We start from the raw sequence: 101,939 nt of genomic DNA, 5'->3' as shown, positions 1-101,939 counted from the left end.
GGGACGGGGCGGGGGTCGTGCGGGTCGTTCGGTGGGTCGGTTTCGTTTCGTGAGCAGAAAAGGTCGGGTGCGGGGCGGCGACCCGACCTTTTCTGCTCACGATCCGCGCGTGGCTGGTCCTCCACACGGGAGGCCCGGGGTGCGTTGTGCACAGAAGTCGCGTTCGGCGCGCGGGCAGTGGGCGCGGGGCGCGAACGTGGTCGTCATGCGAGCACGACCACTTCCGACACCGCTGCGCGGGCGCGCGTTCGACGTCGGTGCCGCCGACCGCGCGGGCGTCTCCCGACAACGACTCCGACGGCGTGACCTGATCGGGCCGACCCGGTCGATCCGATGGGCCCGTGACCGTCCGCCCGACCCGGTCCACCGGATCCGGGCGTTCCGGCCGGTCCTGGTTCCCGGGCAGTTCATCAGTCACGTCTCGGCGGCGGTCCTCTGGCAGCTGCCGGTCCCTGCCTCGGACGACGGACCGGTGCACGTCACGAGTCCCCTGCCGACCGCACAACCACGACGCCACGGGGTCGTCGGGCACCGCATCACACCGGACCGTGCCCGGGTGACGGAGCGGTGGGGGATGCCGACGAGCACACCCGCGGCGCTGTGGGTGGACTGCGGTGCGATGCTCTCGGTCGACCAGCTCGTCGTGCTCGGGGACGCCATCGTCACGGAACGACGGTGCGGGACGACGATCGACGACCTCGCTGCCGCTGTCGCCCTGGCCGGAGCACGATCGGGCGTCCGACGACTGCGCGTGGCACTCGAGCTCGTGCGGGTGGGGGCCGGTTCGCCGCAGGAGACCCGAGCGCGGCTGGCGATCGTCCGCGCGGGGCTGCCCGAGCCCGAACTGCAGGTCGACGTGCTCGACGAAGCCGGTCGGTTCGTCGGCCGCGTCGACCTGGCCTACCCGGAGCAGCGCATCGTCATCGAGTACGAGGGCGACCACCACCGGACCGACGCCGAGCAGTGGGGCCGTGACCTCCGCCGCTACCGCGAGATGGAACGACTCGGCTGGGCGGTCGTCCGGTGGACGAAGTCCGACCTCGACACCCCGGCGTTCGGCGCGGTCGCACAGCTGAGGTCGCTGCTCGCGCGCCGGGGGTAGCGTCCGCGGCATGGCGACGCTGCTCATCACCGGAGCCGCGGGCCGGATCGGGAGCGCCCTGCGTCCTCGACTGCGGTCCGCGGGACACGACCTCGTGCTGCTCGACGAACAGCAGCCCCACGATCCGGTCGTCGCCGGGGAACGGTTCGTGCCCGGATCGGTGAACGACCCCGCGGCGCTGGACGATGCGCTCGCCGGGGTCGACACCGTGGTCCACCTGGCGGGCATCCCGACCGAGGCCGCCTGGGACGACCTGATCGCGGCGAACCTGACCGGCACGAAGAACGTGCTCGAACGGGCCGCCGCCGCCGGGGCGCTCCGGGTGGTGCAGGCCAGCTCGATCCACGCGGTGGGGCTGGTGCCCGAACCCCTCGACCAGCCGGGGAGCGTGCCCGGCGACCGGCCGCCCCGTCCGGACACGTACTACGGCGTGACGAAGGCCGCGATGGAACTGCTCGGCAGCCTGTTCGCCGACCGGTACGAGATGTCGATCGTGTCCGCGCGGATCGGTGCGTTCGGTGCGCTGCCGCCGACGACCCGGGGGCTGCTCATGTGGACCTCGCCCGACGACCTGACGCGCCTGGTCCTCGCGACCGTGGCACTCCGCGACCCCGGGCACCACGTGGTCTGGGCCCTGTCGCGGAACACCGGGTCGCCGGCTGACCTGTCCGCCGGGGAGCGCATCGGGTTCCACCCCCTCGACGACGCGTCCGCCGTGCTCGATGCGGACGCCTGTGCGGCCCTGCCGACCGACGACCTGAGCACCCTCGGCGGCGGGATGGTGCACCAGCCGCTCGGCGAACGCACTTCGTGAGCAGAAGAGGTCGGGTGACCTGATGTCACCCGACCTCTTCTGCTCACGAAGCGTGCGCGCGGCCGCCCGCGTGCCCCGCGCCCGCGCCGCCGCGCCCCGCTACCCGATCAGGCTCGGGCGCAGGTCGCGCAGCGTGCGGGAGCGGGTCTGCCGCGCCGTGACCACGAAGGACACCAGGAGCGCCCCGAGCAGCCAGCAGAGCAGCACGCCCGCGTCCGACCACGCGGCACCGAGGTTCCCTCCGTACATCGTCTGCCGGATCGCGTCGACCGAGTACGTCATCGGCAGCGCGAAGTGCAGCGCCGCCAACGGCCCCGGCAACGTCTGCCACGGGAACGTCCCGCCGGCGGTGACGAGCTGCACGAGCATCAGCACCAGGCCGAGGAACTGCCCCACCGATCCGAGCAGCACGTTGAGCGCCATGATGATCGCCGCGAAGGTCGCCGAGGCCAGCACCATGATCCCGATCGTGCCGCCGACGTGCACCACGTTCAGGTCGAGGGCGAAGCGCACGATGAAGAACAGCGCCACCATCTGCACCAGGCCGAGGAGCGCCGGGGTCAGCCAGCCGCCGAACACCACCGCGAGGGGCTTCCGCACCGCCGTGATCGCACGCTTCGAGATCGGCTTGAGGATGAGGAACAGCGCGTACATGCCGATCCAGGCCGCGAGCGAGATGAAGAACGGCGCGAGGCCGGCACCGTAGTTCGACGCGGCGGCGACGTTGTCGTCCCCGACCTTGACCGGGTCGGAGATGACCGAGGCCTGCGACGCACGCTCCGAGGCGTTCGACGCCGGGATCTTCGTGCGGCCCTCGTCGAGCGACGACGCGAGCTTCGACGAGCCGGTCGTGAGCTTGTCCAACCCTGACGCGAGCGACGAGGCGCCCTGGTCGGCGGTCTTCGCACCGGTCGCGAGCTGCGACGCACCCGACGACAGGGTCGGAGCGGCCGAGGCCAGCTTCGATGTACCGGCGGCCACCTGGGCGGTCCCCGATGCGAGCGTGGACGCCCCCGTCGCCGCCGAGGAGATGCCGGAAGCAAGCGTCGGCGCCGCGGAGGCGAGCGACGACGTACCGGCTGCGACCTGTGCGGAGCCGTCTCGGAGCTCGTCCACCGAAGACTTCGTGCTCTCGTAGGTCTTCTTCGCCGAAGCGCCGGCGCTGTTGACCCGGGTGACGGCATCGGTGACGGACGACTCCAGGGCGGTCTGCTGGTCCTTCGTGAGCTCGACGCCCTCGGGCAGGTTGTCGGTGATGCCTGCGATCACCGTCTTGGCATCGAGCGGCTGGAGCGACTCGACGTCGGGGCTGTAGGAGTCGACCGTGTCGGCGAGCTTCTTGTTGCCGGCCGCGACCCGCTGCGCCCCACTGTCCAACTGCTGCGTCTGCGACGGCAGCGCCGCCGTCTGCTGCTGTGCGCTCGCCAGCCCGGACGCCAGGGTCGACGCCCCCGACGCCACCTGCTGCGCCCCGCTGTTGAGCTGCTGGGTCTGCGACGGCAGGTCAGCCGTGCCGGACGCGAGCTCCGCTGCGCCGGACGACAGCTTGCCGGTGCCGTCGGCGAGCGTGTGCGCACCCCGGTCCGCCTTCTTGGTGCCGGACGCGAGTTCATCGGCCCCGTCGACGGCGTCGCCGAGGCTGTCCCGCACGTCGGCGAGCCCGACGAGCAGGGTCTTCGCCGCCTGCTTGCCGACGCGCTCGGCGACGGCGGTGCGCATGGTCTTGCCCGCCTGCTCGGCGATGGTCGAGGCCAGGTACGAGTTCGTGTCGGCGGTCGTCATGACGAGCTTCGCCTGCGTGGGGTCGTCGGACTGCGCGGACACCAGGTGCTCGGAGAAGTCGTGCGGGATGGTGACGACGAAGTCGTAGGTGCCGTTGCGGACGCCGGAGCGGGCGTCGGCGGCGCTGGTCTTCGTCCACTTGAAGTCGGCGCCGTCGATGGCCTCCTTCGTGACGTCCTTGCCGTAGTCGACGTGGTCGCCGTCCAGCGTGGCGCCGGCGTCGAGGTTCACGATCGCGGCGGGGATCTGGTCGAGCTTCGCGTACGGGTCGCGGTTCGCCCACAGGTACGCGCCGCCGTAGAGCAGCGGCACGATCATCAGCGCGATGAACGCCAGGCGTGCGAGCGGGGTCGCGGTGAGCCGCGCGAGTTCTGCGCGGACGAGCGAGGTGGTGGTCACTTCTGTGCCTCCGTCGGGACGGTTGCGGATGCTTCGGTGACGGAAGGAGCGGCCGGGAGGCCCGGCTCGGTTCCGTCGGTTCGGGCCACGTCCTCGGGGTCCTCGGTCTGGGGCGTCGCGAGCGTCGCGACGTCGTCGTGCGTTTCGATGCCGTCGTGCGTGTCGATCGTGTCGAGCAGGTGCTCGACGGTGGTGGCAGCGGCCTTCGAGGTCACGAGGACCACGGTCACGCCCCGTCGTGCGACGTCGCGGACCACCTGGAACCAGTCCTCGACGGCGCCGCCGTGCCGTTCGGGCGAGGTGATCACGATGCCGGTCACACCGTCGCGGAGCAGGGCGAGTTCGACCAGCAGCCGGACGCGCACGACGGTCGGCACCCGCTGCACGGCGGTGTCGACGTAGTCCCGCAGTCCAAGCTCGTCGAGCACGGTGTCGACGTGCTCACGGTTCGGGCGCTGCCCGGCGAACGCGAGCTCCTCGCGCACGATCTGCTTGAGGGTCATGACGGGGAAGGGCTCGGCGACCCCGGGGGTGTCCACGAGGGCGAACGAGCGGCGGACGGCTGCCGGGTCCTCGTGGCCGTCGAGCAGCAGCCGGCCGGTGTCGGGCTGCATGCGGCCACCGGCGACGAGTGACGCGAGCACTGGTGCCTGTTCGGTCTCGACGGCGAGGACCCCGGGGCGTCCCGGGGCGGCGACGGCGGAGACGACGGGCAGGGGTGCGCCGGGCTCCTCGCCGATGCCGACGTGGTCGAGTTCGAGCGTCATGCGTGGTCCTTCGGGGCAGGAGTGGGAGCAGCGGGTTCGGAGAGCAGTGCCGTGCGCCAGTCGATGCCGGCCATGCCCAGCGCCGACACCACGACCATGCGCCGTCCGTCCTCGTCGCTCGTGCCGGAACGGGTGGCCTCGTCGAGGACGGCGATGCACGCACCCTCGACCAGACGGCCGAGCGTCTCGGGGTCGACGTCGTCCCGCATGGCACCGTCGGCGATCCCGAGCGCGCACGCCTGGCGTACCTGTGAGCGCAACGGCGCGAACACCTCGGCGACGGGTTCGGCGAACGGGCTGCGGACGGCGACCCGGGCCATCGAGCGGACGTGCGACACCTCGGTCCAGAGCGTCACCGCGATGGCGGCGAGGCGTGCGGCCGGCGGGAGCTCCTGCAGGTCCGATGCGGTGGGCATGGCCGCGGCGATCCGGGCCGCGCCGGCGGTCACGACCTCGCGCACCAGGTCGTCGCGCGAGGGGAAGTGTCCGTACACCGCACGGCGCGAGAGTCCCGCAGCCGCGGCGATCGTCTCGATCGAGGCGTCCGGGTCCTGCTGCAGACAGGTCTTCGCCGCGTCGAGGAGGGCTGCCCGGTTCTCCGTGGCGTCGCGGCGAGGCGCGCGGGAGGGCTGCTCGGTGGTGGTCACGCACCCCATCCTAATAACGTGCACACGGGTGTGCAACTTAACAGGTTCGGTCCCCCGGACGAGGGGAGTCCCCCAAAGTGCGGACTGTCTTCCCTGAGAACGAACGCATAGCTTCACAGGAATCTCATGCGAACCACGGACTGAGCCAGGAGTGCCCTCTTTGAACCGTGCAACACCGAACACCGACCCGAACCCAACCCCCCATCGCTTCACCCGCGTCCTGACCGCCGGCATCGCCGTCGCGGCCCTCGCGTGTGGCGGTCTCGCAGTCGGGGGCGCGGCCTCCGCAGCTCCGGCCGGGATCTCGGTGGCCGACCTCAAGCTCTCCGCCCCGCTCCGTGACGCCAAGCCGACGAAGACCGTCGCCGCGTTCGTGCGCACGACCGGCCAGGGTGCCCTCGAAGTGGACGCCAAGGCGAAGGGCGGGGACCTGACGAAGTCGCGGACCCAGTCCTCCGCGGCCAAGAACCGCGTCGAGGCGATCCAGTCGACCGTCGCCGCGGTGCGGTCGGCCGTCAAGCGCGCCGACGCCGACGCGACCGAGCTCTACTCGACGGAGTACACCGTCCCCGGCGTCGCGGTCGTCGCCGACGTCGACGCGTTCCGGAAGATCGCCGAGCGCTCCGACGTCGAGAGCATCATCCCGCTCACGCCGAAGAAGATCGTCGAGCCGACGGTCAACGAGAACGCCGACGCCGCTCCCTCGGGCGTCGACCCCAGCCTGGTCCAGCCCGGTGCCGACGGCGTCGCGCCGAAGAACGCCGCGAGCGACGTCTACACACGTTCGCTCAACGCCTGGCAGCAGACCGGCCACACCGGCAAGGACGTCAACGTCGCCGTCCTCGACACCGGTCTCGACTACACGCAGGCCGACTTCGGTGGCCCCGGCACCACCGAGGCGTACCAGCAGGCCCTGGCGAACGCGAGCGGCGGCGCCCCGGACCCCAGCCTGTTCGACGCGTCGAAGTTCCTCGGCGGGTACGACTTCGCTGGTGCGACCTACAACGCCGACCCGTCGGACCCGGACGCCTACGACCCGGTGCCTGCTCCCGACGACAACCCGATCGACGGCAAGGGCGGCGACCACGGCACGCACGTGTCCGGCTCGATCGCCGGCTACGGCCTGACCGCCGACAAGCAGCAGTTCGACGGCGACTACACCAAGCTCACCACGCAGCAGGTGCAGGACATGTGGATCGGTCCGGGCACCGCGCCCGAGGCCGGCCTGTACGCCCTGAAGGTCTTCGGTGACAACGGTGGCTCGACCGACGTCACCGGTGCCGCGCTCGACTGGGTGGGCCAGGCGCTCACCGAGGGCAAGGACATCAACGTCCTGAACCTGTCGCTCGGCTCCGACTACGGCGCACCGGACGACCCCGACAACGCCAAGATCGACGCACTGACCGCTCGCGGCGTGCTCCCCGTGATCGCCTCGGGCAACGCCGACGACTTCACCGACATCGGTGGGTCGCCGGGCAACGCCGAGGGCGCGCTCACCGTCGCCGCGAGCGCCACCGGCCAGTCGCTCTACGACGGCGTGCAGGTCACCGCACCGGCCGACGTCGCGAAGACCTACCGCTCGCAGTACTCGTCCAACTTCAAGGGCACCCTGCCGGTCGAGGGCGACGTCGTCGTCCCGACCGCGAACATCGACGGCTGTGCCGCGTTCAGCGCCGCTGACGCCGCGAAGATCAAGGGCAAGGTCGTCTGGCTGAAGTGGACGGACGCCGCGCTCGAGTGCGGTTCCGCCGTGCGCTTCGGCAACGTCGAGGCCGCTGGCGGCGTCGGCGTCCTGCTGGCGGGCACGCTCGACACGTTCGAATCCGGCATCGGTGGCAACGCGACCATCCCGGGTGCCGAGCTGACCGCGAAGAGCGTGGCGAGCCTCCAGGCCACCGCGAAGGCGGGGACCCTGCACGTGCGCTTCGCGGACGAGCTCAAGGGCTTCGAGGTCGCCATCGAGGCGGACGCCGTGAACACGCTCGCGTCGTTCACCAGCCGTGGTGTGCACGGATCGTTCGACGACATCGTCAAGCCGGACATCGCCGGCCCCGGGGTCAACGTGATCTCCGCGGCCAACGGCACCGGTGACGGCCGCATGTCGATGAGCGGTACCTCGATGGCCACGCCGGACGTCGCGGGCATCGCGGCGCTGACGTTCCAGTCGCACCCCACCTGGTCCGCCCCGCAGGTCAAGGCGGCCCTGATGAACACGGCGACGCACGACGTGAAGGACGGCAACCGTTCGGCCACCCTGCTCCGCCAGGGCACCGGTCGCGTGGACGCACTGCAGGCGGTCACCGCCGGCACCACGGTCCGCAGCGCCGAGAACGACCAGCTCGTCACCGCGTCGTTCGGTGTCGTCGAGGTCGCCAGCGGGACGAGCGAGACCCGCACCCTGCAGATCGACAACACCGACAGCACGGCGCACACGTACAACGTGTCGTACCAGCCGCAGGTGTCGCAGCCGGGTGTGACCTTCGCGCTCAGCTCGAAGCAGGTCACGGTGCCCGCCAACGGCACCGCGTCGGTCACGCTGACGTTCTCGGTCGCCGACGCGACGAAGCTCCGCCGGGTCATCGACCCGACCCAGGAGGCCGTCCAGCAGGGCTACCAGCGCGAGTTCGTGGCCGCCGCTTCCGGCATCGTGGCGTTCGCGCCGACCGACAGCTCGCTCAACCCGATGCGCCTCGGGGCCTACGTCGCCCCGAAGCCCGTCAGCGCGGTGCGGGCCCGGACCACGGTCTCGTTCACGGGGCCGGGCAAGTCGGCCTCGCTCACGCTGAAGGGCCGCACGCTCGACCAGGGCGGACTGACGACCGGCTACCACGCCGCCGTCGCTCCGTTCGTGCTCGGCGGCACCGACCCCGCCGAGGCGTTCCCCGAGGGTTCGGCGACGCGTTCGCTGCAGGCGGCCGACGTCCGTGCCTACGGTGCGTCGTACGACAAGTCGTCGGGAACCCTGGCGTTCGGCGTGCAGACCGCTGGACCGGACGCGAACCCGGGTGCCGTGACCAACGTCGAGGTCCTCATCGACACGGACCGTGACGGCGAGCCCGACTTCCTGGTCTACAACGCGAAGTCGGCTGCCGTGGACGCCACGTTCGCCACGACGGTCGACCTGGCGAAGGCCGCCCTGGACGACCCCGACGTCGATCCCGTCGTCGACGTCCAGCCGCTCAACGGCGGTGCGCCGGGACAGGACGTGAACACCTTCGACAGCTCCGTGAAGGTGCTGACCGTCGCTGCGAAGGCCATCGGTTCGTCGAAGAAGTTCGACTACACCGTGCTGACGGAGTCGGCCTACGCCCCGGGTGCTGCCACCAGCGGTTCCTCGGTCGTGGACGAGACGAAGACGGCCACGTTCGACCCGTCGAAGCCGAAGCTGTCGTTCTCGCAGGACGGCACCACCGGCGTGCTGTTCGCCGACGCCGACTCGCTCACGGTCACCCGTGCCTCGGGCGTCACCAAGGCGACGGTGCTGCTGCTCCACCTCGACAACGCGGCGGGCAAGCAGGCCGACACGTCGACCATCAACGTGGTCCCGCCGAAGCTCGCGCTGGCGAAGGGGAGCAAGGTCACGGTGAGCGGGACGGCGAAGGTCGGCTCGGCCCTCACCGCGAAGCACGGCACGTGGAGCACGACGAAGGCGACCTACAAGTACCAGTGGCTGCGTGACGGCAAGGTCGTCAAGTCGGCAACGGGTACCAAGTACAAGCTCGGCTCGTCCGACGTCGGGCACCGCATCAGCGTGCAGGTGACGGCCCACGCCTCCGGGTACAAGGACGGCACGGCCAAGTCCGGGGCGACCGCGAAGGTCACGCGCCGCTAGGACAGGGTGCGCGCGCGGTTCACGCGCCACATGGTGAGCAGAAGAGGTCGGGTCCCGAGTGGGGATCCGACCTCTTCTGCTCACCAAGCGCTGGGCAGCCTCCTGAACGCGTGTTCGGGACAGGTAGTTAGACAAACTAGTGAAGTGGTGCCAGTGTGGCTCCCATGCAGAGCACGCTGAACCAGCTCCGGTCCAACCCGGTCGAGTGGCGCCGTCGTGGACTCACCCCGCCGGACGTCATCCAGGCCATGATCGAGCAGCGCCTGGCCGAGCCGGGGCACTCCCAGCCCGTCGGCGACCCGTCGTACCAGGACTTCTTCCGGAGCTGATCCGGGGTCGGCCTGGCGGTTCGGGACGCACCGGCAGACAGACGGGAGGCGCGGTGCCAGCTGGCACCGCGCCTCCCGTCTATACGTCGGTGACGTCTCGGACGTCACTTGCCGATCTTGCCGTCGGCCGCGTCCTCGGCCTTGCCGATCTGGTCGCCGTGTCCGCCGCCGGTCGCCTTGTCGGCCGCGTCGCCCGCCTTGTCGAGGCCGGCGTCCGTGGCCTGCTCGCCCTTGTCGCTGTCGGCGAAGTCCTTCGCCTTGTCTCCGATGCCGCTCATGTCGTGCTCCTTCCCTGGTGGATCTGGACGGGTCCGACCGTGCTCCGACCGATCCGGACGGACATCCAGGTGCGCTCGATGTGGACAAGCGGCCCGCCGTCCACAGGACGTCACAGCGGGTGACGCGCAGGTGACCAGCCGATAGACTCGGGTGGACCACCGGCCCGGACGGCCGTGTGCGGTCCTCCGCCAACGTGAGGAGAACCAGATGCCCGCAGCAGTCATCATCGGAGCCCAGTGGGGCGACGAGGGCAAGGGGAAGGCCACCGACCTCCTCGGCTCCCGCATCGACTACGTCGTGAAGTTCAACGGCGGCAACAACGCCGGCCACACCGTCGTCGTCGGCGGCGAGAAGTACGCCCTGCACCTGCTGCCCTCCGGCATCCTGACGCCCGGCGTGACCCCGATCATCGGCAACGGCGTCGTCGTCGACCTCGAGGTGCTGTTCCAGGAGCTCGACGCCCTGCGCGCCCGCGGCGTCGACGTCTCGAAGCTGCTCGTGTCGGCCAACGCCCACGTCATCACGCACTACCACCGCACCGTCGACAAGGTGACCGAGCGGTTCCTGGGCAAGCGCCAGATCGGCACCACCGGTCGCGGCATCGGACCGACCTACGCCGACAAGATCAACCGCGTCGGGATCCGGATCCAGGACATCTTCGACGAGAACATCCTGCGGCAGAAGGTCGAAGCCGCCCTCGACCAGAAGAACCACCTGCTGGTCAAGGTCTTCAACCGCCGTGCGATCGACCCGGAAGAAGTCGTCGAGTCGCTGCTGTCCTTCGCCGAGCGCCTGCGCCCGATGGTCGCCGACACCGCCCTCGAGATCCACCGTGCGCTCGAGCGCGGCGAGACGGTCCTGTTCGAAGCCGGCCAGGCCACGATGCTCGACGTCGACCACGGCACCTACCCGTTCGTCACCTCGTCGTCCGCGACCGCCGGTGGCGCCGCGACCGGTTCGGGCATCGGCCCGGGCAAACTCGAGCGGATCATCGGCATCGTCAAGGCGTACACGACCCGCGTCGGGGCCGGTCCGTTCCCGACCGAGCTGTTCGACGAGTCGGGCGAGTTCCTGCGCGCCAACGGCTTCGAGTTCGGCACCACCACCGGCCGCCCGCGCCGCTGTGGCTGGTACGACGCCCCGATCGCCCGCTACACGGCACGCATCAACGGTGTGACCGACTTCGTGCTCACCAAGCTCGACGTCCTGACCGGGCTCGAGACGATCCCGGTGTGCGTCGCGTACGAGGTCGACGGCGTCCGCGTCGACGAGGTCCCGGTCAACCAGTCCGACTTCCACCACGCGAAGCCGGTGTACCAGGAGTTCCCCGGCTGGACCGAGGACATCACCGGAGCCCGCACCTTCGACGACCTGCCGAAGAACGCGCAGGACTACGTCCTGGCGATCGAGGCGATGTCCGGCGCACGGATCTCCGCGATCGGTGTCGGCCCCGGCCGTGACGCCATCGTCGTGCGGCACGACCTGCTCGGCGACGACGAGCGTGCCGACCAGCGCGCCGGCGAGCGCACCGACGCAGCGTGACGATGCGGATCCTGTTCGTCTGCAGCGGCAACATCTGCCGGTCGCCGCTCGGCGCGCAGGTCCTGACGGCACGACTCGGCCCGGACGCCCCCGCGTTCGTGGTCGAGTCGGCCGGCACCATCGCCGACGACGGTGCCGCGATGGACGCCGCCGCGGCGGAACAGTCCGTCCGGCTCGGGGGCGACCCGTCGGCCCACCGGTCGCGGTACCTGACGGCCGAGATCGTCGAGCGCGCCGACCTGGTGCTGACCGCCGAGCGATCGCACCGTGCAGCCGCCGTCTCCCTGGCGCCCCGGGCCTCCAAACGGACCTTCACGATCAAGCAGTTCGCGCGGGTGCTCGCGGGCCTCGAGCCCGGTGACCTGGCCGACGTGACGACCCCGCAGGAACTCGTGGAGCGTGTCGCGCGGCTGCGCGGGACGGTCCCGCCGCCCGCCGACCCGGCCGACGACGACGTGGACGACCCCTACCGTCGCTCGACGGCGACCCACCAGCGCGTGGCCGACGAGGTCGACGTGGCCCTGACGGGCATCGCGGACGCATTGCGCGCCGTGGTCTGACCCCCTGACGGACAGGAGGCCCGGTGTCAGCTGACACCGGGCCTCCCGTTTGTCCGGACTGCTCGTGTCCTGCGAGTGATAACGATTCTCAGTTGCATGTAAGGTCGCTGTGGCAGCGCGCAGCGCTGCGTCCCCGCCTCTCAGCAGACCAGGAACCCATGCGTCCACGCTTCCTCATCGGTGCGCTCGCGCTCGCCGTGATCATCCCCGGCGCGCTCCTCGTGCGCCCCGCACCGCCCTCGCCCGACCGACCGCTCGCGGACTCCGTCCCCGCCTGGACCGCACACGCCGAGCGCGGTGACCCGGTGACCGCCGACGAGTTGTCCCTCACCGTCCTCCTCGACCCCGTGCGCCTCGACCGCGCCCCGGCCGTGGCGACCTGGTTGCGCGGTGCCGGGCTCCACGTCGGCCCCGTCGAGCGCTCAATCGCATCCCTGCCCGTTCGCGGGACGGCCGCGCGCATCGCGGACGCCTTCCACACCTCCTTCGCGCGGTGGGACGTCGCCGGACAGAGCGCCGTGGCACCGGTCCGCGCCCTCGCCGTGCCACGCGGGCTGACCGCCGTCGTCGGCGTGTCCGGAGCCGTTGACTCCGACGCCGTCCGACCGACCGAGACGACCACTGCAGCAGCGGTGGCACCCACCCCGGCACCGGGTGAGACCGTCCCGCGACCGCCGGTCCTGGCCGACGACGGACAGTGCGCAGCATGGTGGGGCGAGCGCCTCACGACGGACTGGCCCGCATCGGTGCCGGTCACGCACCGATCGAACGCGCTGTGCGGGTACCAGCCGGCCCAGTTGCGCGAGGTCCACGACGTGCCGGCCGGGTACACCGGACGCGGCGCGACCATCGCGATCGTCGCCGCCTACGACGACCCCGACGTCGAAGCGAACACGGACACCTACTTCCGGGCGGCGGGCGCCCAGCCGTTCCGCTCGGGGCAGTACCAGCACCACGCTCCGGCGTCGCCGGACACCTCCCGCTGCGGCGGGCCGCAGAGCTGGACAGAGGAGCAGCACCTCGACGTGCAGGCGGTGCACGCGATGGCCCCCGACGCCGACATCGAGTACTGGGGTGCCGACGACTGCAGCACCACCTCGTTGTTCTCGCGGATCCTCGACGTCGTCGAACACGGCAGTGCGGACGTCATCAGCCTGTCGTTCGGGTCCACCGAGGACCTGGACACCGCGGACGACCGGACGCTGCTGAACCGGGTGCTCGTCGAGGCGGGGGCCCGGGGCATCTCGGTGTTCGCGTCCTCCGGCAACGACGGCGACAACAGCGCCGTCGGTGACCACGACTCCGGCCCCGACGTGTCGTCGCCGGCGTCCAGCCCGTACGTGACCGCGGTCGGAGCGACCAGCACCGGGCTCGCCCGTGACGGTTCCGTCGCGGTCGAGGCTGGTTGGGAGACCGAGACCCGCTTCGCGCGCAACGGTGCCCTCATCCCGCCGGGCTTCGCGTACGGCGCCGGCGGCGGCCAGTCCGACGTCTACGACCGACCGACGTGGCAGCGCCAGCTGCTCGACGAACCGGGGACCGGGCGACTCGTCCCCGACGTCGCGTCGATCGGCGACCCCAACACCGGCTTCGTCGTGTACGGCCCACACAAGGGCGTGACCGGCTACGTCACGCACGGCGGCACGAGTCTGGCGACGCCGATGGTCGCCTCGATGGTCGCCATGGCCAAGGCCGCCACGGGGGTCCGGATCGGGCTCGTCACGCCGATGCTCTACGAGATGCTCGGGACCGACGCCGTCCGCGACGTCCGCCCCGCTTCCGCTGCCACCTGGTCGCCGCGCGGGCCCGATGCCGGAGCGCTGTGGCCCGAGACCCTGTTCCTCTGGGACACCGGTCGGCAGGGACTCCGGTCCGCACCCGGCTGGGACGACGTGACCGGGGTCGGCGTCCCCGCCGGCCGCGCCTTCTTCACCGCGTTCGCCGAGGAGGCCCGCCGATGACCGATCGTCCACGCACCAGTTCCGTCATCGCGCTCGCGGCCTCGGCGCTGCTCGGCATCGGCCTCGTGGCGCCCATGCTCGCGCTGCCGGCCAGCGCGGACACCGCGGCCGACGGCACCACCCTCGCCGCCGCGTCGGGCGTCGAACTGACCGACATCGACGGTGGCACGCTCACCGCACCGACCCCGGCCGTGCGCTGGGACTCGGGCGACCCGACGGTGGCCCGGGTCGACACGACGCAGGACGTCCTGAAGCTCAACACCACCCGCACGAGCGGTCTGCGCTCGGAGGCCGGCCCGGACGGGGCGACCTCGACGATCGCGAGCGGGGAGTTCACCCTGCGCGATCGTCCCCCCGTCGTGTTCACCGGACTCCGCGCCGCGTGCACTCCCGGCGGTACCCCCGCGGTGTCGTTCGACCGCCTGACCATCGACGGCGACGACGTCACCACCGAGGCCACCGCGACGCCCGGGTGGAGCCGCGACCTGCCGGAGTCCCGTTACGGCGCCACCAAGGTCGTCGTCGGCAGCACCACGACGGCCGCCGACGGCACCACGACGACGGTCGCGCTCCGCATCGACGCCGAAGCCGGTGCCTCCGAGATCTGGCGCGTCCGTGCCGGATCGGTCTCCTGCGCGGCGGGTGACCGCTGGCCGGCACCCACCCCGACGCCGACGCCGACGCCCACCGCGACCCCGGCTCCGACGCCTGATCCCGCGCCGCAGCCGACCCCGGCCCACGGCGACGCCCTCGCCACCCGGAGCGTCAGCGGTGTGCAGGTGACTGCCCCGGACGGAACCGTGCTCATAGACGGGCAGCCCACGGTGACCGGCGTCGCGAAGCGCACCGCCGACCGGGTCGACGCTGCCGACGGTTCCCCGTCGACCGCACGTGGGGTCACCGTCTCGACTGCGGCGGACGGTACTTCGGACGTGCACCTCGACTCGTTCGAGCAGATCCCCGACCGGGCCTCGGACCCGGTCGCGGAGTACCGCTGGCCAGCGCTGCGCGTGTACGGCCTCGACGCCCACCTCACGCCGGAGGGGACGATGACCGTGGACTTCGCGAACGAGTCGAACGCGGTGTTCGTCAACGGGGTGTGGATCAACACCGCCACCGACCTGTACACCGGCGTCGACGCTGACGGCAAGGAGCGGGTCAGCGTGGCCTTCGGGGAGCGCACGGTGCACGCGGACGGCAGCACGACCCTGACCGCGCTGCACTACCGTGACCTGACGGGGGCGCACCCCGACGTGCGGCTCGGCGCCGTCACGATCCCGGCGAGGGCGAGCAGCCCGACGGACGCTCGGGTCACCGCCGCCTTCGGGGTGGGCGTCCGGGGGACGGACGGTACGGCGCTGGTCGCCCCGCAGCCGCGGGTCACCAGTGCCGGGGAACACCGTTCCGCCGCCCGCATCGACGCGACCGCCGGCTACCCCGCCCGGGCAACCGACGTCACGGCGGCGATCGGGGACGACGGCGACACCGCGACGATCTCGGTCGGGCACTTCGAACAGATCCCGGACGAGGCCACCGACCCCGTCGCCGCCTACCGCTGGCCGGTACTCCGCGTGAACGGGCTGCACGCCGAGGTGACGGCGGCCGGCACGATGACGGTCTCCTTCGACGACGAGTCGAACGCCGTGTTCGTCAACGGGGTGTGGATCAACACCGCCACCGACCTGTACACGGGGCTCGCCCCGGACGGGACCGAACGGGTTCGCGTCCACATCGGCGAACGGACCGAGAACCCGGACGGGACCGTCACGCTCACGGCGCTCCGCTACGAGGACCTGACCGGGACGCACCCCGACGTGCTGCTCGGCCAGGTGACGTTGGCGGCGGCGCAGCCCGCCCCGGACCCGACCCCGGGAGGGGGCGGCACCACGCCGACACCGGAGCCGCACGACCCGGCCATCGCACGCTGGCACGCCTTCGCGCTCCGGGCATCCGGACCGAGCGACGTCCCGGCACAACCCGTCGCTGCGCCCGCCGCCGACGGCACCACCGTGACCGAGCGGGCGGACGAGGTCGGGGACGGCGCCACCGGACAGCTGCGTGTCGACGGGGTCACGGTGCGGTCGGCGAGTGACCGCGGCGAGGTCCGACTCGAACGGGTCGTCCTCTACCCGGGCACGAGCATCGCCGGCGAGCTCCGTGACGTCCGTGTCCGGGTGACCCACGGCGGTGCCACCGTGACGACCGCGGGTGGGCGGATCGCGGGCACCACCATCCCGGCGGGCACGATCCGGTCGAACACCCGGATCGCCCTGCCCGGCGGGCTGGGGAAGGTCGTGCTCAACGAGCAGCGGACCCGCGGGCGGGACCGGACAGTCACCGCGCTGCACCTGAGCGACCCCGCCGGGTTGGCAGCCGACGTGTCGGCAGCGGTGGTCACCACGGCAAAGGTCGATCCGCCCGCGAACGGCGGGAATGGCGGGCAGGGCGGCGGCAGCGCAGCCGGAGGCCCGGGCAACGAAGCGGCTCCCGGTGCCCTGACGCCGGACGGCACGAGCCCGGCCGGTACGAGCGGTACGAACGGCATCGGGACGGGCAGCGGAGACCTCGCGTTCACCGGTGCCTCGCTCCTGCCGGGCCTCATCGCGGCGGTGCTCCTGCTCGGTGCGGGTACCGCGATGGTGGCGCTGCGGCGTCGACGGCGCGTGCGCTGACCGCAGGCCCGCGGGATCGCGGGACGTCAGGCCCGGTGCCGGTCGGCACCGGGCCTGACGTCCGCCGCGTGGGGGAGGCCCGCGCGACCGCCACGTGCGAGGATGACTCATGCCCGTCGTCGAGTCCCGCTGCGTCATCCCGGTCGAGCCCGACGTGGCGTTCGCCGTCTCGCAGACACAGGGAGCGATCCGCAAGCGGTGGGACCCCTTCATCCGCCGCCAGCACCTGATGGACGGCGCGACCGTGCCGGCGAAGGGCGTCCGCACGTACACGGTGCAGCGGTTCGGGCTGGCGATGGAGAGCGAGTACGTCTCGTACCACCCGCCGTCGAACGTGGGGATGAAGATGACGAAGGGCTCGTGGTTCTTCGAGCGCATGGGCGGGGGCTGGCGCTTCACGGCGGCCGAGGGGCAGCCCGGACACACGCTCGCGGTCTGGCGCTACAACTTCACGTGCCGGCCGAAGTGGCTCGCGCCTATCGCCGAGCGCATCGGCGTGCTGGTGCTGCAGCGGGACATCGACCGGCGCATCCTGGGGTTCGCCCGCGGCTGCGAGGACCCCGTCGTCCTGGCCCACGTGGCCGCACAGCGCGCTGCCTGACCGGACCCGCGAGACGCCGGCGTCTGCGCACGACGACGGCGCGTTCAGGAGTGCCGAACCGGCCGACCGGCACTTGCATCCTTCGATGGAACTCCCGCAGGTGCATCCCGAAGCCGGTCGTCCCCGAGCGCCCGGTTTCCTAGCGTCGTCTGCATGACGAACACCACCGAAGTCCGGCCCACCGCCGGCACCGCAGCCCGCGACCGAGGGGGTGTCCGCGGCCTCATCGCCCGGCACCCGCTCGTGTCCTTCTTCACCATGGCACTCGGCCTGAGCTGGCTCGCGTGGGTGCCGTACATCCTGTCGCCGCACGGCATGGGCGTGTGGGACATCCACTTCCCCGAGGTCCTGGGCAGCGGACAGTTCACGGGCGTCCTGCCCGGGGCGCTCCTCGGCCCGTTGGGCAGCGCGTTCATCGTCACCGCGGTCGCCGACGGTCGCGCGGGGCTCCGCCGCTGGGTGGGACGGCTGTTCCGCTGGCGGGTCGCCTGGTACTGGTACGCGCTGGCGCTCGTCGTCGTGCCGGCCCTGATCGTCGTGTCCGCGCTGCCGTTCGCCGGTGGTGACGTGCGGGCCCCCTCGGCCCTGGCCTTCGCCATGCTCGTGCCCGGGCTGGTCATCCAGCTGTTCTCGACCGGCCTGAGCGAGGAGCCCGGCTGGCGCGACTTCGCCCTGCCCCGCCTGCAGCACCGCTTCGGAGGCCTCGGCGCCGCAGCGATCCTCGGCCCGATCTGGGCGCTCTGGCACATGCCGCTGTACTTCAGCGACTGGGGTGGCTGGCCGAACGCGCACTGGAGCGAGCCCGTCGTGTTCGCCCTGTTCACCATCACCTTCAACGTCGTGATGATCCAGGTCTTCAACAAGACCCGCGAGAGCCTGCCCCTGGCCCTGCTGCTGCACGTCGGCGTGAACAACACGATCTCGACGCTGTTCCCCGAGATGTACCCGAGCATGACCGCCGGCACGCTGATGATCGGCCTGACGATCATGTCGACGATCGCCGCCGTGGTGCTGCTCGCCGTGACCCGCGGCCGCCTGGGCTACGACCCCGCCCGACGCGCCCTGCCCCTCGACGCACCGGTCCCCACCCGCGCCCGCCTCGTAGGATCCAACGATGGCACCCGCTGAGCACGACGCGCTGCGCGCACCGGCCGAGCCGGCAGCGCAGCGCGAGCCGGCAGCGCAGCGCGAGCCGGCAGCGCTGCGCGCCCGCCGCGTCGACGTCTTCGTCGCCCTCGGCACGGCCGTCGTCGCCCTCGGACTGCTGCTCGGCCTGCCGCCCCTGGACAGCCTCGAACCGGACGGCCCCGCCCTGGCACTGGGGGTCCCTGCAATGTTCTCGGGCGCCTGGACCGTCTTGGCCCTCGGCCTGCTTGCCCAGTCGGCCGCCCTGCTCGCCGCCCGTCGCGCACCGCGCACCGTGCTGATCGTGGTCGCCGCCCTGCCGGTGGTGGTCGCGGCGCTCGCCCCGCAGTCGTCCGACCTGTTCGGCCTCACCGCACTGCCCGTGGTCGTCGCCGTCGTCCTCGCCGCGCTCCGCGTCCCGCTGGCCCGCCTGTGGCCGACACTCGTGGTCGCCGCTGCCCTGGTGGCAGCCGGCAATGTGGTGCTGGCGGTCGCCGGTGACACCACAGCCGCCGTGTCCGGCTCGCTCGGGCAGGGCGTGCTGCAGGCGATCGGCGCGGTCGGCCTGCCCCTGCTGGTCACCCTGCTCGTGCAGTCCCGCCGCGAGGTCCGCGTCGCCCGCACCGCCGAGGCCAGCGCCGTGAACCGTGAGCAGGACGCCCTGGTCGACGCCGCGGTGTCCCGCGAACGTGCCGCGATGGCCCGTGAGCTCCACGACATCGCCGCGCACCACCTGTCCGGCATCGCACTGATGGCCGCCGTCATCGACCGGCAGATCGACGCGGACCCGGAGCGTGCCCACGAGGGTGCCCGCCAGGTCCGGGAGCAGAGCACCGCCGTGCTCGAGGACCTCCGCCGCCTGGTCGGCCTGCTCCGCGACGACGCCCCTGCCGAGCGCGCCGTCGAGACGGTCGCCGGGATCGTCGACCTGGCCGAACGTGCCCGGTTCCGCAGCGACGTCCGGCTCGACGTGCTGCCGGGGGACCGTCCGCTGGCCGACGGCGTCGGCCCGCTCGCCCAGCTCGCCGCCTACCGCACCGTCCAGGAGGCGCTGGCCAACGCCGCCCTGCACGCCCCGTCCGCCCCGTGCACCGTCACCATCGACGACCGCGACGCGACCCGCGTGGTGATCCGGGTGGAGAACGCACCGGCCACCGTGCCGGCAGCGGGGACCTCTCCCTCGGGCGGCAACGGCCTGCGGGGGATGCGCGAGCGGGCGGACCTGGTCGGGGCGCGCCTCCAGACCGGCCCGACCGCGACCGGCGGATGGCTGGTGGAGCTGGCGCTCGGCCGGGAGGCACCTGCCGCACCCGCGCAGGCCGCCGACGGCCCCGGGGTGGTCGCGTGATCCGCGTGCTGGTCGCGGACGACCAGCCCCTGGTCCGCGCCGGGGTGTCCGCGCTCCTCGGTGCGGAGCCGGACATCGAGGTGGTCGGCGTGGCCGCCGACGGCGGCGAGGCGCTCGCGCTGGCGCGCGAGACGCGACCCGACGTCGCCTGCCTCGACATCCGGATGCCGGTGATGAACGGCATCGAACTCGCCCGGATCTTCTGCGCACCGGACGCCGATCCGGCGATCCCCGCGCTCATGCTGACGACGTTCGACCTGGACGACTACGTGTTCGGGGCGCTCGAGGCCGGGGCCTCCGGGTTCCTGCTCAAGGACGCCGAGCCGGACACCATCGTCGACGCCGTGCGGCAGGTCGCCGCCGGCAACGGCACGCTCGACCAGGCCCTGACCCGGCGGGTGCTGCGGGAGTTCGTGTCACGGCGGAGCCTGCAGCCGGTGTCCGGCGACCGGGCCGACGGCGTGCTGACCGCTCGCGAGCGCGAGGTGCTCCTGCTGCTGGCGCAGGGGATGTCGAACGAGGAGATCGCGGCAGCCCTGGTGCTCGAGGTGTCGACCGTCAAGTCGCACCTGGCGCGGATGCTGCCGAAGCTCGGGGTGCGGTCGCGGCTGCAGGCCGTGGTGTGGGCGTACCAGAACCGGATCGTGACGGTGCCGAAGCAGCCGTAGCGGCCCAGGTGTCAGCCGGCGGGCTCCGGCGTCAGCCGGCGGGCTGCGGCTCGGTGGCGCCGGGGACGACGAGCTGCCAGACGTCGTCGTCTCCGTCGTGGGACAGGTACAGGCGGAAGGCGCCCTCGTCGGCGAGGGGGTCGCCCGAGAGGTACTCGACCGGTTCGCCGCTCGTCTCGCACTGGTCCGACGTGCTGATCACCTGGATCGTGTCGCCGGGGGCGACGGCGTCACCCTTCGTGACGTCGGTGACCGTCGCCTCGTACACCTCGTAGATGCCCTGCGGTTCCACGGTGCGGTCGGTCTTGGTGACGTCGGCGTCGACGACGAGTTCAGCGGCGTCGCGGCGTTCGGCCGGGGTCTTCAGCTGGACGTAGTCGGTGCACCCGGTGCTCTGCACGTTGTCGTCGTTGCTCGAGTTCGTGGGGGCGCCGGTGCCGCTGCCGACTTCGGGGGCGCAGCCCGCCAGGGTGCCGCCGAGCACCACGACGAGTGCCACGACCGGTGCGATCCGTCCCCACTGCATGGGGCGAGTATGGCTCACGACGCGACCGGGGGCTAGCCCGCTGCGCCCTTGGCGCCCTCTGCGGCGATGTGGATCGCCTGCTGCATCCGGACCGAGACCTTCTTCGACATCGCGACCGTCGGGTGGACGCCGTCGTACGTGCGCGAGGACGGCCAGCCGCCGTCGAGCCGGCGGTCGGCTGCCCACGGGTCGACGAACATCCAGCCGCGGGTGAGTGCGTGGTTCTGCAGGTCGCGGTTCAGGATCTCGCCCTGCTTGCGGCGGTCGATGTGCTTCTTGCTGTAGTTCGTGATGTTCGACGGGGCGATCGCGGCGATCACGACGTGGCGCGCGCCGACCTTCTTCGTGATCTTGTCGATGTTGTTCAGGATCGACTTCGTGCTGTACCCGTAGCGCAGGTCGTTCGTGCCGGCCATCACGACGAGGACGTCGGCATCGTGCGCCGAGCTCCGTTCGAGGATCCGCGTCGAGGTGGCTCCTCCGATCGAGGTGCCCCCGACGTTGGCCATCGTCGGGTCCTTCAGCTGCCGCATCCACGAGGCGTCCATGGCCGTGAGCGAGTCGCCGGCGTAGGTGAACGTCAGCTTGCTCGGTGTCGGCGCAGGCGTCGGGGTCGGCACCGGTTTCGGCGTGGCCGTCGGGGCGGTGCTCGGCGTCGGGGCGCTGGTCGGAACGGGCGTGGGCTGGCTCGGCTGGCTCGTCGGCTCCGTGGTCGGGGATGGTGCCGGAACGTCGGTCGGCGCGGGGGTGGGGGCGCTCGTCCCGGTTCCCTCCACGGCGGTCGCGGTGTTCGGGACTGCGGCGAGCAGGGTGCCGGCGAAGACGGCGACGGATGCGGCTGCGGCGATGAAGGGCAGGCGGGAGGAGCGCTGGTGGTGAGGCAACGTGAGCTTTCGTTTCGGGTGCGAACTTCACCACCCTAGAAGTTCCGTGACATGTCATCGTCCCCCAGGTCTGGGGGCGCTGACGGCTCGCGCTGCGCGGACAGACAGATCGTTCCCTGTGCTACACGACGCCGGATCCTGTCCGGGGAACGCACGTTCCCGTTCGGGGGACTGTGCGCGGACGCGTCGGGCTGGTGCAGTGTATGCATGCACATCGAAACGCCGCCGGTGACCACCCCCGACGACCCCGCCCTGCGGGGTGAGGTCATCCACGGGATGATCACGGCGCTGCGTTCCCGTCCGCTGCACGAGGTGACCCCCGAGGTCGTCGCGGCTGCGGCCGGGGTGGACACCGACGTCGTCGGCCGGACGTTCCCGAGCTGGGACGGCCTGCTGCTGGCGACCATCGACCGGTGGAACGAGGAGCGCACCGTGCCGCTCATGCCCCTGGCCGAGCAGCACGGCACCATCCGGTTCCTTCGCGCGATCGTCACCGCGAACGTGGCCGACCCGTCGCTCATGCGGTTCCTGACGGCGACGCTGAACATCGCGGCATCGCCTGAGCACCCGCTCGCACCGATGCTGCACGCCCGGTGGCGACGGTTCCACGCCTTCGTGCAGCACGCGCTGGAGCGGGACGTCCTGCTCGGGCGTGAGCCGAGCACGATGGAACCGGCCCGCGGCTCGGAGCAGCTGCTCGCGACCTACGAGGGGCTGCAGCTGCAGTCCATGGTGCGACCGGAGATGGACCTGCTCGAGGCCTTCGACCGCGCCGTGACGCGCCTGCGCGAGGGCTGGTCCCGCGCGTACGTGCCGCCCGTCTGGGACCTCGCCCGGGTCGGTTGACCCTCCGGGTGGCTCGTCGGGCCGCCCCCACAGACCGAGGACGCTAGGGCGTCCGAGGGCAGACGCTCACCGTCTGCACGCGTCGCCGCACGATTCGGGTTCGAGCGGCGGCGCGTACCAACCTCTGCGCGACGGACGTGGGTTCCGCACCGTGCGCCGTGCGCTTGTTCCGCGCCGTCAGTCCGCGTGCATCGCGAGCGGTCGCTCGGTGTCCACCTCGACCGGCTGCCGGCGGATCGCGATCACCGTGACGTCGTCGTCGTGCGGCACCTCGTCGGCGCGGGCCGACAGCGCGAGGACGACCGCGTGCGGGTCGCGGCCGGCGCGGGCGATCGCGGCGACGGAGTCGATCGTGTCGTCCAGGTCGTCGTACAGGTCGAGCACACCGTCGCTGAACGAGACGAGCAGGTCGCCCGGTTCGAGAGTGCCGTCGGTCGTCGCCCACTCCTCGCGGATGCCGAGCCCGAGCGGCATGTCGCCGGAGCGCAGCCGGTCGACGTGTCCGTCGGCCCGCAGGACGAAGCTCAGCCCGTGCCCGGCATCGGCCCACTGGAGGGTGCCGTCGTCGGAGATCCGGGCGTGGAACAGCGTGGTGAAGGCGAGGTCGGGTCCGACACCCTCTGCGGTCAGCCCGTCGGAGGCCCGCTTCAGCGCCTCGCCGGGGTCCTCGACGGTCCGGGCGCTGCGCAGTGTCGCGCGCACCGCGGCCGCGATCAGCCCCGCACCGACGCCCTTGCCCATGACGTCACCGAGGCTCACCGCCACGCCGGTCGGCGTCGGGTACCAGTCGAAGAAGTCGCCACCGACGCTCCGGGCCGGCAGGCAGGCGCCGGCGACGACGACGTCCTCGGTGATGCGGCCGGTCGTCGTCGGGAGCAGGGAGCGCTGCACCGCTGCTGCCCGGTCGATCTCGGCGCGGACCTTGCCCTCGCGCGCCTCGGCGGACCGCAGACTCCGTCGGTCCCGGCGGGAGAGCTCGTGCACGACGACGGCGACGGTGCCGAACACGACGACGAGGATGCCCAGACGGACGAGTTCACTCGCGCCGGGCGCGTCGGACGGGGTCAGGACGTACGGGGCGAGGATCACGACCACGATGCCCGCGATCGCGAAGAACACGGTGCGACGGCCCTCGAGCGAGGCCCACCAGACCACCGGGAGCACCACGATCGCCGTGAACAGCGAGGAGCCGGAGCCCGTTCCGGTGCGCAGCAGCGCGATCGTCAGGAAGTCGACGGTGAGCAGGACCGGCACCACCCAGGCCGCGCGGCGCACCAGCGTGGGGATCGCGCTCATCAGCGTCGCGACCACCACGCCCACCACGCTCGCGACGAACAGGTGGTGCTGGGTGATCGCCAGCGTCGGCATCACGACGCTCAGGAACGCCGACAGCGCCAACAGGCTGCTGATCGGAGCCTGACGGACGAGAGGGTTGTCGACGATGCTGGTTGGGCGAGTCATGCTCAGTGCAGGCTAGTGGTCCGCGCGGCTGAGCGACCGCCCCTGACCCGATCTGGGGACGCGGCCCTGGCCGCTCAGCGCGGCCAGGTGGCGACGACCGCGACCGCGTTGAACAACACGTGCGCCAGGATCGCACCGCCGATGCGGTCGGTCATCGCGACGAGCGTGCCGGTGAGCAGGCCGAGCAAGAACGTGGTCACGAACACCTGGAACCCGCCGAGCGACGTGCCGCCCGCACCGAGCAGCAGGTGGAGCAGCGCGAACAGGAACGCCGTGACCAGCACCGCGAGGAACCGGGTGCGGGGCGTGAGCTCGGCGGCGAGCCGGCGCTGGAACAGCCCGCGGAACACCACTTCTTCGAGCACCGGGCTCACGATGACGATGCCGATCGCGGACACGAGCAGCAGCCCGACGTCCGGCGTGCCGAGGGACGGTGCGGGGACCAGCCCGGTCGACCCGGTGAACGCGAGCGACATGACGACGTCCACTGCGCGGCACACGATCACGATGCCGATCGCGAAGACCACGATCCCCAGGTCGAGCCGGAGCCGCGACACCATCGCCGATCGCGGGGTCCGACGGAGCACCACGGCGGCCGCGACGACGAGCGGCACCCACACGGCTGCGTCCGCGGCGAGCACCTGCAGGACCGGCGAGGGGATGCCCCCAGTCCGGGTGACCTGTCCGACGATCCGGGTCAGGATCACGGCGACGCCGAGTGCGACGAGGATGACGATGAGGTCCCGCTGTCGCCGCACGCTGGGCTCGGTGGTGGTCGTGGCCGGCTCGGAGCGCATGGGGCCACCGTAGAGGACACCGCGCGGCGGATGGCGACTTCCCGCGAGCAGTACTCGTTCCTGTGGCACTATTTGTATGCCGTGCGCTGGGAGTACCCCGGCGTGCCTGTGTCGGGACCACGGGGACGGCCATGATCGGGGAAGGCAAAGGCGTGGAACTCCGCGACTACATCACGGTGCTCCGCAAGGGATGGGTGCTGATCGTCGTACTCGCCCTGGTGGGAGTGGCCGCAGCCGCAGGGTTCTCCCTGCTGAAGAAGCCGGTCTACTCGGCATCGGCGCAGGTCTTCGTCTCCACGGAGACGTCCGGCAGCGCCAGTGACCTGGCGCAGGGCAACACGTTCACCCAGCAGCGGGTGCTGACGTACTCGAACCTGGTGTCGACGCCGATCGTGCTGCTGCCGGTCATCTCGTCGCTCAAGCTCGACATGAACGCGGACCAGCTCGCGACGATGGTGTCGGCGACGGCGCCGACGAGCACGACCCTCATCTCCATCTCGGTGGAGGGCACCGACCCGGTGCAGGCCGCCGACATCGCGAACGCGACCTCGCAGAGCCTGACCAACGTCGTGCAGGACATCGAGGCCACCGACGCGAGCGGCAAGAGCACCGTCAAGCTCACCCGCGTGAAGCAGGCCGACGTGCCGAGCGTCCCCGTCAGCCCGAACGTGCCCGTCAACGTGGCGCTCGGTCTGCTCGTCGGGCTCGCCCTGGGCATCGGCATCGCCGTGCTGCGCCAGACCCTGGACAACCGGATCCGCACCGAACTCGACGTCGAGAAGATCAGCGACAAGCCGGTCGTCGGCGGGATCGCCTTCGACGCGAAGGCCGCCGAACGTCCGCTCATCGTGCAGGTCGACCCGCGCAGCCCCCGTGCCGAGTCGTTCCGCACGCTCCGCACCAACCTGCAGTTCCTCGACATCGGAACCGGTGCCCGCACCTTCGTCATGACGTCGTCGATGCAGTCCGAGGGCAAGAGCACCACCGTCGCGAACCTGGCGATCGCCCTGGACAGCGCCGGGTTCCGCGTCATCCTGATCGACGCCGACCTGCGCCGCCCCCGTGTCGCCGAGTACATGGACGTCGAGAGCAACGCCGGCCTGACCGACGTGCTGATCGGCCGCGCCGACCTGGAGGACGTCGCCCACCCGTGGGGCCGCGGCAAGCTCGTCGTCCTGCCCGCGGGTCAGATCCCGCCGAACCCGTCCGAGCTGCTCGGCTCGCGCGCGATGCAGGACCTGATCGACCTGCTCGAGCAGCAGTTCGACTACGTCCTGTTCGACGCCCCGCCGCTGCTGCCCGTCACCGACGCGGCGATCCTGGCCAAGAAGGCCTCCGGCGCGATCGTCGCGGTCGCCTCGGGACAGACGCTGAAGGGTCAGCTCGCCGCGGCCGTCGCCACCCTCGAGAACGTCGGGGCCCCGGTCTCCGGCTTCGTCCTGACGAAGATGCCGCTGAAGGGCCCGGGCGCCTACGGCCACGGCCGCTACGGCTACGGCTACAGCTACGGCCACGACGAGGACGACAACACCGTGACCACGTCGACGCACCCGCCGAAGCGTTCCGGCAAGAAGCTGGGCGTGCTCCGCCGCGCCGGGCGCTGAACGGGGCCGATCAGATGAAGAATCGCCGGGGGACCCGAAGCCTCGGCCGCGCACTGCCCCGGACCACGTTCATCCTGGTGGCCGTCGTGGTGGTGGCGCTGATCGTCGTCGACGTCGTGCTCGTCGCGCTCGCCCTGGGCCGGACAGCGCCCGAGGAGAACGGACCCGCCGGCCCCATCCCCACCTTCTCGGGAACGCCCGACCGGCGCGAGACACCGCGACCGAGTGCGTCTGCCGACGCAGACGCCGCCTCCATCAAGCAGCAGGGTCGCCGCCTGCTGGCAGCGGTCGACGGCCAGGAGGCGTGGCGCGCGTCCGGTGGGTCGTGCGGCGGCCCGCGGCCGGTGCTGGAACACTCCGTGGACGGTGGGGCGACGTGGGTCCCGGTGGGACTCGGGACGGATGTCGGATCGCTCATGGCGATCCGGGCCTCCAGTGCGGAGCTCTCGGTCCTGGTGAGTGTCGGCGACGACTGCACCACGACGGCGCGGACCAGCACCGACGCCGGCGTGACGTGGGAAGCCGGGGCGCCCGGCGCCGCCGGCGCCGGCATCAGCACCGACGGTGTCGTGCTCGCGAGCGGGACGGAGCAGGCGCCGTGCGGCGACCCGATCGACGCGTTCCAGGGCGAGAAGACCGCGGTCGTCATCTGCGACGGCCAGCTCGAGTGGCGCACCGGCGATGCCGCCTGGGTCGACGTGCCGATGGGAGGCGTCCGTTCGATCGGCGTCGACGGTGGCAACTACACGCTCGCCCGCGTCGGTGCAGCAGCGTGCGACGGCGTGCAGATCGAGACCATGTCCGCGTCGGACGTGACGCCCTCGTCGTCGACCACACCGATCGGCTGTGCCGACGGTGCGGACACCGACAACACCGTCACCATCGACCGTGCCGGCCAGGACGTGTGGCTGTGGGACGGCAAGACCGTCCGGGTCTCGTCGGACGGCGGCGCGACGTGGTGACCGGGTCGTCCTCGTGACGACGGATGCGCTCCGCGCACCGCGCGCCGTCGGCGCCACCGACGAGTGGAGCCGCACGTACTCGCGCCGCGTGCTGTTCACCGACCTGCTGGCGCTGATCTGGGTGGTCTTCGGTGTGCAGATCGCCTGGCTCGGGCTCGAATCGAACCTGGCGACCAACACCGCCGACCTGCGGCTCAGCTACTCCGCGATCTCCATCGTCGTGATCGTCGTGTGGATGAGCGCGCTCGCCCTGTACGACACCCGCGGTGCGCGGGTGATCGGCGTCGGCAGTACCGAGTACCGCCTGGTCGCTGACTCCAGCGTCCGCGTGTTCGGCCTGCTCGCGATCGCGGCGTTCCTGCTGCACGTCGACCTGGCTCGCGGGTACGTGCTCATCGCGTTCCCGATCGGGATCCTCGTCCTCCTGCTGTCGCGGTGGATCTGGCGCCAGTGGCTCGTGGCCCAGCGTCAGCAGGGCGCGTACTCGGCGACCGTGCTGCTCGTCGGGTCTCCGGCCAGTGTGCTGCACATCGGCCGCGAACTCGCGCGTTCCCCCGAAGCCGGCTACCGCGTGGTCGGGGCGGTCGTGTCGACGAACCACCGAGGTCTGCTGGCGGGTTCGACCATCCAGAGCCACGGCGGCTTCGACGACGTCGGCTCCGCGCTGCGCGAGACCGGCGCCGACACCGTCGTGATCACGAGTTCCGACGACCTGCCGCCGGAGCGCGTCCGCGAGCTCAGCTGGTCGCTCGAGCCGGGCAGGCAGCACCTGGTGGTCGCGCCGAGCCTGACCGACATCGGTGGTCCCCGCATCCACACCCGGCCGGTGCAGGGCCTGCCACTCATCCACGTCGAGACGCCGACCTACTCGGGGCGCAAGCTCTACACGAAGCGCGCCTTCGACCTGGTCGGCGCAGCGCTGCTCGTCGTCGTCCTGTCGCCGCTGCTGCTCGTGCTCGCCGTGCTGGTGAAGACGACCTCGACCGGTCCGGTCTTCTTCCGGCAGGAGCGCGTCGGGCTGAACGGCAGCACCTTCCGGATGATCAAGTTCCGATCGATGGTCGTCGACGCCGAGGAACGCCTGCAGGAGCTCAGCGCACTCGACCGGGCCGAGGGCAACGACGTCCTGTTCAAGATGCGGAACGACCCCCGGGTCACCCGGGTCGGCGGGTTCATGCGCCGCTACAGCCTTGACGAGGTGCCGCAGCTGTTCAACGTCCTGGCCGGCAGCATGTCCCTCGTCGGACCCCGACCGCCGCTGGCGCGTGAGGTCGCCCGCTACGACACGCACGTCCACCGCCGCTTCCTGGTGAAGCCCGGCATGACCGGCCTGTGGCAGGTGAGCGGTCGATCCGACCTGTCATGGGAGGATTCGGTGCGGCTCGATCTGTACTACGTGGAGAACTGGTCGATCGTGGCCGACCTCCTGATCCTCTGGAAGACCTTCAAGGCAATCGCCAACAGCCGGGGTGCGTACTAGATGGTTGATCACAACGACGTCCGGCCCGACGGCGGGGACGAAGCCACTCCCCGCGACACCCTGCTGGCTCTTCCCACGGTGCGTGCCGCGGGCGTACCACTGGTCGCGATACCCGGCTCGAAGATCCTCGACGAGCTCAGACTCATCGCCGATCACCTGGACGACGCAGGCGTGCCGGTCCATTTCGTCAACGCCTACACCGTCTCGTTGACCGCTGACGAGCGCTACTTGCGCTTGTTCCAGTCGGACGGGCTGAACATCGCCGATGGGACGCCCCTCGCTTGGATTGCCCGTCGGACGAGTGGCCAGGTGGCACATCTGCGTGGTCCAGATGCGTTCCGTGAGCTGCTTTCGTCGAACCCGTCGCACGGCATCCGGCACTTCCTTCTCGGCGGAAGTGATGCTTCGCTGGCCCGTCTCGAAAGCGCGATCGCGCGGGACTACCCCGACGCAGTGGTGGTGGGGTCGTTCAGCCCGCCGTTCACTGACTTCGGAACGAGCGATCGAGAACTGATCGACTCGTTGATCCGGGAGTCGGGGGCGAACATGCTGTGGGTCGGTATCGGGACTCCCAAGCAGGACTACGAGGTCCAGCGACTCGCCGAGCGGCACCCCGCAGTCGTGTTGGCGGTTGGAGCCGCCTTCAACTTCGTGTCCGGAGACGTGGTCGAAGCTCCGAGACTGTGGCGCCGGACGGGCCTGGAATGGTTGTACCGGCTCTTCCGTGAGCCACGACGCCTCTGGCGACGGTACTTGCTGGGCAACGTGAAGTTCCTGCTCCTCGCCCTTCGGAGACGACGTGGCTGAGGCAAGCGCGGACGTCGTGGTGATCAGCCAGCTTCCTCCACCGGTGCACGGATCGACCATCATGACGCGGACGTTCCTGGAGGTACTTCACCGCTCCGGCCTGCGGGCGGTCCTCGTGGATCGTCGCTTCAGCAAGTCAGTCGACGAGATCGGCGGTACGAGCCTCAAGAAGATCCTCAGCGCTTTCTCGCTTCTGTTGCGACTCGGGAACGCCCTCCGACGCAACCGAGGAGCGGCGGTGGTGTTCTTCACCACCAACCGGCCGCCATCGTTCTGGGTGGATGTGATGATGAGCGCAACGCTCCAGGTGCTGCGCCGTCCCTACATCGCGTACGTGCACACGTCGGGGTACCAGGAACTCGCTGACCGAGGCGCAGGACAACGCCGCGGGGTCGCTCTCCTCCTCGGCGGTGCTGCGTCCGTGGTCGTCCTCGGGGAGTCGATGGTCGCTGACGTACGGCGGTTCAACGACTCGATCCGCACGATCCCCAACGCCGTGCCGGAGCGGCAGCGGAAAGCCACACCTGTGGCCGAAGCATCGTCAATCGTCTTTCTGTCGAACCTCATCCCCGGCAAGGGTGCGGAGGACTTCATGCGCATCGCGAACCGATGCCTGGACAGCACGCCGGGATCGCGCGCGGTCGTGATCGGGCGTGCTTCGTCGGACGAGTACCTCGACGGTCTCCGTGCGCTCCTCGACCCGCACGTTCGCCATCGAGTGGACTTCACGGGTGCTCGGTTCGATGAGGACCGCGACGATGTTCTCTCGACAGCAGCCGTGCTCGTCTTCCCCAGCACCTACCGCTACGAGGCACAACCGTTGACCGTGTTGGAAGCGATGCGGTTGGGTGTTCCGGTCGTCGCCTACGACGTCGGAGGCCTTCGCGATGTCATCGAAGACGGCAAGAACGGATTCCTCGTCGGCTTGGGTGACTGGGATGCGGCGTCCGAACGTTGTCGGGAGATCCTGTCGTCACAGCGTGATCGCGAACGCCTCGCAGCCGGAGCCCTCGCAACCTCGCGTGAGCGCTTCGGACTCGCCCAGTACAGCGCCGCATGGGTCGCGCTCCTCGAGCGAGGTGTGTGACGTGGCGGGCCGACGATTCGCGATCGTGCAGGAGTACGTCCCGGAATACCGTGCGCCACTCTTCGACAGGTTGGCGGCGGCGCTGTCGGCGGAGGGCGATGAGCTCACTGTCTTCGCAGGAGAACCAGCGGGCACTCTCGCACAACGACGAGACGGCATTCGCACCCGCCCGTGGTTGCGGAAGATCCGGCAGCGGGAGCTGAACTTGCTCGGGAAGCGACTGACCATCCGCGCTCTGCCTCGCGACGTCTGGCGAGCAGACCTCATCGTCGTGGAGCAGGCCCGACGGAATCTCGACGTCCCAGTGTTGCTCCTCTGGCCCCGCACCGCGCGGAAGACAGCGCTGTGGGGTCACGGTGCTGACGTCGTGAAGGTGCCGTCCCGCTTCGAACGCCTGTACAGCCGCCTGATCACGCGAAAGGCCGCCTGGTTCTTTGCGTACACGCCTTCCGGTGCCGAGTGGGCAGCCGAGATCGGTAGGGATCCACGGCGTACCACGATCTTGTACAACAGCATCGACGTGGGGCAGCTACAGGAGGACCTTCGATCCGTTCAGACAACGACGTCGGCGCACCTGGTCTGCTTCATCGGCGGGCTCGACGCCAGCAAGAAGATATCCGAGCTGATCGCGATCGGAGAGGCCGCACACCGTGCGGATCCTGCCTTCCGCCTGGCGGTCGGGGGCGACGGACGGCTTCGAGGTGCGGTCCAGTCCGCTGCTGACCGTTTTCCGTGGCTCGACTATCGTGGCCCCGTGTCAGGACGCGCGAAAGCGTCGATGCTCTTCGAAAGCGAGTTGCTCCTGCTTCCAGGTCGAGTCGGCTTGACAGCAATCGACAGCCTCGCAGCAGGCCGGCCGATCGTCACGCTCGCCTCTTCCCTGCACGGACCGGAGTTCGGGTACCTCGAGCCAGGCCGGACCTGCGTCGTGTCTGATGGTGTGGAGGACGCCGCCCGGTCTATCGTGACGCTCCTTCGCGATCGACAGGCACTTGCGACAATGCAAGACAGCTGCCGCCGGGCATCTCAGAAGTACTCCATCGAGAACATGGCGCAGTATTTCCACGGCGGGCTGAAGGAAGCGATCAAGGACGACGATGAGTAAGTTGCACGTGATCGTGGCCAGCCACAACCGCGCTGAGACCACCGGAAACGCGTTGCGGTCGCTCCACGAGGCGGCTTCCGGTGCGGGTGTCGAGTACGACGTGACGTTGTTCGACGACGGTTCGTCAGACGACACCATCGCGCAAGCCACCGCCGCCGTGGATCGACTGACGGTGCTGCAAGGTGACGGCTCGGCTTTCTGGGCGCTGTCCATGGCCACTGCAGAGGCAGCGGTGCTGGCACGGGACGACGTCCGGGACGACGACTGGTTGCTCTGGTTCAACGACGATGTCCAGCTCGAGCGCTCGGGGCTCCGGGCACTGTTCGAAGCAGCATCACGCCTCCCGGATGGCATCCTCATCGGGAGTACCGTCGACGCTGTTTCGGGCGAGCTGACCTACGGAGGTCTCCGGCGCGCGGGTGTCCACCCGCTCTCGTTCGCTCTCGTCGAGCCGTCAGGACTCGTCGAGGAAGCGAAGCGAGTCGACGCGTTCAACGGCAACATCGTGCTCCTACCCGTCCATGTCGCTCGGGCGGTCGGATCGATCGACGGAGGATTCAGTCACGCGTACGCGGATGTCGATTACGGGATGCGGGCGACCTCGGCAGGTGTGCCGATCTGGGTGACCGGGGGCACCGTCGGTTACTGCAGCCGGAACCCGACCGTCTCGCACCGATCCCTCATCACCGCCTGGCGGTCCTTCACCAGTCAGAAAGGGGCGGGCAATCCGCGCTCGCTGCGGCGTTACCTGCGCCGGCACAGTGCACGCTCGTGGTGGTTCTTCTACACAGCGTCCTACGCGCTCTGGTGGATTCGGGCCCTCCGTCGGACAGCGCGCGGCGAAGGAGCAAGCCGATGACGACCTTGCTCTTCCTCGTCGTGGCGATCATCTTCATGGTCCTCGCGATCGGTCTGGTGCGGATGCAGCCGCGCGTCGTCTACTGGGTCGCGTCCTTGTACGCCGTGACGGCATGGGAGTACCCGAACTTCGGAACGATCGGCACTTTCGGAGGTACGACCATCACCCTTGGCGACGGGCTAGCGGTGAGCCTGATCGTCGCGGGACTCCTGGACGCTCGGGCGGTGGTCCGGCGTTTCCCACCTGTTGCTGTCATCGCTGGTGCGGTGCTCGTCGCACTGCTCGCCATCTCGCTCGTTCAGGGGATCGCGACCTTCGGCCTCGGCGTCGCCGTGAACGAAGCACGTGGCTTCTTGTACGTCCTCGGCATCGTGTTCTGGGCGGTGACGCGTCCCTGGCCGCAATCCGAGGTCGTCTACGCGGAGAAGTTCCTCGTCATCGTGCAGGGCGTCGGACTGTGCGTCGTGGGCCTGTACCACGTCGCGCGGTACGGGTTGGGCGGGACCGCCGACTTCGTTCTCGTCAGCGGAGAACTCAGCCAGACTGGCCGGCCTCTGGTCTCGGGGCAAGCCCTGCTCCTCACGCTCTGTGCGGTTCTTGCTCTCCGGCTCTGGCAGCGCAATGCGCAATCGCGCTGGGTCTGGTTGTTCGGCTTGTTCATGGTGTTCGTGATCGTCAGTCAGCAGCGGACTGTCTGGTTGACGGCCCTTGCAGTCGCACTCGTCCTCCTGGTCCGCGGACCTCGTGCTCTTCGCCAGAAGCTCGTGCTGCTCTTCGGTGTGCTCCTCGTCGGGGGCGTCCTGGTGTCGGCAGCCCAGTCGTCGACGAGCAGCATCGTGGCTGAGTTCGCCGGCTCAGCATCGAACACCGGAACGTACTCCGCGCGACTCACGAGCTGGATCGGGCTCATCGTGCAATCGGTGGGCGAGGGCGTGCTGACCGTCCTGTTCGGAGCACCCTTCGGCCACGGGTTCGGCAGGTTCGAGGGTGTCGGCCGATGGGTGGTCTTCGCTCCACACAATTGGTACGTCACGGTGTACCTGCGGGAGGGGCTGATCGGGCTCGGCGCGATGTTGGTCATCTTCCTGCCCCGGTTCTTCGCCGGGTTCAGGGCCAAGCGAGATGTCTTCCTGACTGCCGTTCTCGTGTGCTTCCTCGTCTACGGATGGACGTACTCGTGGCAGTGGTGGACCTGTCTGCCCCTCGCCCTGGCGTTCCTCGACCGAGACTTCCCCGAGGCGATCTCCCCGCAGAAGCCCGCGCTCCATGGCTCCCGGCGGCTTGAGGTGCACAGGTGAAGCCCGGGATTCGGGTCCTGCACGTCCTCGGGGAACTCAAACCGAGTGGCATGGAGCGAATGCTCGTCTCCGGAGCACAGGAGTTCGAAGCGGCGGGTGTCGACGGTCATGTCCTCGGCGTGGGCCTCCATCACCCGTTCGAGAGCGCGATCCGGGACGCTGGCTACTCGGTGACCACCACCGACCGCGCGTTGCACACCGCCGCTGGGCGCGAGGTGCTGCGACGCCTCCTCGCTGACGTCGAACCGGATGTCGTCCACATCCACACCGAGGGCCGGTACTTGCAGACGGTGCTCGCTTTCCGGAGGCTGAACCGGCGACTGCCCGTCGTGAGGACCATCCACAACGTGTTCGACGCGCGCGGTCGGTGGTTTGTCCGTCGTGCCGCGCAGGCGCTCGTCGCTGACCGGTTGGTCAGCGCTCTCATCGCTCCGAGCCCTGACGTGGCGGAGAATGAGACGCGCTTCGGCCGTCGGCCCCAGGTGATCTACAACTGGGTGGAGGACCGGTTCTTCGATCTGGCGAGGCAGCGTGCCGAAGCGGCGGTGGCGCCCTCGGCCCCGATCGTCATCGTCGGGAACTGCTCGAGGATCAAGAACCACGAAGTGGCACTCGAGGCAGCGCTCCTCGGGAACCTCCGCGTTGCCCACGTCGGTTCCGAAGAAGATGCCGGGCCCGTTGAAGGGGAACTCCTCGAACGACTCGAGCGAGCGGGACTCCTCGTCGCTCGCGGGGTAGCGGATCCGGGAGCAGCGCTCGTCGCTGGGCGCGTGTTCGCGATGCCCAGCCGTCACGAGGGCATGCCTGTTGCGCTTGCTGAAGCGTTGGTCGTCGGCCTGCCCGCGATCGTTTCGGACGTTCCGGGGCTCCGGTGGGCCGTGGGGCAGAGTGGTGTCGTCGCACTCGCAGACCGGGAACCGGCGAAGTGGAGCGAACGTCTCCGCGCGGGAGCCGTGGCGAGTAGCGGTCCGACGATCGACTTCCATGCCTCCAGGGGAGTCGCCGAGTACACGGCGGTGTACCGAGCCACCACCACCACCACCAGACGACGAAGAAGGGCTGCCCCGTGATCCGAGGAGTGCTGACAGGCATCCGGCGGCGGCGGTGGTTCCGGGCGCTGCCGACGACCGTGGCGTGCGAGCGCGGCCTGCGCTTCGGCGCACGCGTCCGTCTCTGGGCGCCGACGTCGCTGACCATCGGCTCGGATGTCCATCTCGGGTCCGACGTCCGTATCGAAGTCGACGGCAGCATCGGCGACGCGGTTCTCATCGCCAATCGGGCGGCCATCATCGGTCGACGTGATCACGACATGACTGTCGTGGGGGTCCCCATCACCGCGAGTCCTTGGGTGGGTGACACTCCGGCCCTCAGCGCCGTCACGACGATCGGAAGTGACGTCTGGATCGGGTTCGGAGCGATCATCTTGTCCGGCGTCACGGTCGGGGACAGCTCCGTCATCGCGGCTGGCTCAGTCGTCACGCAGGACGTCGAGGCGAACACGGTCGTCGCCGGCAACCCGGCGAAGGTCCTCAGGCCTCGATTCCGCGAAGGAGAACTGAGCGCGCACTGGGACGCCTTGCGAGGACAGGGTGTCCGGCTCGCCGTTGACGAGGCGGCAGGTGCACCCGATGTCTGAATCGTCTCCACGGATCTTCTACGTGCCGAACGAGTTCGGCGGTTTCCGCCAGCTCGGCTTCCGTGATCCGCTGGAAGCCCTGGTCAGGGCCGGTCGCGTCGCTTCACTCGCGACCTTCAGCGTCCTGGACGCGATCCGGAACGGTGGAGATGCCGAGCGTCACCGGGAGGAGCTCGTGCGACGGGTGTCGGATTTCCGCCCGGACATCCTGCTCATGCAGCACCTCGGACACACCGGACTGCGTCGGCAGCACTTCGCGGCCCTGCGCGCAGCCTGTCCTGGTGATTTCATCTACCACGAGGCTGATCCCTACTCGAGGTACCTCCATCCGATCCCTCCCGAAGCGAAGGCGGCAGGCAGGGCCGCGGACGTCGTATTCACCGTGGGGAGCAGCGGGTTCAGCGAGAACTTCCGGAGGGCGGGGAGCGCCGACGTCCGCTGGATCCCCTCGGCCTACGAACCGACGAGGAGCGCCAACTTCGACCGACCGATCCGGAAGGACCGCCCGTACGACGTCGTCATCGTCGCCAATCGGAATCGTCCTCGGCTCCGAGGTCTGCCGGACTGGCGGGAACGCATTCGATTCGTCGAGTTGATGCAGCAGCACTTCGGAGACCGGCTCGCTGTCTTCGGGAGAGGCTGGGAGGGAACGACGGCCAAGGGGCCCGTGCCCTTCGAAGCGCAAGACGAGGCCATCACCTCAGGCTGGGTCAGCGCCAACTGGGATCACTTCGCGGGCGAAGCGTCCTACTTCTCGAACAGGCTGCCCATCTCGTTGGCTGCAGGGTCGATCCATGCGACGACCGAACACCCCGGATACGGCGAGATCTTCCCCGCGAGCAGCAGCAGATTCCTGTTGCGCGGACGGACGCCGGAGGCCCTCATCGGTTCCATCGAGCAGGTGCTGGCCGAGACCACCACGAACGACCGCCTCGACTCGATCGCCGCGGGTCGTCGCTTCGCTGACGAGAACTTTCGGCAGGACGATCTCATGGTCCAGATGCTGAACTGGCGCACGCGGTGGATCGACCCAGCGGACGCCCGCGCAGTCTGGGACCGGACGACGGGAGGACGGCTGTGAGGATCGGACCGATCAGTACGCTTCCCCTGCGTGCTTCGCTTCGGATCGAGCGGGGCAAGAACGCCAAGGAGCTCCGCAGGAAGAGTGATGGCCGAACTGCGCCCGGGGGCTGGACACCTCCGCGAAACTTGCTCGGACTCCGTGTGCGCATCGATCCGTACCCCGATCTCGGCCATCAGCTGTCGACGTGGATTGCGGGGTACCTCTGGTCCGCCGATCTCGGGGTGCCGTACCTCGGTGGGGAAGTGACGAAGGACACGAAGGGGCTCTTCGACCTGGCGCAGCTGACCGCTGCCGCACCGTCCGGGAACGTGCTCGAGCAGCGCCTCGCCGCGACTGGGTTCGAGACCGACGATTGGTCGCTTCACGCTCTCCAAGAATCGACGAGCCGTGCAGCACCTCGTTCGAGCCGTCCGTGGATCGGGCGCCTGGCCTTGGACCAGCGTCGCTGGGACCAAACGCCGGCTGCAGAACCGCTCCGACGTGCAGTCCTCGGAGGATACCTCGGCGATCAACTCCGGAGCCTCGAGTCGGAGGCGGACTACATCGCTGTCCACGCCCGCCGCGGCGACATCGGTCCTCAGTCGCATCCCGACCGCTGGATCGGTCTCGACTACTACCAAGGCCTGATCAACGAGATCAGGGGCGTGCCAGCACTCAGCAGCATGCCGATCAGGCTCTTCACGTCGGGAGATGCTGCGGACCTGCGCGACCTGGAGCGCGTCGGAGTGTCGATCAGTGACGGAGGGCAGCGCGATCAGGACTTCATCGAGATCGCGGCAGCTCGGGTGGTCGTAGCGGCACCGAGTTCGTTCGGTTTCCTCGCCGCGCTCGTGTCGCGTGCACCTGTCATCGCCCGGACCCCCTGGTGGCACCATGTGCCCGACTCCGGCCGCTGGCTTGCGTACCAGGCTGACGAAGGCCTCGACATCGCTCGTCTCGGCCGTCTGGTCGCCGGTGCCCCTTCGTGACCTCGAACGGGCGACGCCTCATGGCGGGGGCGTCATGGGTCTACGGGCTGCAACTCCTCACCGTCGTCGTGCAACTCGGCTACGCGGCCCTGACGTCGAGGCTCGCTGCTCCGGGCGTCTTCGGTGCGTACAGCGTTGCGCTCTCCATCGCGGCGCTCGTCAACCTCCTGGGGTCCGGTGGACTGTCGCAGACGGCCGCTCGTGCACCTGATGCGGAACGTTCGTCGACACGGCCCCTCGCGACCTACGCCCTGCTCCTCGGAGTGGCGGCTGCCCTCTTCACCTTGGTCACAGCCGATCTCTGGAGCGCATTCTGGGGCGCTCCGCAGGCCGCCGGTGCTGTTCGTCTCCTCGCCGTGAGCGCGCTGGTGATGCCGTTCCTCAGCCTGAGTACGGGCCTTCTGCGCCGCCAAGGCGCTTTTCGTGAGATGGCGATCGCCACCTTCTGTTCCAACGTCGTCGGAATGGTCGCGGGTGCCGGAGCCGTGCTCCTCTTCCGAAGCCCGGAATCACTCGCCGTGTCCGCAATCATCGGACAGTGGGGCACCCTGCTCTGGGCGGCCACCCGGCTCCGCGGCGCTCTGGTTCCGGGGCGGCTCGCCCTCCGATCGGACAACGTTCGGTTCAGCACCAAGCTCGTCGCAGTATCTGTCTTCCAGTACATCTCCGGCAACGCTCCGCGGTGGAGCGTGAGCCAGTTCGTCGGAGCCGGCGTGCTCGGGGCATGGAACCGGGCAGATGTCCTGTCAACGGTCCCGTTCTCGCAGCTGCAGAACGCGCTGATGCAGGTGATCTACCCGGAATTCCGTCGCTACGAGGTCGGCACGTCGGATGCGAAAGCCGTGTGGCTGGACATGCTGACCCTGGTCGCATGGCTCACCCTGCCAATCGGTGCCGTCATCGCTGGAGTAGGACCGGAAGTCGTCCACCTCGCGCTCGGGCCGGGGTGGGAACTCGCAGGCCAAATCCTGCCGCTGCTCGCGGTGCTGGGAGCCGTGCAACCGTTGATGATCCTCCTCGCCGGCGCCCTCGAGTCCGCGGCGCTGTTCAAAGCGATCTGGCTGTCCGAGGCCGTCGCCTTCGTCATCAGTGCTGTCGGCGTCGCGATGGTCGTGGTCCATCAGCAGTACGTCTTCGCCCTCTTAGCACTCATCGCGGCGATGATCGGTCGGCACGTGGTCCACATCATCCAGGCGCAACGCGTCCGAGCGCTCGGCTTCCGGCAACTCGCGCTCGGGTACGCACAGCCAGCGGGATTCGCCCTGGTTCTCTACGGCTCACTCGTGGTGCTGTTCCACGATTTCGGCGTCGGCCCCGTCCGCGTGGCGGTAGGACTCATCGGCCTTGCTGCCCTCGCTGCATGGGTGGGCTTGACGCGTCGATCCTTCCCGCCACTGGAGATCCTCCACCGCCGGGGGATTCTCGGTCGTCGCGGCGAAGGTGCGCCGTGAGGCTCGGAACCTCCACGGGACGCAAAGGAGTTCGGTCTGGCGGTCTTCGCTGACGCTCGTACGGTAGATTCAGCCGATCAGGGGGCCGAGAGGTCGGATGTTCCGGTTGATCCCTCTCGATCACGAAGGGGCGGCTGTGAAACCGATCTTCCTCGTCTACACCTTCCAGGACGCGGAACACCTCCGGGAACTCGTCGAAGCGCTGTCACCGCACGAAGTGATCGTGCACGTTGACGCGAAGGTCGATCTGTCCCCGTTCGCAGTCGCTGTCGAGGACTGTGCCAACGTCCGGATGGTGAGGGACAGGGTGCAGGTCAACTGGGGTGGCTACTCGCAGGTCCGTGCGATCCGAGCCCTCGTTCGGCACGGACTCGAGTTCGCGGACGACGACGACTACCTCGTCCTGCTCTCCGGGTCTGACTACCCACTCCGTACCGTCGACCACTTGATTGCCCACCTGGAGGAGCACCAGGGTCGGCAGTTCCTCCGCGCATTCGAAATCTCGGCGAGTGAAGAGAAGTACCGTAGTCAAGTCGACCGGCATCACCACCGTGACATGCGTCTCTTGTCGACCCGGACCGGTAACAAAGCTCTCCGAAAGCTCCGTAACGGGATCATCCGGCTCATCGACGGCCCCTTCAGCGTGAAGCGACCTCCGGCTCTCCCGCGCGGGCTGCGCGTTGGTCACGGCGGTACGCACTTCGCGGTGACAGCATCGTGTCTCCGCGAGATGGAAGCCCTGGTGACGCCGGAGATCGAGCGCTACTTCGCAGCGATATTCTGCCCGGAGGAGAAGTTCTACCAATCCCTGGTCATGTGCACCCGCTTCGCTTCGGCGACGCCAGCAGGCGGCTTCGAGGACTACGTCGGCCCGGGGAACTGGCGATACGCCAACCTTCACCTGATCGACCCGACTCTCATCCGGGTGTTCACCGAAGAGGATTGGCCGGAAGTGGCGTCCTCCGATGCCTTCTTCATCCGGAAGATCGTGACCGGACCAAGCACTGGTCTTCGCACCAAGATCAAGACCGAGCGGCTGACCGCCGCGCGCTCCAACTAACGACGTGAGGACGGGAACCAGTTGCCCAAGAAGGCCTTGATCACAGGCATCACCGGACAGGACGGCTCGTACCTGGCCGAGTTGCTGCTCCGAAAGGGATACGAGGTGCACGGACTCATCCGTCGTGCGTCCACGTTCAACACCTCGCGGATCGACCACCTGTACGTGGACCCGCACAACCCCGACGCCAAGCTCTTCCTGCACTACGGGGACCTCGGCGACGGTGCGCGGCTCGTCAGTCTCCTCAGCGAGCTGAAGCCCGACGAGGTCTACAACCTCGCGGCGCAGTCGCATGTGCGGGTGTCGTTCGACGAGCCGGAGCACACCGGCGATGTCACGGGTGTGGGCACGATGCGCATGCTCGAGGCGGTCCGGGTGTCCGGGATCCACACGCGCTTCTACCAGGCGTCCTCCTCTGAGATGTTCGGAGCCACCCCGCCGCCGCAGAACGAGGAGACGCCGTTCTGGCCGCGTTCTCCGTACGGCGCCGCGAAGGTCTACAGCTACTGGGTGACCCGGAACTACCGCGAGGCATACGGGATGTTCGCGGTCAACGGCATCCTGTTCAACCACGAGTCGCCGCGTCGGGGTGAGACATTCGTCACCCGGAAGATCACCCGTGCGGTCGCTCGGATCAAGGCCGGCCTCGAGGACCACGTGTACCTCGGCAACCTCGACTCCGTCCGCGACTGGGGGTACGCCGCCGAGTACGTCGAGGGGATGTGGCGGATGCTGCAGGTCGACGAGCCGGACGACTTCGTGCTGGCGACCGGTGGCGACTTCACGGTCAAGGACTTCCTCACCACCGCCTTCTCGCACGCCGGCCTGAACTGGGAAGACCACGTTCGGTTCGACGAGCGATACCTGCGACCGAGCGAGGTCGACGCCCTGGTCGGCGACGCCTCGAAGGCCAAGGAGAAGCTCGGTTGGGAGGCGACCGTCGACACCGCCGAGCTGGCGAGGATCATGGTCGACGCCGACGTCTCGGCGCTCGAGCACGAGGGCCGTCCGTGGATCGACACAGTCCGACTTGAGAGCTGGGGTTCCTGATGGCCGCGACCGACTTCACCCCCGGTCCGATCGACCGAGCTGACCGCGTCTACGTCGCGGGGCACCGCGGCCTGGTGGGTTCCGCGGTCTGGCGCAAGCTCGAGTCGGAGGGCTTCACCGACGTGGTCGGACGGACCTCGTCCGAGCTCGACCTGAAGGACCGCGGCGCGGTCTTCGCCTTCTTCGCCGAGCAGCAGCCGAAGCACGTCGTCCTCGCCGCCGCGAAGGTCGGCGGGATCATGGCGAACAACACCTACCCGCACGACTTCCTGAGCGAGAACCTGCAGATCCAGGTCAACGTGATGGACGCCGCGGTGGAGCACGGTGTCGAACGGCTCGTGTTCCTCGGCTCGTCCTGCATCTACCCGAAGATGGCCGAGCAGCCGATCCACGAGGACGCACTGCTCACGGGCCACCTGGAGCCCACCAACGACGCCTACGCCATCGCCAAGATCGCCGGCATCCTGCAGGTGCAGGCCGTCCGTCGGCAGTTCGGCCGCCCGTGGATCTCGGCGATGCCGACCAACCTCTACGGTCCCGGCGACAACTTCTCGCCGACCGGGTCCCACGTCCTGCCGGCGCTCATCCGCCGGTACGACGAAGCCGCTCGCAGCGGTGCATCAACCGTTGAGAACTGGGGGACCGGGTCGCCCCGTCGTGAGTTCCTGCACGTCGACGACATGGCGGCAGCGGTGTTCCATCTCATGGAGCACTACGACGGTCCTGACCAGGTCAACGTCGGTACCGGGTCGGACGTCACGATCAAGGAGATCGCCGAGACGATCGGCAAGATCGTCGGGTTCGAGGGCGAGACGGTCTGGGACACCACCAAGCCGGACGGGACCCCGCAGAAGCTGCTCGACGTGTCGAAGCTGGCGGGTGCCGGTTGGACGGCACAGATCGGCCTCGAAGACGGGCTTCGCAGCACCATTGACTGGTACCGCGAACACGCGGATTCCGTCCGTCAGTGATGGGTGCTGGACCCACGGAACCGTAGGATCGCCTCATGTCCGACGCGCCCGAGTCGCGACGCACTGCAGTTCACCGGGGGTCCAGGGCCCGGATCGTTCTGTGGGTCGTCCTCGCCCTTGTCCTGCTGCTCATCCTCGCTGTCGCCTGGGTCGGTGTCCGCGGCATGCTCGCAAAGGGGCACCTGGAGCGGGCCGTCGGGGACGTCGACACGCTCCGGTCGCAGCTGACCAGTGGTGATACCGGTGCCGCGCAGAAGACCGCGAGGCACCTCGAGGACGAAGCAGCGTCGGCTCGATCACTGACCGGCGACCCCGTCTGGGGCGCGGCACAGTCCGTACCCTTCTTCGGGACCAACCTGCGGGCCGTGCGCGACATCTCGGTGATCGTCGACGGCGTCGCCAGCGATGCCGTCAGTCCCGTCGCCGGCGTCATCGACGGCCTCGGGTCGGATTCGTTCGCGCCAAAGAACGGCAAGATCGACCTCCAGCCGATCGAGGACGCGCAGCCGGCGGTCGCCCAGGCCACGAAGACACTCCAGCAGGCACGCACCGACGCGGCGCGGATCGACACCAGTGGAACGCTGTCGCCGGTCACCACCGCCGTGGGACAGCTGCGGAACGCGCTGTCGTCAGCGTCCGAGCAGGCGGTCGCTGCGAACCGCATCGTGCAGCTCGCGCCGGCCATGCTCGGTCACGACGGGCAGCGGCGGTATCTGCTGCTCTTCCAGAACAACGCCGAACTGCGAGCCGGGGGAGGTATCCCCGGTGCGGTGGCGGCGCTCGACGCGAAGGACGGTTCGCTCCGTCTGTCGGCCCAGGCCTCGAGCGGGGACTTCGGGCCGTACGACGAACCGGTCCTGCCACTGACGGCTGACACGCGTGGGCTCTACGGGGAGATCACCGGAGAGTACATGCAGGATGTCACCCTCACGCCGCGCTTCGACGTGTCGGCGAAGCTCGCGCGGGAGATGTGGAAGCAGAATTTCGGCCAGCAGGTGGATGGCGTGCTCGCCATGGACCCGGTGACGCTCAGCTTCATCCTCAAGGCGACCGGCCCCGTGCAGTTGCCGACCGGAGACACCCTGACCTCCGACAACGCGGTGCAGCTGCTGCTCAGCGACGTCTACGCCAAGTACCCCGACCCGGCGGTGCAGGACGCCTTCTTCGCGTCCGCCGCCAGCGCGGTGTTCGCCAAGGTCTCTTCCGGCGGGTTCGACGCGAAGGCATTCGTGTCGGCGCTGACAGAGAGCTCGGACGAGGGCCGTCTGCGGCTCTGGAGCGCCGACAAGGCGGAGCAGCGCCGCATCAGCGGGACTCCGGTCGCGGGCGAGCTGCCGACGGCGAACGTCGACTCGAGCCAGTTCGCCGTCTACCTGAACGACGGCACCGGAGCGAAGATGGACTACTACCTCCAGAAGCGCGTCTCCGTTGGCAGTTCGGTGTGCCGGAAGGACGGACGACCGACGTCGGTCGTCGAGATCACCTTGAAGAACGCGGCACCAGCCGATGCCGCGACGACCCTGCCGCGCTACGTCACCGGGGGCGGTGACTTCGGCGTGGAGCCCGGCAAGATCAAGACCTTGCTCGCTGCGTACGCGCCCGAGAACGCGATCTTCCTCGGCGCCACGAAGGACGGCAAGACCACTCCGGTGCAGACAGCGACCGACGGCGGGCATCCGGTGGCCCAGTTGCAGACCCTGCTCGCCCCCGGCGAGAGCCTGACCTACCGCGTCGCGTTCCTCGGCGAGGCGAAGTACGCGAAGGCGGCGGTGCAGGCGGACTCGACTCCTGGCGTCCGGCAGACCGAGACGAAGCCCCTCACGTTCGACTGCGAGCGGCCGCTCACCGCGGGCTGACAACGGAACCTCCGCAAAGCGAACCGCGAGTGTGCCCCCACTCCGAGGGGCAACGCACCAACCTGTCCGGGCGCAAAGGTCGCTGATCGGACGTTCAGCGTGCTCTAGTTTGCGCCGTTGAGGCCTCTCACCTGGGGTTTCTGTTGTGTGAAGCCTCGATGGACCGACGGTAGGGCCGTGTGACGGGTACTTGGCGCGGATGAACACACGTCGACCAATGAACAAAATCCACGCGATCTGGTACCAAGCTGGGAAAGTCCGCTAGATTGAGACAACTTCGCCATAACAACCGCCATTTCTGTGGCTGGGGTCAACCACCGGCGAACAGCGGGCTCTGGGTGTCAGGGTCTGGATTTTCAGATCTTTAGGGGAACCATTCATGAAGAAGCTCATCGCAGCGGTGGTGCTGGCTGGCGCCGCACTGCTCGCCACTCCGGCCGTCGCCAACGCCGCCGGTTACACGCCTGACTCCGACGTCTCCGTCTCCGGCACCGCCGTCGCCGGTGGCACCGCTTCGGTGAACTTCACCGAGGGTGCGTTCCAGGACAACGAGACCGTCAACGTCCAGGTCACCGGTGCCGGTGCGGTCACGCTCGGCGCGCTGCCGACCACGACCGTCTCGAAGACCTACACGGCTGCTTCGGACGGCTCGCTCGTCGTCAAGGTCACGTTCCCCCAGGGCGCCTCGGGCACCTACAACCTGACCGCCACCGGCGCCACCTCGGGCGTCGTCGGCTTCGCGGCCTTCACCGTCGCCCCGGCTGACGCTGCTGCGGTTCCCGCAGCCGGCGCTGGCAACGGCACCGACGGCACGCTGGCCTTCACGGGTTCGACCGTCTCCGCCCTGGCCCTCTGGGTCGCCGGCGGCGCAGTCGTCCTCGGTGGTGGCCTCCTGCTGGTCCGCGGCTCGGTCCGCCGCCAGCGCGAGTCCGTCTGAGTCTCGACACACTGAACGAAGCCCCCGGAGCATCTGCTCCGGGGGCTTCGTCGTGTCCGGAGATCGTCCTCAGCGACGCCGGGCCGCACGGCTGAGCAGCAGCACACCCACCACGGCCCCCAGGAGCGCCCCCACGCCGTTGGCGACGACGTCGTCGACGGTCGCGGTGCGGGCGGGCAGGAACAGCGCCTGACCGGTCTCGATGCACGTGCTGACGACGAGCCCCGCGGCAATGGCGGCCCACCACCACCGCGCCCCGGCGAGCAGCACCACGAGCAGGCCGAGCGGCACGAAGTAGACCACGTTCGCCAGGGACTCCACGGCGGCGTAGTCGATGCGCTCCGGCAGGCCGTGACGGTGCGCGGCTGCGAGCGCGCGGGTGAGCCACGGGCCTCCTGCGGCGTCGACGGGGGAGCCCCAGAACCCGACGAGCGCCAGGGCGACGCCGTAGGCGATCGCCAGCCCCGTCGCGAACCGACGGCTGCGCCAGGTGGCCGGGGCGCGGTCGTCGACGCGGGGCTTGTCGGAGGTCACGTGCCGACGCTAGCGAGTCGCGCCTCCAGGCAGGTGTCCGCACCATCTCGTCCCCCGATCCCGGCGATCCGGAAAACGAGTACCCCGATCCTGGCGCTGTACCCCGGAAGTGCGACGCACCTGCCCGGAAATCCGGGGCTGCCCGATGGATGGCATTGACGAAACCCGTGAATCGACGGGCCTGGCTGGCGATCCCCTCGGCACTTCTCGTAGCGTTCTGGTGTCAGCAGATGTACCCCGGATCGTGAAGGAGAGCGACATGAGCATCACCGTGAACAACGCGACGCAGGCCGAGGTCACCCTCGACACCGACACCGTGGACACCATCGCGATCCTCGAGGCCGATGCAGCGCTCTCCTCGCGCCCCAAGCGCGCCAAGGTCACCTGGGTGCAGGAAGACCAGGGCGAGTGGATCGCCGGCTACGGCGGGTACTTCGGCGGCAGCGTCGACAAGCGCGACGACCGTTACGTGGCCTCCGACACCTTCGGGCTCGTCGTGGGCGAGTTCTCCTCCCTCGAAGAGGCACAGACCAAGCTCGAGGACCAGCTGCACGTCATGCTCCCGCCGGTCATCCGGCCGGTCGAGTGACGACGACGGACACCAGCTCCACCGGCGTCGATCGCGACGCCCGCACCACCCGGAACCACCGGCACCACCCAGTACGCAGCACAGCACGAAGGAGCAGCACCATGAGCACGACCGTCGCCCACCGCCAGCAGGCCGAGGTGACCCTGGACACCCAGACGATCGAGGTCATCGCCGAGATCGAGGCCCAGGTCGTGGCTCCCGTGCAGGCAGCCCCCGTCCGCATCTCGTGGGCCCAGGCCGACACCGGCCTGTGGGTCGCGAACTACGGCGGCTACTACGGCGGCACCGTCGACCGCCAGGGCACCCACTTCTTCGTCTCCGACACCTTCGGTGAGTACGTCGGGGACTTCCGGTCCCTCGACGAGGCGAAGGCACGTCTGGCCGAGCGCCTGCACGTGCTGCTGCCGGACGTGATCCGTCCGACCGCGTGATCCACTGCTGATCGCTCGCTGATCCTCGAACCCCCGCCGGCCTGCCGGCGGGGGTTCTTCCGTGTGCCCGGGGTGCGAATGGACCGCGACGGCGGACCGAGACGTGCCGGCCTGCCGCGTACCCCCTGAACGAGTGGTCCCCCCTATTGGGGACCCCGATTGTCCCCACCCGAACACGAGGAACTGCCAGGATCAACCTGGCGCCAACGACCGTTCTCCCTGATCCTCCGGTCGGTCTCGGTGCCCGCATCGTCTCGACCCGAAAGTGATCATGCAGCGTACGAACCCGGGCACCGCTGTGCCCAGAAGCCGTCCCGGCCTGCGCGCCGTCGCCATGCTCGGCGCCGCGCTCCTCGCCGGCGTCGGTCTGACCCAGGCCGTCGTGGCCGACCCCGCCGCTGCAGCCGGCGCGTTGTCCTGCGACCAGAACACGCTGTACGGCATCAACACCGCCGCGAACCAGCTCGCCGCCATCGACGCCACCACCGGTGCCGTCACGAACGTCACGAGCATGGCGCCGGGCGACAACGCCCTCGCGGTCGCCCGCAACGGTGTCGCCGCGTACGCGTCGATCAACAACGGCAACACGATCACCGGGTACGACGCGGTGAACGATGCCCGGATTGCCGACGTGACCGCCGCGGACCCGAACGGCAGCCACCAGCTGCTCCGTGGTGCGATCAACCCGGCGACCGGCATCTACTACTACGCGAGCGGCGCGAACCCCGCGTACCTCGGTGCGTACGACACGAAGACCGGCGCGAAGATCGGCCAGGTCGGCACCATCGGCAACCTGCTCACCAACAAGAACGGTGACATGGCGTTCAGCACCCGCGGGCTGCTGTTCGTCGTCACCGGCAACGAGATCCGTCGCGTCGACACCGAGACGGTCCCGACGACCGCGGGCACCACGGCTCTGACCACCTCGAAGGTCGCGACCCTTCCGATCGACGCGAGCACGAGCGGCAGCCCCGGCATCGCGTTCTCGTCCGACGGCTACCTGTTCGCCTCGGTCGGCTCCACCATGTACAAGATCGATCCGGGTTCGGGCGCGCAGGTCAGCACGTTCACGATCGCGAACGGCTACTCGCCGAGCGACCTGGCGTCCTGCAACTACGCCAACACCCTGGCGGCGCAGTCGAGCGTCGACCAGCGGTGGAGTCCGTCCGACCAGTTCGGTCTGGCGGTGACCGGCGGCGGCGTCTCGACCGGCAACACGGCGACCACCAACGGCACGGCTGCCGGCACCCAGCCCCAGAAGGCGGGCGCGGTCCTGTCGACTCCGAACAAGACGTACACCGCCCGCCAGACGGCGGTGGGCACCACCGACCTGTCGAACTACACGACCACGTGGAAGGCCGTGAACCTGAACAGCGACGCGGTCGTCGCCAGCGGCACCGGCACCACGGGGACCTTCACGTTCCCGGCGGCCACCACCGCGGACGGCACGGACGTCCTGGTCACCTTCACGAACACGCTGAAGGCCACGCACGTCACCACCAGCAGCGACACCGCCACGACACCCACCGGCACGGCGCTCTCGGTGCCGGCCGCCTCGGGCGTGCTCGCGAACGACCGCGGCACCGGCCTGTCCGTCGTCTCGAACACCACGCCGGCGCACGGCGCCGCCACGGTCGCTGCCGACGGCTCGTACACGTACACCCCGGCCGGCGGGTTCTCGGGCTCGGACACGTTCCAGTACACGGCGAAGGACTCGTCGGGGCAGACCTCGACCAGCACCGTGACCGTCACCGTCGCACCGAAGGGCTCCGACGACGCGTACAGCGTGCACGCGGGCACCGTGCTCACGGTGAACGCCGCGGAGGGCGTCCTGACGAACGACCGCGGGTCGGACCTGACCATCACGGGTCATGGTCAGCCGTCGCACGGTCTGGTGAAGATCGCCGCCGACGGGTCGTTCTCCTACGGCGCCGACAAGGGGTACTCCGGCCCGGACGCGTTCACGTACACCGCGAAGGACGGCTCCGGCGCGACCGTCACCGCGACGGTGCGACTCACCGTGCTGCCCTCGGCGACGGCAGACGCCGCCACCGCGACGGCCGGGTCGTCGACGACCGGCAACGTGCTCGACAACGACCTGGGTGCCGGCCTGACGGTCACCGGCAGCAGCGCCCCCGCCCACGGCTCGGCGACGGTGCGTCCGGACGGCTCGTACTCGTACACCCCGGCAGCCGGGTTCTCCGGCACCGACTCCTTCACGTACACCGTGACCGACGGCAGCGGCGGGACCGACACCGTCACGGTGACCGTGCAGGTCGCCCCTGCGGCACAGGACGACACCGTCAAGGTCGCCGCGGGCGGCACCGCCACCGCCGGCACCAGGGCGACCGGCGTGCTCGGCAACGACTCCGGCACCGGGCTCACCGTGGCGTCGAACACGTCCCCCTCGCAAGGTGCGCTGACGCTCGACAAGGCCACCGGCACCTTCACGTACACGCCGGCCGAGGGGTACTCCGGCCCGGACGCGTTCACGTACACGGCGGTCGACGGCTCCGGCTCGCCGAGCAGCGCGACCGTCTCCATCACGGTCAACCCGACCATCGGTGCCGACACCGCGTCGACGGACTCCGGCACCCCGGTGACGATCGACGTGCAGGCCAACGACCGTGGCTCGGACCTCGAGACCACGATCGTCACCGGTCCGTCCCACGGCACGGCCGTCGTCGCAGCGGACGGCTCGGTCGAGTACACGCCGACCGCCGGAGCGTCCGGCAACGACTCGTTCACCTACACGGTGACCGACGGCAGCGGTGTCACCACCGGTGCGGCGACCGTCACGATCACCGTGCGGCCCGTCGCAACGGCCGACACGGTGTCGACCCGGGCCGACGAGGCGCTGACCATCGATGCCGCCACCCTGACCGGCAACGACCGGGGCACGGGGCTGACCGTGACCGACGTGACCGCAGGCGGGGCCGCCGGCAGCGGCAACAGCACCGGCGAGACCGGCACCGGCACCGGCACCGGCACCGGCACCGGCGAGACCGGCGCCGCCCGCGGCACCGTCACCCTCGACCGAGCCACCGGCCGCGTGGTCTACACCCCGGCCGACGGCTTCTCGGGCACGGACACCTTCACCTACACGGTGGTCGACGGAGCAGGCCGCTCCACGACCGGCACGGTCACCGTCGTCGTCGGCCCGCGCGCCACGGCCGACACCGCCACCGCCACGGCCGGCTCGACCCTGACCGTCGCGAAGGGCGACGGCGTGCTCGCGAACGACCGGGGCACCGGCCTGACCGCGGCCGTCGACCAGCAGCCCGCACACGGCACGGTCGAGCTCGCCGCGAACGGCTCGTACACGTACACGCCGAAGGACGGCTTCTCGGGCACGGACACCTTCACCTACACGGCGACGGACCCCGCCGGCCGCACCACCACCGGCACCGTGACGGTCACGATCCGCCCCGGCACGGAGCCCGACACCGTCACCGTCGCGGCGGGCGGCAGCACCACGGTCACCTCCGGTGCCCTGACGGGCAACGACCACGGCACCGGCCTGACGGTCGTGTCCGTCACGGACGGGAAGAACGGCACCGCGACCCGCAACGACGACGGCACGATCACGTACACGCCGAAGGACGGCTTCTCCGGCACGGACACCGTCACCTACACGGTGACGGACCCGTCGGGCGCCACGAACACCGGCACCGTGACGGTCACCGTCACCCCGGTCGCCGGTGGCGGGTCGACCTCGGCCGAGGCCGACGCCACCACCACCGTGCCGGCCGGCACCGGACTGCTCGACGGTGCGAAGGGCACCGACCTGGCGGTCACCGACCACACCAAGCCCTCGCACGGCGACGTGACGGTCGACGAGGACGGCTCGTACACGTACAAGCCCGAGCCGGGTTACTCCGGCCCGGACGAGTTCGACTACACGGTGACCGACGGCTCTGGCGGGACGACCACGGGCACCGTGACGATCGTCGTCGCCCCGAAGGCCGCCGCCGACACCGCGACGACGAGCGCAGCGACCCCGGTCGACGTCGCCGTCACCGGCAACGACTCGGGCACGAAGCTCGCCGTCACCGCGGTCTCGAAGCCCGGCCACGGCACCGCCACGATCACGGGCAGCACGACGCCCGGCGGCACCGGCGGCGGCGCAACCGGCCCGACCGGTGCCAGCTCGGTCACGTACACGCCCGCCGACGGGTTCTCCGGCACGGACACGTTCACCTACACGGTGACCGACCCGACCGGCGGCACCGCGACGGCGACCGTCACCGTGACCGTCACGCCGACCGCGGTCGCCGACGCCCTGCGCACCGCGGCGAACACCGCGCTGCCGATCAGCGGCGCGACCCTGACCGGCAACGACCGCGGCACCAGCCTCGCCGTCACCGCGCACGGCCGCGCCGAGCACGGCACCGTGACGGAGGGCTCCGAGCCCGGCTCGCTCGTCTACACCCCGGCGAAGGGCTTCTCCGGCGCGGACACGTTCGAGTACACGGTGACCGACGGTGCCGGACGGACCTCGACCGCGACGGTCACGGTCGTCGTCGGCGTCGCCGCGGTCGACCACTGGCACACCATGTCGACGAACCGCAGCATGCGCATGGCCGCCGACAAGGGCGTGCTGGTCGGCGACTCCGGTCGTGGGCTCTGGGCCGCCATGGAGACGAAGCCGTTCAACGGCACACTGTCGCTCGAGAAGGACGGCTCGTACGTCTACACGCCCACGTCGAACTGGTCCGGCCGTGACTGGTTCACCTACTCGGCCAACGACGCCGACGGCACCGCGGCGTTCGCGCGGGTCGTCATCGACGTCGCCCCGGCCGCGAAGGACGACAAGGCCACGACCACGGCGGGCAAGACGGTCCGGGTCGCCGGCCACGGCGTGCTCGGCAACGACCACGGTGACGCCCTGACGGTCGTCGCGGTGGGTCAGGCCCGTCACGGCACGGCCTCCATCGCCGCCGACGGCACGTTCGTCTACACCCCGGCGAAGGGCTTCTCGGGCACCGACACCGTCACGTACCGGGCGCAGGACTCGATGGAGCAGCAGATCGACGCCACCGTCACGATCACGGTCGGCATCGCCGCGGCGGACGACTCCGGGCACACCGTGTCCGGCACGTCCGTCACCCGCGACGCCCGCCACGGCCTGCTCGCCGACGACCAGGGCACCGGCCTCACCGCCGCCCCGGCCCGGAAGCCCGCCCACGGCACCGTGACGATCCAGCGGAACGGCGCGTACGTCTACACCCCGGCCGCCGGCTTCACCGGCACGGACACCTTCACCTACACGGTGACGGACGCCTCGGGGCAGACGGCCACCGCCACCGCGACCATGACCGTGGTCGCCGCGGCGGTCGCCACCGACGACTCCGCCACCGGGATCGTCGGACACCGGGTCGTCGTGGATCCGCTCGACAACGACTCCGCCACCGGCGGCGCCACGTTCGAGCCGGGCACGCTGCACCTGCTCCACCCCGAGTCCGGCACACCGACCGACCGCGTGGTCGTCGCCGACCAGGGCACGTGGACCATCCGCGACGGCCGGGTCGTCTTCACCCCTGAGAGCGGGTTCACCGGAACCACCTTCGTCGGTTACGAGGTCTCCGACAGCGCGGGACAGACGGTCAGCGCAACCGTCACGGTCAGGTTCCCGACCGGGCTCGCCGCGATCGTCCACGGCACCGAGCTCGCCTTCACGGGCGTGACCGGGCTGGTCGGCCTCGGGCTCGCGGCACTCGCGCTCATGCTGGCGGGCGTGCTCCTGGTGACCCGACGACGGATCGCGGTCCGCGTCGCGCCGGGCATCCGCCGCAGCGCACGTCCGTAACAGGGCACCGGACTGGAGGCCCGGATCACCGCAGCAGACCCGCTGCGGTGATCCGGGCCTCCAGTCCGCGCGCGGGGCGCGACCGTCTACGCGACGGGCGCGATGAGCTGCGGTCCGTCGTTCCGCACGCTGTTCACCGTGCGGGAGACCTCGTACTGCTCCAGGCCCGCGGCCACCGCCAGCGACTCGTGGTCGAGCAGGGCGAGCAGGTCGTCTGAGCGGAGGTCGCCGCCGAGCCAGTCGTCGTAGCCGTCGGGCGTCAGGAACGCCGGCATGCGGTCGTGGACCTCGCCCGGGGCGACGTGGGCGTCACGGGTGATGATCGCGAGCGACAGGCGCCACTTGTCCGGGTCGCCCTCGGGCTTCGTGGGGTCGGGCCAGGCGCTCACGACGCCGGCCATCGCCAGGGCGCCGCCGGGTTCGTGCACGAAGTGGGGTTCCTTGCCGTCCTCGCGCACGACCCACTCGTAGTACCCCTGCGCCGGGACGATGCAGCGGTTCGTGGCGAAGGCCCGCTTGAACATGCCGCTCGTCGCGACCGTCTCGATGCGGGCGTTGATCGGCTTCGGGCGCTGCTTCTGGAAGTCCTTCGCCCAGCTCGGCACGAAGCCCCAGCTGATCTGCGGCAGCTCGCGTTCGCCGTGCCGCTGGCGGACGGCGTACACGGGGTCGGTCGGGGCGACGTTCCAGCTCGGGGCGAGGCCGGGGTGCACCTCGCCGGTGTCCTCGTCGACGTGCTCGGTCCGGGCGGCGAGCTCGCCCATGAGCTCGGGCAACAGATCGGCCGTGGTGTCGGAGACGACGAACCTTCCACACATGCGCCCAGTGTGCCCGTCGCCGCCGACAGTGGTGCGCGTCGGGGTGCGCCGTTCACGCTTCGTGAGCAGGAATGGTCGAGTGCCCCACAGTGACTCGACCATTCCTGCTCACGAAGTGGGGCGTGCGGGCGTCTCGGGTGCGGGCTCGAGGGACTCGGCGGCCAGGCGGGCTCGTTCGGAGCGGCCGAGTTTGACGACGTACTCCGAGAGCCCGATCGTGTACACCGCGATCAAGAGCCCGTGGAACCCGCTGGCGGCCCCGAGGACGAACGCCCCGAGGACGGCGACGAGCCCCGAACCGAGCAACGGTGTGACGCGGGCGAGCATGCCGATCAGCCCCCGCCGCAGCAGGACGGTGTCGGTGCGGACGATCTCGCGGTGCTCCGGCAGGACCGGCACCGGCCGACGCTGCACGTAGAGCTGCGTGGCTCCCCGGGCGGCGAGCTGCCACGAGGGCCGCACCTGCCGACCGTTGATCGTCGTCGAGGGGTCCGGCGGTTGCCACGTCGGGATGCACGCGAAGGCGAGCAGTCCGACGCCGAGCGCCAGCAGCACCATCGCGACCACGCTGCGGACCGGAGTGGTCCCCGTCCAGTCGACCCGGGCCTCCAGGACGGCCATGCCGACCAGCGCGACGACCGCCGCGATGCCGGACCACAGGGCGGCACGACGGACGCGTGCCGGATCCAGCACGTCCGTAACGTGCCGGCGGAAGACCTGCCAGCCGAGCGTGAACACGGGTCACTCCTCCGGCAGGGCGAGCTTGCTGCCGCTCCGTGCGCCGGGACGGCCGCGGGGTGGCAGGGGCGGGGGAACCGGCGGGAGTGCTCCGGCCTCGACGCGGAGCTGCTCCTGGCGGCCGAGGGTGCGCAGTCCTCCGATCGCGGTGACGGCTCCGCTCAGGGGCACGACGAACCAGAAGGCGGACAGCCCGACGAGCCCGTCGCCGGCCGGCACGGTGGCGACGTTGACCACCACGGTCCCGACGAGTGCCAGGGCCCAGCCGCCGAGCATCAGGAAGCCCCGGAACGCGCCGCGGACGATCAGGTCGCGGGTCTCGGGCATGCGGTCGAGGACGGCGTCGCGGTGTTCCGGCTCGACCGGAGGCGGATTGCGGCGGTAGTACCGGGCGACGGCCTCCTGTGTGCGCCATCCGATGCCGGGGATCGGCGGGACCGCCCACCCCTTCGGGCCGATCGGGACGAAGCACGAACCGATGCCGCCGACCCCGGTCGCGAACAGCGCCGATGCGACCAGCCACACCGCGAGGGGGACCGAACCGTCGTCGACGAGCAGCGCCAGCCCCTGGAACCCGATGAACGCGACCACCGTGACGACGGTGGCGACGACCACGACACGACGGCGGTACTGCGGCCCGATGAGTGCGGGGAACCGCTCCCGGAACACCTGCCACCCGATCTTGAACACTCATCATGTCTACCCGGTGCTGGTGCGGGGTGCCCGGGCGCTCGCGTTCGTGAGCAGAAGATGTCGGGTGCGGGCGGGGGACTCGACATCTTCTGCTCACCAAGCGACGCGCTCGCATCCGCACCGCGCGCCGGCCCGCGCCGCCCCCACCCGGACACGCCCGAGCGCTGCGCGCCCGGAGCGGCCGCACCCGCGACGTGGTGCTCCCGCTCAGGATTCGTCCAGGCGAGCACGGTGACCTCGGACCATGAGTCTCGACATCGTCTACACCGCCGCTGCCCACGCCACCGGAGGCGGCCGCGACGGGCACGTCCGCAGCGAGGACGACCGGCTCGACCTCGACACCCGCCCGCCCAAGGAGATGGGCGGCAGCGGCGAGGGCAGCAACCCCGAGCAGCTGTTCGCCGCCGGGTACGCCGCGTGCTTCCTCGGTGCCCTGCACGCCGCCGGCAAGGAGCTCGAGGTCGACACCGCCGGCGCCGAGGTCTCCGCCGAGGTCGGCATCGGCGGCACCGGCGACGGCGCCTTCGGCCTCGCGGTGGAGCTCGACGTCTACGCCCCGAACGCCCCGCAGGAGCAGCGGCAGCGCCTGGCCGAGCGCGCACACGAGATCTGCCCGTACTCGAACGCGACCCGCGGCAACATCACCGTCACGCTGTCCATCGTCGACTAGCGTTCGGCCGGTGGTCACCGACACGACGCGCTGCCCCTGCCTGAGCGGCAACCCCTACGGCGAGTGCTGCGGCCCCCTGCACGCCGGGGCCGTGGCGCCGACCGCGGAACGGCTCATGCGCTCCCGCTTCAGCGCCTTCGCGCTGGGCCTGCCGGAGTACCTGCTGCTCACCTGGCACCCGCGCACCCGCCCGGCGGGTCTCGAGTTGGACCCGACCCAGCGCTGGACCCGGTTGGACGTGCTGACGACCACCTCGGGAGGCCCGTTCGACTCCCACGGCACCGTCACGTTCCGCGCGTGGTGGCGTTCCGACGACGAGCGCGGCACGCTCGAGGAGACGAGCGACTTCGTCCGCGAGCAGGGACGATGGTTCTACGTGGACGGCGTGGTCGCCTGACGACTGCGCACCACGCCAGCTGACAGGAGCCCACATGCCCGCACGCGACCTCACCCGCTTCGGCGACCGGACCACGGCCGCCGAGGTCGTCGACGGCCTCGACCTGACGGGGCGCACGGCTATCGTCACCGGTGCGGCGTCCGGCATCGGCGTGGAGACCTCCCGAGCACTCGCCGGAGCCGGGGCGCGCGTGACGCTCGCGGTGCGGGACGTCGATGCCGGCCGACGGGTGGCGGACGACATCGCCCGGACGACGGGGACGGAAGCGCCGGCCGTCCTGGAGCTGCACCTGGACCGTCCGGCTTCCGTCGAGGCCTGCACCGCAGCGTGGTCGGGGCCGCTCGACGTGCTCGTCGCCAACGCGGGCATCATGGACGCGCCCGAGTCGTACACGTCCGCCGGGTGGGAGTCACACTTCGCGACCAACCACCTCGGGCACTTCGCCCTCGCGCTCGGGCTGCACGACTCCCTGGCCGCCTCGGGTTCGGCACGGATCGTCTCGGTGTCGTCGAGCGGACACGGTGGTTCGCCCGTCGTGTTCGACGACCTGTTCTTCCGCCGGCGTCACTACGAGCCCGGACTCGCGTACGGGCAGTCGAAGACCGCCAACGCGCTGTTCGCCGTCGCTGCCGGCCGCCGGTGGGCCGCCGACGGCATCACCGCGAACGCCCTCATGCCCGGCGGGATCTGGACCGGGCTGCAGAAGCACTGGGACCCGGAGGTGCTGGCCGCCACGAAGATCGCCGCGGCCGATGCCGTGAAGACCCCGGAGCAGGGAGCCGCGACCTCGGTCCTGCTCGCCACCGCACCGGAACTCGACGGGGTCACGGGCCGGTACTTCGAGGACTGCCACGAAGCGGCGGTGGTCGAGCGGATCGAGGACGGCCTGCACGGCGTGCTGCCCTGGGCCCTCGATCCGGACCAGGCCGATCGGCTGTGGGACGTCTCCGTCGCGCTGCTCGACGCCGAGGCGCGGTCCCGCGGCTGACCGCAGGGCGCCAGTGTCGTCGTCGGCTAGCTGCCGATGACTGCGGGCAGGTCGACCGCGGTGCGCATCGCCCGGCGGACCCCGGCCTCGTCGGGGAGCAGTTCGTCCTCGTCACCGGTCAGGAAGAACCGGATCTGCCCGATCGCCTGCTCGGTGAGCATGTCGAGGCCGTTCAGCACGCGGCCCCCTGCGTCGGTCCAGCGGCTGGCGATCACGGTGGGCCACGGTTCGTAGGCGACGTCGAACAGCACGGCGTCCGGCCCCGACGGACCGAACTCGAGCGGGTCGGCGGCACCACCCGGCAGCGTCGAGAGGACGAACCCGTGGTGCGTGCCGGCGAGTTCGGTCAGGGGGTGGACCTCGAGCGTCACCCCGAGCCGGACGGCCAGGTCGACCAGTGCACGGGTCTTCGCGGTGTCGCGGACGAACACCCGGACGAGCGACGCCCCGAGCCGCACGGCAGCGGTCAGGGCGCTCGCCGCAGTGGCTCCGCCGCCCAGGATCGTGGCCTCGCCGGGCAGGTGTCCGAGTGCCTCGACCGGGCGGACGAGTCCCTGCACGTCGGTGTTCGCGCCGGCTCGGACGATCGTGGAGCCCTCGTGGCGGAACGCGACCGTGTTGGCGACCCCGAGCTCGTCGACGAGCGGGGTCGTGCGGTCGAGCAGCGGCAGGACCTCGCGCTTGAGCGGCATCGTGAGACTCAGCCCACGCCATTCCGGACCCAGCCCCGCGACGAACGCGGCGAGCTCGCCGGACGCGACCTCGTGCCTCCCGTAGGTGAAGGGCAGGTCGAGCGCATCGTAGGCCGCAGCGTGGAGCGTGGGCGAGAGCGAGTGTGCGATGGGGGAGCCGAGCACCGCGAGGTGCGTGCGGCCTGGATCGGTGAACGCCACGGTCACCCAGCCTAGCCAGCCGTTTTCCTGCGCACCCCGTTAGGTTAGGCTACCCTTCGTGAACCGTTCTCCCTTGCGTCTCCGACGCGTGCTCGCCGCAGCCGGCGCCGTCGTCGCAGCGTCCCTCGTCCTCGCCGGCTGCGCGTCCGGCTCCGGCTCCTCGACCGACTCGGCGTCGTCGGGGTCGTCCGACGCCGCGTTCCCGGTCTCGATCACGACCGGCCTCGGCACCACCACCATCGAGTCGGCACCGAAGCGCGTCGTCGCGCTCGGGTGGGGCGACGCCGAGACCGCGCTCGAGCTCGGTGTGCAGCCGGTCGGTGCGAGCGACTGGCTCGCGTTCGGCGGCGACGGTGTCGGTCCGTGGCTCAAGGGTGCGTACGACAAGTCCCCGAAGATCATCCAGACGCTCGAACCGAGCTACGAGGACATCCTCAAGCTCAACCCCGATGTCATCCTCGACGTGAAGTCCTCGGGCGACAAGGAGCGGTACGACAAGCTCTCCGCGATCGCGCCGACCGTGGCGATCCCGAAGGGCGGCGCGAACTACCTCGCGTCGACCGAGCAGCAGACGACCATGATCGCGAAGGCGCTCGGCAAGGAGTCCGAGGGCAAGAAGCTGCTCTCCGGCCTCGACGACGCCTACGCCGCAGCACGCAAGGCGCACCCGGACTTCGAGGGCAAGACGGCCGTCGTCGGTGCCTACAGCTCCGAGGGCTTCGGGGCGTACGCCTCCACGGACAGCCGTTCGACCTTCATGCGGAACCTCGGCTTCGAGATCCCGAAGGCCATCGACGAGCAGGCCGGCAAGGAGTTCTCCGTGCACCTGTCCGACGAGAACCTCGACCTGCTCGACGCCGACCTGACGCTGATCCTGCCGATCTACGTCGACGCGTCGGAGGCCTCGTCGAACAAGCTGTTCCAGAAGGTGCCGTCGGTCGAGGCCGGACACTCGATCGTCTTCGACGACAAGGACGTCTCGTCCGCGTTCTCGATGGGCACCACGGCTGCGATCGAGTGGGCGCTCGACAAGCTGCCGGCGCAGTTCGAGGAGAAGCTCGGCTAGGGCTGGTCGACGCTGCTGGCCGGCTCCGCTGGTCAGCAACGCGAAAGCGACAGGGTGCCGCCGATGTTCGGTGGCACCCTGTCGCTTTCGCAGTTCGGGGGAGGGTGAGCTGGGCTAGACGCCGATGGTGGAGCCCAGCAGCGCGAAGAGCAGCGCGATCAGGGGGAGCGTGCCCTGCTTGAACGCGGAGTTGACGTACTTGCGACCCGAGCCGATCAGGATCACCGCGGCACCGAGCATGCTCGCGGTCGAGAACACCACGAGGGTCCAGCCGCTCACGGTGTTGCCGGCCAGCACGAGCACGACGCCGAGGATCGCCCCGATCGCCAGGAACAGGTTGTAGAAACCCTGGTTGAAGGCGAGCGAACGGGTCGCCACGGCTTCGGTCTCGGAAGCGATGCCGAAGATCCGGCGCGCTTGCGGACTGGTCCAGATGACCGATTCGAGGAAGAAGATGTACACGTGGATGAGGCCCGCGAGGACCGCACAGACACCCGAGATCACCAGCAGGACCGACATGTGCACATTCTCGCAGCAGCGGGCCGGGTTCCGCTGCACGTCCGCCAGTAGGCTCGGACCATGAACGACGACGTCACCCTGTCCGAGGCCGACGCGAGCGCCGTCGCCGAACTGCGGAGCATCCGGCAGAGCATCGACAACATCGACGCCGCCGTCATCCACATGCTCGCGGAGCGCTTCAAGTACACGCAGCGCGTGGGGCACCTGAAGGCCGAGTCGGGCATGCCCGCCGCCGACCCGGACCGCGAACGGATCCAGGTCGCACGGCTCCGGTCGCTCGCCGCCGACTCCCACCTCGACCCCGCCTTCGCCGAGAAGTTCCTCAACTTCATCGTCGCCGAGGTCATCCACCACCACGAGCGCATCGCGGGCCGCGACGAATGAGCGCCGAGCTGCCGTCGCTGCTCATCGGGTCGTACACGGCGACTGGTGGCGGCAACGCCACGGGCATCTCGCTGGTCGACGCCGGACCGGTCGGAGCCGTCCCGGCACCCCGGACCGTCGCGGTGCTCGACGACCCCTCGTTCCTCGCCGTCTCGGGTGACCGGGTCTACGCGGTCTCCGAGACGAACGACGGCGCCGTGTCGGCCTTCCGGCTGCAGGGCGGCGCACTCGAGCACCTGTGGGACGCCCCCGCCGGCGGAGACGCCCCGTGCCACGTGCGGGTCGACCCCTCGGGCGCGCTCGTCGTCACCAACTACGTCTCGGGCACGGTCACGGCGATATCCCTCGCGCCGGCCGAGACGCACGCCGCCTCGGTGACCGCCAGCGACGGCGTGGTGCTGCACGGGGACGCCGACCAGCGCTCCGTGCCGACCGAGGCCGTCGCGGTCGCCGTGCTGCCCGACGCGACGGGTCCTGACGAAGACCGCCAGGACGGCCCGCACGCCCACCAGTCGATCGCCACCCCGGACGGCACGGTGCTCGTCGCCGACCTCGGCGGCGATGCCCTGCACGAGTTCCGCGTCACGGTGTCGGCCGACGGGGTCCCCGCCATCGAAGCACTCCGCGTGCACCACGTGACACCCGGCGCCGGCCCGAGGCACATGGCCTGGATCGACGGTGACCTGCTCGTCGCCGGTGAACTCGACGGGCGTGTGCACCGGCTGCGCCGTGACGACTCCGGGGCGTTCGTGACGATCGCCGCCGTGCCGACGTTCGACGGTGCGGTGGGGGAGTCGCTGCTGAGCCACATCGAGGTCGACGAGGCCGGCCGCGTGTACGTGGCCGTGCGCGGGCGCGACCTGCTCGTGGTGCTCGACGCGCGTGACGGCGGGCTCGCCGTCGTCGGGTCGGTGCCCTGCGGTGGGGTCTGGCCGCGGCACTTCGCGCGGGTGCCCGGGTTCGTCCTGGTGGCGAACCAGATGTCCGACGCCGTCGCCGTGCTGCCGCTCGACGCCGAGGGCGTGCCCGGCGAAGCCGTCGCGCAGATCCCGGTCGGCACCCCGACCTGCGTCGTCCCGCTCTGACGCCGGGAACAGCCGGCTAGAACTCGATCAGGTTCTCGAACGGGCGACCCTCGGCCAGCGCCGCGACCTGCTTGCGCATCAGCTCGATCGACCGCGGCACGCTCAGGTCGGTGTTGCCGCCGACGTGCGGGGTGAGCACGGTGTTCGGCGTCGTCCAGAGCGGGTGTCCGGCGGGCAGGGGCTCCGGGTCGGTGACGTCGAGGGCCGCGAACAGCCGCTCCGACCGCAGTTCGGCGACCAGGGCGTCGGTGTCGACGACCTTGCCACGCGCCACGTTCACCACGAGGGCACCGTCCGGCAGCGCCGCGAGCAGCTCCGCGTCGACCAGGCGTTCGGTCTCGGCGGTGAGCGGCGCGATGAGAACGAGCACGTCGGTCGTCGGAGCCAGCTCGGGCAGCTCGCCGAACGCGTGCACGTGCCGGCCGTCCTGCTCACGAGCGGTCCGGGCGACCACGGTCACCTCGGTCCGGAACGCCTCGAACCGGGTGGCGATCGCGGACCCGATCGCCCCGTAGCCGACGACGGTCACCCGGCGGTCGGCGAGCGATCGGGTCTCGCGGGCGTCCCAGACGCCGTTGGCACGGTCGACCTGGAACGCCGAGATCTCACGGAGCGACGTCAGCGCGAGGCCGACCGCGAGCTCGGCGGTCTCGTCGTCGTGGATGCCGCGACCGTTCGCCAGCTGCGCGTGCCCGGGCACGTGCGGGACGGCGTGCTCGTACCCGGCGCTCGGCAGCTGCAGGAGCTGGAGCTCGGGCAGGTCGTGCACGAACTGCCAGCGGTGCCGCCCCTCGAAGTAGAACGGCAGGAACGTGATCGCGACGTCGTCCGGGCGACCGTACGGCGACTCGACGTCCCAGACGTCCAGCTCGATGCCGTCCGGCACGGGGCCGAACCGGTCGACGAGCTCGGCGAAGGGCAGGGTGACGATCGGCATCCGCGACCCGGGCCTAGGCGTCGGTGCGCGGCGAGAAGGCACCGTCGGAGTCGAGCGGCCCGCGGCCGACGTACCCCTCGGTGACGTCCTCGACGATCACGTCGCCGAAGCGGGCCGGCAGCGTCGCGGCGTGGGTGCCCCGCAGCTCGTCGACCGTTGCCTCGAACGCGCCCTGGACCTCGAGCGTGCTCGACGTCGCGTCGGTCACGCCGATGCGCAGCACCGGGAACCCCCGGCCGTCGCACATGCCCTGGAACCGCACGTCGTCCTCGCGGCGGACGGTCACGATGACGCGACCGGTCGACTCGGAGAACAGCGCCGTCGCGGTGTCGATGCCGTCGCGGGTCTCGAGCTCGTCGAGGACCACGCGGGCGCCGATGCCGAAGCGGAGCACGGACTCGGCGAGCGACTGGCCGAGGCCGCCGTCCGCCAGGTCGTGGGCGCTGGTGAGCAGCTGCTCGCCGGACGCCGCGTACAGCAGCTCGGCGAGGGCCTTCTCGCGCTCGAGGTCGACCGCCGGCGGACGCCCGCCCAGGTGCCCGTGCACGGTGCCGGCCCACGCGGAGCCGTCGAGCTCGAGGCTCGTGGTGCCGAGCAGGTAGATGTTGTGGCCGTCGTCCTGCCACCCGGACGGCACGCGCTTGGCGACGTCGTCGATGATGCCGAGCACGCCGACGACGGGCGTCGGGTGGATGGGGGTCGAGCCGGTCTGGTTGTAGAACGACACGTTGCCGCCGGTGACCGGGATGCCGAGCTCCATGCAGCCGTCGGCCAGGCCCTCGACCGCCTCGGAGAACTGCCACATGACCTCGGGGTTCTCGGGGGAGCCGAAGTTCAGGCAGTCGGTGACGGCGGCGGGGACGGCACCGGTGACGGCGACGTTGCGGTAGGCCTCGGCCAGGGCCAGACGTGCACCCTGCTTCGGGTCGAGCTGGCAGTAGCGGCCGTTCGCGTCGGTGGCGATGGCGACACCGAGCCCCGTTTCCTCGTCGACGCGGATCATGCCGCCGTCGTCGGGGAAGGACAGTGCGGTGTTGCCGAGCACGTAGGTGTCGTACTGGTTCGTGACCCAGTTCTTCGACGCCAGGTTCGGCGAACCGAGCAGGCTGAGGAACTGTGCCTTCAGCGCGGGGCCGTCGGCCGGACGGTCGAGCGAGGCAGCGGTGTCGGCCTGCAGCGCGTCGATCCAGGTCGGGTAGGCGACCGGGCGGTCGTAGACCGGGCCGTCGACGGCGACCGTGCGCGGGTCGACGTTCACGATCTCCTGGCCCTGCCAGTCGATGACGAGCCGGCCGGTGCCGGTGACCTCGCCGAGCACGCTGGTCTCGACCTCCCACTTGCCGACGACGCTCAGGAACTCGTCGAGCTTGTCGGGGCGGACGACCGCCATCATGCGCTCCTGGCTCTCCGACATCAGGATCTCTTCGGCGGTGAGCGTGGGGTCGCGGAGCAGGACGTCGTCGAGCGAGATGTGCATGCCGCCGTCGCCGTTGCTCGCGAGCTCCGAGGTGGCGCAGGAGATGCCCGCGGCGCCGAGGTCCTGGATGCCCTCGACCAGGTCCTTCTGGAACAGCTCGAGGCAGCACTCGATCAGGACCTTCTCGGCGAAGGGGTCGCCGACCTGCACGGCCGGACGCTTGGTCGGGCCGCCCTCGGTGAAGGTGTCGGACGCCAGGATCGACGCGCCGCCGATGCCGTCGCCACCGGTTCGGGCACCGAACAGGACGACCTTGTTGCCGGCGCCGGACGCGTTCGCCAGGTGCAGGTCCTCGTGGCGCAGGACGCCGACCGCGAGGGCGTTGACCAGCGGGTTGCCCTGGTACACCGGGTCGAAGTAGGTCTCGCCGCCGATGTTCGGCAGGCCGAGGCAGTTGCCGTAGAACGAGATGCCACCGACGACGCCGTGCACGACGCGTGCGGTGTCCTCGTGGTCGATCGCGCCGAAGCGGAGCTGGTCCATCACGGCGACGGGGCGGGCGCCCATCGAGATGATGTCGCGGACGATGCCGCCGACACCGGTGGCCGCGCCCTGGTACGGCTCGACGTAGGACGGGTGGTTGTGCGACTCGACCTTGAAGGTCACCGCCCAGCCGTTGCCGACGTCGACGACACCGGCGTTCTCGCCCATGCCGACCATCAGGTTCTTCGTCATCTCCGGCGTGACCTTCTTGCCGAACTGACGGAGGTAGTTCTTCGAGGACTTGTAGGAGCAGTGCTCGCTCCACATCACCGAGTACATCGCCAGCTCGCCCGAGGTGGGGCGGCGGCCGAGGATCTCCTTGATGCGGGCGTACTCGTCCGGCTTCAGGCCCAGCGCGTCGTACGGCTGCTCCTTGTCGGGGGTGGCTGCCGCGTCCTGCACGGTGTCGGGCTTCGGGCGAACGGAGGTCGTCACGGTGTCGTTGTTCCCTGTCACTTGACGAGCGCGTGCTCGATCACGGAGGTGAAGAAGGTCAGGCCGTCGGTACCCGAGGCCATCGCAGCGGGGGTGTCCGGGCCGAAGCCGGCCTCGGTCGCGTGCTCGGGGTGCGGCATCAGGCCGACGACGTTGCCGCGCTCGTTCGAGACGCCGGCGATGTCGTCGATGGAGCCGTTCGGGTTCACGCCGACGTAGCGGAACACGACCTGGCCGTTGTCCTCGATGCGCTTGATGGTGTCGGCGTCCGCGACGAAGCGGCCGTCGGCGTTCTTCAGCGGGATGGTGATCTCCTGCTGGGCGCTGAAGCCGGAGGTCCAGGCGGTCGCGGTGGTCTCGACGCGGAGCTTCTGGTCGCGGCGGATGAACTGCTGGTGCGCGTTGCGGGTGTGTGCCCCGGGGACCAGACGGGCCTCGGCCAGCATCTGGAACCCGTTGCAGATGCCGAGCACGGGCATGCCCTTGCCGGCGGCGTCGATGACCTCGGCCATGATCGGGGCCTTCGCGGCGATCGCACCGGCACGCAGGTAGTCGCCGTACGAGAACCCACCGGGCAGCACGATGGCGTCGACGCCCTGCAGGTCGTGGTCGCCGTGCCACAGGGCGATGGGGTCGGCGCCGGCGAGACGGACGGCGCGCTGGGCGTCGCGGTCGTCGAGCGAGCCGGGGAACGTGATGACGCCGATGCGCATCCGGGTCACTGGCCTTCGACGGTCACGGACACGACGTCCTCGATGACCGCGTTCGAGAAGACGTCGGCTGCGATGTCGCGGACCTCGGCGAGCTTGGCGTCGTCGACGGGGCCGTCGACGGTCACCTCGAAGCGCTTGCCGATGCGGACGTTGGTCAGGTCGGCCTTGCCGAGGCGGGCCAGGGCGTTGCCCACGGCCTTCCCCTGGGGGTCGAGGATCTCGGCCTTGGGCATGACCTCGACGACGATCGTTGGCACGTGTTCTCTCCAGCACTTCAGGGGTGGGGGGACGCGACCAGTCTACGGGGCGCGCGCGACACGCCGGGACGGCCACGGGCCTCCAGACCGGCCCGTGCTGTGCGGTTGCTCATGTCTGTTCCAACACGTATATTCCACTTCGAATAGTCAACAACGAACAAGCGGACTGGAGGCACGTGTGCCGTCGCTCACGCCACTCGCGTTCGCCGCGCTCGGGCTCCTGGCCGAGGGGCCGACGCATCCCTACGAGATGTTCCAGACGATGACGCACCGACGGGACGGCCGGAACGTCAAGGTCCGGCCCGGCACCCTGTACCACCAGGTCGGCCGCCTGGTGGAGCTCGGCCTCGCCGAGGTCGTCGGGACCGACCGGGCGGGCAACCGTCCGGAACGCACCACCTACGCCATCACGGACGACGGGTGGACGGCGCTGCACGACGGGCTCGTCCGGCTGATCGCCGAACCGGCCGAGGAGTACCCCGTCTTCCACCTGGCCGTCGCCGAGATCGAGAACCTGTCGGTCGACGAGGCCGAGTCCGCCCTCCGTGCGCGGGTCACCGCACTCCAGGCCCAGCGCGACGAGGCGGACGAGATCCTCGGGATCGTCCGAGCGAAGGACCTGCCCGAGCGGTACTGGCTCGACGTGTCGTACGTGCGTGCCATGCTCACGACGCAGATCGAGTGGCTCGCCGCCACGGCCGACCGGATCGCCGCCGGCCACATCTCCTGGGACGCCTCCGTCGCGTCCGCAGACACCACCACGAACAGCAAGGAAACCACTCGATGACCACCGTCACGCCTCCGCGGACGACCGAGAAGAAGCCGTGGCCTGCCCTGTGGGCACTCGTCGTCGGGTTCTTCATGATCCTCGTCGACTCGACCATCGTGTCGGTCGCCACCCCCACCATCGCCCAGGAGCTCGACGCGGACATCAACTCCGTGATCTGGGTGACGAGCGCCTACCTGCTCGCCTACGCCGTGCCGCTGCTCATCACCGGCCGGCTCGGTGACCGCTTCGGCCCGAAGGTCATGTACCAGATCGGCCTCGTGGTCTTCACGCTCGCCAGCCTGTGGTGCGGCCTGGCCGGCTCGATCGAGGTGCTGATCGTCGCCCGCGTCGTGCAGGGCCTCGGCGCCGCGATGATGAGCCCGCAGACCATGTCGGTCATCACGCGCATCTTCCCGCCGCAGAACCGCGGCGCGGCCATGGGCCTCTGGGGCGCCGTCGCCGGTGTCGCGTCGCTCGTCGGCCCGATCGTCGGCGGCCTGCTGGTCGACGGCTTCGGCTGGGAGTGGATCTTCTTCGTGAACGTCCCCGTCGGTGTCGTGGCCTTCGTGCTCGCGCAGCGCTTCGTGCCGTCGTTCGAGCGGCACGGACACCGCTTCGACTACCTCGGCATCTTCCTGTCGGCAGCGGGCCTGTTCCTGCTCGTCTTCGGCATCCAGGAGGGCGAGACCTACGACTGGGGCGTCATCGCCGGCCCGATCTCGGTGTGGTCGCTCATCATCGTCGGTCTCGTGGTGCTCGCCGGCTTCGTCGTCTGGCAGGGCGTGCAGAAGGGTGAGCCGCTGCTGCCGCTCGGCCTGTTCAAGGACCGCAACTTCACGCTGGCCAACGTCGCCATCACGGCCGTCGGTGTCGCGATCGCCTCGTTCGCGCTGCCGATCATGCTGTGGGCCCAGGACGTCCTGCGCTTCTCGCCGACCCAGGCCGCACTGCTCCTCGTGCCGCAGGCCGTGCTGTCCGCCGCACTCGCGCCGATCGTCGGCAAGAACCTGAACCGCTGGAACCCGCGCTGGGTCGCCTCGTTCGGGCTCGCCTGCTTCTCCGTCGGCCTGTTCTGGTTCGGCGCCCTGCTGTCGAGCGGTGCCGAGTGGGGCTGGGTGCTCCTGCCGAGCGCCCTCCTCGGTCTCGCCAACGCCTGCATGTGGGGACCGCTGTCCGTCTCGGCGACGCGCAACCTGCCGCCGAAGCTGGCCGGTGCCGGCTCGGGCGTCTACAACACCACCCGCCAGATCGGTGCGGTGCTCGGTTCCGCCGGTATCGCCGCCCTGATGGAGGCCCGGATCACCGCGAACTTCCCGGCGTCGTCCGGTGGAGCCACGGCCGGTGGCGCGGAGCAGCAGGTCGGCGCGCTGCCGGGCTTCCTGCTCGAGCCGTTCTCTAAGGCCATGGGTGAGTCGCTCTACCTCCCGGCGATCGTGCTGATCGTGGCCATCGTCGCGGCACTGTTCCTGGCGAAGCCGAAGCAGACCGTCGCGTGGCAGCAGACCGGCTCGGTCACCACGCAGCCCGACGCCGAGCCCGCGGGGGCCCCGTCGAAGTAGGGCACGAGCGCACTTCGTGAACAGGAATGGTCGGGTCGCCTTCGGGCACCCGACCATTGCTGCTCACGAAGTGCTGCGCAGCGCGCGCCCGACGCGCACCCCGCCCGTCAACTGCGGCGCTGCAGGTGCGCTCGGGTGAGCTCGTCCATCTGCTCGTCGGTCAGGGCGTCGACGTCCCGGGCCTCGCGGCGGTCGGTCCGCTGCCACCGGATGAACAGGGCGACGAGCACGGGGATGTCCGCCACCTCGGCGATGAACCACAGCAGGTCGCCCGCCAGGTGCTGGTCCTGCAGGGGCGACGGGTACCAGGCCCGCCCGACCACGGGCACGAGGGACCCGTCGAGCACGTGGTTCGTGATCCGCAGCACGATGCCGGGCACCGCGTCGATGACGAGCTCGACGAACGCGAGCAGGAACTCGGCCGTGGCGAACGTCGACGAGACGAGCACACCGACCTCGGACAGCGGGGCGAGCAGGCCGAACCCGAGCGCCGGCACGGTCACGGTGATGACGGCGGCCCAGACGGGGGACTCCCGGATCACGCTCGAGAACGGGGTGAGCAGGACGGCGAACAGCGCCAGCGCGACCAGCGGGGCGACGATCGCGTTGCCGAGCAGACGCACCGGACGTGACCCCATGACGGCGTCGGCGGCCTGCGCCAGGCGAGCCGGGCCTCCGATCCGGAGCAGTGCGGCGGGCGCACCGAGCGCGGCGAAGGTGGGGACCGCGAAGAACAGCAGGGCGGCGCGCAGGACGAACGCCCAGCGCAACCGCTCGTCGTCGACGCCGACGATGCCGAACTGCAGGACGCCGAACAGCACGAGCGCCGTGACGAAGGCGAGCGTGCGCCACCACGGCCACCGGGCACCTCGTCGGACCGCTCCGACGACCCAGCGGCCGTAGGCGAGCGCGGCGACGACGAGGAGCACCGCCGCCAGGGGGTCGAACCGCCAGGTGCTCCAGAACTCGGGTGTCGACGGCGTGGGGAGCCTCCTGGGGATCAGGCGGACTCGTCCGTCGTTCCGCCGGAGCCATCCTCCGTCCGCCCGGGGTGCGCCGGGGGTCCGGCGTGCCCCCGGGACGGTGAGAACCGGTTCAGATCCGGGCGACTCCGCGTGCCGGGACGGTCCGCGACAGCAGCCAGACGCCCACCGGAACGGCCACGGCTCCGACGAGCGCGACACCGAACGACAGGTGCAGCTGCATCACGAGGAACGCCGGGCCGATGGTGCAGAGGGCCGCGACGGCGACGACCGGCCAGGCCGGACGGTCCGCCGACGGCAGCAGGCGGGGGAGCGGCCGGTCGAACCAGCGCAGGGCACGTGCCACCCCGAGGGCGACGGCGAGCACCACGACCAGCGCGACGATCCGGGACGCCCACCACGGGCCGGAGCCAGGCGCCGGGAACGGCACCCAGACGAGCAGGGCGATGCCGTTCAGCGCGATGAACAGCGGCAGGTGCCACAGGTAGATCGTCATGCCGTCGCGGCCGAGCACGAACACGGCCCCGAGCGCGGCACGGGTGCGCATCAGCCGGGTGAGCGGCGCGTGCACGAGCTGGACCAGGCAGGCCTGTGCGATCGCCAGGAACGCCAGCGGGAGCATCGGCGGGTTGAGGTCCTGCAGCATGTCCGGCGCCCAGAGCCCGACCGAGGTCATCGGCACGAGCACGGCGTACGCGGCGACGGCGATGGCCAGCAGGAGCACCTTCGACCGGCGAGCGAACCAGCCGTCGGCCCAGAGGAAGCCGAGCTGCTGCGCGAAGAGCCACACCGGTCCCAGGTTGAGCAGCCCGACCTCGGCGACCCCGGTGGCCAGGCGGACGGCGTCGACCACCGCGGCGAGCACGAGCAGCACGGCGAGGGTGGCCCAGGGTGCTCGCTCGTGCAGGCGCATCATCACGGGGACGCAGCACTGGGTGATGCCGTAGGCGGCCAGGAACCAGAGCGGCGACCCGATGCCGAACGCGACCTCGGCCAGCAGCTCCGGCGGCGTGCCCGCGGCCGTCGCGACCCCGAGCCCGAGCGCGAGGAACACGAAGAGCGGCACCGCGGGCCGGAACAGCCGCACCAGGCGGGTGGCCAGGTAGTCGCGGGCGGGGCTCGGCGCACCACGGGCGACGGTGCTGCGCCAGCCGACGGCACTCGCGAACCCGCCGACCACGAAGAACAGCGGCATCACCTGCCCGACCCAGGTGGCAGCGACGTACCAGGGGAGTTCCTGCAGCGGGCTCGTGACCCGCACCCCCTGGTCATCGGCGGCGACGCCGACCATCGTGACGTGCACGATGACGACGAGGACGACGCAGGCCGTCCGGATGAGGTCGACGACCAGGTCCCGCTTCGCGATGATCCCCCGGACGTCCGCGGTGCTGTTCGCCTGTTCAGGCAGACCCTGGCTCGTGGACATGTCCGGACGTTAGCGTGCGGAACGGTCGGTCCAGTGTCGTCCCAGCTGATCGCGACCGGATCGTGACACTTCGTATTCCGGTGGCGGCATGCGTCACCTCGCTGGTCGGCAGCAGAAGCTCGTGTACAGTGAACGCGTTGTCTTGATTCCTGCAAAAGAAAGGCTCAGCATGGACGCCGACGCCGATCTGCTCCGTTCCTCGGGGCTCCGGGTCACGACCCCGCGACTCGCGGTGCTCCGAGCGACCGACTCGATGCCGCACGCCACCGCGGACGACATCGTCACCGCGCTCGCCGTGGAGCTGCCGACCACCAGTCACCAGGCCGTCTACGGCGTGCTGAACGCCCTGACCGGCGTCGGGCTCGTCCGCCGCATCGAACCGGCCGGCAGCCCCGCGCGCTACGAGCGCCGCACCGGTGACAACCACCACCACATCGTCTGCACCCTGTGCGGCGCGATCGAGGACGTCGACTGTGCGGTCGGCCACTCGCCCTGCCTGACACCGTCCGAGACCCACGGCTTCGCGGTCACCACCGCCGAGGTCACCTACTGGGGCATCTGCGAGCGCTGCGCAGCGGCGGAGCGCGACGACACGGAACACGACGACGCGGAGCGCGACCACCCAGACGCGCCCGGCGCGAGCGCGCAGGCGCCCGGCGCCCCCACGCCCGCCTGACGGCGACCGCCCACCGCACCGGCCGCACGACGCGCCGGACCCCGAACCACCCGAGCACCCCTGACCGAACCAACGTCCCACCTCCAGGAGGAACCGTGTCCGACCAGAACACGCCGACCGGCACCCCGACCACCACGACCAACAGCGGCGCACCCGTCTCGAGCGACGAGCACTCGATGGGCGTCGGGGCCGACGGCCCCCTCGCGCTGCACGACCACTACCTGGTCGAGAAGCTCGCCCAGTTCAACCGCGAGCGCGTCCCGGAGCGGGTCGTGCACGCCAAGGGCGGCGGCGCCTTCGGTACCTTCACCGTCACGCAGGACGTCTCGCGCTTCACCCGTGCCGCGTTCCTGCAGCCGGGCAAGCAGACCGAGATGCTGGCCCGCTTCTCCTCCGTCGCTGGCGAGCAGGGCTCCCCGGACACCTGGCGCGACCCCCGCGGCTTCGCGCTGAAGTTCTACACCGAAGAGGGCAACTACGACCTCGTCGGCAACAACACCCCGGTGTTCTTCATCCGCGACGGCATCAAGTTCCCCGACTTCATCCGCTCGCAGAAGCGCCTGCCGGGTTCGCACCTGCGTGACCACGACATGCAGTGGGACTTCTGGACCCTGTCGCCCGAGTCGGCGCACCAGGTCACGTGGCTGATGGGCGACCGCGGTCTGCCGGCGAGCTGGCGCGAGATGGACGGCTTTGGCTCGCACACCTACCAGTGGATCAACGCCGAGGGCGAGCGCTTCTGGGTGAAGTACCACTTCATCACCGAGCAGGGCCACAAGACCCTGACGCAGGAGGACGCCGACCGGATCGCCGGTGAGGACGCGGACTTCCACATCCGTGACCTGCACGCCGCGATCGAGCGTCAGGACTTCCCGCGCTGGACCCTCAAGGTGCAGGTCATGCCCTACGAGGACGCCGCGACCTACCGCTTCAACCCGTTCGACCTGACGAAGGTGTGGCCGCACGCGGACTACCCGCTCATCGAGGTCGGCACGATGGAACTCAACCGCAACCCGGAGAACTACTTCGCGCAGATCGAGCAGGCGACCTTCGCCCCCTCGAACTTCGTGCCCGGCATCGCGGCGAGCCCCGACAAGATGCTCCTGGCGCGCATCTTCAGCTACGCGGACGCCCACCGGTACCGCGTCGGCACGAACCACGCGCAGCTGCCGGTGAACGCCCCGAAGAACGAGGTCCACTCGTACTCGAAGGACGGCGGCATGCGCTTCGACTTCCAGAAGTCCGAGGTGCCGGTGTACGCGCCGAACTCGCTCGGCGGTGCGCACGCCGACCCGAACGCGACCGACGACGCCCCGGGCTGGGAGTCCGACGGTGCGCTGCAGCGTTCCGCCGCGACCCTGCACCCGGAGGACGACGACTTCGGCCAGGCCGGCACGCTCGTCCGCGAGGTCCTGGACGACGCCGCCCGTGAGCGCCTGGTCGGCAACATCGCCGGCCACGTCTCGAAGGTGACGCGCGACGACCTGCGCGAGCGTGTGTTCGCCTACTGGACGAACGTCGACGCCGAGCTGGGTGCGCGCGTGCGCGCCGCGGTCGCGCCGAGCGCGCCGGGCTCCAACGAGGACCCGGAGAAGGTCGCGGTCGAGGCGTAAGCCCCGCTGCACGACCTGACGGACGGGAGGCCCGGTACCAGCTGGTACCGGGCCTCCCGTCCGTTGGTCGTTGCGTCTAGACCTGCTGGCCGTTGAGCCAGATCGGGCCAGCGGGCCAGTCCTCGAGCTGCGCTGCCACCGGCAGCGCCATCCAGCCGCCCTGCTCGGTGTTGCTGACGCCCGCGCCCTCGGCGGTGAACGCCGAGAAGGTGCCGACAGCCTCGGGGAACTCGTGCCAGCCGAGCTTCGCGTAGAAGGGGATCCGGTCCTCGCCCGCGCCGAGGAACCCGAAGGGCACGCGGAGTCCCTCGAGGACCGCCGCGGTCCGGGTCATCAGCTCACGGCCGACGCCGGTGCCCTGCAGTCGGGGCGACACGGCGACCAGGCCGGTGTCGCCGACCAGGACGTCTTCGCCGCCGACGGAGATGTACATGCGGCGGATGCCGACGTGGGCCAGGACGACCCCGTCGGCGTCGTGCGCGAGCACCCGGCGTTCCGGCTGCATGCCGGACCAGCTCCGGCCGCCCACGTACCAGTGCGACCAGTCGGGGAAGGCCTGCCCGAGCAGCGCTGCGATCGCTTCGTGGTCGGGGAGCGACAGCGTGCTCTCCTCGACCACCTCCCACCGGATGTCGTCAGTCACGGGTCCATCCTGCACGGTCCGGCGGCCGGTGTGGGGAGGTTTCGCGCTGGGCGACACCTCGCGGGTCCGGGCGCGCGTGGGGTGTCGGTCAGCGCGAAGTGCCGCGACGTGTCAGCCGCGACCGGGCGTGGTCACCTCGATGCGGTTCGCCCAGGGGTCGTCGAACGCGACTGTCCGGCCGTCGTCGGCGAGCTCGACGCCGCCGTGCCGCATGCGTTCGGTCAGGGCGCCGAGGTCGTCGGCCGCGGGGACCTCGATGCGCACGAGCCCCAGGCCGAGCGCGAGCTGTCGACGCCCGGCGCCGCGGGAGTTCCACGTGTTCATGGCCATGTGGTGGTGGTAGCCGCCGGCGCTGACGAACAGCGCCTCGCCGAAGCCGGCGGTGGTCTCGAAGCCGAGGGTGTCCACGTAGAAGGAGCGCGCGGCGTCGACGTCGCCGACGGACAGGTGCACGTGGCCGACCTTGCCCGGGCGTGCCGCGGCGGTGTCCAGGGCGTCCTGCGTCAGGTGGGACTGCAGGAACGCGTTCGGGTCGACGTACTTCGTGTCCATGTCGACCATGCCGTGCGTCCACGACCACTCGGTGCGGTCGCGGTCCCAGTACAGCTCGACGCCGTTGCCCTCGGGGTCGGTGAAGTAGAACGCGTTGCTCACCAGGTGGTCGGCGCTGCCGGTGAAGCCCGCCGGGTACTGCGTGGCGACCGAGTAGAGCGCGGCGGCCAGGTCGGCACGGGTGTCGAACAGGATCGCCGTGTGGAACAGCCCGGCCTCGCGGGGTCCGGCGTGCCGCATCGCGGGGGCGTGCTCGAGGACCACGATCGGCGTGCTGCCCCGGCCGAGCACGGCGACGCCGCCGTCGTGGGAGAGCAGCGACAGCCGCACGCCGTCGCGGTAGTACCGGATCATCGTGTCGAGGTCGGCGACGCGGAGCGTGACGGCGCCCATCCCGGTGTCGGCGGCGAGCAGTTCGTGCGTTTGCATGCACCCAGTGTGTGCCCGTTTGGTTGACGCGTCAACCAATTCGATGACGCGTCAACCGAATGGGGTGTCCTAGGCGCTGTTCGAGATCCCGCCGTCCGACTTCAACAGCTGCCCGTTCACCCACGCGCCCTGCTCCGAGCAGAGGAACCCGACGAGCGCGGCGGTGTCCGACGGGCGTCCGAGCCGGCCGAGTGGGGTGCCCTCGACGGCCCAGCCCTTGACCTCGTCGGACATCCAGCCGGTGTCGTTCGGGCCCGGGTTCACCACGTTGGCACTGACGCCGAGGCTCCCGAGCTCCTTCGCGGCGCCGAACACGATCCGGTCGAGCGCGCCCTTCGACGCCCCGTACGGCAGGTTGTACGCGATGTGGTCGCTCGTCAGGGCGACGATCCGGCGTCGGTCGCGCGGTGCGGCGTCACCGGCGCGCTCGAGCCCGGCCGCGTAGGCCTGCACGAGCAGGAACGGTGCGCGGGCGTTCACGGCGAAGTGGCGGTCCCACGACTCGACGGTCGTGGTGCGGAAGTCGGAGTCGACGGACTCGCAGTGCGACATGACGAGGGCGGTGACCGTCGCGCCGGCTTCCGTCTCGGCGCGGCCGACGAGCGCGGCCGCCTGTTCCGGGTCCTCCAGGTCGACCGGGAGGCGCGTCACGCGTGCTCCCGCCGCCTCGCACTCCTGCACCACCGACTCGACCCCGTCCGGGTCCGCCCCGCCGCTCACGCGGTCGTCGTAGGGTCCCCACCACGAGATGGCGAGGTCCCAGCCGTCGGTCGCCAGGCGGGTGGCGAGCGCTGCGCCGATGCCGGCTCTGCGGCCCACCCCGGTCACCAGGGCGAGGGGTCGTGCGGACGTCATGCGTGCCTCCTGTCCGGCGCTCCGTCGCACCGATCGGCACCCAGTCTGCCGGAACCGGCCACCCGTGTGACCATCGCACACGGTGTCCTGTCGGCGGACGGCCGACCGCGGGGGCCAAGATGGACGGATGCCACGCACACGACGGCCCTCCCGACCGGGGCGCGGACCCCGCGGCGGTCGCCCGGACCCCCGCGACCTGCCGCTCGAGCACGTCCGTGACCGGATGTCGTCGTACATCTACGGCAACATCACGGTGCTCGCCGTCGCGATCGCGGTGAACCCGGAGCAGATTCACCACGGCGCCGCGGTGGCGACCGTCCTGGCGACCGCGGTGCTGACGTACCTGGCGCACGTGCTCGCGCACCTGGTCGCGCACGGGCTCGGCGACGACGGCGAGGAGTCCGCTGCGGACCGCGCTGCGCGCCGCGACTCGGTCGCGACGATCGTCCGGAACGCCAACCCGATCGCGACCTCCGGCCTGATCCCGGCAGTCCTCTACGCGGCGGCCTGGATCGGGTGGCTGCCGGCCGAGTGGGCGCAGATCGCGGCGACCGTGATCCTGGTGGTGCGCATCGGGCTGGTGGGCGTGTTCATGCAGCGGTTCAGCGGGAAGCAGCCCACGTTCCTCGGGCTGTGGGGCGGCATCGTGCTGGCCGCGGTGGCGTTCGTGATCGGTCTCGTCAAGGTGGTGCTGACGCATTGAGTGACACGCACGCACACGCCGGACCCCACTCGGAGCCATCGGCCGAGGACGAGCCGAAGCGCGGCGGGCTGCGGTTCCTGCGCGACCTCGTCATCATCGTCGTCGTGGCGCTGCTGGCGTCGTTCCTGGTCAAGGCGTACCTGGTCCGCGCGTTCTCCATCCCCTCGGGCTCGATGCAGAACACGCTGCTCATCGGGGACCGGGTGCTCGTCAACGAGCTCGTGCCCGGGGTCGTCCCGCTGCAGCGCGGTGATGTCGTGGTGTTCCAGGACCCGGGCGGCTGGCTCGGCATGGGCCAGGGCGACGACCTGATCAAGCGGGTCATCGGCCTGCCGGGCGACACGGTGTCGTGCTGCGACGCCCGGGGCCGCCTGTCGGTGAACGGGCACGCGGTGGACGAGCCCTACGTCGTGCTCGAACGCGGGTCGGACCGTGTCGCCGGGAAGGACTTCGAGATCACCGTGCCGAAGGGGCGCATCTGGGTGATGGGCGACAACCGGTACGACTCCGCCGACTCGCGCGTGCACGGCACCGTGCCGGTCGACGACGTCGTGGGGCGGGCCTTCGTGACCACGTGGCCGATCTCGCGGTGGTCGGTGCTGTCCCGGTACGGCGACGAGTGGGACCGGGTCCCGACGCCGTGACCGCGGACGACGAGGGCTTCCGCTACGAGACCGGCGGGGACGAGGACCTGTCGATCCACCGGATCGCGACACCGGGCAAGCGGTCGGGGACCATCGGTCCGCGCCCCGACCACGTCGTGTTCTGGCTCGCCGACGGCCGGGCGAGCCTGACCGCCGACGACGGCGAGCACTGGGAGGTCGGTGCCGAGCGCCCGATGATGCTCTCGGCGTCCGTCGCGTACGGGTTCGAGACCGACGCGACCGCCACGACGCTCCTGCACCTGTCGCCGTCGCTGCTCGGCGACACGGGGGAGTCCTCGGTGTTCGGGCAGCCGGACGCGGCCGATCCCGCACTCGAACCGTTGCGGGCACTGCTGCGCGAAGCCTCCGGGCGCATCCTCGACCCGGCCCTGCCCGCCGCCGACCGCGCGGCCCTGAACCGGCGGATCGCGACCGTCGTCCTGTCGACCTTCGCCCGGTCGCGATCGGACGTGGCGGACCGGATGCGGCGCGCGATCGGCTTCGTGCACGACCATGCCGACCGGACGCTGACGGTGGCCGACGTCGCAGCGGCCTGCGACCTGAGCGAGCGCGGCCTGCAGGACCTGTTCCGCCGTCGACTCGGCGTCACGCCCATGCAGTACCTGCGCGAGGTCCGGCTCGACCGGGTGCACCTGGAGCTGGGGCGGCCGGGTTCCCGCGCGCTGCTCGTCAGCGAGGTCGCGCGGCGGTGGCGGTTCACCCACCTGGGGCGGTTCGCGGCGTACTACCGGGAGCGGTTCGGGGAGCCGCCGCACCAGACCATCGCGCGGAGCGGCACACCCAGAGAACGGTAGTTCTCGCGTTCTTTGCGGATTCCGGCTATCCTGCTCGCGTGGATGCGCGACGGTCCGAACTGGGGCAGTACCTCCGCGCCCGTCGGGCACTCGTCCAGCCCGAGGACGTCGGCCTCACTCGCGAGCCCGGACGACGAGTGGACGGCCTGCGCCGTGAAGAGGTCGCGCGGCTCGCGGGCATCAGCCCCGAGTACTACCTGCGGCTCGAACGCGGCCGCGATCACCAGCCGTCCGACCAGGTGCTCGTGGCGCTCGGCCGGGCCCTGCGGCTCGACCACGAGGCGGTCGACTACCTGCGCCGCCTCGCACATGCCGAACGCCGCCGCCCGGAGGGGGTCGTGCCACCGGGGCTCGACGACTCGGTCCGGTCGCTCCTGGCGCAGTGGTCGCACACCCCGGCGTTCGTGATGGACCGCAACCAGGACATCATCCTGTCCAACGCCCTGGCGAGCGCCCTCGGCCCCGGCTACATGGAGCCGGGCGCGAACCTCGTCCTGCAGATGTTCTCCGAGGCGTCCCGGCAGCACGCGGCCGAATGGGACCGCACCGCGCACCGGGTCGTCGCCGCGCTCCGGCTGCACGCCGAACCCGAGGACCCGCGGCTGCAGGAGATCGTCGGCACCCTGACCCTGCAGGACCCGGACTTCGCCCGCATCTGGGCGCGGCACGACGTCGCCGTGCAGCGCACCGGGGTCTCGCGGCACTGGATCGACCCGATCGGGTGGGTCGAGTTCCGCTGGCAGAACCTCGCGATCCCGGGCAGCTCCCACGTGCTCGTCACCTTCTGGGCTGACCCCGGCACCCCCGCAGCCGCGGCCGTCGCGTACCTCGCCGCGCAGGTGCAGCAGGGCACCGCGCGCCGGGAACCGGTCGCGGGCGAGACCGCGGTGGGGTAGCCGAGCGGTCGTCGCGGTCGTTGCGCTCGCCGTCGTGGCCGGGCTCGCCGGTCAGGCGGTCGTCTCGCCCTCGTCGAGCAGCCCCCGGAGCGTCGTGAGCCGAGCGGCGGACTCCTCGTCCGCTGCCGTCCACACCACGAGCACTTGCTCGGGGTCCTCCAGCCGACGCAGCTGCTCCCACCGCAGGTCGATCCGGCCCACCAGCGGGTTCTCGAACGCCGACTCCCCGCGTCGCGCCGGCCGCACCGCTCCGCCGGCCCACTCGGTCGCGAACGTCGTGCTCCGCGCCATCAGCTCGCCCAGGAGTTCCTGGAACCGGTCGTCGGCGTCGTGCTCGTTCAACGAGTCCCGGAGCATCGCGGCGGTGCGGTGCGCCTCGGCCTCCCAGCCGTCCACCGAGTCCTCGACCCAGGGGTTCAGGAAGGTGAACCGCGCCAGGTTCGTACCGACGGTGAGGGACGCGGACAGGGCACCGGCGAGCCGGTTCGCCGCCACGACGTCCAGGTGGCGGTCGAAGACCACGACCGGTTCGGCGAGCGCGTCCACGAAGTCCTGGGCCGACGTCGTCGTCGTGCCGTCCTCGTGTTCCATGCGATCACGCTAACCGGCCGCGCCGTGGAGCAGGGGAGAGAAGGGGGCCCCGGCGGGGACCCCGTCGCGGAGCTCCCGCCCCGCAGGGGGACCCCGGCACGGTGTGTCCGACCGTCGGAGAGCACCGTGCGCAGCACCCGGGGCCGCCGGCACGCGCTGTCGTCGGGGGTGACGGGCAACGACAGGGACACGACGACGCAGCACCCCCAGCCCTAGCGTGACGACGCCGGGACCCCCGGGTCCCCGCACCACCCCAGACGTTCGTCACGAAGGAGACCCGCACATGGCTGCACCGACCATCGTCCTCGTCCACGGCGCGTTCGCCGACTCCGCCAGCTGGGCACCCGTCACCCGTGAGCTGCTCGACCGCGGCCACACCGTCCTCGTCCCGCCGGTCTACAACCGCAGCCTCGCAGAGGACGCGGCCTCGATCCGCGCCGTCGCCGAGCACGTCGACGGGCCGGTCGTCCTCGCCGGGCACTCGTACGGCGGGGCCGTGATCACCGTCGCCGGCGAGGCCGAGAACGTCGTCGGACTCGTCTACGTCTCCGGCTACGTGCTCGAGGTCGGCGAGAGCCTCGGGCATCTGCAGGGCGGGTTCCCCGACTCCGACCTCGCCGCGAACCTGGTCTACACGCCGTACCCGGTCGCCGGCGGCGAGGACGGCACCGACGTCTCCGTCGCGATCGACGCGTTCCCGCAGGTCTTCGCCGCCGGGGTCGACCCGCGCGTCGCCGAGGTGCTCGCCGTCTCGCAGCGCCCGCTGTCCGGTGCCGCCTTCGGCGAGCCGGCCTCCGCCGCCGCGTGGAAGACCACCCCCGCGTGGGCGATCGTCTCGTCCGACGACCACACCATCAACCCCGAGGTGGAGCGCTTCGGCTACTCCCGCGCCGGCATCACCGACGTGACCGAGCTCGCCGCCCCGCACCTGGTCATGCAGACCCACCCGAAGGACGTCGCCGACGTCATCGAGCGCGCCGTCGCCGCGACCAGCGCGAACGACGCCGCCGCCTGACCCGACAATCCCTGGAGGCGCGGCGTGCGCCCGGCGCACACCGCGCCTCCAGGATGTCCCCGTCCCACCCCAGGAGGCGACGTGACCACGGAACGCACCACCCCAGCACCCCGCGGCGGCGCCCTGGCGCCGCTCGCGATCCCGGTCTTCCGCGCCCTGTGGATCGCGGTGCTGGTGAGCAACATCGGCAGCTGGATGCAGACCGTCGGCGCGCAGTGGCTGCTCGTCGACGAGCACGCCGCACCCGTCGTCGTCGCCCTCGTGCAGACCGCGTCGAGCCTGCCGGTGCTGCTCGTCGGGATCCCCGCCGGGGTGATCGGCGAGTTCGTCGACCGGCGGCGGCTGCTCATCGGGGTGCAGGCGTTCCAGGTGGTCGTCGGCGTCGTGATGACCGTGCTCACCGCGACCGGCGACATGACCCCGGCGCTCCTGCTCACCGTCACGTTCCTGCTCGGGACCGCCTCGGCGCTCCAGCTGCCCGCGTACCAGGCGCTCGTGCCCGAGATCGTGCCGCGCGCCGCGATCACCGACGCTGCGGCGCTCAGCTCCGTCGGCGTCAACGTCGCCCGGGCGATCGGACCGGCGCTCGCCGGGGTGGTGATCGCGCAGCTCGGCGTGCCGTTCGTGTTCGCTGCCAACGCGCTGTCGTTCGCGCTCTTCCTGGTGGTGCTCGTCGCCTGGCGCGGCTACCAGCGCCCCGAGACGCGGGCCGAACCGTTCATCGACGCCACCCGCGCCGGGCTGCGGTACGTCCTGCACGCGGCGGTCGTCCGCCGGCTGCTCGTGCAGCTCGCCGTCTTCATGGTGCCCGCGAACGCGCTGTGGGCACTCCTGCCGCTCGTCGCCGACGGCTCGCTCGGCCTGTCCTCCGGCGGGTACGGACTGCTGCTCGCCGCCGTCGGCATCGGGTCCGTCGGCGGGGCGTTCCTGATGCCGGCGGTCCGTGCGCGGCTCGGCATCGGCCGCACGGTCGGCATCGCCTCGGTGGTGTTCGGCATCTGCACCACGGTCGTCGCGCTCGTCCCCGTGCTGGCGGTCGTACTCGTCGCGCTGCTGGTCGGCGGGGTGGCCTGGATCGCCGTGGTGACGACGCTGAACGGCACCGTGCAGGCGTTCCTGCCCGCCTGGGTCCGGACCCGCGGGCTCGCCGCCTACCAGCTCGTGCTGTTCGGCTGCACCGCGATCGGTGCGGCGCTCGCCGGTGCGGTCGCCACGCCGCTCGGGGTGACGGGGGTGCTCGCCGGGGCCGGCGTCCTCACCGCGCTCAGCGCCGCAGTGCTGCTCGTGTCCGGGTTCCCGGTGCTCACCGACCGGCAGCGCGCCGTGACGCCGATGCCGTTCGGGGACGAGGTGTTCGTGGCGGACGACCACGGCGCGGCGACGGGGGAGACCCTCGTGCTGCTGCACTGGACGGTCCCGGCGGACGCGGTCGACGAGTTCCGGGCGCGCGCCGAGCGGCTCGGGCGGAGCCGCCGGCGGACCGGTGCCCGTGACTGGAACCTCTACCGCGACGCAGCGACCGGGCCGGACGCCTGGGTCGAGGCGTTCCGAGTGGGGTCGTGGCAGGAGCACGTCGACCAGCACGAGGTCCGGCAGACCGGGGACGACGCGCGGACCCTGCAGGCGGTGCGCGAGGTCGCGGGTGAGCCGCGGGTGGAGCACCTGGTCGCGGAGGGGGTCGGCGCCCCGTCGTCGGGGTGACGGGTGGGGTCAGCGGCCGGTCGTGGTGGCGGGTGGTGTCAGCAGCCGGTCGTGGTGAGGGTCACCGTCGCGACCGTGCCGTCGGACACCTTGGTCGTCTGTGGGCAGAGGTCGCCGGCGCGGACCGTGACCTTGCCGAGGGGAACGCCCGCGAAGTCGGCCGTGCCGCCCGGGAACACCCGCTGGTGCTCGGAGAGCTTGCCGGTCGAGGCGAACACCTTGACCTCGTAGGGGTGGTCGGCGGCGTTCGACGACACCGTGACCGACACCTGGCCGGTGGAGTCGTGGGCGCCACAGCCGGCGAGGGCCAGGAGCGCGGCCATGCCGAGGACGGTTGCGGGGACGACTCGGAGCACGACGACCAGGGTACGCCGCCGCGCCCGACCACTTGCGCCCTCCGGACTGGGGCCAGGCCCTGTCCGTTCAGCGCGTTACCGTGGGAGCATGCAGCCGGAAACCGCGATGTCCGTGCCCGCGCCGACCGGGGCCGATGCCGTCCGCCGAGCGGCCCTGATCGCGGCACTCGACGTGGTCGACGGTGGCGTCGAGGAACGGTTCGAACGGATCACCCGCATCGCGCGCGAGGCCCTCGGGGTCTCCGGCTCGTTCCTCAACCTGGCCGGCGAGACCACGCTGACGATCAAGTCGCAGCAGAGTGACGCCGCCTTCGGGCCGGTCATCCCGCTGCAGGACACCTTCTGCGGACGGACCCTGGGCGAGCAGGGCCCCGTGGTCGTCCCGGATGCCCGCGAGGACGCGCGGTACGCGGACCTGCCGATGGTGCTCGGCGACCCCAACGTCCGGTTCTACGCCGGTGTCGGGCTCCGTGCCGGCGACGACGACCTGAAGGTCGGCACCCTCTGCCTGATCGACCCCGAGCCGCGCACCCTCGACGCCGACGAACTCGAACTGCTGCAGGAACTCGGTATCTGGGCGGAGCGCGAACTGCTCGCCGGAGCCGACGAGGACCGCCTGCGCACCGTGCTCAACGGCCTGCAGCCGACCGAGGTACAGGTTCCCGGGTACCGGATCACGGGGATGTCGATCCCGCACGGGCTCGTCTCCGGTGACTTCCACGACTGGCACCGCTCCGGCGAGGACTCGATCCACCTGACCGTGTCCGACGTCATGGGCAAGGGGATGTCCGCCGGGCTCCTCGCCGCGAACATCCGCGGAGGCCTGCTCGCCCGCGGCGACCAGGACCCGGGCACCGCCGTCGCCGAACTCGAGGCGCAGGTCGCCCCCGAGCTCAGCCGTGCCGAGTCCTTCGCGACGATGTTCCACGGCCGGCTGACCCCGTCCACCGGGCGACTCGACTTCGCCGACGCCGGCCACGGGCTCGTGCTGCAGCTCCGTGACGACGGTGCCGAGCGGATCCTGCGGTCGTCGGACCTGCCGATCGGGCTGCACCCCGCCGGGATGCCCCGCGCGGCCGGGTCGCTCGTGCTCCGTCCCGGTGACGTGCTCATCGTCGTGACCGACGGCGCGCTCGAGCTCTGGGACTCCACGCTCGCGGCGCTGTCGGAGCTCGGGTCGCTGTACCGGGAGTCCCCGGACGTCGAGACGTTCCTGCAGCGGGTGCGCGCACGCGTCGCCGAACACGACCCGGGCGACGACCTGACCATCGTCGTCGTGGCGCGCGAGGCGCTCGGCGCGCTCGAGGCCTGAGCGGTCGAGAACTGTCGGCTGGCTCGTCGGCCGGCGCGCGCGGCGAGGGGTCGCGACGTGTCGTGCGTCCGCCGCCGAGTGGTCACGAACCGTCGGTTGGCGGGGCCTCGGGCGACGGTTCGTGACCGTTCGACGGACGTGAGCGGGGTGTCGTGACCGTTCGGGCCGCACCCGCCGGGCGCGGCGTCAGGCGCCGAGGCGCTCGATCAGCTCGGCGTAGCGCGCAGCCGTGCGCTCGACGATCTCGTCCGGGAGCACCGGCGGCGTGCCCTGGCGGTCCCAGTGCGCGCTGAGCCAGTCCCGCACGATCTGCTTGTCGAACGAGTCGGTGCGGTCGGCGGAGCGGGCGTCCCAGTAGCGGCTCGAGTCGCTCGTCAGGACCTCGTCGGCGATGCGGATCCGGCCGGTGGCGTCCTGCCCGAACTCGAACTTGGTGTCCGCGATGACGACGTCCCGCTCGAGCGCGATGGCCGCGGCCTCGGTGTAGACGTGCAGCGAGAGCTCGCGCAGCGTGGCCGCGGTCTCGGCACCGACCAGGTCGACGGTCTGCTCGTACGAGATGTTCTCGTCGTGCTCGCCCTGGGCCGCCTTGTACGCCGGCGTGTAGATCGGCTCCGGCAGGCGGTCACCGTTGGACAGCCCCGCGGGGAGCGCGACACCGCACACGCTGCCGGTCTCCTGGTACTCGGCCCAGCCGCTGCCGACCAGGTACCCGCGCACGACGCACTCGACGGGGAACATCGTGAGCGGCATGACGTGCATCGACCGTGCCTCGACCTCGGCCGGCACGGGGGTGCCACCGGAGGACGGACCGATGATGTGGTTCGGGACGTCGCTCAGCTGGGTGAACCAGAACCGCGACAGGCGGGTCAGCAGCTCGCCCTTGCCCGGGATCGGCGGCTCGAGCGCGAAGTCGTACGCGCTGACCCGGTCCGAGGCGACGAGCAGCAGCTCGGACGCACTCGCCAGGTCGGCGGTGCCCTCGGGCACGTAGAGCTCGCGGACCTTGCCGGACGAGACGTGCCGCCAGCCGGCGATCGGCGCGGGGGCGCTCACTTCGCGACCTTCGCGGCGATGTCGGTGCGGAACTGCGCGCCCTCGAGCGTGATGTCGCCGAGCCCGGCGTAGGCACGCTCACGGGCCTGGGCGAAGTCCGACCCGGTCGCGACGACACTGAGCACCCGGCCGCCCGTGGCGACGAGCGTGTCGTCGAGGACACCGGTGGCAGCGTGCGCGACCGAGACGCCGTCGCGGGCGTTCGCGTCGTCGATGCCGGTGATCGGTCGACCGGTCTGCGGGTTCTCCGGGTAGCCCGCGCTCGCCAGGACGACGGTGACGGCGACCTCGTCGCGGAACACGGGTGCGGGGACGGCACCGAGCTGCCCGGTGGCGGCGGCCAGCAGGAGTTCGCTGAGCGGCGTGGCCAGGCGGGGGAGCACGACCTGCGTCTCCGGGTCACCGAAGCGCGCGTTGAACTCGATCACGCGGACACCCTGCTCGGTGACGATGAGGCCGCAGTACAGGAGCCCGACGAACGGCGTGCCCTCGTGCTCGAGGCGGCGGACGGTCGGCAGCGCGACGAGCTCGGTGACCTCGTCGACGAAGGCCTGCTCGGACGGCCAGCGGTCGGCGAGCCACGGCAGCGGCGAGTACGCGCCCATGCCGCCGGTGTTCGGTCCGAGGTCGCCGTCGGCCAGGCGCTTGTAGTCCTGCGCGGGGCTGAGCGCACGGACGTCGTGCCCGTCGCTCAGGAAGAACAACGAGACCTCTTCGCCGTCGAGGAACTCCTCGACCACGACGTGTCCGTGCTGGAGCCAGTAGGTGGCGTGGTCGATCGCGGCCTGGCGGTCGTCGGTCACGAGCACGCCCTTGCCGGCGGCGAGCCCGTCCGCCTTGACCACGTACGGAGCGCCGAGCTCGTCGATCGCGGCGACGGCTTCGTCCGCCGTGCCCGCGTAGACCGGACGCCCCGTGGGCACACCGGCCTCGCCCATGATCCGCTTGGCGAACGCCTTCGAGCCCTCGAGCTGCGCGGCGGCCTTGCCCGGCCCGAACACGGGGATGCCGCGGGTGCGCACCGGGTCGGCCACGCCGGCGATGAGCGGGGCCTCTGGGCCCACGACGACGAGCTCGACGTCGTTCTCGATCGCGTACTCCGCGACGAGTGCACCGTTGGTGGGGTCGAGGGAGACGGTCTCGACGTCGGCGGCGATGCCGGCGTTGCCGGGCGCTGCCGTGATGACGTGACCCGCATGCTCCGCGAGGAGGGCCGTGATGATCGCGTGCTCGCGGGCACCGGAACCGAGGACGAGGATTCGCACCCGATCACCCTACCCAGCCCGACTCGCCGCCCGCGATGCGAGGGCTAGCCTGTGGAGATGCCACCCAGGAGGATCGAGGACGCCGACGGGCGCGCGGCACTGGCCGCGGTGCGTCGTGGGGAGACGGCCCGACCGGCCGTCGCGACCGCGGTTCGGTGGACGTTGCAGTGCCTGGCGGACGAGGTCCCGGGCAACAGCGTCGAGGTGAGGGTGCCGCCATTCGCCGCCGTCCAGGCCGTGCCCGGACCCCGGCACACCCGTGGCACGCCGCCGAACGTCGTCGAGACCGACGCCACCACGTGGCTCGCCCTTGCGTCCGGCGAGCTGACCTGGGCCGAAGCGGTCGCGCAGTCACGCGTCAGCGCCTCGGGCTCCCGCGCCGACCTGACGGCGTTCCTGCCGGTCCGGCTGCCCGCCTCCGGCGCCTGACCCTGCGAGCCGCCGGCACCGAGCCACCGGCACCGATCCGCCAGCACCGAGCCGCCGCGGCGAAAGCGCCTGCGGAGAACTCCCGCGCGAATTAGGTAGTGCCTACCGATGCGCCCACATCGACCGGGTTCCTAAGCTTGAAGTCGCCGGGATTCGGACCCGACCCGAACGGGTCCGAACCCGGCGACAGGCACCAAGGTACGCGATGTTCCACACAACGTGTCAATCGTGGCGGCGCGTCGTGCTGCAATCCGCAACGTTCTTGCGTGCGCGACAGCCGACGCGGAACGCGGAACCGGCCGTGCCGAGTACCGAGCAGCTCAGAGCAGCTCGCTGAGCTCCGACCGCGCGTGCAGGTCCCACTTCGCGAAGACACGGGACAGATGCGCGTCGATCGTCCGCGTCGAGAGCCCGAGGGACTCCGCGATCCGCCGGTTGCTCAGCCCCTGCGCGGCGAGTTCGGCGACCTCGTACTCGCGCTTCGTCAGCGGCGGTTTCGAGTGCCCCGCGGTCACGGAGATGCCATGTGCTGCGAGCAATCCCTGCGCCGCGATCACCCGCGTGCGGTCGCCGGCGCGCACGGCGTCGGCGTACTCGACCACCGCGGCCGCGAGCGGTCCGTCGACGCGAGTGGCGGCCTCGCGCATCCGCTCGAGCGAGCCGGTCGAGTCGCGTCCCTGTGCCATGCCGACCGCGTGGTGCAGGGCGTACCCGTACATCACGTGCGTCCACGAGCCGTTCGCCGTGCTGCGCTCGATGATCTCGTCGGCGTGCTGCAGTCCGGCCGGGTTGCCGAGCACGGCCTCGGTCCAGGCGATCGACACGGCGACCTGCTCGCCGGTGATGCGCATCGCCCGCTGCGGGGTGGTCCGGGCACGTTCGAGCGCGCTGGCGGCTGCTTCCGGGCGTCCGCCGTACGCGAGCGCCAGGGCCAGCCGCGCCCAGGGGTAGGCCGCGAACCCGCCGTGGTCGGCGATGTCGTACCGCTCGCACGCCGCCGAGAACGCGGCGACGGCGTCGTCCCAGCGGCGCTGTGCGAGCGCCAGGTTGCCCTGGCCGATGAGCTCGAGCGTGAAGTCGTACTTCAGGTAGGGGCTGGAACGCCCCGCGGGTACCTCGATGATCAGGTCGTCCAGGTCGCCGCGCCACATCTGCACCTGGTGCAGGACGGAGGAGTTCTCGCCGACGCTCCAGGGCGCTGCCTCGACGTGCGCCACCGCGGTGGCCAGGGCGCGGTGACCGAGCGCGGACGCGTCGTCCAGCCGGCCGGCGGTCGCCAACGCCATCACGGCGCAGGGGGCGACGGCGAGGAACGACATCGGCATCGTCGGGGCGTCCACGATGCCGCTGCGCTCGATCTCGGCCCGGACCTCGGCGAAGTCCCCGCCCCAGCCCTGGTGCGCCATCCGCAGCAGCCGCAGCCGTTCGACAGCCTCGTCGGACACGACCAGGCGCGTGGCGGCATCGGTCAGGGCGACCGCCGCCGTGACGTCGTCGTCGTGGAACTGGCGGATGTTCGCCAGGGTCTCGCACGCTTCGATGACGGCCTCGTCGGTGACGTCGCCGACGTGCCGCTTCGCCACGCCCCAGGCGGCTTCGGCGTCGGCGCGGCCGGCTTCTCGGCCGTCCGAGTACGAGTACGCCAGCGAGCGGAGGCAGTGCGCCGCGACCTGTTCGGTGGGGGTGAGCGTCGTGCGGAGCGCTGCCGAGGCCAGGGCGATCCCGCTCTCGTGCTCCTGCAGCCGCACGGCGACCTGCGCCGCGTCGAGCAGCTGGTCGACCGACGGGAGGACCCCGCACTCGAGCGACCACAGTGCGGCACGCAGGCGTGCGGCGGGCGGTGCGCCCTCGGGCCGGTCGGTGCGGAAGGCGTTGGCGCGCGCGAAGAGTGCCGTTCGCCGGGCCACCGGCACCAGGGTGCGGATGACCTCGCCGACGAGCGGGTGCGACGGCCGGACGACCGCGGCGCCGTCGTCGAGCGAGTCGATGCGGACCAGACCGAGCGCGACGACCCGGTCGACGTCCCCGCCGGTCACCAGGCCGAGCAGGCGAGCGAGCGGGATCGGGTCGGCGAGGGCGACGATGTCGACGACGTCGCGCAGGTCCTCCGGCAGCGACCCGAGCTCGGTGCGGTACATGTCCGCGAGGCTGTCCGACGCGGTCACGCGCCCGCGCCAGTACCACCCGGTCGCGGTGTGGTCGAGGGCGCCGGAGACCCGCGCCGCACGGACCACCTCGCGCAGGTACAGCGGGTTGCCCGCGGTGGCGCGGTGGACGCGCTCGGCCGAGGCGTTCTCGAGCGGCGAGCCCAGCGCCTCGGCCACGAGCGCCGCGGTCTCGTGCAGCGCCAGGGGCTGCAGGTCGATGCGCTCGAGCAGGTCGTCCTGCCACAGCGCGCGGAGCGGCTCGGGGAGCGCCGTGAAGTCGCGGCAGGTCAGGACGAGCCGAGCACCCTGCCGACGGACCAGCCAGGCGACGTACCGCGCGGAGATCGCGTCGAGGTGGTCGGCGTCGTCGACGCGGAGCAGGACGTCGCGGTCGACGAGGTCCTCGATCGCACGGAAGCGCTGCTCGGCGCCGGTGTCGTCGGACAGCTCCGAGATGGACGCCGGCAGCTCGCCGAAGCGCTCGGCGACGGCGCCGAAGGGCATCGACCGGCTCGCGGCGACCGCCGTGATCGGCACGACGACCGTGCGGCCGGTGCCGTCGCGACCGGCGACGCGATCGGTGACTCGGGCCGCGGCGGTGCTCTTGCCGATGCCGGGGGCACCGACGAGCGCGACGCTCCACCGGTGCTCGGCGACGACGGCGACGGCGCGGTCCTCTTCCGCGCGCTGCGCGACGGGCCAGGCCACGCGGGCGGGGACGGCCGGTCGGCGTCGGCGGGCGGGTGCGGTTCGTTCACGCATCCGACACACCTCCTCCGCTTGGGATACCGACCAGTAGCGTCCATCCTCTCCCGGATCGGTCGCCGCGCACAGGCCGCGGGACGTCCCACAGTGGGGGACAATGGACGGGTGAGCAACACCGATCAACCCGACGAGCAGCCGCTCCCCACGCCGGCACCGGCTCCCAGCGCGGTCGCCAGCCCCGACGAGGTCACCATCCGCCGTGCACCGAAGTTCGGCGTGTTCATCGTCGGCGGTGCCGTGCTCGGGTTCCTCGCGACCCTCGTCGTGGTCGCCCTCACCATGAACCTCGGCGGCCAGCGGGACCAGACCAGCTTCGGCAGCCTGGTCGGCTACTTCAGCCTGTGGGGCGTCACGATCGGCGCCTTCGTCGGTGCGGTCGTCGCCGTCGTGTTCGACCGGGTCTACGCCCGGCGGTCGGCCCGCCTGACGGCGGAGCGCGTCGAGGTCGAACTGCCGCCCGAGACGGTCGACGGTGAGCTCGACGACCATGGTGACCAGCGGCCGTAGCCGCTCCCGATCAACGGACTGGAGGCCCGGTGCCAGCTGGCACCGTCCCTCCAGGCACGGCCGTCACCCCGCTGGCGCGGTGCGCCGGTACCGGCTGGTGGGGCCCACCTCCCGTCCGTCTGGTGGTCGCGATCGCGACCACCACTCAGCTGAGCTGGTTCGCCTCGACCCAGGACAGGTACTCCGGGCTCACGGTGCCCGTGACGTACTCACCCGTGAAGCAGCTCATCTCGAGGTCGGTCACGTCCGAGCCCTCGATGATGGCGTCGCGCATGTCCCCGACCTCCTGGTAGATCAGGTGGTCGCTGCCGAGCACGCGGTTGATCTCCGGGATCTTCCGGTCGTGCGCGATGAGCTCCGCGCGCGTCGGCATGTTGATGCCGTAGACGTGCGGGAACCGGACAGGGGGAGCGGCGCTCGTGAACGTGACCTCGTTCGCGCCGGCGGCCCGGGCCATCTCGACGATCTCGCGGCTCGTGGTGCCGCGGACGATCGAGTCGTCGACGATCAGGATGTTCTTGCCCTTGAACTCGGACGACATCGCGTTGAGCTTTTGGCGCACCGAACGCTTGCGCTCCGCCTGCCCCGGCATGATGAAGGTGCGGCCGACGTAGCGGTTCTTGTAGAAGCCCTCGCGGTACTCGATGCCGAGCTTCCGAGCGACCTGCATGGCCGCCGGACGGCTCGAGTCCGGGATCGGCATGACCACGTCGATGTCACCGGTCGGCGCGTACTGCTCGATGGTGTCGGCCAGGCGGTTGCCGAGGCGCAGACGCGCGTCGTAGACCGAGATGCCGTTCATCACCGAGTCGGGGCGTGCCAGGTAGACGTACTCGAACGAGCACGGCACCAGGCGCGGGTTCTTCGCGCACTGGCGGGCGTGCATCTGGCCGTTCATCTCGATGAACACGGCCTCGCCCGGGGCGATGTCGCGGACGATCTCGTACCCGCCGGACTCGAGCACGAGCGACTCGCTCGCGACGACCCACTCCGGCTGCCCGGCCTCGTCGAACTTGTGGCCGAGGATCAGCGGGCGGATGCCGAACGGGTCGCGGAAGGCCAGCAGCCCGTGCCCGGCGATGGTCGCGATCGTGGCGTAGGAGCCCTCGACCCGCTCGTGCACGCGCTCGACGGCGTCGAACACCTGACCCGGGTCGAGGTTCGCGCCGCGGACCTGGCCCTGCAGCTCGTGCGCCAGCACGTTCACCAGGAGCTCGGTGTCGCTCGTCGTGTTCAGGTGACGACGGTCGATGTCGAACAGTTCACGCGTGAGCTCCCGCGTGTTGGTGAGGTTGCCGTTGTGGACGAGGACGATGCCGTACGGCGCGTTCACGTAGAACGGCTGGGCTTCTTCTTCGTTCGTCGCGGCGCCCTTGGTGGCGTAGCGGACGTGTCCGAGCCCCATGGTGCCGAGGAGGGCACGCATGTCGCGGGTGCGGAACGCCTCACGCACGTGGCCGCGGGTCTTGTGCATGTGGTGCACGTGACCCTCGACCGTGGCGATGCCCGTCGAGTCCTGCCCGCGGTGCTGCAGGAGGAGCAGTGCGTCGTAGATGGATTGGTTGGCGGGGCCCTGCGCAACAAGGCCGACGATGCCGCACATTCGCGGGTGTGCTCCAGACCGTAGAATCGGGGGGTACCGAACAAGTCTGCCATGTCACCGCGAAGGACTCCGCATGCCCAACCCGTACGCCGAAGCCGGAGTGGACACCGCTGCCGGTGACCTGGCCGTCGAACTGATGAAGTCCGCGGTCGCGGCCACCCACAACGCCTCGGTCCTCGGTGGCGTCGGTGGGTTCGCCGGGCTCTACGACGTCTCGTTCCTGAAGGACTTCTCACACCCGTTGCTCGCGACCTCGACCGACGGCGTCGGCACCAAGGTCGCCATCGCGCAGGCGATCGACAAGCACGACACCATCGGGCAGGACCTGGTCGGCATGGTCGTCGACGACATCGTCGTGGTCGGCGCGAAGCCGCTGTTCATGACCGACTACATCGCGTGCGGCCGAGTGGTGCCGGGCCGGATCGCCGACATCGTCGCCGGCATCGCCCGCGGCTGCTCGGAGACCGGCACCGCCCTGGTCGGCGGCGAGACCGCCGAGCACCCGGGGCTGCTCGGCCCGGACGACTACGACGTGGCCGGTGCGGCGACGGGTGTCGTCGAGGCCGACGCACAGCTCGGCGCGCACCTGGTGCAGGACGGCGACGTGGTCCTGGCGATCGAGTCGTCGGGCCTGCACTCCAACGGGTACTCCCTCGTGCGGCACATCCTGGCGTCGCGGGGCGTCGGCTTCACGGACCAGCTGCCCGAGCTGAGCGGCGTCGGGTTCGGCGGCGCGGTCTCCGTCGGCGAAGCCCTGCTCGAGCCGACGCGCCTGTACACCGCACCGCTCCTGGCGCTGCTCGAGCAGCACCCGGGCGCGGTGCACTCGCTCTCGCACGTGACCGGTGGTGGCATCGCCGCGAACCTGGCGCGCGTGCTGCCCGTCGGCTCCTGGGTCGAGGTCGACCGTTCCACCTGGCAGCCGCTCCCGGTGTTCCGGGTCCTGGCCGACATGGCCGGCACCCCGATCGAGGACACCGAGGGCACCTGGAACCTGGGCATCGGCATGTTCGCCGTCGTCTCGGCCGGAGCTGCTGCCGAGGTCATCGCCTCGCTCGGTGCCGCCGGCATGCCCACGTGGCCCGTCGGCACGATCGCCACGTCCGCGCGGGACCTGACCGGGTTCGAGCAGGGCGCCAAGGGTGTCGACGGCGGCGCGGTCCGGCTCGTCGGGAGCTACGCGGGCTGACCCGCCCGGTGCCGTGCCGTGCTTTGCCGTGCCTTGCCGTGCTGCGTGCGTTGAGTGGTCACGAACCGTCGTTTGGCGGGTGTGCAGCCGACGGGTTGTGACCGCTCGGCGTCGTGCACGCGGGGAGTCGTGACCAGTCCATCCCGGGAACCGGGCGCGCCGACGGGTCTCCGGGCACGCGGAAACGCCGCGCCGCCCGAGGGCTGCGCGGCGTGACTGCGAGAGAGGTCAGGCGGACTTGTTCTGGTCTGCCTGGGTCTCGAACTCGTCTTCGTCTTCCGCCGGTTCCGGACCGTACTGGTCCGCCCAACGGTCGACGTAGTTCTCGTCGGAGTGTTGTCCGGCGGAGAGCTCCTGCTCGAGCGCACCGTAGTTCGTCTGCGGGCTGAAGTACTTCAGCTCACGGGCGACCTTGGTGTGCTTCGCCTTCTGACGGCCGCGCCCCATGCGTGACCCCCTCGTTCGGCTCTGGTCCGGTCCTGGCGAATGACGGAAGATCACTCGGGGAACCAGACGGTTCGTGGTTTGAAATCTGCCGATCACTCTACCATGTACCTCGATCTGGACGTCGCGCGACGGCTGGCCCGCACAGCAGAATCGAAGTGATGACGGAACCCCTCGAGCCCCCGGTCGACCAGCACGCCCGCGTGGTGGTGATCGGTGCGGGGCAGGCGGGGCTCTCCGTGGGATACCACCTGCGTCGCCTCGGGCTCGTCCCCGGCAGCGACCTGGTGATCCTCGACCGCGCGCCGAGCACCGGTGGGGCGTGGCAGTTCCGGTGGGAGGCCCTGCGGCTCGGAGCAGCACACCGGGTGCACGACCTGCCCGGCATGCGTGCGATGGGCCTGGAGTTCGACGACGCCGACCGGTCGCGGCCCGCGCGGGACGTCGTCAGCGAGTACTACCGGCGGTTCGAGCAGCACTACGACCTGCGGGTGCGGCGCCCGGTCACGGTGACGTCCGTCTCACGCATCGACGGCGACGGCCGCGTGTCGGGCGACTCCCCGGCGGACCGTGGGCTCTGCGTCACGACCCGGAGTGCCGACGGCACCGTCACGCGCATCCGTGCCGACGTCGTGGTGAACGCATCCGGAACGTGGGGTACCCCCTTCGTGCCGTGGTACCCGGGGCGCGACGTGTTCCGCGGGCGGCAGGTCGACACGACCGAGTACCGCAGCGCCTCTGAGTTCGCCCGCCAGGACGTCGTGGTGGTTGGGGGTGGGACGAGCGCGATCGGGTTCCTGCTCGAACTCGACGGCGTCGCCCGTTCGACGCGGTGGTTCACCCGGCGTCCGATGGTCTGGGCCGGGACCGCGTCGCTCGACGTCGAGTCCGCCGTGGCCGCCGTCGACGAACAGGACCGTGCCGCCCGCGCCGGCGAGGTCCTGCCGAGCATCGTCAGCGGCACCGGGGTCCCGGTCTCACGACGGATCCGCGCCGGCATCGACCGCGGCGTGCTGCGCGACGAGCCGATGTTCACGCGGATGGACGAGACCGGGGTGGTGCGGGCAGACGGCACCCACGTGCACGCCGACGCGGTGATCTGGGCGACGGGGTTCCGGGCCGACCTCCGGCACCTCGCGCCGCTGCACCTGCGGACCACGGCGGGCGGGGTGGTGGTCGAGGACGGCCGGTCGGCCGAGGATCCGCGCTTGTTCCTGGCCGGCTACGGTCCCCAGGCATCGACCATCGGTGCGAACCGGGCCGGCCGACGCACCGCCCGCCAGGTGATGGACACACTGGCGGGCTGAACGGCACTGCGGCCCTCGCACCGTGCGAGGGACCACGTGAACGGTGCGAGGTTCCGTTCCCGGTGCGGGCCTCGTGAGCTCTCACCGGGAACGGAACCTCGCACCGGACGAAACCGGGACGCGCGGCTCAGGCGGGCAGGGGCTCCTCGACGCCACGACGACGGCGTGACGACTTGAGCACCAGGGCGTCGAGCGAGAACCGCCCGGGCCCGGTCAGCGCCACGGCGAGCGACGCCACCGCGAGCACGAGCACGTACTCGAACCCGCCGTCCTGCGAGTAGAAGCCCGCGGTGCCGTGGGCCAGGAACCCGGCGACGACCATGTCGACGGCCAGCAGCACGCCGACGACGCGGGTCGCGACGCCGAGCACGAGCAGGACGCCGCCGACGAGCTCGAGGCCGGCGACGAGGGGTGCTGCGACCTCGGCGAGGGGGACGCCCATGCCCGAGAAGCCCTGCACCACGTTGGGGATGCCCTGGGCGAACTTCTGGGCGCCGTGGGCGATGAACACCACCCCGAGGACGATGCGGAGCGCGGTCAGGCCGATGGAGGTCGATGTCGTTCGCATGGCCACGAAGGTAGCCGGTGACGCGTCATCGATCGTCCTCGAACAGGGGACTGACCGCGCTTCGCCAGAACATGCCCAGAGCATGCCCAGCCAGCGGTCCGCCGAAGGGCGGACTGCTTCTCAGGAATCGGCGCCGCGGCCCGTCTGCTGCTGGAGGCGGTCGATGTGCTCCGACGCCTGCGCCTTGGTGAGGTCGGCGGGGAGTTCCTCGCCGGCTTCACGGGCCAGGGTGTCGAGGTAGCTGCGCTGCGGTCCGGTCATCGGCTCGTCGCCGGTGACCCACTGCTCGGGGTCCTTGCTCGCGTCGGTGGAGGGGTCGGGTCGGGGGCCGCCCAGGGTCTCGCCCTGGATCGGTGCGTCCGGGGTCTGCTGCTGGTCGCGGTCTGCGTCACTCATGTCCGCGACGGTACGCCGCACCCCCGTCACGACACGCAGCAGCGACGTCCCCCGAAGCGGCTCAGCGGCACAGCGCGCACGACGGCACGCATCCGCACCGAAGCGGCTCAGACCTCGGTCGCCGCGTACCGCACCAGATCGGGCCCGACGGCACTCGTGGCGATCGGCACGACGCGGTCGTCCCGCCGGATCCAGATGGTCGCCGCACGCTCGTCGATCCGGTCGACCTCGTGCAGCTCGCCGTCGAGCAGCACCGACGCCGCGACCCGGACCAGACCGCTCGCCGGACGTGGCGGCAACCCGACCACGTCGTCGCCGTACGCCGGATGCTCGCCGGGCTGCAGGAACGGGGACACCGGGGCGGTGACGACTTCGAGTCCCTCGTCGACCGCGGTCACCGCCACCAGGCGGACGGCCTGGTCGGTCGGCAGCGGCACGTCGACGACGGGCTCGGCGGTGGGGCCGGCCAGTGCGCGGAAGGCGGGGCGACCGTCGGGGGCGAGGTGGGCCTCCAGGCCGTCGATCCGGACGCGACCGCGCCCACGGGAGTCGGCGTAGACACCGGGCTCGATGCCGGACTGCCGCGCCTCGAGCCGGGTGAGGACGACGCGGTCCGGGCGGTACCAGTCGCGGAGCGCGGCCGGGTCCACCCAGCCGACGCTCGGGACGCCGCGGGAGAGCGCGGCGGACTCGTCGGCGGCGCGCTCGTCGCGAGCGCCGAGGGGGTGCTCGCCGCGCACGGCGACGAGTCCTTCGAGCGGGCTGCCGGCCGGCGGCTCGTGGTCGAGCACCTCGACGCGCTTCGAGACCTTGCCGCCGTGTCCGTCGAACGTGGCGAACGTCCGCAGGTCACTGATGGTCATGGGGCCACATGCTACGACTCGTCCGCTCCCCGTCGCGGCGGGGAGGGCACGAGGGCGTGGATCTCTCCCGTGCAGAGCGCGGGGTCGACGCCCTCGGCGGGGCCCGCCGGACGGGTCGCGCGGCGCGGCTGGATGCTGTTGCGCTCGGCGGACCGGATCAGGCGGTCCTCGGCCGAAGCCGAGGCCGAGGCCGTGGCCTCGGCCGACGAACCGGGCTGCGCGGGGCGGCGGAGCGGGGGCCGGACGGGCTCGCCGCGGCGTTCCTGGCCGGGCAGCGGGCGGGAGCGGCGGCCGTACAGCAGCTCGGACGAGTCGAGCAGCCACGGCACCAGGGCCACGGTGACGCCGTGCACGAGCAGCAGCTTCTTGCGGATGCGGCGGCCGCGGTGGTTGTGGAGCAGGCCCTCCCACCAGTGCCCGACGATGAAGATCGGGGTGTAGACGGTGACGACCTCGGAGCCGTGCTCGTTCCGGTGCGCCTTGATGTACTTGATCAGGGGCATCGAGATGTCGCGGTACGGGCTCGGCACGATCGTCAGCGGCACCTGGATGCCGTACTCCGCCCACTGGTCGCGCAGGCGCTGGGACTCGGCGTCGTCGATCGCGACGTGCACCGCCTCGATGCTCGCGTGCTCGGCGGCGACGGCGTAGTCGAGCGCCTTGAGCACGGGCTTCTGCAGCTTGTTCACCAGGACGATCGCGTGGTCGCCGGTGGCGCCGAACTTCGTCTCGACGTCGGCCTCGATCTCGTGCGAGACGTCGCGGTAGTAGCGGTTCACGCCGAGCATGAGCACGTACAGCACCGGCATGATCAGGAAGACCAGCCAGGCGCCGTGGGTGAACTTCGTGATCGTGACGATGACGAGCACCACGAGGGTGAAGGTGGCGCCGATCGCGTTGATCGTGCGGGAGCGGACGACCTGCCCGCGGTTCACGGCAGGGTCACCCACGGGCACCGTCCCGTCCCGGTCTGCTCGGAGCAGCCGTGTCCAGTGCACGACCATGCCCGTCTGTCCGAGCGTGAACGACACGAAGACACCGATGATGTAGAGCTGGATGAGGCTCGTGACGTTCGCGCGGTAGACCACGAGCAGCGCCGCGGCGACGAGGGCCAGGACGATGACGCCGTTCGAGTAGATGAGCCGGTCGCCGCGGGTCGAGAGGGCCTTCGGGGCGTACGAGTCGCGGGCCAGGATCGAGCCGAGCAGCGGGAACCCGTTGAAGGCCGTGTTCGCCGCGAGGAGCAGGACCGCCGCCGTGGTCGCCTGGATCACGAAGAACAGCACGGAGTTGTTGCCGAACGTCGCGGCCGCGATCTGCGCGATGAGCGAGCGCTGCGGCGTGGTCGCACAGTTCGCGAAGCCCTGCAGGTCGCAGGCGCGCTCGGCGTAGTGCACGTGCGACACGAGCGCCAGGGTGATGAGCCCGATGAACAGGACGATCGCGATGCCGCCCATCGCGACCAGGGTGGCCTGCGCGTTCTTGATCTTCGGCCGGCGGAACGCCTGCACGCCGTTCGCGATGGCCTCCACGCCGGTCAGGGCCGAGCAGCCCGAGGCGAAGGCGCGGAGGAGCAGCAGGATGAACGCCGCCTGCGTCGTGTGCTCGACGTTCTGCACGGTGTACGCCGCGGACTCGGCGACCGGGGCGTTGCCGGCGGCGACCCGGACGAGCCCGGTGACGACCATCACGAAGACGCTCGCCACGAACAGGTAGGTCGGGATCGCGAAGGCCTTGCTCGACTCCCGCACCCCCCGCAGGTTCGCGGCGGCGAGCAGCACGACGAACAGCAGGGCGAGCTCGACGCGGAAGTGGTCGAGCATCGGGAGCGCCGAGATGATGTTGTCGACACCGGAGGCGACCGACACGGCCACCGTCATCACGTAGTCGACGAGCAGTGCACTGGCGACGACCAGCCCGGCCTTCTCGCCGAGGTTCCGGTGCGCCACCTCGTAGTCGCCACCACCGGACGGGTACGCCTTGATGAGCTGCCGGTACGAGGCGACGACGACCACGAGCAGCAGCACGACGAGTGCGGCGACCCACGGCGCGAACGTCAGGAAGGCCATGCCGCCGAGCAGCAGGATCATCAGGAGTTCCTGCGGCGCGTACGCGACAGAGGACAGCGGGTCACTCGCGAAGATCGGCAGGGCCAGGTGCTTCGGGAGGAGCTGTCCTTCGAGCTTCTCAGAGGGGAGGGGATCCCCGATCAGTCGTGCTTTCAACGACCGGATCTCGTTCGTCACGAGCGGCAAACCTACTCAGTTCCGGGCGCGAGTCAACACGGTTCGCCTGCCGCACATTCCCGGTCGGCTGCGGGCGCGCCACCCTGGGTGTCGCACACCCCTTGCGGTTGACGCAGCGTCAAGCATTACAGTCGCCAGCATGAGCGCATCGACAGGCCCGGGTGACGCAGCTGCGAAAGCTCCCCACGCCATCACCGAGGTGGCGCGTTCCGCCGGTGTCTCGAGCCGGACGCTGCGGCACTACGAGGCCGTCGGACTGCTGCCGGCCACCGCCGTCGGCGCGGGTGGGCTGCGGCGCTACGACGACAGTGCGCTCGTCCGGCTGCAGCGCATCCTGCTGCTGCGCGGGCTCGGACTCGGGCTGCCGGAGATCGCGCGACGGCTCGACGACGAGGGCGACGACGTCGCGGCGCTCACGGCGCACCTGACGTGGCTCGAGCACGAACGGGATCGGCTGGCCCGGCAGCTGGCCGCGGTCCGCACCACCGTGGCGCGCGTCGAGCACGGGGAGGACCTGACGGCAGGCGAGGCGTTCGCCGGCTTCCCGCCGACGCGACTTCCGGCTCCCTGAGGCGTCGGGTGCGGGGCGCTGAGGAACCAGGTTCCGGACACCACACCGCGGATCTGCACGGTGCTGTGTCCGGAACCTGGTTCCGCGGGTGACGTCGGGCGCGACACGGTGCGGACGACGGCCGGGAGGCCCTGGTCGCCAACACCTGTCGGCCGCGGGCAGTCAGAGCGACTTGCGCAGGGCCTCCAGGCCGTCCCGCAGACGCGTCACGGTGTCCGCACCGAGCGTGCCGCGGGTCGCCCGACGGCGCAGGTCCGCACGCACCTGCTGCCGGAACGACGACAGCGCCATCTCGAGCTCGCGCAGGGCGCGGGCACTGTCCGACGGGACGGACACGGGCTCCTCGGCGGAACCCGTCGCCGGGCTCTCGGCGGCGGCAGCCAGGTCGGCACGGAGCGAGCGCATGGCCTCGCCGACCGAGGCGCGCACGCCGTCGGCCAGCGACTTCACCGAGTCGCTCACGCCGGACTCGACCGTGGCGATCTCGTCGGCACGTGCCGCGAGCTCGGCACGGCCGGCGTCCGTGATCGCGTAGACGGTCTTGCGGCCGTCGGCGGTCTTCGTGACCAGGCCGTCGTCCTCGAGCTTGGCGAGCCGGGGGTAGACGGTGCCGGCGCTCGGCACGTAGGTGCCGCCGAAGCGGTCGCCGAGTGCCTGGATGAGCTCGTAGCCGTGCATCGGGTGGTCGGCCAGCAGGACGAGCAGGTAGAGGCGCAGGTGGCCGTGGGCGAAGACGGGGCTCATTCGGGCACCTCGCTCTCGTTCGTCGGGGTGGTCGGCGTGGTCGTCGTCGTCGGGGGTGTCGGCTCGGCGACCGGCGGGGCGTGCAGCACCGCGATGTCGCCGGAGACGGAGTTCACCCGCAGGTCGAGCCACTGGCCGGACAGCTCGCCGCCCTGCTTGACGTACGAACCGCGCACCCCGCGGATCTCGGCGTCGTCGAACTGCAGCTTGCCGGTCGCGGTGTTCACCGTGCACTTGTAGGCGACGCCGTCCGCCAGGCGGACGCTCACCGACCCGGACACCGTGTTGACGCGGGCGGACTCGGGGACCCCGTGCAGGTCGAGCACGACGTCGGCCGAGACGCCGTCGGCCTGGAACCGCGGGATCTCGCCGGTGGCCACGACGTCGCCGGAGACGGTGTGCACCGCGAGCGCGCCGTCGAGGTCGCGGATCGTGGTGGCGCCCGAGACGGCGTTGACCGTGACGTCACCCGCGACGCCGTCGACGACCAGGTCGCCGGACACCGTGTTGAGCGTGGCACCGCGGTTCGTGCCGGACAGCAGCGCACCGGCCGAGACGACACCGAGCGTGATGCCGGCGTCGCGGGGGACCAGGATGCTGACGTCGGCGTGGGCCTTGCCGCGGAAGGACTTCAGGAACCCGATGGGGTCGTCCCACCGGACCTGGGGGTGGTCGACGGTGAGGGTGTCGCCGTCGACCTCGATGAGCATCTGCTTGCCGGACACGCTGTGGATCTCGACCCGGGCCGTGGGTTCGTCGTGTGCGACGACGTCCACCTGCCCGCCGACGAGGCCGACACGCACGGTGCGCACGATGCCGGTGTCGATGACCTTGGGCTCGTCGACGAGCCACTTCTCCTGCGCCATGTTGCCTCCTGGAACTCGCGATGTATCGCGTCTGTGGAGGTCACGCTATATCGCGTTGCACCGAGCCGCAAGGGGTCGCACGCGATCGCCGGGTGATCGTGAGCAGGAATGGTCGGGTGAGGGCCGTGGACCCGACCGTTCCTGCTCACGAAGCGGGCGTGGCGGGGGTGGGGCGGGCCTCCAGGGTGGGGGTGGCGACGTTCGCTGCGGGCGCTGCCGCCGTGCGCTCGGGACTCCACGGGAACCGGCGGAAGTAGGGCATGAGCGGCTGGACCATCGGGCCGATCGCGAACGCCGCGATGACGGTGCCCGCGCCGACGTCTCCGCCGAGGACCCACCCGACGATCACGACGGTGACCTCGACCAGGGTCCGGGCGAGCCAGATCGGCCAGCCGAGCCGCTGGTGCAGGCCCACCATCAGGCCGTCTCGCGCGCCCGTGCCGAACCCCGCACCGATGTAGGACGCCGTCGCGACCGCGAGCAGCACGAGTCCCGCGGTGAACAGCCCGATCCGGGCGACGATCCCCGACGGCTCCGGCACCAGCCAGAGCACCAGGTCGGCACTCGGCCCGATCGCCAGGGCGTTCAGCAGCGTCCCGATGCCCGGCTTCTGGCGGAGCGGGATCCACAGCAGCAGGATCACGCCGCTCGACACCACCGTGATGACGCCGAACGACCACGGCACGACGTTCTCGAGCCCCTGGGTCAGCACCGTCCACGAGCTCACACCGACCACCGCGCGGACCTGCAGCGCGGTCGAGGCGCCGTAGAGGAACAGTCCGACGAAGAGCTGGACGAAGCGCAGGGTGAGAGCGGTGCGGCGGGACATGTGGCCATCGTCCCGACAGATTGGCCTGCAGGTCGAGAGCCAATCGCGCTACCGTGGACCCGTGCCCCCTGTCCTGATCAGTGCCCGCGCCGCTTCCCACCTGCTGACCGACTGGCGCGCCGGGACCGACGCCCCGGCCTACGAGGCGCTCGCCGACGCCCTCCGGGTCCTCGTCATCGACGGGCGGATCGCCCAGGGCGTCCGGCTGCCGGCCGAACGCGGCCTGGCCGCAGCCCTCGGCGTCTCGCGCACCACCGTCGCGAACGCCTACGCCCGGCTGCGCTCCGACGGGTTCCTGGTGTCCGTCCGTGGCTCCGGCAGCGTGGTCCACCTGCCCCGTGACCTGGTCGGCCGGCCCGACCCCGAACGCCTGGGCGGAGTCGTCGAGGGGGGCCTGCTCGACCTGCGCAAGGCGGCCCTGCACGCAGCCCCCGGCATCGACGAGGCGGTCGAGCGGGCGGTCCGGCACGTGCCGGCGGCGCTCGCCGGCATCGGCTACGACACCGTCGGCGACCCCGGCCTCCGCGCCGCGATCGCCGCGCGCTACACCGAGCGCGGACTGCCGACGGAGCCCGCCCAGGTCATCGTCACCCTCGGCGCGCAGCACGCGATCGCCCTGCTCGCGCGCGTGCTCGTCCGCCGTGGCGACGCCGTGCTCGTCGAGTCCCCGACCTACCCGCACGCGCACGAGGCCTTCCGCGAGGCCGGCGGACGCCTGGTCGGCGTCCCCGTCGACGCGCGGACGGGGTGGGACGCCGCAGCGCTCGAGACGACGCTGCGTCGCACCGCGCCCTCCGTCGCGTACGTCATGCCCGAGCTCCACAACCCGACCGGTGCGACCATGTCCGCGTCGACCCGCCGGCTCCTGCTGTCGGTCGCGTCCTCGGTCGGCACGATCGTCATCGCCGACGAGACGATGGGGGAGCTCCGGATCGACGGGGAGCCGTCGCCGCCGTTGGCGGCGGCGGACCCGTCGGGGTCGTCGGTCGTGATGATCGGTTCCGCCGCCAAGGTCTTCTGGGGCGGCCTGCGGATCGGCTGGATCCGCGCCGATCCGGCGCTGCTGCAGCGGCTGCTGCTCGCCCGCCCGACGGGCGACCTCGGCACCCCCGTGCTCGACCAGCTGGTCGTGCGCGAGCTGGTCCCGCGCACGGCGGCCGTCCTGGAGGCGCGGCGTGCGTCCCTGCGCGAAGGTCGCGACGCGGTCGTGGGGGCGCTCCGGGCGCGGCTCCCCGAGTGGGACGTCCCGGCACCGGCGGGCGGGTTGACGACGTGGGTGGGGCTCGGCCGACCGGTGTCGAGCGCGCTCGTGCTCGCCGCACGGGCCGAGGGTGTGGTGCTGGCCTCGGGCGGGGTGTTCGGGCCGGACGGCGGGTTCGAGCGGTTCCTGCGGGTGCCGTTCACGATGGCCCCGGCCGATCGGGGGCGGTTGGTGGACGTGCTGTCGCGGTCGTGGGAACGGGTGGGCGGCGAGACGAGCGGGGTGCGGGGGTCGTTGGCGGCGGTGGTCTGAGCCTGTCTCTTATACACATC

General features: G+C 70.9%; 94 protein-coding genes. 57 read left to right on the top strand and 37 right to left on the bottom strand.

The annotated features are described in order from the left end of the window. The first annotated feature begins 205 nt into the window (after nucleotides 1–205). On the top strand, nucleotides 206–1,102 hold the full coding sequence (locus DEJ02_RS18335; protein ID WP_146249309.1) for an endonuclease domain-containing protein: 897 nt from the start codon (nucleotides 206–208) through the stop codon (nucleotides 1,100–1,102). Nucleotides 1,103–1,112: 10 nt separating this feature from the next. Then, on the top strand, nucleotides 1,113–1,916 hold the full coding sequence (locus DEJ02_RS15680) for an NAD(P)-dependent oxidoreductase (protein WP_111033714.1): 804 nt from the start codon (nucleotides 1,113–1,115) through the stop codon (nucleotides 1,914–1,916). A 99-nt stretch (nucleotides 1,917–2,015) separates the two neighbouring features. Here the strand turns inward: DEJ02_RS15680 and DEJ02_RS15675 are convergent, their stop codons facing one another. The 3 genes from DEJ02_RS15675 to DEJ02_RS15665 are packed head-to-tail and all read right to left on the bottom strand — an operon-like array spanning nucleotide 2,016 to nucleotide 5,511. Next, on the bottom strand, nucleotides 2,016–4,097 hold the full coding sequence (locus tag DEJ02_RS15675; RefSeq protein WP_111033713.1) for a YhgE/Pip domain-containing protein: 2,082 nt from the start codon (nucleotides 4,095–4,097) through the stop codon (nucleotides 2,016–2,018). Beyond that, nucleotides 4,094–4,864 carry a hypothetical protein gene (locus DEJ02_RS15670; RefSeq protein WP_111033712.1) on the bottom strand — a complete coding sequence of 257 codons (771 nt, stop codon included), beginning with the start codon at nucleotides 4,862–4,864 and terminating at the stop codon, nucleotides 4,094–4,096. The genes DEJ02_RS15675 and DEJ02_RS15670 overlap by 4 nt, the downstream gene beginning before the upstream one ends. Continuing rightward, a complete protein-coding gene (locus DEJ02_RS15665; RefSeq protein ID WP_111033721.1) occupies nucleotides 4,861–5,511 on the bottom strand; it encodes a TetR/AcrR family transcriptional regulator in 651 nt (216 codons plus the stop codon). The genes DEJ02_RS15670 and DEJ02_RS15665 overlap by 4 nt, the downstream gene beginning before the upstream one ends. Nucleotides 5,512–5,671: 160 nt before the next feature. Between DEJ02_RS15665 and DEJ02_RS15660 the strand changes: the two genes are divergently transcribed. Both DEJ02_RS15660 and DEJ02_RS18555 read left to right on the top strand, forming a co-directional pair. After that, the gene (locus DEJ02_RS15660; protein ID WP_111033711.1) at nucleotides 5,672–9,343 is read left to right on the top strand and encodes a S8 family serine peptidase; all 3,672 of its coding nucleotides are present in this window, start codon (nucleotides 5,672–5,674) and stop codon (nucleotides 9,341–9,343) included. 164 nt (nucleotides 9,344–9,507) lie between these two features. Further along, nucleotides 9,508–9,672, top strand: coding sequence for a hypothetical protein (locus DEJ02_RS18555; protein WP_156155336.1), 165 nt, complete (start codon nucleotides 9,508–9,510; stop codon nucleotides 9,670–9,672). A gap of 104 nt (nucleotides 9,673–9,776) precedes the next feature. Here DEJ02_RS18555 and DEJ02_RS15655 read toward each other — a convergent pair whose 3' ends face one another. Further along, nucleotides 9,777–9,950, bottom strand: a complete 174-nt coding sequence (locus tag DEJ02_RS15655) for an antitoxin (protein WP_071404361.1) — start codon at nucleotides 9,948–9,950, stop codon at nucleotides 9,777–9,779. Between the two features lie 208 nt (nucleotides 9,951–10,158). On the opposite strand from DEJ02_RS15655, the gene DEJ02_RS15650 reads away from it, so the two are divergent. The 8 genes from DEJ02_RS15650 (at nucleotide 10,159) to DEJ02_RS15605 (ending at nucleotide 20,428) form a co-directional block, all read left to right on the top strand. Further along, nucleotides 10,159–11,493: an adenylosuccinate synthase gene (locus tag DEJ02_RS15650; protein ID WP_017886319.1), complete on the top strand. Its 1,335-nt coding sequence runs from the start codon at nucleotides 10,159–10,161 to the stop codon at nucleotides 11,491–11,493. A 2-nt stretch (nucleotides 11,494–11,495) separates the two neighbouring features. After that, nucleotides 11,496–12,053, top strand: coding sequence for a low molecular weight phosphatase family protein (locus tag DEJ02_RS15645; RefSeq protein WP_258378758.1), 558 nt, complete (start codon nucleotides 11,496–11,498; stop codon nucleotides 12,051–12,053). 158 nt (nucleotides 12,054–12,211) lie between these two features. Continuing rightward, nucleotides 12,212–14,014, top strand: coding sequence for a S8 family serine peptidase (locus DEJ02_RS15640; protein ID WP_111033709.1), 1,803 nt, complete (start codon nucleotides 12,212–12,214; stop codon nucleotides 14,012–14,014). Beyond that, nucleotides 14,011–16,686: a hypothetical protein gene (locus DEJ02_RS15625; protein ID WP_181440394.1), complete on the top strand. Its 2,676-nt coding sequence runs from the start codon at nucleotides 14,011–14,013 to the stop codon at nucleotides 16,684–16,686. Before DEJ02_RS15640 ends, DEJ02_RS15625 begins: the two co-directional genes overlap by 4 nt. 109 nt (nucleotides 16,687–16,795) lie before the next feature. Further along, a complete protein-coding gene (locus tag DEJ02_RS15620; RefSeq protein WP_111033706.1) occupies nucleotides 16,796–17,287 on the top strand; it encodes an SRPBCC family protein in 492 nt (163 codons plus the stop codon). Between the two features lie 153 nt (nucleotides 17,288–17,440). Further along, nucleotides 17,441–18,415 carry a CPBP family intramembrane glutamic endopeptidase gene (locus DEJ02_RS15615; protein WP_111033705.1) on the top strand — a complete coding sequence of 325 codons (975 nt, stop codon included), beginning with the start codon at nucleotides 17,441–17,443 and terminating at the stop codon, nucleotides 18,413–18,415. Then, the gene (locus DEJ02_RS15610; protein WP_111033704.1) at nucleotides 18,402–19,760 is read left to right on the top strand and encodes a sensor histidine kinase; all 1,359 of its coding nucleotides are present in this window, start codon (nucleotides 18,402–18,404) and stop codon (nucleotides 19,758–19,760) included. The genes DEJ02_RS15615 and DEJ02_RS15610 overlap by 14 nt, the downstream gene beginning before the upstream one ends. Further along, the gene (locus DEJ02_RS15605; RefSeq protein ID WP_111033703.1) at nucleotides 19,757–20,428 is read left to right on the top strand and encodes a response regulator transcription factor; all 672 of its coding nucleotides are present in this window, start codon (nucleotides 19,757–19,759) and stop codon (nucleotides 20,426–20,428) included. The genes DEJ02_RS15610 and DEJ02_RS15605 overlap by 4 nt, the downstream gene beginning before the upstream one ends. Before the next feature lie 31 nt (nucleotides 20,429–20,459). Here the strand turns inward: DEJ02_RS15605 and DEJ02_RS15600 are convergent, their stop codons facing one another. Then, the gene (locus tag DEJ02_RS15600; protein ID WP_111033702.1) at nucleotides 20,460–20,954 is read right to left on the bottom strand and encodes a hypothetical protein; all 495 of its coding nucleotides are present in this window, start codon (nucleotides 20,952–20,954) and stop codon (nucleotides 20,460–20,462) included. A 32-nt stretch (nucleotides 20,955–20,986) separates the two neighbouring features. Beyond that, a complete protein-coding gene (locus DEJ02_RS18765; protein WP_146249307.1) occupies nucleotides 20,987–21,838 on the bottom strand; it encodes a GDSL-type esterase/lipase family protein in 852 nt (283 codons plus the stop codon). 207 nt (nucleotides 21,839–22,045) lie between these two features. Here DEJ02_RS18765 and DEJ02_RS15585 point away from each other — a divergent pair, with 207 nt between their 5' ends. After that, nucleotides 22,046–22,684, top strand: a complete 639-nt coding sequence (locus tag DEJ02_RS15585; RefSeq protein WP_139196581.1) for a TetR/AcrR family transcriptional regulator — start codon at nucleotides 22,046–22,048, stop codon at nucleotides 22,682–22,684. A gap of 177 nt (nucleotides 22,685–22,861) precedes the next feature. Here the strand turns inward: DEJ02_RS15585 and DEJ02_RS15580 are convergent, their stop codons facing one another. Then, on the bottom strand, nucleotides 22,862–24,145 hold the full coding sequence (locus DEJ02_RS15580; RefSeq protein ID WP_111033699.1) for a PP2C family protein-serine/threonine phosphatase: 1,284 nt from the start codon (nucleotides 24,143–24,145) through the stop codon (nucleotides 22,862–22,864). Between the two features lie 74 nt (nucleotides 24,146–24,219). Then, entirely contained in the window at nucleotides 24,220–24,942 is a 723-nt protein-coding gene (locus DEJ02_RS15575; RefSeq protein WP_111033698.1) for a type II CAAX prenyl endopeptidase Rce1 family protein, read from the bottom strand. 152 nt (nucleotides 24,943–25,094) lie between these two features. Here DEJ02_RS15575 and DEJ02_RS15570 point away from each other — a divergent pair, with 152 nt between their 5' ends. The 18 genes from DEJ02_RS15570 to DEJ02_RS15485 all read left to right on the top strand — a co-directional run bounded on the left by DEJ02_RS15570 (nucleotide 25,095) and on the right by DEJ02_RS15485 (nucleotide 45,157). Beyond that, nucleotides 25,095–26,546, top strand: coding sequence for a polysaccharide biosynthesis tyrosine autokinase (locus DEJ02_RS15570; protein ID WP_110864273.1), 1,452 nt, complete (start codon nucleotides 25,095–25,097; stop codon nucleotides 26,544–26,546). Nucleotides 26,547–26,560: 14 nt separating this feature from the next. Beyond that, nucleotides 26,561–27,508 (top strand): hypothetical protein, encoded by a 948-nt coding sequence (locus tag DEJ02_RS15565; protein ID WP_111033697.1) that lies wholly within the window; start codon nucleotides 26,561–26,563, stop codon nucleotides 27,506–27,508. A gap of 13 nt (nucleotides 27,509–27,521) precedes the next feature. Next, nucleotides 27,522–28,988 carry a sugar transferase gene (locus tag DEJ02_RS15560; RefSeq protein WP_258378756.1) on the top strand — a complete coding sequence of 489 codons (1,467 nt, stop codon included), beginning with the start codon at nucleotides 27,522–27,524 and terminating at the stop codon, nucleotides 28,986–28,988. Next, nucleotides 28,989–29,795: a WecB/TagA/CpsF family glycosyltransferase gene (locus DEJ02_RS15555; RefSeq protein ID WP_111033695.1), complete on the top strand. Its 807-nt coding sequence runs from the start codon at nucleotides 28,989–28,991 to the stop codon at nucleotides 29,793–29,795. After that, on the top strand, nucleotides 29,788–30,882 hold the full coding sequence (locus DEJ02_RS15550; RefSeq protein WP_111033694.1) for a glycosyltransferase family 4 protein: 1,095 nt from the start codon (nucleotides 29,788–29,790) through the stop codon (nucleotides 30,880–30,882). The genes DEJ02_RS15555 and DEJ02_RS15550 overlap by 8 nt, the downstream gene beginning before the upstream one ends. A 25-nt stretch (nucleotides 30,883–30,907) precedes the next feature. Then, nucleotides 30,908–31,987: a glycosyltransferase family 4 protein gene (locus tag DEJ02_RS15545; RefSeq protein WP_181440393.1), complete on the top strand. Its 1,080-nt coding sequence runs from the start codon at nucleotides 30,908–30,910 to the stop codon at nucleotides 31,985–31,987. Then, nucleotides 31,980–32,846, top strand: a complete 867-nt coding sequence (locus tag DEJ02_RS15540; RefSeq protein WP_111029779.1) for a glycosyltransferase family 2 protein — start codon at nucleotides 31,980–31,982, stop codon at nucleotides 32,844–32,846. Before DEJ02_RS15545 ends, DEJ02_RS15540 begins: the two co-directional genes overlap by 8 nt. Beyond that, nucleotides 32,843–34,144, top strand: coding sequence for a hypothetical protein (locus DEJ02_RS15535; RefSeq protein ID WP_111033692.1), 1,302 nt, complete (start codon nucleotides 32,843–32,845; stop codon nucleotides 34,142–34,144). Before DEJ02_RS15540 ends, DEJ02_RS15535 begins: the two co-directional genes overlap by 4 nt. Beyond that, a complete protein-coding gene (locus tag DEJ02_RS15530; protein ID WP_111033691.1) occupies nucleotides 34,141–35,214 on the top strand; it encodes a glycosyltransferase in 1,074 nt (357 codons plus the stop codon). The genes DEJ02_RS15535 and DEJ02_RS15530 overlap by 4 nt, the downstream gene beginning before the upstream one ends. Further along, a complete protein-coding gene (locus DEJ02_RS18760) occupies nucleotides 35,211–35,780 on the top strand; it encodes a DapH/DapD/GlmU-related protein (RefSeq protein ID WP_282818471.1) in 570 nt (189 codons plus the stop codon). Before DEJ02_RS15530 ends, DEJ02_RS18760 begins: the two co-directional genes overlap by 4 nt. Before the next feature lie 22 nt (nucleotides 35,781–35,802). Beyond that, entirely contained in the window at nucleotides 35,803–36,861 is a 1,059-nt protein-coding gene (locus DEJ02_RS15520) for a glycosyltransferase (protein WP_111033690.1), read from the top strand. A gap of 143 nt (nucleotides 36,862–37,004) precedes the next feature. Beyond that, nucleotides 37,005–37,832, top strand: coding sequence for a hypothetical protein (locus tag DEJ02_RS15515; protein ID WP_111029783.1), 828 nt, complete (start codon nucleotides 37,005–37,007; stop codon nucleotides 37,830–37,832). Further along, a complete protein-coding gene (locus tag DEJ02_RS15510) occupies nucleotides 37,829–39,283 on the top strand; it encodes an oligosaccharide flippase family protein (RefSeq protein ID WP_146249306.1) in 1,455 nt (484 codons plus the stop codon). The genes DEJ02_RS15515 and DEJ02_RS15510 overlap by 4 nt, the downstream gene beginning before the upstream one ends. A 136-nt stretch (nucleotides 39,284–39,419) precedes the next feature. Further along, entirely contained in the window at nucleotides 39,420–40,343 is a 924-nt protein-coding gene (locus DEJ02_RS15505) for a beta-1,6-N-acetylglucosaminyltransferase (RefSeq protein ID WP_181440392.1), read from the top strand. Nucleotides 40,344–40,364: 21 nt separating this feature from the next. Continuing rightward, the gene (gmd, locus tag DEJ02_RS15500; protein ID WP_111033687.1) at nucleotides 40,365–41,393 is read left to right on the top strand and encodes a GDP-mannose 4,6-dehydratase; all 1,029 of its coding nucleotides are present in this window, start codon (nucleotides 40,365–40,367) and stop codon (nucleotides 41,391–41,393) included. Continuing rightward, on the top strand, nucleotides 41,393–42,364 hold the full coding sequence (locus DEJ02_RS15495) for a GDP-L-fucose synthase (RefSeq protein ID WP_111033686.1): 972 nt from the start codon (nucleotides 41,393–41,395) through the stop codon (nucleotides 42,362–42,364). The genes gmd and DEJ02_RS15495 overlap by 1 nt, the downstream gene beginning before the upstream one ends. A 35-nt stretch (nucleotides 42,365–42,399) precedes the next feature. After that, nucleotides 42,400–44,220 carry a DUF4012 domain-containing protein gene (locus DEJ02_RS15490; RefSeq protein ID WP_111033685.1) on the top strand — a complete coding sequence of 607 codons (1,821 nt, stop codon included), beginning with the start codon at nucleotides 42,400–42,402 and terminating at the stop codon, nucleotides 44,218–44,220. A gap of 379 nt (nucleotides 44,221–44,599) precedes the next feature. After that, on the top strand, nucleotides 44,600–45,157 hold the full coding sequence (locus DEJ02_RS15485) for a hypothetical protein (protein WP_111029789.1): 558 nt from the start codon (nucleotides 44,600–44,602) through the stop codon (nucleotides 45,155–45,157). Between the two features lie 69 nt (nucleotides 45,158–45,226). Here the strand turns inward: DEJ02_RS15485 and DEJ02_RS15480 are convergent, their stop codons facing one another. Then, a complete protein-coding gene (locus tag DEJ02_RS15480; RefSeq protein WP_111033684.1) occupies nucleotides 45,227–45,691 on the bottom strand; it encodes a VanZ family protein in 465 nt (154 codons plus the stop codon). A gap of 259 nt (nucleotides 45,692–45,950) precedes the next feature. Here DEJ02_RS15480 and DEJ02_RS15475 point away from each other — a divergent pair, with 259 nt between their 5' ends. The 3 genes from DEJ02_RS15475 (at nucleotide 45,951) to DEJ02_RS15465 (ending at nucleotide 52,520) form a co-directional block, all read left to right on the top strand. Beyond that, nucleotides 45,951–46,280 carry a hypothetical protein gene (locus DEJ02_RS15475; protein WP_071248415.1) on the top strand — a complete coding sequence of 110 codons (330 nt, stop codon included), beginning with the start codon at nucleotides 45,951–45,953 and terminating at the stop codon, nucleotides 46,278–46,280. A gap of 101 nt (nucleotides 46,281–46,381) precedes the next feature. Beyond that, nucleotides 46,382–46,711 carry a hypothetical protein gene (locus DEJ02_RS15470; RefSeq protein ID WP_258375940.1) on the top strand — a complete coding sequence of 110 codons (330 nt, stop codon included), beginning with the start codon at nucleotides 46,382–46,384 and terminating at the stop codon, nucleotides 46,709–46,711. Nucleotides 46,712–47,009: 298 nt separating this feature from the next. Then, nucleotides 47,010–52,520: an Ig-like domain-containing protein gene (locus DEJ02_RS15465; RefSeq protein ID WP_181440391.1), complete on the top strand. Its 5,511-nt coding sequence runs from the start codon at nucleotides 47,010–47,012 to the stop codon at nucleotides 52,518–52,520. An 86-nt stretch (nucleotides 52,521–52,606) separates the two neighbouring features. Here DEJ02_RS15465 and DEJ02_RS15460 read toward each other — a convergent pair whose 3' ends face one another. The 3 genes from DEJ02_RS15460 to DEJ02_RS15450 all read right to left on the bottom strand — a co-directional run bounded on the left by DEJ02_RS15460 (nucleotide 52,607) and on the right by DEJ02_RS15450 (nucleotide 54,766). Next, nucleotides 52,607–53,338: an SOS response-associated peptidase gene (locus tag DEJ02_RS15460; protein WP_111024260.1), complete on the bottom strand. Its 732-nt coding sequence runs from the start codon at nucleotides 53,336–53,338 to the stop codon at nucleotides 52,607–52,609. Nucleotides 53,339–53,446: 108 nt separating this feature from the next. Then, on the bottom strand, nucleotides 53,447–54,076 hold the full coding sequence (locus tag DEJ02_RS15455; protein ID WP_111033681.1) for a hypothetical protein: 630 nt from the start codon (nucleotides 54,074–54,076) through the stop codon (nucleotides 53,447–53,449). A gap of 3 nt (nucleotides 54,077–54,079) precedes the next feature. Next, complete coding sequence (locus DEJ02_RS15450) at nucleotides 54,080–54,766, bottom strand: hypothetical protein (RefSeq protein ID WP_111033680.1); 687 nt, start codon at nucleotides 54,764–54,766, stop codon at nucleotides 54,080–54,082. A 247-nt stretch (nucleotides 54,767–55,013) separates the two neighbouring features. Between DEJ02_RS15450 and DEJ02_RS15445 the strand changes: the two genes are divergently transcribed. Genes DEJ02_RS15445 through DEJ02_RS15435 form a run of 3 tightly spaced genes read left to right on the top strand, consistent with a single transcriptional unit; the run spans nucleotide 55,014 to nucleotide 56,824 of the window. Continuing rightward, entirely contained in the window at nucleotides 55,014–55,439 is a 426-nt protein-coding gene (locus DEJ02_RS15445) for an organic hydroperoxide resistance protein (protein ID WP_111033679.1), read from the top strand. A 10-nt stretch (nucleotides 55,440–55,449) separates the two neighbouring features. Further along, nucleotides 55,450–55,836 (top strand): YchJ family protein, encoded by a 387-nt coding sequence (locus DEJ02_RS15440; RefSeq protein WP_111033678.1) that lies wholly within the window; start codon nucleotides 55,450–55,452, stop codon nucleotides 55,834–55,836. Nucleotides 55,837–55,870: 34 nt separating this feature from the next. Continuing rightward, on the top strand, nucleotides 55,871–56,824 hold the full coding sequence (locus DEJ02_RS15435; protein ID WP_111033677.1) for an SDR family NAD(P)-dependent oxidoreductase: 954 nt from the start codon (nucleotides 55,871–55,873) through the stop codon (nucleotides 56,822–56,824). Nucleotides 56,825–56,850: 26 nt separating this feature from the next. Here DEJ02_RS15435 and DEJ02_RS15430 read toward each other — a convergent pair whose 3' ends face one another. Continuing rightward, nucleotides 56,851–57,717, bottom strand: a complete 867-nt coding sequence (locus DEJ02_RS15430; protein WP_181440390.1) for a shikimate dehydrogenase — start codon at nucleotides 57,715–57,717, stop codon at nucleotides 56,851–56,853. A 58-nt stretch (nucleotides 57,718–57,775) separates the two neighbouring features. On the opposite strand from DEJ02_RS15430, the gene DEJ02_RS15425 reads away from it, so the two are divergent. Continuing rightward, nucleotides 57,776–58,783, top strand: a complete 1,008-nt coding sequence (locus tag DEJ02_RS15425; protein WP_071404382.1) for an iron-siderophore ABC transporter substrate-binding protein — start codon at nucleotides 57,776–57,778, stop codon at nucleotides 58,781–58,783. Between the two features lie 114 nt (nucleotides 58,784–58,897). On the opposite strand, the gene DEJ02_RS15420 is transcribed toward DEJ02_RS15425, so the two are convergent. Beyond that, nucleotides 58,898–59,302: a DUF1304 domain-containing protein gene (locus DEJ02_RS15420; RefSeq protein WP_111024254.1), complete on the bottom strand. Its 405-nt coding sequence runs from the start codon at nucleotides 59,300–59,302 to the stop codon at nucleotides 58,898–58,900. A gap of 60 nt (nucleotides 59,303–59,362) precedes the next feature. On the opposite strand from DEJ02_RS15420, the gene DEJ02_RS15415 reads away from it, so the two are divergent. Both DEJ02_RS15415 and DEJ02_RS15410 read left to right on the top strand, forming a co-directional pair. Continuing rightward, the gene (locus DEJ02_RS15415) at nucleotides 59,363–59,686 is read left to right on the top strand and encodes a chorismate mutase (RefSeq protein ID WP_111024253.1); all 324 of its coding nucleotides are present in this window, start codon (nucleotides 59,363–59,365) and stop codon (nucleotides 59,684–59,686) included. Beyond that, a complete protein-coding gene (locus DEJ02_RS15410) occupies nucleotides 59,683–60,771 on the top strand; it encodes a beta-propeller fold lactonase family protein (protein ID WP_111033675.1) in 1,089 nt (362 codons plus the stop codon). Before DEJ02_RS15415 ends, DEJ02_RS15410 begins: the two co-directional genes overlap by 4 nt. Nucleotides 60,772–60,787: 16 nt before the next feature. On the opposite strand, the gene DEJ02_RS15405 is transcribed toward DEJ02_RS15410, so the two are convergent. The 4 genes from DEJ02_RS15405 to purS are packed head-to-tail and all read right to left on the bottom strand — an operon-like array spanning nucleotide 60,788 to nucleotide 65,073. After that, the gene (locus DEJ02_RS15405; protein ID WP_111033674.1) at nucleotides 60,788–61,708 is read right to left on the bottom strand and encodes a 2-hydroxyacid dehydrogenase; all 921 of its coding nucleotides are present in this window, start codon (nucleotides 61,706–61,708) and stop codon (nucleotides 60,788–60,790) included. Between the two features lie 13 nt (nucleotides 61,709–61,721). Next, complete coding sequence (gene purL, locus DEJ02_RS15400) at nucleotides 61,722–64,103, bottom strand: phosphoribosylformylglycinamidine synthase subunit PurL (protein WP_258320808.1); 2,382 nt, start codon at nucleotides 64,101–64,103, stop codon at nucleotides 61,722–61,724. Between the two features lie 17 nt (nucleotides 64,104–64,120). Continuing rightward, nucleotides 64,121–64,816, bottom strand: coding sequence for a phosphoribosylformylglycinamidine synthase subunit PurQ (purQ, locus tag DEJ02_RS15395; RefSeq protein WP_111033720.1), 696 nt, complete (start codon nucleotides 64,814–64,816; stop codon nucleotides 64,121–64,123). A gap of 5 nt (nucleotides 64,817–64,821) precedes the next feature. Then, nucleotides 64,822–65,073 (bottom strand): phosphoribosylformylglycinamidine synthase subunit PurS, encoded by a 252-nt coding sequence (purS, locus tag DEJ02_RS15390; RefSeq protein ID WP_017886272.1) that lies wholly within the window; start codon nucleotides 65,071–65,073, stop codon nucleotides 64,822–64,824. Between the two features lie 178 nt (nucleotides 65,074–65,251). Here purS and DEJ02_RS15385 point away from each other — a divergent pair, with 178 nt between their 5' ends. Further along, on the top strand, nucleotides 65,252–65,860 hold the full coding sequence (locus DEJ02_RS15385; RefSeq protein WP_181440389.1) for a PadR family transcriptional regulator: 609 nt from the start codon (nucleotides 65,252–65,254) through the stop codon (nucleotides 65,858–65,860). Continuing rightward, on the top strand, nucleotides 65,857–67,401 hold the full coding sequence (locus DEJ02_RS15380; RefSeq protein WP_111033672.1) for a DHA2 family efflux MFS transporter permease subunit: 1,545 nt from the start codon (nucleotides 65,857–65,859) through the stop codon (nucleotides 67,399–67,401). Before DEJ02_RS15385 ends, DEJ02_RS15380 begins: the two co-directional genes overlap by 4 nt. A gap of 107 nt (nucleotides 67,402–67,508) precedes the next feature. Here DEJ02_RS15380 and DEJ02_RS15375 read toward each other — a convergent pair whose 3' ends face one another. Together DEJ02_RS15375 and DEJ02_RS15370 are read right to left on the bottom strand one after the other, a co-directional pair. After that, nucleotides 67,509–68,330 (bottom strand): cytochrome c oxidase assembly protein, encoded by an 822-nt coding sequence (locus DEJ02_RS15375; protein WP_111033671.1) that lies wholly within the window; start codon nucleotides 68,328–68,330, stop codon nucleotides 67,509–67,511. Between the two features lie 166 nt (nucleotides 68,331–68,496). Beyond that, nucleotides 68,497–69,810 (bottom strand): acyltransferase, encoded by a 1,314-nt coding sequence (locus DEJ02_RS15370; RefSeq protein ID WP_111033670.1) that lies wholly within the window; start codon nucleotides 69,808–69,810, stop codon nucleotides 68,497–68,499. Between the two features lie 169 nt (nucleotides 69,811–69,979). Between DEJ02_RS15370 and DEJ02_RS15365 the strand changes: the two genes are divergently transcribed. Then, on the top strand, nucleotides 69,980–70,486 hold the full coding sequence (locus tag DEJ02_RS15365; protein WP_258378754.1) for a Fur family transcriptional regulator: 507 nt from the start codon (nucleotides 69,980–69,982) through the stop codon (nucleotides 70,484–70,486). Between the two features lie 95 nt (nucleotides 70,487–70,581). Beyond that, nucleotides 70,582–72,099, top strand: coding sequence for a catalase (locus DEJ02_RS15360; protein ID WP_111033669.1), 1,518 nt, complete (start codon nucleotides 70,582–70,584; stop codon nucleotides 72,097–72,099). A gap of 76 nt (nucleotides 72,100–72,175) precedes the next feature. Here DEJ02_RS15360 and DEJ02_RS15355 read toward each other — a convergent pair whose 3' ends face one another. From DEJ02_RS15355 to DEJ02_RS15345, 3 genes are all read right to left on the bottom strand, one after another. Further along, nucleotides 72,176–72,742, bottom strand: a complete 567-nt coding sequence (locus DEJ02_RS15355; protein WP_071405850.1) for a GNAT family N-acetyltransferase — start codon at nucleotides 72,740–72,742, stop codon at nucleotides 72,176–72,178. A gap of 111 nt (nucleotides 72,743–72,853) precedes the next feature. Beyond that, the gene (locus DEJ02_RS15350; protein ID WP_111033667.1) at nucleotides 72,854–73,723 is read right to left on the bottom strand and encodes a VOC family protein; all 870 of its coding nucleotides are present in this window, start codon (nucleotides 73,721–73,723) and stop codon (nucleotides 72,854–72,856) included. Between the two features lie 69 nt (nucleotides 73,724–73,792). Next, the gene (locus DEJ02_RS15345) at nucleotides 73,793–74,578 is read right to left on the bottom strand and encodes an SDR family oxidoreductase (RefSeq protein WP_111033666.1); all 786 of its coding nucleotides are present in this window, start codon (nucleotides 74,576–74,578) and stop codon (nucleotides 73,793–73,795) included. A gap of 127 nt (nucleotides 74,579–74,705) precedes the next feature. Between DEJ02_RS15345 and DEJ02_RS15340 the strand changes: the two genes are divergently transcribed. From DEJ02_RS15340 to DEJ02_RS15325, 4 genes are read left to right on the top strand one after another with little or no spacing between them, the layout of a single operon-like run. After that, nucleotides 74,706–75,281, top strand: a complete 576-nt coding sequence (locus DEJ02_RS15340; RefSeq protein ID WP_128781582.1) for a hypothetical protein — start codon at nucleotides 74,706–74,708, stop codon at nucleotides 75,279–75,281. Beyond that, a complete protein-coding gene (gene lepB / locus DEJ02_RS15335) occupies nucleotides 75,278–75,925 on the top strand; it encodes a signal peptidase I (protein WP_111033665.1) in 648 nt (215 codons plus the stop codon). Before DEJ02_RS15340 ends, lepB begins: the two co-directional genes overlap by 4 nt. Next, nucleotides 75,901–76,740 carry a helix-turn-helix transcriptional regulator gene (locus tag DEJ02_RS15330; RefSeq protein ID WP_111033664.1) on the top strand — a complete coding sequence of 280 codons (840 nt, stop codon included), beginning with the start codon at nucleotides 75,901–75,903 and terminating at the stop codon, nucleotides 76,738–76,740. Before lepB ends, DEJ02_RS15330 begins: the two co-directional genes overlap by 25 nt. Before the next feature lie 38 nt (nucleotides 76,741–76,778). Further along, nucleotides 76,779–77,636, top strand: coding sequence for a helix-turn-helix domain-containing protein (locus DEJ02_RS15325; RefSeq protein ID WP_111024233.1), 858 nt, complete (start codon nucleotides 76,779–76,781; stop codon nucleotides 77,634–77,636). Between the two features lie 51 nt (nucleotides 77,637–77,687). On the opposite strand, the gene DEJ02_RS15320 is transcribed toward DEJ02_RS15325, so the two are convergent. Then, complete coding sequence (locus DEJ02_RS15320) at nucleotides 77,688–78,227, bottom strand: hypothetical protein (RefSeq protein WP_111033663.1); 540 nt, start codon at nucleotides 78,225–78,227, stop codon at nucleotides 77,688–77,690. A 283-nt stretch (nucleotides 78,228–78,510) separates the two neighbouring features. Here DEJ02_RS15320 and DEJ02_RS15315 point away from each other — a divergent pair, with 283 nt between their 5' ends. Together DEJ02_RS15315 and DEJ02_RS15310 are read left to right on the top strand one after the other, a co-directional pair. Continuing rightward, nucleotides 78,511–79,242: an alpha/beta fold hydrolase gene (locus DEJ02_RS15315; protein ID WP_111033662.1), complete on the top strand. Its 732-nt coding sequence runs from the start codon at nucleotides 78,511–78,513 to the stop codon at nucleotides 79,240–79,242. Nucleotides 79,243–79,323: 81 nt separating this feature from the next. Beyond that, nucleotides 79,324–80,943: an MFS transporter gene (locus DEJ02_RS15310; protein ID WP_181440388.1), complete on the top strand. Its 1,620-nt coding sequence runs from the start codon at nucleotides 79,324–79,326 to the stop codon at nucleotides 80,941–80,943. A 38-nt stretch (nucleotides 80,944–80,981) separates the two neighbouring features. Here DEJ02_RS15310 and DEJ02_RS15305 read toward each other — a convergent pair whose 3' ends face one another. Further along, nucleotides 80,982–81,299, bottom strand: a complete 318-nt coding sequence (locus DEJ02_RS15305; protein WP_181440387.1) for a hypothetical protein — start codon at nucleotides 81,297–81,299, stop codon at nucleotides 80,982–80,984. An 88-nt stretch (nucleotides 81,300–81,387) separates the two neighbouring features. On the opposite strand from DEJ02_RS15305, the gene DEJ02_RS15300 reads away from it, so the two are divergent. Further along, complete coding sequence (locus tag DEJ02_RS15300) at nucleotides 81,388–82,611, top strand: PP2C family protein-serine/threonine phosphatase (protein ID WP_181440386.1); 1,224 nt, start codon at nucleotides 81,388–81,390, stop codon at nucleotides 82,609–82,611. A 186-nt stretch (nucleotides 82,612–82,797) separates the two neighbouring features. On the opposite strand, the gene DEJ02_RS15295 is transcribed toward DEJ02_RS15300, so the two are convergent. Continuing rightward, nucleotides 82,798–83,667 carry a phosphoribosylaminoimidazolesuccinocarboxamide synthase gene (locus DEJ02_RS15295; protein WP_111024227.1) on the bottom strand — a complete coding sequence of 290 codons (870 nt, stop codon included), beginning with the start codon at nucleotides 83,665–83,667 and terminating at the stop codon, nucleotides 82,798–82,800. Continuing rightward, the gene (gene purD / locus DEJ02_RS15290; RefSeq protein WP_111033658.1) at nucleotides 83,664–84,932 is read right to left on the bottom strand and encodes a phosphoribosylamine--glycine ligase; all 1,269 of its coding nucleotides are present in this window, start codon (nucleotides 84,930–84,932) and stop codon (nucleotides 83,664–83,666) included. Before purD ends, DEJ02_RS15295 begins: the two co-directional genes overlap by 4 nt. A 57-nt stretch (nucleotides 84,933–84,989) precedes the next feature. On the opposite strand from purD, the gene DEJ02_RS15285 reads away from it, so the two are divergent. Then, entirely contained in the window at nucleotides 84,990–85,361 is a 372-nt protein-coding gene (locus DEJ02_RS15285; protein WP_111033718.1) for a sterol carrier family protein, read from the top strand. Nucleotides 85,362–85,681: 320 nt separating this feature from the next. Here DEJ02_RS15285 and DEJ02_RS15280 read toward each other — a convergent pair whose 3' ends face one another. Beyond that, nucleotides 85,682–88,270, bottom strand: coding sequence for a LuxR C-terminal-related transcriptional regulator (locus DEJ02_RS15280; RefSeq protein ID WP_111033657.1), 2,589 nt, complete (start codon nucleotides 88,268–88,270; stop codon nucleotides 85,682–85,684). A 108-nt stretch (nucleotides 88,271–88,378) separates the two neighbouring features. Here DEJ02_RS15280 and DEJ02_RS15275 point away from each other — a divergent pair, with 108 nt between their 5' ends. Further along, the gene (locus tag DEJ02_RS15275) at nucleotides 88,379–88,780 is read left to right on the top strand and encodes a hypothetical protein (protein WP_110858851.1); all 402 of its coding nucleotides are present in this window, start codon (nucleotides 88,379–88,381) and stop codon (nucleotides 88,778–88,780) included. A 145-nt stretch (nucleotides 88,781–88,925) separates the two neighbouring features. Here the strand turns inward: DEJ02_RS15275 and purF are convergent, their stop codons facing one another. Next, nucleotides 88,926–90,383 (bottom strand): amidophosphoribosyltransferase, encoded by a 1,458-nt coding sequence (gene purF, locus DEJ02_RS15270; RefSeq protein WP_027465037.1) that lies wholly within the window; start codon nucleotides 90,381–90,383, stop codon nucleotides 88,926–88,928. Between the two features lie 73 nt (nucleotides 90,384–90,456). On the opposite strand from purF, the gene purM reads away from it, so the two are divergent. Then, complete coding sequence (gene purM, locus DEJ02_RS15265) at nucleotides 90,457–91,572, top strand: phosphoribosylformylglycinamidine cyclo-ligase (protein WP_110858852.1); 1,116 nt, start codon at nucleotides 90,457–90,459, stop codon at nucleotides 91,570–91,572. 228 nt (nucleotides 91,573–91,800) lie between these two features. Here the strand turns inward: purM and DEJ02_RS15260 are convergent, their stop codons facing one another. After that, nucleotides 91,801–92,019, bottom strand: a complete 219-nt coding sequence (locus tag DEJ02_RS15260; protein WP_017886249.1) for a DUF3073 domain-containing protein — start codon at nucleotides 92,017–92,019, stop codon at nucleotides 91,801–91,803. Nucleotides 92,020–92,177: 158 nt separating this feature from the next. Between DEJ02_RS15260 and DEJ02_RS15255 the strand changes: the two genes are divergently transcribed. Continuing rightward, complete coding sequence (locus DEJ02_RS15255) at nucleotides 92,178–93,323, top strand: NAD(P)-binding domain-containing protein (protein WP_111033656.1); 1,146 nt, start codon at nucleotides 92,178–92,180, stop codon at nucleotides 93,321–93,323. A 127-nt stretch (nucleotides 93,324–93,450) separates the two neighbouring features. Here the strand turns inward: DEJ02_RS15255 and DEJ02_RS15250 are convergent, their stop codons facing one another. From DEJ02_RS15250 to DEJ02_RS15235, 4 genes are all read right to left on the bottom strand, one after another. After that, a complete protein-coding gene (locus tag DEJ02_RS15250) occupies nucleotides 93,451–93,891 on the bottom strand; it encodes a DoxX family protein (RefSeq protein ID WP_071405836.1) in 441 nt (146 codons plus the stop codon). 120 nt (nucleotides 93,892–94,011) lie between these two features. Beyond that, the gene (locus DEJ02_RS15245) at nucleotides 94,012–94,287 is read right to left on the bottom strand and encodes a DUF3072 domain-containing protein (RefSeq protein WP_017886246.1); all 276 of its coding nucleotides are present in this window, start codon (nucleotides 94,285–94,287) and stop codon (nucleotides 94,012–94,014) included. Nucleotides 94,288–94,394: 107 nt separating this feature from the next. Further along, the gene (locus DEJ02_RS15240; RefSeq protein ID WP_111033655.1) at nucleotides 94,395–95,150 is read right to left on the bottom strand and encodes a hypothetical protein; all 756 of its coding nucleotides are present in this window, start codon (nucleotides 95,148–95,150) and stop codon (nucleotides 94,395–94,397) included. An 11-nt stretch (nucleotides 95,151–95,161) separates the two neighbouring features. Continuing rightward, on the bottom strand, nucleotides 95,162–97,405 hold the full coding sequence (locus tag DEJ02_RS15235; RefSeq protein ID WP_111033654.1) for an APC family permease: 2,244 nt from the start codon (nucleotides 97,403–97,405) through the stop codon (nucleotides 95,162–95,164). Between the two features lie 130 nt (nucleotides 97,406–97,535). Here DEJ02_RS15235 and DEJ02_RS15230 point away from each other — a divergent pair, with 130 nt between their 5' ends. Next, on the top strand, nucleotides 97,536–97,967 hold the full coding sequence (locus DEJ02_RS15230) for a MerR family transcriptional regulator (protein ID WP_111033653.1): 432 nt from the start codon (nucleotides 97,536–97,538) through the stop codon (nucleotides 97,965–97,967). Nucleotides 97,968–98,129: 162 nt separating this feature from the next. On the opposite strand, the gene DEJ02_RS15225 is transcribed toward DEJ02_RS15230, so the two are convergent. The 3 genes from DEJ02_RS15225 to DEJ02_RS15215 form a co-directional block, all read right to left on the bottom strand. Continuing rightward, on the bottom strand, nucleotides 98,130–98,711 hold the full coding sequence (locus DEJ02_RS15225) for a PadR family transcriptional regulator (protein WP_071405831.1): 582 nt from the start codon (nucleotides 98,709–98,711) through the stop codon (nucleotides 98,130–98,132). Further along, the gene (locus tag DEJ02_RS15220) at nucleotides 98,708–99,577 is read right to left on the bottom strand and encodes a DUF4097 family beta strand repeat-containing protein (RefSeq protein ID WP_111033652.1); all 870 of its coding nucleotides are present in this window, start codon (nucleotides 99,575–99,577) and stop codon (nucleotides 98,708–98,710) included. The genes DEJ02_RS15225 and DEJ02_RS15220 overlap by 4 nt, the downstream gene beginning before the upstream one ends. 145 nt (nucleotides 99,578–99,722) lie before the next feature. Further along, complete coding sequence (locus tag DEJ02_RS15215; protein ID WP_111033651.1) at nucleotides 99,723–100,406, bottom strand: YitT family protein; 684 nt, start codon at nucleotides 100,404–100,406, stop codon at nucleotides 99,723–99,725. 61 nt (nucleotides 100,407–100,467) lie between these two features. Here DEJ02_RS15215 and DEJ02_RS15210 point away from each other — a divergent pair, with 61 nt between their 5' ends. Beyond that, nucleotides 100,468–101,919, top strand: coding sequence for a PLP-dependent aminotransferase family protein (locus DEJ02_RS15210; RefSeq protein ID WP_258378753.1), 1,452 nt, complete (start codon nucleotides 100,468–100,470; stop codon nucleotides 101,917–101,919). The last annotated feature ends 20 nt before the right edge of the window (nucleotides 101,920–101,939 follow it).

The sequence above is a fragment of the Curtobacterium sp. MCLR17_042 genome (assembly GCF_003234695.1).
GTDB classification, from domain to species: domain Bacteria; phylum Actinomycetota; class Actinomycetes; order Actinomycetales; family Microbacteriaceae; genus Curtobacterium; species Curtobacterium flaccumfaciens.
Note: the sequence above shows the minus strand (reverse complement) of the source record. Positions and strands in the feature narration are given on the sequence as shown.

What these genes read in the sequence shown, in the direction of transcription:
- DEJ02_RS15650 (WP_017886319.1), top strand. Translation starts at nt 10,159, where the DNA reads ATGCCCGCAGCAGTCATCATCGGAGCCCAGTGGGGCGACGAGGGCAAG.
- DEJ02_RS15365 (WP_258378754.1), top strand. Translation starts at nt 69,980, where the DNA reads ATGGACGCCGACGCCGATCTGCTCCGTTCCTCGGGGCTCCGGGTCACG.
- DEJ02_RS15315 (WP_111033662.1), top strand. Translation starts at nt 78,511, where the DNA reads ATGGCTGCACCGACCATCGTCCTCGTCCACGGCGCGTTCGCCGACTCC.
- DEJ02_RS15680 (WP_111033714.1), top strand. Translation starts at nt 1,113, where the DNA reads ATGGCGACGCTGCTCATCACCGGAGCCGCGGGCCGGATCGGGAGCGCC.
- DEJ02_RS15645 (WP_258378758.1), top strand. Translation starts at nt 11,496, where the DNA reads ATGCGGATCCTGTTCGTCTGCAGCGGCAACATCTGCCGGTCGCCGCTC.
- DEJ02_RS15300 (WP_181440386.1), top strand. Translation starts at nt 81,388, where the DNA reads ATGCAGCCGGAAACCGCGATGTCCGTGCCCGCGCCGACCGGGGCCGAT.
- DEJ02_RS15340 (WP_128781582.1), top strand. Translation starts at nt 74,706, where the DNA reads ATGCCACGCACACGACGGCCCTCCCGACCGGGGCGCGGACCCCGCGGC.
- DEJ02_RS15625 (WP_181440394.1), top strand. Translation starts at nt 14,011, where the DNA reads ATGACCGATCGTCCACGCACCAGTTCCGTCATCGCGCTCGCGGCCTCG.
- DEJ02_RS15470 (WP_258375940.1), top strand. Translation starts at nt 46,382, where the DNA reads ATGAGCACGACCGTCGCCCACCGCCAGCAGGCCGAGGTGACCCTGGAC.
- DEJ02_RS15280 (WP_111033657.1), bottom strand. Translation starts at nt 88,270, where the DNA reads ATGCGTGAACGAACCGCACCCGCCCGCCGACGCCGACCGGCCGTCCCC.
- DEJ02_RS15610 (WP_111033704.1), top strand. Translation starts at nt 18,402, where the DNA reads ATGGCACCCGCTGAGCACGACGCGCTGCGCGCACCGGCCGAGCCGGCA.
- DEJ02_RS15580 (WP_111033699.1), bottom strand. Translation starts at nt 24,145, where the DNA reads ATGACTCGCCCAACCAGCATCGTCGACAACCCTCTCGTCCGTCAGGCT.
- DEJ02_RS15445 (WP_111033679.1), top strand. Translation starts at nt 55,014, where the DNA reads ATGAGTCTCGACATCGTCTACACCGCCGCTGCCCACGCCACCGGAGGC.
- DEJ02_RS15225 (WP_071405831.1), bottom strand. Translation starts at nt 98,711, where the DNA reads ATGAGCCCCGTCTTCGCCCACGGCCACCTGCGCCTCTACCTGCTCGTC.
- DEJ02_RS15615 (WP_111033705.1), top strand. Translation starts at nt 17,441, where the DNA reads ATGACGAACACCACCGAAGTCCGGCCCACCGCCGGCACCGCAGCCCGC.
- DEJ02_RS15460 (WP_111024260.1), bottom strand. Translation starts at nt 53,338, where the DNA reads ATGTGTGGAAGGTTCGTCGTCTCCGACACCACGGCCGATCTGTTGCCC.
- DEJ02_RS15670 (WP_111033712.1), bottom strand. Translation starts at nt 4,864, where the DNA reads ATGACGCTCGAACTCGACCACGTCGGCATCGGCGAGGAGCCCGGCGCA.
- purF (WP_027465037.1), bottom strand. Translation starts at nt 90,383, where the DNA reads ATGTGCGGCATCGTCGGCCTTGTTGCGCAGGGCCCCGCCAACCAATCC.
- DEJ02_RS15555 (WP_111033695.1), top strand. Translation starts at nt 28,989, where the DNA reads ATGGTTGATCACAACGACGTCCGGCCCGACGGCGGGGACGAAGCCACT.
- DEJ02_RS15320 (WP_111033663.1), bottom strand. Translation starts at nt 78,227, where the DNA reads ATGGAACACGAGGACGGCACGACGACGACGTCGGCCCAGGACTTCGTG.
- purQ (WP_111033720.1), bottom strand. Translation starts at nt 64,816, where the DNA reads ATGCGCATCGGCGTCATCACGTTCCCCGGCTCGCTCGACGACCGCGAC.
- DEJ02_RS18555 (WP_156155336.1), top strand. Translation starts at nt 9,508, where the DNA reads ATGCAGAGCACGCTGAACCAGCTCCGGTCCAACCCGGTCGAGTGGCGC.
- DEJ02_RS15215 (WP_111033651.1), bottom strand. Translation starts at nt 100,406, where the DNA reads ATGTCCCGCCGCACCGCTCTCACCCTGCGCTTCGTCCAGCTCTTCGTC.
- DEJ02_RS15640 (WP_111033709.1), top strand. Translation starts at nt 12,212, where the DNA reads ATGCGTCCACGCTTCCTCATCGGTGCGCTCGCGCTCGCCGTGATCATC.
- DEJ02_RS15485 (WP_111029789.1), top strand. Translation starts at nt 44,600, where the DNA reads ATGAAGAAGCTCATCGCAGCGGTGGTGCTGGCTGGCGCCGCACTGCTC.
- DEJ02_RS15495 (WP_111033686.1), top strand. Translation starts at nt 41,393, where the DNA reads ATGGCCGCGACCGACTTCACCCCCGGTCCGATCGACCGAGCTGACCGC.
- DEJ02_RS15240 (WP_111033655.1), bottom strand. Translation starts at nt 95,150, where the DNA reads ATGACCATCAGTGACCTGCGGACGTTCGCCACGTTCGACGGACACGGC.
- DEJ02_RS15655 (WP_071404361.1), bottom strand. Translation starts at nt 9,950, where the DNA reads ATGAGCGGCATCGGAGACAAGGCGAAGGACTTCGCCGACAGCGACAAG.
- DEJ02_RS15435 (WP_111033677.1), top strand. Translation starts at nt 55,871, where the DNA reads ATGCCCGCACGCGACCTCACCCGCTTCGGCGACCGGACCACGGCCGCC.
- DEJ02_RS15415 (WP_111024253.1), top strand. Translation starts at nt 59,363, where the DNA reads ATGAACGACGACGTCACCCTGTCCGAGGCCGACGCGAGCGCCGTCGCC.
- DEJ02_RS15420 (WP_111024254.1), bottom strand. Translation starts at nt 59,302, where the DNA reads ATGTCGGTCCTGCTGGTGATCTCGGGTGTCTGTGCGGTCCTCGCGGGC.
- DEJ02_RS15540 (WP_111029779.1), top strand. Translation starts at nt 31,980, where the DNA reads ATGAGTAAGTTGCACGTGATCGTGGCCAGCCACAACCGCGCTGAGACC.
- DEJ02_RS15535 (WP_111033692.1), top strand. Translation starts at nt 32,843, where the DNA reads ATGACGACCTTGCTCTTCCTCGTCGTGGCGATCATCTTCATGGTCCTC.
- DEJ02_RS15620 (WP_111033706.1), top strand. Translation starts at nt 16,796, where the DNA reads ATGCCCGTCGTCGAGTCCCGCTGCGTCATCCCGGTCGAGCCCGACGTG.
- DEJ02_RS15250 (WP_071405836.1), bottom strand. Translation starts at nt 93,891, where the DNA reads ATGCGAACGACATCGACCTCCATCGGCCTGACCGCGCTCCGCATCGTC.
- DEJ02_RS15565 (WP_111033697.1), top strand. Translation starts at nt 26,561, where the DNA reads ATGAAGAATCGCCGGGGGACCCGAAGCCTCGGCCGCGCACTGCCCCGG.
- DEJ02_RS15285 (WP_111033718.1), top strand. Translation starts at nt 84,990, where the DNA reads ATGCCACCCAGGAGGATCGAGGACGCCGACGGGCGCGCGGCACTGGCC.
- DEJ02_RS15405 (WP_111033674.1), bottom strand. Translation starts at nt 61,708, where the DNA reads ATGCCGATCGTCACCCTGCCCTTCGCCGAGCTCGTCGACCGGTTCGGC.
- DEJ02_RS15370 (WP_111033670.1), bottom strand. Translation starts at nt 69,810, where the DNA reads ATGTCCACGAGCCAGGGTCTGCCTGAACAGGCGAACAGCACCGCGGAC.
- purM (WP_110858852.1), top strand. Translation starts at nt 90,457, where the DNA reads ATGCCCAACCCGTACGCCGAAGCCGGAGTGGACACCGCTGCCGGTGAC.
- DEJ02_RS15475 (WP_071248415.1), top strand. Translation starts at nt 45,951, where the DNA reads ATGAGCATCACCGTGAACAACGCGACGCAGGCCGAGGTCACCCTCGAC.
- DEJ02_RS15255 (WP_111033656.1), top strand. Translation starts at nt 92,178, where the DNA reads ATGACGGAACCCCTCGAGCCCCCGGTCGACCAGCACGCCCGCGTGGTG.
- DEJ02_RS15600 (WP_111033702.1), bottom strand. Translation starts at nt 20,954, where the DNA reads ATGCAGTGGGGACGGATCGCACCGGTCGTGGCACTCGTCGTGGTGCTC.
- DEJ02_RS15380 (WP_111033672.1), top strand. Translation starts at nt 65,857, where the DNA reads ATGACCACCGTCACGCCTCCGCGGACGACCGAGAAGAAGCCGTGGCCT.
- DEJ02_RS15245 (WP_017886246.1), bottom strand. Translation starts at nt 94,287, where the DNA reads ATGAGTGACGCAGACCGCGACCAGCAGCAGACCCCGGACGCACCGATC.
- DEJ02_RS15260 (WP_017886249.1), bottom strand. Translation starts at nt 92,019, where the DNA reads ATGGGGCGCGGCCGTCAGAAGGCGAAGCACACCAAGGTCGCCCGTGAG.
- DEJ02_RS15490 (WP_111033685.1), top strand. Translation starts at nt 42,400, where the DNA reads ATGTCCGACGCGCCCGAGTCGCGACGCACTGCAGTTCACCGGGGGTCC.
- DEJ02_RS15230 (WP_111033653.1), top strand. Translation starts at nt 97,536, where the DNA reads ATGAGCGCATCGACAGGCCCGGGTGACGCAGCTGCGAAAGCTCCCCAC.
- DEJ02_RS15575 (WP_111033698.1), bottom strand. Translation starts at nt 24,942, where the DNA reads ATGCGCTCCGAGCCGGCCACGACCACCACCGAGCCCAGCGTGCGGCGA.
- DEJ02_RS15350 (WP_111033667.1), bottom strand. Translation starts at nt 73,723, where the DNA reads ATGCAAACGCACGAACTGCTCGCCGCCGACACCGGGATGGGCGCCGTC.
- DEJ02_RS15410 (WP_111033675.1), top strand. Translation starts at nt 59,683, where the DNA reads ATGAGCGCCGAGCTGCCGTCGCTGCTCATCGGGTCGTACACGGCGACT.
- DEJ02_RS15585 (WP_139196581.1), top strand. Translation starts at nt 22,046, where the DNA reads ATGCACATCGAAACGCCGCCGGTGACCACCCCCGACGACCCCGCCCTG.
- DEJ02_RS15220 (WP_111033652.1), bottom strand. Translation starts at nt 99,577, where the DNA reads ATGGCGCAGGAGAAGTGGCTCGTCGACGAGCCCAAGGTCATCGACACC.
- DEJ02_RS18335 (WP_146249309.1), top strand. Translation starts at nt 206, where the DNA reads ATGCGAGCACGACCACTTCCGACACCGCTGCGCGGGCGCGCGTTCGAC.
- DEJ02_RS15345 (WP_111033666.1), bottom strand. Translation starts at nt 74,578, where the DNA reads ATGACGTCCGCACGACCCCTCGCCCTGGTGACCGGGGTGGGCCGCAGA.